Here is a 115343-nt window from a genome sequence, read left to right as displayed (position 1 = left end):
ATCCGCGGTCTCGTTGAATGGAAAGGTCGCGACGAATTGTTCGTAGCTGGCGGAGTCGGGTTCGATCACCGGCGCTTCGAGCCGGCGACGCTGCTCTGCAAGGAGGAGCAGTTCGCGCGCGCTTTCGGCGATGGCTTCGTCGATCGACCCGCGCCGTTTTTCCCAGCTCGAGCCGTCGAGCCTGTCAAGCTTCACCGCCTCTCCGTCGCCGCCGTAGCGCCATAGCCGGCCGGCCTCGTGCACCGGCACCAAACGGCGGTGGCCCCCGGCATATTCAAGCACGATGAGATCGACCCCGGCTTCGCCGGGCGCATGTTCAAGGCCCACCACCCGGCCGACTCCATGATCCTGATGGACCACGAGATCACCCGAGCGGATGTCGCCGCTTGCAAGCTGCAATCCAGCTTGCCTCTGTTCGACATTATCCAACAGGGCGCGGCTGCCGAGAAGATCAGCCGCGGCGATCATCACCACATCATTCGAGGCAGCGCCCCGGTCGATCGGCGCGACAAGCGCTGCGACGCCGCCGGCGGGGAGCCCCGCCAAGTCTTCGAGCGCTTCGAGCGTTTCCACCTCGACGTTAAGGATGTTGGCGAGCTTTGCTCTCAGGAACCGAACGTCACGTTCGCTTCCGACCAGCAGCATGCGCTGCCCGGCAGCGAGCAACGGCGATGCGAAGCGCCGCAACGCGGTGAGAGGGGATTTCTGCTCGGCAAAGCGCGGTGTTGGCGAAACTTCCGCTTCCAGTTCGCTCTGCACCCACGCGGCAAGGTCGCTGGTCCAAAGGTCCTCGGAAACGGCGTCGATCGCTCCGCCGCCCGCGCTGGCCGCTTGGCCGGCAAGGCGGACGAAGCGCTGCCGGCGCTTGTCCGCCTTGGGCGACAAATAAACATGGCCGGGCACCAAATGGGCGAGGATCGAGACCGTTTCCTTCGAGACCGGTTCGGCGGCTCGGCCGATTTCCAGGTACTCGCATGGCTCTTCGCTAAGCTGCGTTGCAGGGTCGTAGCGGCGGATCCCGGCGATGCGCCCGTCTGCGACATCGATCCGCGCGGGAAGGCCAGCGTCGGCAGGGAAGATGTCGATGACATCGCCGCGCACCGCGACTTCTCCAGGCTCGTCCACCCGGTCGTCAGTGAAATATCCGAGCCCCTCCATCCGGGCAGTGAAACCCTCGATGTGGATCGGATCACCGATCCGCAGCGTCGGTGGGGCCGGGTCGAATGCGGCGGGCTTCGCATAAAGCCTGGCCGCGGCCTCGCCGCTCATAATCGCTGCGAGGTGCGGTCGCTCTTCGTCAAGGACCAGCCGGCGCAGATCTCGCAGGGCCGCGACCCGCCGACCGATATTTGCCGGGGAGGCAGGTGCGCGGTCGCCGGGCAGAGTATCACTCGATGGAACGAAGACGACGCGGGCGTTGGGAACCAATGCTGCTAGAGCGGCAGCGACCATCTCGGCCTCACGGTCGTCGTCTGCCAGGTAAAGGAGATCGCCGGCGCGCAGGCCCCAAGCAAGCGTCAGGGCGGTTTCTCCCAGACCGCGAGAAGCGGTCATCGGGCAAGACTCGCAGCCATCTCGGCCCGTGCGGCGGGCCAGTCTCCATCGGCAAGCGGCGGCAGGCTTTCGAACCAGGCGCGCGCGCGACGTAGCTTCATCCGATCGCAGGCGAAATCGATCTGCGCCCGATCCACCGCGCGCAGTTCTTCGCCGATCCCACCGACACCGCTCGAGGCGATCACGACGTAGCTCACGTTGCCGCTCTCGCATGTGACGAGCGCTTCGACCGCTTTGCCGATCGTCTCGCCGTCGGCCGACGCTACAGGCATGCCGGCGATACCCGTAGCGGTGAAAAGGGTCGGGTAACCAGAGCGCCGGCTGGCCTCGGTTGCCGACTTACCGCCATCGTCATAGGAACGCTGCTTGCCCAGCCAGCGCCACGCGCCGATCAGATTGACGAAGATCAGGAAAACGTTGGTGGCGAGGAGATTGTTCTGCCCGGACGCCAGCCCCACCACCGACCAGGCGATCGAGCCGATCATGAAGACGACGAAGCCCCAGCCCGTGACCCGAGCGCCGAGATTGGCAGCGGTCATCATGGCGGCGATCATCGTGGCGGCAGGCGCGATCCAACCGGCGACGTCTTCCATAGGCAACTCCTTGGCTGGGGTGAGAATCGAGGAACGCGAAGCGCCGCTCTTGGTGCCGGAGCCGGGGTAGATTTCGGTCGCGCGCCTGTCCTGCGCCATCCAGTGTCAACGAAGCCGGCTCCGAACGACTTGGCGTATCGCTTAAGCTTCAGACGAAAAGCGCTTCGTCTTGCACCAGACAGCTGGCGTGATTATGGCGAGAAGGCTGCCTTTGGTATATGGGTGATGCGGCATGCGAGATCCGCTTCTCCAGAGGCAACGACGTAGTAGCTGCCAGCGTCTACAATCCCGGTGGTGAAGACCACATCTCGCAAATACATTTGATGCTCTATCGGCTTGGTGAGTTCCGGGTTAGGTTCTATGAGAGGTTTGTGGCTCGAACGAACGGTAATGCTCGGATCGTCGCGTGCCAGTATTGACCAATAGGTCCGATAAATTCCTACCAGTTCTTTTGGTTCAACACCGTGCCAAAGGGACAACCATCCACCATCCTCGATGCCGGTTGTTAGCAGGGGAGGGCTGCCCCCACCCATTCTCGCGGTTGCCAGGGTAGCGGCGTGTGGCCGAATTCCCGGCTTTGAGAATGGCTTCCAAAACCGTCCGTCCGGCGAGTGAGCGAGATTTATCGATGGTCCGGCGCGCCATTCACTGCCTGGCGGGTACGCAAAGTAAGCATCGCCAAGGGGACGGGTCTGTGCCCAGTACTGATTGTTGATCAGACCTTCGAACAGCAGCATGTCTTTGTTTTGATGGTCGAGGAGGATGTCAGCGAATGTCCAATCCAGCCCGTCGCTCGAGGTATAGAGCGTCGTGCACTGCCGCTCGGGACCGACCGAGCAGGTTGTCATGAACCATTGACCTTCCACGTAGCTGATCCGCGGATCCTCAACGCCATAGCATTGCAAGCTGTTGATTGGAGCAATTGCCTTATCGTAGTGAAACGCTAAAGGGGTCATCCCGTCCGGCGTGAGCTCGACTGGCAGTAGCCACGAGAGCGAAGTCAGTACCATGACATTCCAGCCGCCGCCACGAAGGCGGACTGCGCGGGGATCCGACGTGTCGACGAGCTCCAAGGGCCAAGCGTCGGTGACAAAACGGCCGCCGCTCGCAGCCTCCCAGCGAATCGTATGCAGGTGGCCATCAGCGATCGGATCGCGCAGTGCTTCCGCAACGCGCACCATCAGCAGCAAATTGCCATTGGGCAATCTGGTCAGCCCAGGATTAAAAGCACCCAGCACGAACGTTTCTGCTTCGATGTGGTTTGCGAGCGGTGAACGAGCCCGATCAATGTCGTCCGGAAGAACCACCAGTGCGTCGACATCATATTTCATTGCTCTTACCCCCGCCAAGTCGGCCGCGGCGTATTGGTGTATGACACCGACAGCATGGATCCGGACTCTGTCTCGCGGCAATCGGCCATGCGATTGGTGTCGGTTCGCGCACTGAAGCGCGGCATCCGTCATGCTTTAGCATCGAGACCGTGCCCTGTCCGCCGGTCGAACGACGCGGCGTACTGGGCAGTGCGATACGGCCAAGCCCCTTTGGGGTCGCACACACCGCGTGAGATCGCTCCCCCCGATATCCGCGAGCTTCAACTGGGAAATCCGCGGGACCCTTAGTAGCTGCCCGGAGGATCACTGGCAGGGAAACTCCCGTCGATCTGTTCGTCCACCGTGTCCCAATCGTCGTTACGGATGCCCGATTGCTCCTCCGGACCTGCGTTGCGAACAATGCCCGACGAGCCCACGGGGCCACGGTCATCGTCGTCCAGCCGCCGTGATGCTGCGAACTTGGAGTAGGCGAAGTAGCCAAGTCCGGCGAGGATTCCTAATCTCAGCAGTGCACGCATTGCGATTCTCCACGTGGGAAGCAGTTGGCTTCGGCTTGAATTCAATGGGGCCGGCGTCCTGCAAATTCAGGGGGTCGTCACGACGCCCGTCGGGAGGCAAGGCCGGCGACTTTGGCCATGCCGCACTGGTCTTGAGAAATTTCGAGACCCGGCACAGGCCGAGCGTTAACGGTATAACGATCCAGACATCCTCTAGGACCCGGCCGAGATGAGCTGTTACCGCGTGTCAGCAACGCTCTGTCCCGATCTGTGGCAGCGGCACACGGTTGCAATGGTCTTTTTCCTTTTTGGGAAGCGTGCGCTTTTCGACTGACCTCGATCTTCGACGGACCTCGACGCCGTTGGACGGCGAAGCGGACGCTGTCCCTGACCGGGTTTCCAGACCAGGGCGGTGCGATGCGAGCGTCAGATCAGCCATCAGGCGGCCGGTGCGCGCTAATGCTATCTCCGCGGTCCTTTGTCTGCCTCTCGGCATCGCGGGCTGCGGCCACCAGACTATGTCCCGTCCGCGCCGCGGCTTCCGGCGTCATCGTCACGGCCACGCCATTTGGTCCATCGAGAATGACGAGGCCGTCTTCCGCACTAGCGATACCGGGATCGGAATAGGGCGGAATTGCGCCTGTTGGTGTGTTCATCGATTTAACCCTGCGCTGGAGGACGGATTCGCCTCGGTGTAGAGATAGGCCGGATCGAATTGACCCCGGGCGGCCAACCGCGTCGGATCCAGGATTTCCACGAGCGAAGAGCGAAAGACGCACAGGCGCTCCTCCCGCAGCTGGCGCAGGATCCTGTTCACATGGATAGGTGTCAGGCCGCAAATTTCTGCAAGGTCGACCTGGGTAAGGGAAAGCGCGAACCGGTGACCATCGCTGAGCCCCACTGCTTCCAGGCGTGTATTCGTCTCACACAGGAAGTGGGCAACGCGCCCCATCGCATCGAGCCGTCCAAGACGGAACAGCCACGCGCGGTGGATCGCCGCATCGATCAGCGTTGCGTACCAGAGCTTACGGCCGAGTTCCGGGTTCTCACCAATCAAGGTGCCGAGATTTGCATGCGGAACGATTGCCACTGTAGCTGCCGTCATGGTCGCAACATCGTGGTCGAGGAACTTGAGCGGATAGGCATGAAGATCAACAAAATCGCCGGGTAGATGGATCGCGACGAGTTGCCTCAACCCATTCCGGTCATCGATGTAGCGCGACATGATGCCCTCGATCAGAAGCGTGCTGTGATCGAGCATAGTTCCCGCACGTACCAGCACACTGCGTGGCTCAATCGCACGCACTTCGACGATGCCGGCTTCCAATCTCGCCCGCTCGGCGGCGGAGATGTGAACGTTAATCTTGTTCCTGAGAAATCGTTCGCTGAACATGGAATGGTTACAGTGTCCATAAAGGTCAAACGAATGTGACAGAGCTGAAACTATAGGCGTAGCGTCTTGTTTCCGCCCGTGCCGCGCATTCGTGTTGATACAGGTTAGTTTAGTGAAGCGATCCGCAACCGGGCGGGGCGGTGAGAGATTAGAGCGAAACTATCGCTGCGGTGCAGTGCCGGCCGATCAAGGTCGTCCGAGCTCGCGGCGCAGCTTTTTTCCATGACGAGGATTGCCCCATGGCCAAGACGCCCTCGAACGCTCTTACTCACACTGCCAAGCCGGCGCCGACGATTTCGCCGCTCGATCTCGCATCCGCAGACATTGCCGGCGAGTCCCCGCAGAAGGCTTCTCGATTCCCCAGCGACATTTCGGTCTCGCCCTCGTTTACCGAACCTCAGGCAGAGGGGGGAGATACCCATCAGGTTGCCGGTGGGGACGTAGAGACGCTCACCACCGAGCAGGGAATTCCGGTCGCTGACGACCAGAATAGCCTGAAGCAGGGAGCGCGGGGGCCAACTCTGTTGGAGGATGCCCACTTCCGCGGCAAGATATTCCATTTCGATCACGAGCGGATACCCGAACGAGTGGTTCACGCTCGCGGCTACGGTGCGCACGGATTCTTCGAACTCACCGAAAGCCTTTCCGACGTCAGCCGTGCGGACGTCTTCCAGCGGGTCGGTGAGCGGACGCCTGCCTTTGTGCGCTTCTCGACTGTCGCGGGCTCGAAGGGCTCGTTCGATCTTGCCCGCGACGTCCGGGGCTTTGCGGTCAAGCTCTACACCCAGGAAGGAAACTGGGATCTCGTCGGTAACAACATCCCTGTCTTCTTCATTCAGGATGCGATCAAGTTCCCCGACCTGATCCATGCTGCCAAGCCTGAGCCCGACCGAAACTTTCCCCAAGCCCAGACAGCCCATGATAATTTCTGGGACTTCGTAAGTCTCACGCCCGAGACCTTCCACATGATCATGTGGACCATGTCGGACCGCGCGATCCCGCGCTCGTTCCGGACCATGGAGGGTTTCGGGGTTCACACCTTCCGCTTGGTCAATTCCGACGGCAAATCGACATTCGTGAAGTTCCATTGGAAACCGAAACAGGGCCTGCAGTCGGTCATGTGGAACGAGGCGGTGAAAATCAACGGCGCCGATCCCGACTTCCATCGCCGTGACCTGTGGGATGCCATCAATTCCGGCGATCTTCCCGAATGGGAGCTTGGAGTTCAGCTTTTCGACAATGCTTTTGCCGACAGCTTCGACTTCGACGTTCTCGACGCAACCAAGTTGATCCCCGAGGAATTGGTGCCGGTCCGCATCATCGGGCGCTTGGTACTCGACCGCGTCGTCGACAACTTCTTCGCCGAGACCGAGCAAGTCGCCTTCTGCACCCAAAACGTCCCACCGGGCATCGACTTTTCCAACGACCCGCTGCTCCAGGGTCGCAATTTCTCGTATCTCGATACGCAGATCAAGCGACTCGGCGGCCCCAACTTCACCCATATACCGATCAACGCGCCGAAGTGTCCGATGGCACATTTCCAGCAGGACGGTCACATGGCAATGCGCAACCCGAAGGGGCGCGCGAACTACGAGCCGAATAGCTGGGGCGCTACAGAGGGCGGTCCGCGAGAAGACCCGGCCAAGGGTTTCACAAGCTTTGCCGAAGTGGCCGAAGGACCCAAACAACGAGTTCGGTCGGAAAGCTTTGCTGATCACTATAGTCAGGCACGGCAGTTCTACGTCAGCCAGACTCCTATCGAGCAGAAGCATATCGGGGACGCCCTGGTCTTCGAGCTTTCAAAGGTGGAGCGGCCGGACATCCGTTCGCGGACCGTGTCGCACCTTTTGAATATCGATGCCGGACTGGCGGCCAAGGTCGCAGATGGGCTCGGCCTTGTGATGCCTCGCCCGGCGGTCGCTGCACGGGAGCCAATTGCCGACCTTGCGCCGTCCGATAGGCTCAGTATCGTGAAAAATGGGCCCGACAGCTTCAAGGGCCGCAAACTCGGCATTCTGCTGACCGACGGGGCCGACGCCAACATCCTTGCAGCGCTGCTGAAGGCGGTGGATGGCGAAGGCGCGGTATACGAGGTGGTAGCGCCCAAGATCGCTGGGGTCACCTTGTCGGACGGGACCACGGTTGCCGCCAGACACAAGATCGACGGCGGTCCTTCGGTCCTGTTCGACGCCGTCGCGATCGTGGTACCGCAGGAGGGGGCGGCGATGCTCTCGCTCGATGCGCCAGCCAAGGATTTCGTCGCCGATGCATTCGCACACTGCAAGTTCATCGGGTTCACTGCCGAGGCCGCAGTGCTCCTCGCGAAGGCCGGCATCGGTGTAAATGACCTCGATGAAGGATGCCTGCCGCTTGATGAGGCCGCCGACGCGCAAGCGTTCATCGAAAGCTGCCGCGCTCTACGCCACTGGCCTCGCGAACTGGAGGTCGATCTGGATGCACCGCCCGCCGCCCGATAGTCGGCTAGTCGGCGCGACGAAACCCGAGCATGGCGGCCCCATGCTCGGGAGTCGAGATTGCAATTGGCGCAGGTTAATACGCGTTTGACGCGGTCTCTCATTCGGTCGATGCTGAATGGTGGCAGGTCGCTCCCGCCCATCATGTGACCGCCGACAGCGTCGGTCTTGATGCTTGCCTTTCGCGTTCGACATTGACGCACAGATTGCTGCGGAACCGAAACGTCCCTTTCACCGTCCAGGAGCGGGGTGGTGCGAACTGGATGGGGCTCGAAAGGCCGAACCCCTGTTTCGTGACGGTTGGACACATCAGGGGTGAAATCCCTCTCCTACGTCCCCACCTTCGGTAAGGAGGAGTACAATATGGCGAATGGCTGGGCGCCCGATAGCGCCGTACAGGATCAGATCGAGGACAGTCTCAACGATGCGGTGGCTGCTGCTCGCGCATCCATGCCGCGCGGCGAGGGTTTGCCTGACTGCGAGGTCTGCGGCGAGATGATCCCGGAAGGCAGACGGCGCGCTGTTCCCGGCGTGCGTACATGCGTTACGTGCCAATCGAAACGGGAACACCGCCCGGTTGTCTCGGCGATCAATCGGCGGGGGAGTAAGGATAGCCAACTCAGGTGAGCGATCGAACAGACGGTGCGAACGTAGCTCAGTGGGACCTTTTTGGCCCCGCTCCCGCCGCTGCGCGCGCTGCACCTGAGGGTTTCCATAGTTGGCGAGACGTCATTTCACCCGCTGAGGAAAACGATCTTATCGCGCGGATCGATGCTTCACAGCTCCAACCCTTCCGCTTTCAAGGATGGTTGGGCAAACGGCTTACCCGCTCGTTTGGATGGACTTACGATTTCGATCGCGGTTTTGCAGAACGGGGCCCGCCCCTCCCGGCCTGGCTCCTTCCCATGAGGACCCGCGTTGCCGATCATGCGGGCTTGCCGCCGGAACGTTTCGAACAAGCGCTTATCATCCGTTATGATCCAGGCGCGGTCATCGGCTGGCATAAGGATCGGTCTCTGTTCGAGCATGTCGCCGGCATTTCTCTGGGCAGGAATGCTCCGCTGCGGTTCCGACGCAAAATCGGAGACGGGAAGTTCGAACGTTTTACTCATGAAGCGCCGCGGCGCGGTCTCTATCTGCTGACCGATGAGGTTAGGCATCAGTGGGAGCATAGTATTGCTGAGCTGGACAGCGCCCGCTGGTCGATCACTTTCCGTACCTTGGTCGGTCCGCCCCCGATCGGCGCGGCCTAATTTTTCAATCACTTGGCGAGGCGACTAAGGCAATCGTCTGCAAGCCTGTCGACGAGCCGAATCGAGGCTTGGAACGCGCGCGACACCGGCTTTTGCCATGAAAGCTCGCGTCTGCTCTGCACGTCCAACCCAATCGCGGTGCTGCACCGGCGGCAACTCAAGCGCGTGTATGCCGCGCCCAACATCTGCAAGAACCTGCGGGCGGAATCGCGCTCGTCGGGCGGCGTCTGGCCTCGAAATATTAGAACCACATCGGAAATTGTCACCGTCACGCCAGCCGATAACGGCTTGGTTGGGGGTGTCCCGCTCTGCGGCGGCGTCGGCGGAAGATAACCAAGCTCTGGCCATTCCCCGCCCACCGCGCCATCGGGCTTCGTTTCCGTCGCGCGCTAGTAGGCGTTCATCGCAGTGAGGTTTTGAAAATAAAGCACGCTGCCCAGCGCCGGGGTGTCGACGTGAAAGTAAAGAAGACCGGCGTTCAGGCCGCGCTGGGCGGCCTCGACCCTGCCTGCCGTGCCCGCCGGGTCATCCTGCGCATCAAGCGGATAGAGATCCCGCGGCACAAATGGAAGGAGAAGAGGCGCTGCTGGCGTCAGCTCCATGGTGACGCGCAATCGCTGCACATCGAGCCCATCGGTCTTGAGCGCAGCTACATGCCGCCCCATGGCGCTGTGGACCGAAAAGCGCAGTTTTTCGCCGGGGCGGCGACGCAGCTGCTTGACCCGGTCGATCCCGCCGGGCGCATAAGCGAGCCTGATTGCAAGTCCGCCGTGTTCCGGACGGCGCAAGAAAGCCCAGAGCGTATCCTTCCTCTGGGCCACTTCGCAGGTCAGTTTTCCAAATCCGAAGCTGCCTCGGGAGATCAAGGGAGCCGTTCGCCAGTTCAGCCCGCAGGACAAGCACCCAAGGGCTCACAGCTTCCAGTTCTTTTACATCCCCTTGCGTGTTTGTCATGGCGCTGGCTCCGACACGTTTGAGGCTATCTCGGCGATCCCGGGAGGGAGCCGCTTGGTAGGCCCTATCAGCAACCATCATCGGCGACTGGTCGATCTCCGAATGCTGCGAATTCAGGATGCCTTTTTGAAGGCTTGATCCCTCCAGAGTTCGGCGCGGTAGCGTTCGAAGCAGCTTGCTCCGCATTTCAGCCGCATCAAAGCGCCTTCGGCAATGGCAGTAGCACGGCGAGGATCTTCTTCGACCAAGGGCCTGAGGGCTTCGCGGTTCCAATCCTCGCTGTGCTTTACGTCAAGGACAGCATGGAGATCGAAGTAGCGGCGTTCTTTCCCGCTCAGGCCAATCCGCCTAAGGCCTTTTGCCACGAGCGCTGAGCGGCCGGGCGCTGTAAGTTCAATCACGCCCAGCGCCCCGACCGAATGCCACGCATACCGACGGGAGGTCGCCATGCCGGTCATGGCGTTTGCGAGGGCAAGGCTTTCGGCCACGGTGGTCTCGATCCTGGGTTCTACCGCGAGCGCGTCGGCGACGATATGCAACATCGGACCGTGCATGCCCTTGGGATTTCCTCGACCCATTTCGTCCCAGTAATTTCGGGCAAGTTCGAGTTTGGCCTGATCTGGAAGCTTGATCTGCGTAAGGGCTACCAGATCATCGAATCCCGCTTCCCCAGCGGCTTCCTGCTCGAAAAACCAGCGGATTTGCTCGCGGGAGGCTTCATCGGCCAGCCAGGGAAAGAGCGGGTCGTTCTGACCTGGGCCGACATCGATCAAGCTTTCGAACCATTCGACGAAGGCGGCCGGTTCCCCAGGTGCCTTTGCGGCATCTTCCCGCACGTCAGTGCGTAGTTGCTCAAGGAATTCTCCCTCGAGTTTCTGCATCCGGGCATTTCGGGCTAGTTCAGAGGTCCAGTCCTCCACCGGAAACTGAGGCATGAGACGTTCTCTGTTCCAGCGGGCGAGCCTTTGTTGAAAATCTTCCGTCAGATAGAAGCCGCCTCGGACCCGATCCTGGGCCTCGGAGGCGCAATCTGCAAATTTCATCTCAAGCATCTCGATCTCCAAATCAAGGCGTCCCGGCAACTCGGCAAGAGGGGGGCGCCTGCCGGTCAAAATCAGCGCTGGAAGCGCCGTGGGGCGCTAGACATCTGGCCATTCACGGATGCTGAGGCCGTGCGCAGGTCCGAAACGGCACTTGCTCGCGCCAATCGTTCAACCGCCACGCCATACCGATCGAGATCGGCAAGCAAGAGTTCCAATTGGGAACTCCAAGGGAGTGCCCCTATGTACGCGACTTGCGGCATCTCCTCCCCGAAAACAGCAAGGGCGTCCCATGCGGCATCAAAAAACCGCACCGTGAAGCCGCCGTGCTCAAGACGGCGGATCCAATCCATCGCCACGCGGCGTGAGCCAGCAAGTACCAGCGCCACCGGCTTCTCTTTCGTGCTTTGTGCCATGCCCAGACAATGCGGTGGAATCCGATTTGGCTCCCGATCTTGGGATAGAATCGGCCTGATTTGGGTTAAGTGAGCGCGCAGCCAGCAGCTCAGTTGCAAGCGATTGTCCGTCACCCTCAGGCGCCTCGAACACGCCTAAAGCTAGAAACTGCAAACGGCCCATTCGCAAGGCGGTAAAGAGCGCTCTTGAGGTGGAGGCGGGGCGGCGGCAGCACTTTAGCAGCCAGTTCCAACATGCTTCCATGCTCCAACCCGGCGCGTTGGGACGAAGTCAACGGGTTTGCGTCGCTGAAGCAGCGGGGCTGTGGTAGGGGAACTTTGTCACAGGGCAGGCCTTCTCCCTAAAAAGGAGAACGATCATGAACGGTCAAACATCCATCGGGCCAGCTATTAGGTCGGGCGATGGTGCCAATGTCGACTCTCAAAACGAGGAAATCGTTGAAGGCGTGGACGCGCAGAAGACGAGTGAACTCGAAGCCCGTGGTCTGAAAGGCGGTCAGACCGAGAGAACGTCCAGCAAGGACCCTGCAGTGCAGCCCTTGGCCGAAAAGCAGGGCGACCGTGAAGACTCCGCGACTTCGGAAGGGGGCGCCCCTCCAAGCAAAGAACCCAACGAGCGGAGCGACATGATTTCCGAGCGCCGCCATCCAGGCATGCATGGCGGTGGCGGTGACGTCGGTCGCAAACCGGGCTAGTGGACCAGGAAAGGGCTGTCCTCGGCAGAAATGCATAGCGGACCCGCACCATTCCGGCTGAGATAGCAACGGCGGGAACGCCGAGGAGCGCCCGGCATCATTGCCCGGCATCTTCGTTCGCTCAAACTCGATCTTGGGCAGCGTTTCTAGCCTAGGCTGCAAGGCTCGGAAAAACGCAATTGGTCCCCTTACGACCGGGGATACGATGCGGGTGCTCTCCACCGACCGTGATCCGGACAATGCCTCCCGAATGAGATCAAGCCAAATCGAAAGTGATTTGATCTCGATCGTTTGAATGAAGAAGCCGAATTTACCAGATCCTCCGGTCGCTTCGGTATTCTGACCCGGATTAAGTGGCTCATCTTCTTTGTCGGGATGAGGCGGGCTGTCGGGACCAGGCTGCGAAACGCCCACGGGCGACTTGCGCTCGGTTTTGGTCCAGCGCCCGTCGGGCGAGGGCAAAGTCGTTCCCGGTGAACCGCGCAGGAAGGCGAATCCGTGATGTAGCGCGGTGAACCGCGAAGGCTTTGCCGCTGCGGTCGCAAAAATCGTCATGATACACGTTAAGAGGTCGGAACCGCCGGCCCGGTTGGTGAATTGTGCCGCAGAACCCGAGATCCGACCGAGGGGATACATGGCACCTGCGAAAGTTGTTCCGTCGCCCAGTGGAGTTCTGTCCATCGTACTGGCCGGCGGCAAAGGAAGCCGCCTTCACGATCTGACGAACGATGAAGCGAAACCTGCCATTCCGATCGGTGCCGATTTCCGGCTGATCGACTTCACATTGGCAAATGTCGTCAATTCCGGATTGCGCAAAGCGATGGTGCTAACGCAGCATGCGCCGGCAACGTTGCACGACCATCTGGAACAGGTCTGGCATTCCGGCCATTCGGATTGCGCGTTCAAGGTCCTGGATGGTGCCGAACGCGGACCCTTCGCGGGCACTGCCCACGCCGTCTTCAGCGTAATGGACGAGATCGACAGCGAAGCGCCCGATCATGTCGTCGTGCTGGCGGGCGACCATCTCTACCAGATGGACTATCGTCCCCTGTTCGCCTGTCACCTGGATCGGGGCGCCTCGGTCACGGTAGGTGTCGTTCATGTACCGGTAGCGCAAGCCAGCGAATTCGGCATACTGGCCGCAGATCCCAGCGGCAGGATAACCGCTTTCGTTGAAAAGCCGCGTATCGCGCCCAGGACGCTGGATCGGCCCGGCCATGCGCTTGCCTCCATGGGCATCTATGTTTTTGAATGGAAGGCCCTCCGCGCGCTGCTGGTGGAAATGGCGGAAACCGTCGCCGATCTCGATTTCGGCAGTCACATCGTTCCGCGCCTCGTCGCCGCGGACGAAGCTTACGCCTATGCCTTGCCGGGACGCGCGGGTTCGGAGCCGCTTTGGCAGGACCTGGGCACCCTGGACGCCTATCACGCGGTGCAGATGCAGCTTGCCGCCGGCTCCCTCGCTCTCGATCCCGAATGGCCCGCGCCGGCTTCCAGCGGCCACCGAAACGGCGCTTCGCCCACGGTCGGGGCAGGCACGATACTGCGCAATGTGGTTGTCCTGCCGGGCGCGCGCATCGGCCAATGGGTGACCATCTCGGACGCGATCGTCACAGCCGATGCCATCGTGCCCGACGGTTTCGATCTCGGCGCGTTGCTGGCGCAATACGAAGGGTGGTGCACCATCTCGTCCGGCGGCATTCGGGTGGTTTCGGCGCGCGCGCTGGCTGATCTTGCGCTGTTACAGGGCCGCAGCACGCCTGCGGGGGAACGGCCACCCGTTCGGACCGCTTTGGAGACGCTATCCCCTGCAATCTCGCCAGTTCCGGTGAACTGAGCCGATGGACTACGCCTTTGCGAAGCCCGAGAGGCAATATCACGAACTGGGCGCGGAATTCACAGGCGACGGTACGCACTTCGCAATCTTTTCCGAGAATGCCGAAGCTCTGGAGCTTTGCCTGTATTCGCACGACGGGAAGGATGAACTGGCCCGGCTGGAAATGCCCAGCCGAGAAGGTTCGATCTTTTCCGGATACGTACCGGGCGTCGTTCCCGGCCAACTCTATGGCTACCGTGCGCATGGCCCTTACGATCCGGAGCGCGGACACAGGTTCAATGCCAACAAGCTGTTGCTCGACCCTTATGCGCGCGAGATCGCCGGTACACTGCGATGGGATGATGCGCTTTGGGGCTATGACCTTTCGAGCGGGGACGACCTGACGTTTGACACGCGCGATTCCGCGCCATTCATGATCAAGGGCGTCGTCCAGGATCCCGCCTTCGATTGGGAGGGCGACAATTCGATCCGCCGCCCCTGGGGTGAGACACTGGTCTACGAAGCCCATGTTCGCGGACTGACGATGCTGCATCCGGGCGTCCCGGAGGACCTGCGCGGGACATACGCGGGAATGGTCAGCGATCCGATTCTCGAACACTTGCAGAAGCTGGGCGTTTCGGCAGTGGAATTGCTGCCCTGCCAATTCTTTCTCGACGACCGCATGCTGCTGGACAAGGGCCTGTCGAACTACTGGGGCTATCAGACACTGGGCTACTTCGCGCCGGAACCGCGCTATCTCGGGCCGGGACGGAAAGGGGCGCAGGGCCCGGGAGCGATCCGCCAGTTCAAGGACATGGTGAAGCGCTTTCACCAGGCCGGCATCGAAGTGATCATGGACGTTGTCTATAACCATACCGCAGAAGGATCGGAGCGCGGGCCGACGCTCAGCTTCCGGGGGCTCGACAATGCCAGCTACTACGCCCTCTCTCCCGAAAATCCCCGCTACAGCTTCGACCAGACGGGGACCGGCAATACGCTCAGCGTTGCCCATCCGATGGTCATTCGCATGGTGCTCGATTCCCTGCGCTACTGGGTGCAGGCCATGCACGTGGACGGCTTCCGCTTCGACCTTGCCTCCACGCTGGGACGCGAGGCGATGGGTTTCGACCGAGAGGGCGGATTTTTCGATGCCATCCGGCAGGATCCGATCCTCTCGGGTGTCAAGCTGATTGCGGAACCGTGGGACGTGGGCAGCGGTGGCTATCAGGTCGGCGGCTTTCCCTATCCCTTCCGCGAGTGGAACGACAAGTTCCGCGACACTACGCGCGGATTCTGGCGGGGCGATCAGGCGCTGGTGGGCGACCTTGCCAATCATCTGGTGGGATCGCCTGAGCAGTTCAACCATTCGGACCGCGGCGCGACCTCATCGGTCAATTTCCTGGCCGCGCATGACGGTTTCACATTGCTTGACACCGTTTCCTACAACGCTCGCCACAACGAGGCGAACGGGGAAGGCGGAGCAGACGGCCACGACAACAATCTTTCCGACGACATGGGGGCGGATGGCCCCACGGACGATGCGGGCATCAACGCCGCGCGCGCCGCACGCCGCCGCGCCATGCTGGCGACCTTGCTGCTCAGCCAGGGCGTACCGATGATCTTGGCGGGTGATGAGTTCGGCAACAGCCAGAGCGGCAATAACAACGTCTATTGCCAGGACAATGAGACGGCCTGGGTGGACTGGGCCCGCAAGGACGATGCGCTGCTCGAATTCTGTGCGCGCATGGTGGCATTCCGGCGCGAACATCCGGTGCTTTCGCAGGACAATTTTCTCAATGGAACGCCGGCGGGGGACGGCCGGGTGGAGATCGCCTGGCATCAGCCCGACGGGCGCGAGATGGATGCCGAGCTTTGGGGGCAGGCGCAACTGCGCGTGCTGGGGCTGTTCCTGACTTATTCCGCTCAGGAAGCCTTCGTTGAGGGCGAACGGCCGCTGTTCCTCGTGTTCAATGCCGGGGACGAGGTCACCTTCACGCTGCCCTCCCACAATGGCATTGAGGCATGGCACCGCGTGGTCGACACTTCGCGCCCTGAAGCTTTCGCCGTAGAACCGGTCGAGGACGGTACCGCGATCGTGGCGGCTGCAAGCGTCAGTGTCTTCGCGCCGGAGTGATGCCGATGCCGGTCACGACTTCGTCCCGCATCACGAAGTCCTGGGGCGCTACATTGCGGGACGACGGACATTGGCGCTTTCGGCTCTGGGCGCCCGACGCGATCAAGGTTGCGGTCGAACTGCCGACCGGCAGCACCGATCTGAACCGGCAGGGCAAAGGCTGGTGGAGCGTGGCAACCGGCGCAAAGGCGGGTGATAGCTACCGATTCCTCGTTGATGGCGCTGCCTACCCCGATCCAGCAGCCCGGGCCCAGCAGGGCGACGTCCACGGCCCGTCGGTTCTCGTCGATCCTAAGGGTTTCGCATGGCAGAATCCCTGGGCGGGCCTGCCGTGGAACGAGGCGATAGTCTATGAACTGCACCTCGGAACATTTACCGCCGAAGGGACTTTCGCCGCCGCAGAAGTGGAACTTGCGCGTCTGCGCGAGTTGGGCGTCACGCTTGTGGAACTGATGCCGGTCGCCCAGTTCGACGGCCGGCATGGCTGGGGATACGACGGGGTGCTGCCTTATGCGCCGCACAACGCCTATGGCTCGCCCGACGACTTTCGCCGGTTCGTAGACACCGCCCACGGTCTGGGGATGGGTGTCCTGCTCGATGTGGTTTACAATCACCTTGGCCCTTCCGGCAACTATTTGGCGACATGGTGCCCCTCGTTCTTTCATTCTGACCGCCGCTCGCCGTGGGGGCAGGGGATCGCTTATGAAACGCGGGCCGTACGCGACTTCTTCATCGAGAGTGCGCTCAGCTGGCTGGCCGAATATCGGCTCGATGGGCTGCGGCTGGATGCGGTGCACGCAATCCTGGACCGTTCACCAGTTCATTTCCTGGACGAACTGGGCCAGCGTGTGCGCGCCGTCGATTGGGGGCGCCCGATGCACCTCGTTACCGAGGACGAGCGTAATCTGACGCGTTATTTCGGCAAGGGGGACTCCTTCGACGCCACCTGGAACGACGACTGGCATCATGCCGTGCATTGCCTGCTGACGGGCGAGGACGAGGGCTATTACGCCCCGTTCGCGGTCGACCCGCTGGCCGATATCGAGATCGCCCTGCGCGACGGCTACGTCGAGCAGGGGCAGGCGCGCGCGGCCACGCAAACATTGCGCGGAGAACCTTCCGCAGGCCTGCCGCGCACCGCTTTCGTGAATTTCCTTGGCAATCATGACCAGGTAGGCAATCGGGCGCACGGCGAACGTCTGCACCAGCTCGTCACCGACCGTAGGGCCCTCGAAGTGGTGACGGCGCTGACGCTGCTGTCGCCTTACGTGCCGATGATTTTCATGGGCGACGAATTCCTGACCGACGCGCCGTTCCTGTTCTTCGCCGATTTTTCGGGCGATCTTGCCGAAGCGGTGCGCAAGGGCCGCGCAGAGGAGTTCGCGAAATTCAAGGCTTTCGGTGGGGAGGTCCCCGATCCCATCTCGGCCGGAACGTTCGCTATGTGCAAGATCGGCAGTGCCGGGCGCGAGGATCAACGGCGGCACGAACAGTTTGTGCGCCATTTGCTGGCCTTGCGGCAAGCCCATCTCGTCCCCCTGCTCGAGATTACAACGCATCCGCAGGTTCATGTCCGGCGTGATGGTGCGCTGGTCGAGGCCTCATGGGAGTTCGAGGGCGGGCGCCTTTCGCTGCGCGCATTTCTGTCGTCGCAGACGCCGGGCAGCGCCCGGTTCCGGCCGCATGACGCTCCGATCCTGGCTGTCACCGGCCCGGAAAGTCCTTTCGCCTTTTCCGCCGCCATCGAGCGAGATTGACCCATGACTAACCCCGCGGCCGACCTCATTGCCACCTACCGCCTGCAATTACGTAGCGGCGTGGACCTGGTCGAAGCGCGCGGCCTGCTTCCCCGGTTGGTCGAACTGGGTGTGAGTCATCTTTACCTTTCGCCGCTGTTCCGGGCGGGGGAGGCATCGACGCATGGCTACGATGTGATCGATCCGAACGAAGTCGATCCGGTGCTCGGCGGCGAGGCGGCTTTCGTGGCGCTGGCGGATGCTGCGCGGGAGGCCGGGATCGGCATCGTGCTCGACATTGTCCCCAACCACATGACTTTCACGCCAGACAATCCCTTCATCGCCGACGTCATGCGGCACGGACAGGACAGCAGGTTCGCGGATGTCTTCGATCTGGATTGGGATCTAGGCCCGCTCCACTTTCCCTTCATTGATGGCAGCCTAGAGGACAGGCTCGCGGCAGGGGAGGTGGCGCTCTCCACATCCGGTGACGCGCTTTGCATCCAGGACGTATGCTATCCGTTACGCCCGACGCCGCTAGCGCGCGATCTTGCCGGGCAAAAGCCCGATGGTCCCTCATTATCCGCGCTGATGGAGCAGCAGGTCTGGTCGGTGGGGGACTGGCGCACGACGGCTAGCGCGATCATCCATCGCCGGTTCTTCAACATCTCCCGTCTCGTCGGCGTGCGCCAGGAAGATCCCAAGGTCTTCGCGCTGACACACCGATGGATCATCGAGCAGACGCGCGCGAGACGGATCCAGGGCGTGAGGATCGATCATATAGACGGGCTTGCGCGGCCGGCATGCTATCTCCATCGCTTGCGCGAGGCCTTGGGCGACATACCGATCTGGGTCGAGAAGATTGTCAAGGACGGCGAAACCATTCCGGCTGCATGGCCCGTTGAGGGGATGAGCGGATATGAGTTTCTCGCGCCGGTCACCCGACTGCTGACCGATCCCGGCGGGCTCGATGCGCTCCGCACAGCATCCAGCGGCGCGGTTCCTGTCGACACGGGCGCGGAGGTTCAGCGTGTGCGGCGTGAATTGCTCGCAACTTCGCTCGATCCTGAACTTCGGCGTGTTCGTACGGCCGCGCTCGAGGCGCTGGGATGCGGCGGCGGGGCGGAAGCTTCCGTTTCGCGCGCTTTGATTGAACTGGCCGCGCATTGGCCAGTCTACCGCTCGTATACGGCAGATGGCTATTTTCCGAACGCGGACATGGAAGCGCTGCGGTTGGTCGATCCCAAGGCGGGCTGGCTGCTTGACCTGCTCCACGCCGCCGCCGACGAGCCGGGCGCCGCAAGCTTCGCGGCGCGATTTGAACAATTGACCGGCGCGCTTACAGCAAAGTCAGAAGAGGATACGGTGTTCTTCCGCGCCGTATCTTACCTGCCGTTCTGCGAAGTTGGCATCGGGCCGGAATGCGATGCGATCGATACGGGCCGGTTCGCGCAAACGATGCAGGAACGCGCGCGAACCCACCCATTGGCGCTCAGCACTTTGTCCACGCACGACACCAAGCGCTCCGCCGATGCGCGCGCAGCCATTGCTGCGCTCAGCCATGTCCCCGAAATGATCGGCCCGTTCACGCATCGCGCGATGCGGCGCGCGCAGGAAATAGACCTTCCCGAGCGCTGGGGCATCTACGCGGTGCAATCCGCGCTGGCCCTGCGCGGAGAGCCGGAAGCCGAAGCACGACTGTGCTCCCACATGGCGAAGGCCATGCGCGAGGCCAAAGATATCTCCTCGCACGAGGCGCCGGATGAGGAGGCAGAACGGCGCGGCGGCGAACTGGCGGGCGAAATGCTGCGGATGGTCCAAGGGAGCGAGGCTTGGCCAGGCGGCACCCTGGCGAGGTATGAACGCATGTTCGAACAGGTCGTGCTCGCGCAAGTGATCCTGCACATCACCGCGCCGGGCATTCCGGATATCTATCAGGGCGCCGAAAGACTGGCCATGAGCCTGACCGATCCGGACAATCGCCGCCCGGTCGACTGCAGTTCGGAAGATGCAGCGGAGGGATCGCTTTCCGCGCGAAAGATGAAGCTCACCCATGACTTGCTGGCGCTGCGGCGCAGGCACGGCGCGCTTTTCACGCACGGTGATTATTCGATCCGGCAAGGCGAAGGCACTTGGACCATCACTAGGAAATGGCAGGGAAGTTCCGTGGAGTTGGACCTCAGGAGGCCACGTCCCGACTTCGACGGCCCGATCCTTCTCGAGATCCGCGAAATTGCGGGCCTCGACAACGGTCAGACGTCGTTGAAGTTATTTGACAGGATGGTCTCCGCGTCGGTCAGGTAGGGGCCAGCTCGCTCCGGGCCCGGGTTTGGGCGGCGCGGCGCAAGACGATCTCGTGTCGCTGTTTTGCGGAATAGAGGGCCACTTACATGCTGATCGGGGGTCGAATGTCAGCCCGAAGTGAAACGTCCGGAACGTCCCTGACCCAATAATTGCCGGCATGCCGATTTGTTTCGTTAAACACATGCTTTCATTAAAAAATTGCCCCGCGACCATCTGCAATGGGCGCGGGGCTCAGGCTAATATCGCATGCCGGCTCCTCCATGAGGGCAGAAGAGCCACGACATGCATTAAAGCTCTAACCCGCTGGCAAGTTCCGTTGGTGAACGTCAAAATTGTGAGCGGGAAACGAGAACCCGCGACGCTTTCGCGTCGCGGGGCGTAGTGATGGATTTGGTGATCACGTCTTATCATCGGCGTTATGCGGGATTTAGAACGCCGACACCTGACTTTTAATTGCGCCACGGCGCCGATGGTTCCTGTGCAAAAGGCATTAAGCCAAAAAGCCGGTTGCACCGCCGCATGCCTGGCCATCGCGCTCCTGGATTGCGTCGGTCTTCGCAGCATGAAACTCGAGAGCCTTGATGTGAATACTGTGACTGGCGGTTCTACCGTTCCCAGCGGCACCCCCGCCTTGCTGAGAGCCATCATGCCGGCCGGGAAGTCCTGGTAGGAAGGCGCGGGGGCCTAGGCGATTTCATTTCTGTTATTCCGGCAGGCTGCGCAGCTGAATAGGTAGCTGCTGAGCTACGAGTTCATGAACTTCCGCATTATTGGTCCCGAGGTCCTTAAATGGGATGGGAGGGCTATTCTACTGTTGATCAGTGTCAGCTTGTTCCGAAGGAGCAAAACGTTCTACTGCTCAAAGGACTGTATGCGATCCTGCCCAGAAACGCGCGGTCCACTCCTTAGCCTCAGTCACGACGTCATCGATCTGCCACGCGCGCTTGTTGATCAGGGTTGCGGGATTTGCGCGCAATCCAAGTGCAGGATGCCGCAGGGGCTATGATTTCAGACTTACTGCCTGCAAGGACGTTGAATTAGGGGCGTGCTCGATCAGCCGTCCAATCAGATTGTTTTGGCGCGCATGCCTCGACGACCAGCTATTTCAGGGCGTGCACAGCCTCTTCGTAGCCATTGCGGGACAAGCGGTTGGCTATGATGTCGCTTGGGGCGACCGCCTTGCTGCGGATCATGAGCGCCAGCGCGCGGCATTCTTTTGCCGAGAGGTTCACCCCCCACCCGACATATCTCTATTGGTTCGCCGCGCTCCTTCGGCATCGCCCTAGCGGCGATGCGGAAATGACACACATATGACAGAACCGACTTCGTCGCTGCAACCGAGCTGAACGTGTGAGGTTCAAGGAGGTGCACACCGCAAATCGGTGTTTCCCTCGGAGTTTAATATGAAGAAGTATCTTCTCGCCCTCGCTATCACCGCTGCGCTGCCAAGCACTGCCTTCGCGCAAGAGGCGCAGGAAACCGCGCCAGACGGCACTGAGGCCTTTGGAATCGAGCCTTATATCGGCGTCCTTGGCGGCTATCACGAATTCTCCCGCAACAGTGAATTTGGTTCGCCTCGCGGCGGCCAAATGAACGGTGGGCTTGTCAGCGGCGTGGCCGGCGTCAACGTGCCTCTCGGCCCTGTGTTCGTTGGCGTTGAGGGCAACGCGACCAAGGGCTTCGGCGACATTGACTGGGAATACGGTGTCAAAGGCCGCATAGGCGGCCGAGCAGGTGAAAGCGGACTTATCTACGCTTCTGCGGGTTATCAGTGGGTGAACGGTCGACGTGCTTACGGCGACCAGAAGGACTGGATTTACGGTGTCGGTGTCGAAGTAGGGCCCAAGGACATTGGACTCGGCGGCGTGACCGGCAACAGCGGCGTACGCCTTCGCCTTTCCGCGGAAACCTATGACTTCGACAGCATCCGCCCGATGGCGGGCGTTATCTTCCACTTCTAATTCTAGTGTGGACGGGGATTTTCCCTGTCACTCTGGGATGGTAAAGCCTGGTATGTCGTCGCCCCCACCGAGAGGACGCCGTGCCAGGCTTTTCTTGCGCCCCTCTTGCGCCCTCTTGCTTCAGTCTAGCGCTTGCACCACGAAGTGGGGCCGCTTTCGCACCGCCACGAATTCGCGATAGCGAAGGGTGTTCTACATCCCCCCGCTCTCCAGGTGATTGGACCGTGATGTTCACCGTGATCACGGTGGCGGCAGGTGCAATCCACGACGCGGGGTTCTTCAAGCCGGCAATCCGTCGCAAAACCAGAATATCGAAGGCGCTTGGCCCGCATGTGGTTGCCAGAGAGCAATAACGTTCGGGTTTAGCCGACACCGATCTCGTCAGCAGTGCAAAAGCTGGCGGCCTATAACTGTCGACTTTGATGAACGCCGCTTGTCGGAGTCCCCATCGCCGGGAACTGCGTTCAAATATTCCGAGTTAAGTAGACGATTTAACCCGGAATTCTGAGGGCGCGGGACTGATGGAAGATAGCGAGGCAATCGGGTCGGGAAATGACGACGCGAAGCGAATTGAAGCAGAAGTTCTAGGCTTGGATAGCGGAACCGACCCGTTTGTGGCAGCCGTACGGGCCACGCGAATGCCGATGATCATCACCAACCCTCGCCGTGACGACAATCCCGTTGTCTTCGCCAACGATTCCTTTTGCCGGCTGACCGGATACAGCCGCGAGGAAATATTGGGTCGCAACTGCCGGTTCCTCCAGGGCCCGGATACCGATCCTGCCCACGTTAGTGCCATTCACGATGCCGTGGAGGCGGCCCGAGCGATCGAGATCGATATTCGCAATCATCGCAAATCGGGCGAACCATTCTGGAATCGGCTTCTGCTTGCGCCTGTATTCGATCAAGACGGCGCGTTGGCGTACTTTTTTGCCAGTCAGGTCGATGTCACGCTGGAGCGAGAGCGACTGGAAGGACTGGAAAGCTCCAACGCGGAATTAATGGCTGAAGCTGCCCGCCGTTTGCAGCGGCAAACCGAGCAGGAACGTGAGCTCGATTTTGCCTTACGTGCCGCCAAATTCGGTACCTGGAGCATTAATTTCGAAACGGAAGAATTGACTTCTTCTCCTGCGTGCCGCGCCCTGTTTGGGGTAGGGGAATATCGTACATTCACGTTTCAGGACCGCATCCTCGCCATTCATCCCGAAGATCGCAAGGCAAACATCGATGCGATTGAGGACACGCGTCGACGCGGCGTCGATTTCGACCAGACTTACAGGATCATCACACCTTCAGGCGAGGTGCGCTGGCTGACTTCGCGAGGCCAGCCATTCTTGAGCCCGGACGGAAAACCATTGCGGCTTGCAGGTGTATCGTCCGACGTTACCGAGCAGCGCCGTGCGGAGAGGATGCGCACGGCGTTGGTCGAACTGAGCGACGTCGTCCGCGACGTTCAGACACCGGCCGACATTTCGTTCGAAGCGGCCAGAATACTAGGCGAAGCGCTCGACGTCAGCCGCGTCGGTTACGGGCTGATCGATCCTGACGCAGAAACGATCACCATCGAGCGCGACTGGAATGCCGAGGGCGTGAAATCGCTGGCGGGGGTTCTGCGGTTTCGTGACTATGGATCTTATATAGAGGACCTGAAGCGGGGCGACGTTGTAATCATTGCTAACGCATGGGAGGATCCAAGGACGAGGGACGGCGCTGAAGCGCTCACTGCGATCAGCGCTCAGGCGGTCGTCAACATGCCACTTACCGAGCATGGGGGCGTCGTGGCGCTGCTCTACCTCAATCATGCCACGCCGCGAGAATGGCCCGAAGATGAGTTGGCCTTTATCCGAGAGGTTGCCGAGAGGACCCGTGCTGCAACTGAACGTCGGCGAGCCGAAATCGAGATAAGTGAGTTGGCAGCTTCGCTCGAGCAGCAGGTTGAGGACCGAACCCAAGCGTTGTTGGCTACCGAGGAAGCCCTTCGGCAATCGCAAAAAATGGAGGCAGTCGGCCAACTCACCGGAGGGCTCGCGCACGACTTCAACAATCTGCTTACAGGCATCACCGGCAGTCTTGAATTGATGCAAATCCGGCTTGCCCAGGGCCGATCGGCGGATGTCGATCGGTATGTTCAGGCTGCTCAGGGCGCCGCCCGCCGCGCCGCGTCGCTTACTCATCGCCTCCTTGCCTTTTCCAGAAGGCAGACGTTGGCTCCTCAGTCGACCAATTTGAAGGATTTGGTCAATGGAATGATCGATCTCATAGAGCGAACGGTAGGCCCGTCCATTCAACTGGAGGTTGTGAACGCCATGGGTCTTTGGCCCGTGCTCGTCGACCCCAGTCAGCTTGAAAATGCTCTCCTCAACCTGTGCATCAACGCGCGGGACGCTATGCCGGAGGGCGGTAAAATAACGATAGAGACCGGCAACCGTTGGCTAGACAGCCGCACGGCTGCCGAGCGGGACATGGACGCTGGCCAATACGTTTCACTTTGTGTTTCCGATTCCGGCTGCGGAATGACCAAGGAGACAATTTCCAAGGCGTTCGACCCGTTCTTCACTACCAAGCCCATCGGGATGGGAACCGGGCTCGGCCTCTCGATGATTTATGGCTTCGCACGCCAATCGGGAGGCCAGACTCGCATATATTCCGAGGTCGGGCAGGGAACGATGGTCTGTCTCTATCTTCCTCGTCATTTCGGCGAGACCGAAGAGGCAGCGGTCCCGGTAGGAGATCCCACGCTCACTTCGCAGGCACGCGAAGGCGAATCAGTGCTTGTCGTCGATGACGAACCGACCGTGCGCATGCTCGTGGTGGAAGTTCTTGAGGGTCTCGGGTATGGGGCGCTTGAAGCGGAAGACGGGGCTGCAGGGCTAAAAATCCTACAATCCGATGCGCGCGTAGATTTGCTGATTACCGATGTCGGCCTGCCGGGAGGGCTAAATGGCAGACAGGTGGCTGACGCGGCTCGAGATCATCGGCCCGATCTCAAGGTTCTTTTCATCACCGGATATGCTGAAAACGCCGTTCTCAGTCATGGGCACCTGGCGCCTGGTATGCACGTACTCACCAAGCCTTTTGCAATGGAGACATTGAGCCGGCGGGTTGTTGAATTACTGGCTGATCCAACATCACGGCCTGAAATAAAACGATGAATACCGCGGACTACCGAAACCCTCTCTGGCGGGAAGGGAAAGGTCTTGGCCAATCAGTCGTCAAAAGGCACCGGTTCTGATGTAGCGGGTGGTCGCCTAAGATCTGGTCGTCCTTCGACCGAAGATGCGTCGGAAGCCCACGATGCGAGGATCGCGCGCTTCACTTCCGGCTTAGCTGGGGGTGGTTTATGAATTCGAAGGGGTGAAAAAATTTGGAGAGGGGCATTGCGTTGCCTCCTTTCTTCGAACTCTCCCCGTTGAGACAGGCGTGACCTGCGAGATGGAATACCTTCACAATCGCGATTCGATTCAAGACCTCAAATGAGGGGCTCGGTTGCCCCCGGTTCTGAGACCATCGAAGTTTCAGCCGGCTTCACGACCGCCCTCGATCGGTCCTCGCAGCAGGGCCATTCAACCAGTACAACTCGGGTGCCGTCGCGCCGGCCAAAGAGTTTTCGTGTTGGACGCACCGGTTCGCCGTAAGGCCTGGTTACCGTCCTCGAATTATTGTCGAACTGAGAGGCCTGGCGTATTTACAAAACGCTCCGTCCAAGAGACATTCCTTTATCTGTTCGGTTCCGCAACCTGTGCGCTTTCTCAGTTGGAGTCGGTCATGGGTGAGTCATTCGACAGTTTGCTGCACAAGGCGACCAGAGAATTTCGCAAAGCGCAGAACGCCGCAACGCAAGGCCGGCCATTGGCCGCAGTCTATTCCCATAGAGAGAGCAGTCGTTTTCCATGCTAAAGCCATGCTAATGGCGCATTATCGGAAATTGGCCACCTAATTCAATTCACCACGGCCTGCCGCAGGCAGACGACCGCGATATTCGAAGCGGCAGTTGCACCGTTTCGACGCGTGCTCGGGACGAACTCGCGCAGCGCGTTCAACTGATGTCACGCTTGCCGTTCCCGGCGTTCCAGCTCCCGTTGCACGGCCTCGCGGACGAAGTCGGTGCGGTCCTCGCCTGGCGAAAGAACATCCCGTATTCGTTCGAAGGTACCGGCCGGAAAGCGAGCTTGCATGTTCTGTGTCCAGAGTGGCGGTCTTCCCATGCCCAAAAGGCTACCGCATATCACTTTTTCCGCCAAGCTTGGTTTGACGTCCGAAGGCTGTTGCCCATGTTCTGCAACGCCATCACACCGGGGTGTCCCCGGGCGCCGTTTACTGCCGCGTCCTGCGGATCAGCGACCAGTCATATCCCAATGCCTTTACTCGCGCCTCCAGGCTCGAAAGTAAATCGACGCCCGGTCGGGCATCACGGGTGAGGACCCACAGGTACCGGCCCGATGGCTCTCCGACGATTGACCATTCGTAGTCGTCGCCGTGATCGAGTACCCAGTAGTTGCCATAGAAGGGCCCAAAGAATGAAACCTTGAGCTTGGCGCTCGTGTCAGCGTCAACGATCTTGGCCTTGCCGGTCGATTGCTTCCACTTGCCTTTACGCTGACCGCGATTGACGACCTTCACAGTATTGTCGTCGTTGAGCGAGTAATCCGCGGTCACGCCGTCCATATCCTTCTGGAATGAGGCTTCGTAGCGGAATTGCTCATACCACCGGCCCAAGTAGCGCTTCATATCAACCCCCTTGGCGGGTTGCGGAACTGCGCGGTTTCCTACTGGACCAGCCCGGGGAATCGCTGCGCAGGCTCCGAGCAAAAGCGTGGTCCCAGCCAAAGCAACGGCGATCGTAGTTTTGCGCATGAATGCTCCTGTGTTCTCACGCCTGATAAGCGACACGAGGCGATAAGGTTTCAGGGATCGCGATATGGAGGCTGCGACTTCACGGCTTCGGTGTGGAGGGCAGTCTTCAAGAACGCTGGCAGCAATCAAACCCACCGTTGATGGGAGATGGAGGCCTAACGACCATCACCATGGAGGGCGCCCCCTATTACGGCCGCGTAGCGGACGGAGATGATCCAGCCGCTGGCCGTTTTTCGATGGCTTCCAGCTTGACGGCTCAAGGCACCAGGCTGCCGCCTGCGACAGCGATGGACGCCCAAAGGGCAGGGACCTACCGAGTTGGTTCACGAGAGCGCGGGTTCGCAGGCTCTCGAGGAACTGCGCCTGATCGATGTGGAGAGGTGCGCATTGCGCTTCATTTCCAGACCGCGCGCGGCGTCCGGGTTTGCGATATCTTTGCGGGAGGGTAGCGGTCGGCTGGCGATCTGCTGTATTCGGCAGTTAGGCCCGTGCTTTGCGGGAAGCGATGGGGTGAGCCGGCCTCATGAAGGCGACTTGCCATTTCGCGAACTGTCGGGGGGCGTCCGCTCCCCGACGATTCGCGGAGGTTTGCCCTATTGGTCACCGGTGTTTTTCGCTGCGTCCTGCGCAGCGTCTCCGGCCTTGTCGGCTGCATTGCCAACGCTGTTGGCCGCGTTTTCGACGGCGTTGTCCTTACGGGCCTCGCTCGTGGTCGTCTGGCTGAAAAAATAGATGCCAGCAATTACGGCAATAAGGACGGCTATGGCAATGATCATGCCAGCGCCGCCGCCGCGTCGGCCTTCGACAACGGTGGTCGTGTGAGTGGGAATTTCCGCCATTTTCGACTCCTCGTTTTGTTTTGCTCCCAGGGCATGAACGCCGCTGGCTGCCAACAGTTGCGGGCGGGCGATGGTAGTTGCTAGAGCCGAGAGAACATCACAGTCTTCGGCGCTGTGCGGGAGGCTATGGTGTGATGTCCTTTGGCGCTCGAGTTACGCTGCGCGGTCGCGAGACCTGCTGCTGCTCGCACTCTCGGCACCGTCTTTAAGCGCGTTCTTGGTGAGATACCTCAGCTGGCGAACGGTGGCACCAATCCGCTTGCCAAATTTGAAATAAAACTCGACCACGCGGATCCTGCCTGCGTAGAAATACATGAACTACCTCTATGGTGGTGTTTCAAGTTTTCGTCCGCATCACCCGGGGCACCTCTCAGCGGCGATCAACAACAAGGGCATCGTCTGCCGCGAACTGCGCGCCCTGCGCCGCCCCAAGGCTTCGTGCCGCATCAATTCGCGCGCTCTCACTTGATCATGGTGATTTTCGGAACGGTCGACCCGGACAAACTGCGCGAGCGAGGGATGCGGTGTCGCACGGTCCAAACCGATGAGGCGACTTTTGCGTTCTCAAAACATGGCTGAGCCCCATTGCCTATCCATGGCAGCCCGGCTGACCGCGCATCGGAGGGTTTCCTACCTACGCGTAAGACTGGTCCACTGCCTTAGGACGATTTCGAAGGGATAGGGACTGCGCCGGCCAGGGGGTCGAAAAGGCCAGTCGTCGTTGCCGGGATCGGGTAGCATCCTTGCGGCCCCCTTGTCCCTTCTTACGAACGCCTCGACGATGAAGCAGGTCGGCGCCGGTACAAGTAGAAAAGGGCTTAACCCTCGAATTCCTCTGGCAAAGCTGTCCGCGCGATTGGGCGCGAGTTGAAACTTTCAGCGACGCGCAGGCCAGAAAGGTCAAAAAGCGGCTCTAGGCTCTCGACCGAAACTCTTGGTGCTTCCGGCCGACAGGACCATCAGCAGGCCGAACGCTGCTCACCTGGCGTTTCGGCGAGCTTGTGCTGGGTAATGAGGGGATTTTCCTGCCGGCCCATGGTCCAGTTTTTGCCCAGTCGCACGGTCGCATTGGGCGCGCACCATATCTCACCCGAACTGTCGAGCGCGGTGACCCAGATCAGGTTGTGTTCCTGCCCGTAGTCGATGATCCCGATCGCGTAGCCGTCGCCTTTGCCGACAACGTGAAGGGGAACAGTAGGATTGAGCTGCGTAAACATGCGGGCGTCTCTCGGGTAGGGACCGGGCCGGCGCGGCTGGCACGCCGGCCCGTCCTGGCTTATTCGCTCTTCTCGGTGCCCGGCTTCGAGGTCTTGGGCGCCTTGCCGTCCTCGACGCGGCCCTCGTTGCGCAGATCACGCCCTTCTTGGGCCTTCTTCTGCGCCTCGGGCGACTTGCCGTGTTCGTTCAGCTCTTCCTTGACGTAGCCGGCTGCTTCCTTGGCCTTGCCTTCGATACTCATGGCTCTCTCCAAAATTGGACTTCCGCGCTTGTGCGTGGTGAATACTAATTGCACGAGAAGCGATTTGGCTCCTGTGAACAAAAGTGACCATTAGGCTGCGATGTATTCACAGTACGGGAAGTATTATTGAGTATCTCGGGAACTTTTTTGAATTGTGCGAACGGTGAGCCGACAGCAAGGCAAAAGGGAGAGGGCAGCGGTACCGGGCAGTGCAAATGGGCAGAGGGTAGAGGGGAGAGTCCGACGGGAACGGGGGCCGGGGGGCAATTGGGGCGCGGTGTGCTGACGTGCAATGCCTCCAGCGGAAAGGCTGCGATCTAAAGTCGGGTCTGCAGCCGAGCCGATGTGCGGCAGTCGTCGGAGGGGATAGTTTTCAGTCGCTTGGGTAGGCCCGGAATAGCAGGCAGAAATGGTTGGGCGCCCCGCCTGTGGAGCGAACGCGCTCTTTGCTGCGCGCGAGCGGGCTGAGCGCCCGGCTTTTGCGCATTTATGGCACCGAGCCCGTTGGGGTCGCGTCCTTGCGGGAGCAATTTGGCAGGCTCGAGTTCGATAACCGCAGCGCCAAATTGGTAAAGCTTCTGACCTTTCGTCATTCGCCTGCCGTATCGTGAAATTTGCGCTTAATCTCCGCAATGTCCGCTTGGACCGGGGGAATGCGAAGCCGCATCCGTCGCAGCGATCGGAGTATGATCCGTGAGACGGCGTAATTACGAAACCATTTATGATCGGAGGGGATCACGTACCAGGGTGCGATCTTCGTACTCGTGCGCCGCAGCATCTCTTCGGCCGCCGCCTGATATTCCCGCCAGAGCTTTCGGTCGTCGTAATCAGCCTCGTCGATCTTCCATTGGCGTGACTTATCTTCCAGCCGGCGGCGGAAACGCTTGAGCTGTTCCTCGGCCGAGATATGCAAATAGAATTTGCAGATTTCAGTGCCATTTTCGGCGAGAAGCGATTCGAACGAATTGATCAGCGCATAGCGTTCGGCCCAGATTTCCCGCGGAACCAACTTGCGCACCCGCTCCGCGAGTACGGCCTCATAATGCGAGCGGTTGAATATCGAGATCTCGCCTTTTGCGGGTGTCCTCCGGTGCACCCGCCACAGGAAATCGTGCCGTGCCTCCGCCTCGCTTGGTTCGCCGAAAGGGGTGACTTTTACGCCCTGCGGGTTCACGCCAGAAAATACATGCCGGATCAGACCGTCTTTTCCCGATGCGTCCGGACCTTGCAGCACAATCAGTAGTGACCGATCGGCGCCAGCATAGAGAAGGTATTGGGAATCGCCGATACTCTCGACCAGCCGCTTGGTTTTTGCCTTTGTTGGAATTCGCTCCGTGCTGCGGCAAGCTCGGGTCTCAAGCGCGTCAAGGTACACTGCGTCGTGCGGATGTACACGGAATTTGCCGGCGAACCCCATGAGGCTGCCCTAAACCGCAATCAGACGAGTTGAAAAGCCATCGACTTTTCCCGCCCGGCCGAGGGTATCACCTCGTTGACGCGATCTGTCCGAAGTCGAGCATTTTTCTCGATAACGCATGATCTCAGAACCTTCGCCTGCGAGTTCGAAAGCCGCGTCTAGCTCCTCTGCGGCTGCGCATTTCATGATTTTCTTCGCCGGAGGTTTCATTAGCGGCGCCGCAGCTCCTAACCTCGCATGGCATACTAAACGCGAGGGATCAGACGTGGTTGCTAGCCGAGATCGAGAATGACCGCTTCGGCAGATCCCGGCAGCGGATGCATCTCTCGTGCACTTGACGCTTCTTGCTCCGATTGGATCATAGCCTGATCCGCACCCGCGCTATCGTTCGTCGCGCGCCGATGGCCTGTGCTCCTGATCGCCAGACTGGGCTGAATGCGAAGAGGAGCCGCGGCGGTTCGGCATCTGTATTTCTTCCGAGCAATTGGAGTCGCTGTTGCGATGCGGGAAAAACCGTTCCACTACGGTCACGGCCGCGAGTAACGTCAGCGCCAATACGGTGCCGGCCAGAACCAGAACATATTGGCCGGCACCGGCGGTTATTCCAATGGCAGCTGCCATCCAGAGACTGGCTGCAGTCGTCATATTGCGCACGTCTCCCCCGCGCACGAAAATAAGGCCGCCGGCAATAAATCCGATGGCTTGGGCGAGCCCCTGAATCACTCTGACGGGATCGCCCTCGCCATGCGTTTCAACCAGTTCCAGCGCGGAAAGGGTAAGCATGCCCGAACTGAGCGCCACCAAACCGTGTGTTCGCAGGCCTGCATCATGACCTCGTCGCTCCCGCTCAAAGCCAAGCGCGAGGCCCAACACGGTCGCGAGGCCGAGCCGCATGAGTGTGGTCACCAGGTCATCTTCAAGCATTTTGGTGCTCATCCATGTCATGACCATCGCTCGTATGTAATGGTGGAGCGAATACCTATCGGCGTTCGCGGTAAATCTGCGATGGTTGTCACTAAAGCGGAAACGCCGGGCTGGCCTATTCGTTCAACTTTAAGCGTCGCCTGGCCATTTGTTCGCGTCAAACGCTAAGCGGACAAGTTTCGCGCATGGCGCGATGAGGCACGGGACCGAGCGACGTCACTGCCCGTGCGTCGAACAAAGCAAAAGCGTTATGCTGGCCAGAGAGCATTGCCGGGCCGTAACAGCGCTGCAACTCGGACTCGGGTCGGTACAAGGCAGGAAAATCGCGACTCAGCCGCTGGCATCGTCAGATTTCCAATATCGCATAGGGCCTGCCGAACCGTTCGGAGACCACGAACTGCGCGCAGTTGTAGACCGGAACGCCGCGCATCGTATGCCCTTCGTAAGTGCCGCGATGGGCATGGCCATGGACGACGGCTTTGACATTCTCGAACCGGTCCACCGCATCGGCCAAGCGTGATGAGCCCAGAAACGGAAATATCTCGGGCGGTTCTCCTGCGACGGTTTCCACCACCGGTGCATAGTGCAGGACGGCAACAGCGCGATCGGTGCGCAGAGATCGTAGGCCGTTCTCCAGCTTTCGCGCTTCGCCGATGGCCTCATCCACGAAAGTCTTGATTGCCGTTTCTCCGAATGCGCCAAGTTCGCCGCGTCCGAAGCCGCCAACGAAACCCTTGACCCCGGCAAATCCCACGCCCTCGATCTCAACCGCCTGATCGTCTAGGATCCTGACCCCTGCCTGGCGCAGGATTTGCGCTACCGTTTCGGGGCTGCCGCATTCGTAATCGTGGTTTCCCAACACGCCAACCATCGGGATCGAGCATCCTCGCAGGTCCTCTGCCAACCGCTCCGCCTCGCTCGCCTTGCCGAAGTTGGTCAGGTCGCCGCAAAGCGCCAGGACATCGGCATTGCGGGAAATTTCCTGGAACAGGTCGCGGTACCGTCGGGTGTCGTCGTCGGTGACATGAAGGTCGCCGATGGCGGCCAGACGCAGCGGGGGCGCAGGTTCAGTGGTGGCGTTCATGCTTCTCGTCCAATCCTTTCCCGACAAGATCGGCAAATCCCCATTCGCTGATGTCGGTGAGATAGTCTCGCGGAGAGAACAGCCTGCCACGGCAGATGCGCACTTCCGCGGGGGGCAGTTCCGCCTGCGCGCGAATGCGCTCGATCAGCGTATCGAACAGCCAGCGCGGGATCAGATCGCGTTCGGTCGGATAGATGAAGCGGAAATTGAGCACATGAAGCAGCAGCACTTCCCAGTGGAGCTCCATCAGTGACAGCAGGCGGTGCCAGTCGATATCTTCATGCCGGCGAAGAATTGTATGGGCGACATCGGCGCCGTCGTACCGGTAGCGGTCCTGGATGAAGGCCTTGGAAACAATGAATTCGGTGGGAGGGGTTATACGTATCTGCGTGCCGTAGACTTGCGCGGTGAAAATCTCGCCAAACCAGGAATCCGTGATCGGGATCGACGCGGAAGACATGTTGAAGATCACGTCGAAGAACGCTTCACCAGACCAGACTTTCGCAATCCACCGTTCGTCCTCCACTGTGACGCGGTAGCCCTCTGCCTTGAAGCGCGCGAGCAGGCGCGGCGCATCGCCGGGCTTGCAGAAGATGTCGATATCCTTGGTGGGGCGAACCAGGCCTGTGTGGCAAGTCAGCGCGTAAGTGCCTGAAAGTAAGTATGGAATGTCCCAGCCCGCCAGCAATTGCAGGCTGTGCGCATAGAACTCGACCGCGTTCGACGGCGGGTCGAAGCTATGCTCTTCACGGTGCGGGTCGTCTGGGACGGAGACTGTAGCCACGGCGCATCCTCTCGCGTGATCAACCGAGACCGGGCCCGCGGGTTCCCTCGCGATGATCGGTGGGAACCTGCGAGCTTGATCGAGATTGAATCCTGGCGGGCAGGACATGCTTTCTCCCTGCAAACCCATTGGGAGAGACATCATGCCGAGAGGCGACAAGTCGAGTTACACCGACAAGCAAAAGCGCAAAGCCGAACATATCGAGGAAGGCTACGAGGATCGCGGCGTCAGCGAAAAGGAAGCGGAACGCCGTGCCTGGGCGACCGTGAACAAGGAATCCGGTGGCGGAAAAAAGTCCGGCTCCGGCCGCGGCAAGAAGGAAAGTCACGCGTCTTCGCGCAAGGGCGGCCGTATTGGGGGTTCTTCGCAAAGCCACGCTGACCGGTCCGCCGCCGCGAAGAAGGGTTGGGAAACACGCCGAAAGCGTGCCGGCGGCTGACACTTTTACCAGAGCCCGCACAATTGCGGGGAGGTCGCCGCTTGGCGCCCTTCCCTAGGAGATGGAACATGAGCGACAATCAGGCCGGCCCGGTGATGCAGCCAAGACGCGGCCGAAGTACCGGGAAGTGGAAAACGAGATGATCCGCGCGCCGGTCGCAAAGGGCAAGCGACCGAGGTCCGCGACCGACCCGCATGGCAATAGCGAGGGGATAGGGGACAGCAAGGAGGGTGCGGCACCGCCGCGCAACATTCACGAAGTGCGGAAGGAAAATCCTGATGGCTTCCGGGCAAGAGCCGGCGACGCCGGAAAAGGCAGCGCTCATCCGCTCGAAGGAACGCCCGGTTGAGCGTCATTTCCGTGTCCTGCAAAGCCTTTATCGCGCGTTGGAGCGGGAAGACGTAGCCCCTTCCGCCGAGTTTTCCGATCATGTCGTACCTGGGGAAGGGCCGCCCCATGCCCGCGTGATGCTGGTGGGGGAGCAACCTGGAGATCAGGAGGATCGCGCCTGCCGCCCCTTCGTAGGCCCGGCAGGCCGATTGCTGGACGAATGCCTGCGGGAAGCCGGCTTGCCCCGGGACGAGGTCTTCGTCACAAACGCTGTCAAGCGCTTTAAGTTCGTGCAGCGGGGTAAGCACCGCTTGCATCAGCGGCCCAAGACCGACGAGATTGCCCATTATCGATGGTGGCTGGCGGAGGAAATCCGGCTGGTCGACTCCCCCACGATCGTCACGCTCGGCGCCGTAGCGCTACAGGCCGTCACCGGTCGGCGGCAGACGCTCGCTTCGGTTCGGGGCGAAGTAGGGGAGTGGGAAGGACACCGTCTGATCGCTACCGTGCACCCCAGTTTCGTGCTGCGCATTCGCGGCGCGAATGACAGGGCGGCCGAACACGCGAGACTGGTCTACGATCTGCACCGCGCGGCGCGTCTCGGATAGAGCGGACGACAATGGAGTGCGAGCCAGTCAGGATGGACGCCGGCTTTCGCGCACCCGTTCTTCCACCCAGTTAATCAGCAGCGTATTGTAGGTTTTACGCTGCTTCTCGTCTTGAAGCGCGTGATCGGCCCCTTTCAATATGCGGTAATTCAGCGAAAGGCTGCGGCGGAACGAAGCCATGTACGAACTGATCGCGGCGTGCGGAACGTAATCGTCGTGTTCGGATTCCACGATCAGGACATCACCGGCAAACTTTTCGCATGCCGCAAGCGCGCGGTCCTGATGACCGCTGCGGAAGTGGCTGCGATACCGATCGATTTCGGTGCGATCGAGAAGAGCCTTGGGCACATCCCATTCGGAATCCGGGTAAAGTGCTGGAACGCGCAAGGCAAGCCACGCCACAGGGCGTTCGGCGGTCAGCAAAGCTGCCAGATATCCCCCGTAACTGGTGCCGACCACGGCAATGGCGGACAGATCGACGCCGGGTTGTGAGACCAGAAAATCGTAGGCTGCGGTCACGTCTGCCAGACCATCAGAACGAGTGACGCGACTTCGGTCCTCATCATGGCGGGCGTGACCGCGCAAATCGAAGGTAAAGCACACGCATCCCAGCTGCGCGATTTCTTCCGCCCGCTCCAGGTCCTGCTCCTGGCACCCACCCCAGCCGTGAATGAACAGTACGCCGGGGGTCAGCTTCGCCGGGGTCAGGACAGTTCCGTCCAGTGTCTGGCCGCTGATTTCGAGCCTGACTGGATGCTTCGTCTTCATTCGATCACCATCACATATTTCGTCATCGGGCCGGCGACCGGGTCGACCCCCGCATAGTAGACGATGGCACCCGGCGGCGCGGCATCGCAGTCTCCGTGGACTTCGACGGTGGCGCAAATCACGTCATCGCATTGGGGATCTGCGGCGAAGCGCTCCAGCGCTGTGATCTCTGCCGGTGTTGCCCCGCCGACCCGCCAGCTCTGTTCCAGCACGCCAATGCGGCGGCGACCGAGATGGTCCCGCCCGCTGGCCACATCGTAGTTCCGGCGCGATGCGAACATCCCGGGAAAGCTTCCGAAGATCGTCCGGTCGTAATGACCGGCCTTCTCGATGGCTTCGGCGAGATCGGGGGAAAAATCGCGGGCGGCAAGTTCTGCCAATCCGCCGCGGACAGCGTGAAGGCGTGTGCCGCCGTAAACGGTCTGTCCGCGGCGATCGACAGTGATCGCCTGGGTTCCCCAATACGCGATGCTGCGGTCGAAAATCCTGCTCGATCCGATGCTGAAGGTCTTCACATCGACAAGGTTCTGTTCCACCACGAGCCCCTCGCGGCGAACCTGGTCGGGGTCCAGGCGGCTCAGCGCGGCTTCCAGTTCCTCCGGACTACGCACCACAACTTGCCCACGCCCTGCGGTGGCTTCCACCGGCTTGATGCGGACGGGGCCGTACTCCAGCAGTGCGGTTCCTGCGGTCAGTGCGTCAGCGAGATCGAACGCGGAAAAGCCCGGAAGCACCGTTTCACCCAGAGTCTTTCCCAGGCCTGCGTTCCAACCTTCGGGCACTGTTCGCGGATTTGGAACCAGCGGATGCCCGATGGCCTTCGTGGCCACGAAACGGAAAGGAACGACGCCGCCATAGAGATCGCCCTCACACTCAATGCCCAGTTCACCGGCTTGAGATGTCAGGAGCGTGTCGCCGGGGATGAAATAGGGTCTGGGTTGACCCTCACTGTCAAAGCAGGTGATCCGGTCGTGCTCTTGGCAGGAAACGCCGCGGCACAAGCCTGCGAGCCGCCGCGCAACCTCATGCCGGGAGGCGCGGTCATGTTCGTTGTTGTGCTGGTCCGGTGCCGGGTCAGCATCGGTGAAGTCCGCACCCATCGATATCTGCCACCTGCTGCTGTGTTCGCCGTCAAGGGTAACGCGCGAGACGAGGCGGGGATGCCTGGCGGTCGATCTTCCGTCGTGGGCAAGAGGCGGTGCGGCGACAACTAAGCCCGAGCAGCCCTAATGCTTCCGTGGGTGATTGCTTGAAGGTCGGTAAGGGAAACCTCCCCTCCTGACCAGGTGTCGATCGCCACGAGGAGGTGAGCCATAAGTACGAAAATCTCGACCGCCATGGAGGGAATTCAAGTACTCTTCGGAGACGGGATTCGGGCGGTCGAATTGTTCCTGAAGCTTGGCGAGTGGACTATGCCTCCAATTGCCAACCTTTAAAATGAGATACAGAATTTTAACTTCCTGGTCATCGTGGCAGCTTGGTAGCGTTAATTTGATTGTGGCGGCAGTCCAATAAGGCGGAAAAATGAGTATCGCTGGCCTGCCATGTCAGTTTCACGATTGCTGGACTGATTGGCATCCCTCGGTTTCGAATGGCGATACTCTGACATGCCGGGTGGCCGAGGCGAATGTCCAGGTCTCGATGTGGCTAAAGGTTTCGGCCCAGCAACCATGATGCTGGATCTTCAGGCCCGGCACTTTGCCTGCTTGTTTTACTTGCAAGTCGCTAGCTTATCCCTAGCTTGTTGTGCGGCACAGTAACTGTGCCGAGGCAAGTCAGCCACACCGATGGGTCACAACAGCTCGGACTTGAGCCGGGCGATTGCCGCGAATGTCCAGGCGCAAGCTAAAGGCGGCAGTAAGCGAACCGGGGTGAAATGGCACCGCCTGTCTTCGACGGGCGGCCTCCTTGATTGGAGAATGCCCATGGTTCTGGGCACCGTTATTGCGCGTATTGAACACGGCAAACTTGCAAGCCGGCGGTTTGGAGACCTCCGGCCATGCTTCTGAAACGAGACGAAGACCGGGACGATAATTTTGGCAGGGTAGCTGAAGGTGATCCGCTTCCGCCGGAGGACCGGGCTCCGATCCACCGAATGGATTGGCTGGAGCGGCTATACCGAACTCATCGCGATAAACTGTTGCGGTTCGCGCTGCGGCACACCCAGGCTGACCGTGCGCCCGATGTGGTGCAACAGCTCTTCGTACGATTGGCAGCGAGAGGTAGCGACAATCCGCTCAGCGTCGAGCACCCGAATGCCTATCTGCGTCAGGCGACTATCAACCTCATTCGCAACGACGCGCGCTACACCAAGCGTCGGGCGGGAAATCTCCATGTCTCGTGCGACGACATCGAGCTTGCCGGCCCCGATCCCGCAGCGGCTTACGAAGCGCGGGACATGCTTGGCCGATTGGAAGATGTCGTGGCATTGCTGGAGCCCCGCACGCGCGAGATATTTCTGGCGCATCGGATCGACGGCTTGAGCTACTCGGAAATCGCTGCCAGGACGGGCCTCAGCGTGAAGACGGTCGAGAAACACATGAGCCGGGCCATCGGACATGTGGTGCGGCAATTCGAAGCATGATGCGGACATTCAACGCCATGGAAAATGCATGAGTCTGGACCGGGATGCCGATGACTGGTTCGCGCGCATGCGGGGCCCCGAAGCCGAGGAGGCGCGCCTGGCATTCGATGCCTGGTATGCGGTTCGTGAACATGCCGCTGCATATGATCGAAGATCGAGGGCCTGGGACGCGACGAAATTTCTGACCAACACAGCGACCGGAAAGGCACGCAACCTCGGCTCCGCCAGCATCAGGCCCGGGCGTGGTTCCATTCTGGCTCTCGCAGCTGCGCTGCTTGGCGCGCTCATTGTCGGCTCGCTCGTGTTGGGCGCGATGTGGAGGAACGGTATCGGGCAGGCCGAACTTGTGCGGACGGAAGTGGCTTCGCTTGAAGAGGAGCCCAGGCATGTGTCGCTTCCCGACGGTTCGGCGTTGATCCTGGACCGCGGCGCGCGCGTGCAGATTGCATTTGGCGGGGGCATTCGGCGGCTGCGATTACTAGCAGGCAGGGCGCGGTTCTCGGTGGCGCATGACAAATCCCGGCCATTCATCGTGGAGACCGGCGCTGGACGTGTCACGGCTCATGGAACGCTTTTCGACGTCGATCTGACGCAAGGCGCGATGAAGGTGAACTTGCTCGAAGGTGCTGTCGAGGTACGCAGCAGTTCCGGCGGCCCGGGACGCAAGAGCATCGAACTTGCCGCCGGGCAGGCCGTGGCAGTGGCGGGCGGCTCGGTTGGCGAGGCCATAAAACTCGCCGCTTCAAACGGCGATTGGACCGACGACATGCTCGTACTCGCAGGCGCCGAAATCGCCGATGCCGTGACGGCTTTCAACCGCACCGCGTCGGTTCCGATTGTTTTCGATGCCCGGCCGGCCCGGCCGATGAAAGTGACAGGCGCTTTCAAGCGGTCCGACCCGCAGCTCTTTGCAAACCAGCTTGCCCAGACCTTCGGCCTGACAGTTGAAAGGCGCAACGACGGCAGTTTTGCCCTGGTCGACGGCCCCTCGAAAAAAAATGTATCGCTGCCGTAGGGGGGCATGATCGCACGGTGTTCCGGCCCTGAAGGATCTCGCTGAGAGCGGATCCCAGGGACGGAGGTTCATAAGTGCGTTATCAACTCCTGGCGTGCTGCAGCATTGCTGCGGCCGCAACGATGCTTTGCGCGCCGGTTTCGGCCGGAGCTCAGAGTGTAGCCGGCAAACGGCTCGAAGTTCATTTTCCTGCGCAATCGCTAGCCATTTCGCTGCGCGACCTCGGGCGCCTGTTCGGCCGAAATGTCGTCGTCGACGATTCCGACGTCTCAGGCCGGGAGGCCAGTGCACTCGATGGTGACATGACATTCGAGGACGCGCTCGACGCGCTTCTTGCCGGCAGTGGTCTGCAGGCCAGTCGTTCGGGTAGCGGCGCTGTCGTCGGGAAGGCCAGCCGGGGCGACAATGAGGGCAGTATCGTGGTCACGGGATCGCGCATTCGAGGGGCGCCGGTTGCCTCGACCACACTGACTTACAAGCGCGAGGATATGCGCAACGCGGGTCAATCGTCGGTGGCCGATGTCATTCGGAGCATTCCGCAAAACTTCGGGGGCGGCCAGAATGCTGGGCTCGGCTACAACGTCCCATCTGCGAGCGGCGCAGATCTTGATGGTGGCAGCTCGATCAACCTGCGGGGGCTGGGGAGCGACGCGACCCTGACGCTGCTTGATGGCCGCCGGATGAGCTACGCCGGCGCAGCGCAAGCGGTCGATATCTCGGCCATACCGTTCGGTGCGATCGAGCGGATCGACATTGTGCCCGACGGCGCCTCTGCGCTTTTCGGCTCGGATGCCGTGGCCGGCGTCGCCAACATCGTACTCCGACATGGCTTCGAGGGCCTTGAAACCAGTGCCCGCGTCGGCGGTTCGACGGACGGCGGCAACATCCAGCAGCAATACGGTGTAACGGCAGGCAAAGTCTGGCAGTCGGGCAGCGCGGTACTTTCCTACGAGTATGCCCGCACCACGGCAATTGAGGCGGACCAGCGCTCCTACGCCGAAGACCGCGTGCCTGGACTGACATTGTCTCCCTATCTCAGGCATCACAATGCCTCTCTGGTGCTGCGGCAGAGCCTCTTCGACAATCTGACTTTCGATTTCGATGCGCTCTACAACCGGCGCTGGTGGGAACAGACGATCCCGCTCAACGCTTCCGGCGATCTTTCGGTCAGCAGGGCCGACTTCTCGAGACCTTCGGAATCGTGGAGCGCCGCGCCGTCGCTTACGCTTGCTTTGCCGGCCGACTGGCTGGTGACATTGGGCGGCAGCTATGGCTGGAATCGCTCGCAATTTGGTGGTGAGTACGTCTACGGCGCAACAAAAGTCGATGCCAACTCCGGGGTATATCGCAACACGACCGGGAACATTGAGCTCTCGGCCAACGGCAAGGTGATTGCGGTTCCGGGCGGAGACATCAAGGCTGCAGTCGGTGCCGGATATCGCAAGGCCACATTCCGGCGGACGGGCTCCACGGCCAATGCCTTCATCGATGCCTCGCAGGACAGCTATTATGCATTCGGCGAGCTGAGCGTGCCGGTCTTCGGTGCCGGGCAAGTTCCGGCGCTCGGCCATAGCCTCGATCTCAGTCTCGCCGCGCGCTACGAGCGCTATCCAGACGTCGATTCCGTGGTGACTCCGAAACTGGGTGTGATCTATGCGCTCAGCGAAGATGTTTCGATAAAGGGCAGTTGGGGGCGTTCGTTCCGCACGCCTACGCTCTATGAGCAGTACCGACCTGCAACGACTTTGCTCTATACGGCGGCTACGCTGGGTGGAACTGCCGGCGGCAATGCAATTTATGTGGCCGGGGGCAACCCAGATCTGAAGCCCGAGCGTTCGACCAACTGGTCAGCGACGCTTGACCTGCACCCACGCGCGATCGACGGCGCCAACCTTCAGATCACCTATTTCGACATTCGCTACCGCGACCGGATTGTCGCGCCGATCACCTACGCATCGACGTCGCTTTCCAACCCGGACTATGCCGATTACGTGACGCTGGATCCGACTGCGGACGAGCAGGCGGCGGCCATCGCCAGGGGCTCGACTTTCACGAACTATACTGGAGCCGCCTACGATCCGAGCTCCGTCGTTGCCATAGTCGACAACACGAACGTCAATGCCGGGCGGCAAACCGTTCGCGGCGTCGATATCCTCGCCAGCTACGTCTTCGCGCTTGGCGGCGGGAAGCTGCGGACAGCGTTCAATGGCAGCTACATCGACAGCAAGCAGCAGCTGAGCGCGGAGCAACCGGTAACGCAATTGGCCGGCACGTTGTTCAATCCGCCCCATTTCCGGGGGCGAGGAGAGATGTCGTGGGGAAGGGATGGGCTCTCGCTGATGGGCGCGGTCAATTACATCGGCCCCGTTCGCGATATCCGGTCCACGCCTTCGGTTCGGGTGTCCGGCATGTTGCCGGTCGACTTTACCGTCCGCTATTCGCTCGATCGCTCCAAGGGCCTGCTTTCCGGTATCGATCTCATCGCCTCGATCCAGAATGCCTTCAATGACAAGCCCAGTTCGATCGCAATCACGTCGTACTACGACACTCCGTACGACAGCACCAACTACTCGCCTTTCGGTCGCGTCCTAAGCCTCACGGTGTCCAAGAAATGGTAAGAGTACTTTCCAGTGCACTCGCGCTTGCGAGTGCCATTTCGCTATCGCATCCGGCGCTTGCTGCCTGTGACGACTTGCTCCCGGTACCTGCGGAGGGCCTCGCCAAGCCTCGGTCCATCACGACAATGGATCTGGCCCGCTTCCGCGACGTCGGCGATCCGGACGACACGGGCAACGCAGCCAGCCCCTATGCGCTTTCGCCGGACGGGAGCTCACTGGCCTTTGTGATTTCGCGGGGTGATCCGAGATCGAACCAGTACTGCTCGGCTTTGGTCGTCATGTCGGTCGCAGGCAAGGAGGCCCCGAGAATCGTCGACCGCGGCGGCGCAATTCCTCGATTGGCAGCGCCTTTTCGGGATCTCTACATCACGACTGGGTTCCCGGAACTGATCGTTCCGATCTGGTCGCCCGACGGCAAGTCCATCGCCTATCGCAAGTTGATCGATGGGGTGGTTCAACTCATACGCGTCAATGCCGATGGCAGCGGCGCTCAGGTGGTTACCCACGAAACCAGCAACGTCGAGGACTTCGCCTGGTCGGGCGATAGTTCGCGGCTGATGTACTTCACCCGGCCGAGTCGTCAGCTTGCAAAGGAGAGGGTCGCGCAGGAAGCGCCTTCCGGTTGGCTTTACGACAAGAGCATCCTCCCTATGCAATCCTGGGAGCCGCAGCCGTGGGCGTCGGATCTCGTGCGCAAGAGCTTCGTGGCAGACTTGTCTACGGGAGCGATCAGGCCTGCAAGCACCGACGAAGAGAAGGCGATCAATCCGCCACCGCCGCCTGGTTCTCCGTACGAATTGAGTGTCAGTAACGGGAACGGCGGCATCGCCTGGACGGCGCGGACCGGCGAGCATCCTGCTTCCAAGCGCAAGGTATGGGCACAATTTGCCGGCGGGCCGAAAATTCCGTGCGATGGAGCCGGATGCGAGGGCAGAATTTCCCGGCTTTACTGGGAAAAAGGCGGAAAGTCGGTCGTTTTCCTCGGCCACGAAGGATGGAACAAGGAGGAATACGTCCTCCACCGTTGGTCCCCCAGGACCGGGCGGTTGACCACCATCCTCAGAACAACCGATGCCCTCACAGCCTGCATCTTTGGAGGCGAAGAACTCATTTGTGGCCGCGAGAACGCCACCACGCCCCGGCGCATCGTAGGGGTAAACCTTGCGTCGGGGCGGAGCCGCCTCATCTTCGATCCCAATCCGGAGTTCGCCGCATTCCGGCTGGGCAAGGTCACCCGCCTCAAGTTTACTACCAGTGCGGGGCTACCGGCCTGGGGCGATCTCGCGCTGCCGCCCGACTACAATGGAAAGAACAAGCTGCCGCTCGTTATCGTACAGTATCATAGTGACGGATTTCTACGCGGCGGGGTCGGGGACGATTATCCCATTTATCCCATGGCGGCGAAGGGCCTGGCCGTGCTCAGTTTCGAGCGTCCGCCAGATGTCGCCAACAGCGATCCTACGGTGAAGACTTGGGAGCAGAACCGCGCAGTAAGCCGGCGAAACTGGGCGGACCGTGGGAGCATTCTTTCCGCGCTGGAGAACGGCATCGATGCGGCTATCGCGACCGGCACCATCGATCCCGAACGCATCGGGATCAGTGGGCTGAGCGACGGTGCCTCAACCGTGGAATTCGCGCTGGTGAATTCGCGGCGCTTCAAGGCGGCCGCCATGAGTTCGTGCTGCGACGATCTTCTGACGCAAACGGTTCTGGGAGGTTTTGCCTGGGGTGAGGAAAACCGGCGCGGCGGCATCCCGCCGTCAGTCGACAACAACCGCGACTACTGGAAACCGATTTCGATTTCGATCAACGCGAGACAGATCGACACGCCGATCCTCATGCAACTGGCCGATCGAGAAGCTTCGCTCGGATTGCCGGCGATGGGGGCTTTGGTCGAAGCCGGCAAGCCGCTCGAGGTGTTCGTGTTCAATGACGAGTACCACAACAAGTGGCAGCCCGCACACAGACTCGCGATTTACGATCGCGACATCGACTGGTTCAGATACTGGCTGAGCGATTATCGGGATCCGGCCCCGGAAAAACGGGATCAGTACGCACGCTGGGATGTTCTTCGGACGAGGGCGGCACCCACGGCTCCAACTACGAGTCCCTGATCTCTCGCGCCCACTTCTCGGCATCCATCAACCTGACGATCCGGCCAAATTCCCGTCCCTTGAATGGCGTCGGATCGTCCATCACCTTCAGAACCGCAGCAGTATCGATCACGCGACGACAAACTGGTCGTGGCCGGGGAGCGAATACCAGGTCCTGGGCATTTTGCGCTCTTCGCCCTCAGCTTCCGCCCATGCGTTGACGGGGATCAGGCATCGCCTCTCGGGGAAGTTTTCGACCCACATGGGTTGCCTCGGAGTTGATCCTCGCGGGCGTTGTTCACCTTCATGGGCTTGAGAAGCTTTGCGGTCTTCTTGCTGACGGCGAATGATTTTGAAGCGCTCGAGCCCGAATTGATAGAGCTTGGGCGACGTTTGCCAAGGCAACATGGAAAGTCCGACAAGGGCGGATCTCCCATTATCGATCTTCCGCCGCACGGTAATGCCAAACAACGCATATCCCGATCTTCGCTGGAATTCGGCAAGACAAGAAACAAAATGATGGGCCGGGCATTGGGAATACCAAGACTTCGTCTCCGAACGGGAGAGCCAATTTGCCCAATCCCCAGTCATTTGGCCGGAACATGCGCCAGACGCGCATGGCACTTCATCCGCTCCAGGCGGTCTTGCTGGCATTTCCGGTGGCCCTCCTTCCTACCGCTTTGCTCACCGACATTGCCTATCTCGAGACGGCAGACATGCAGTGGAGCAACTTTTCCGCGTGGCTGATAACCGCGGCCCTGATGATCGGCGCCTTTGCATTACTCTGGGCCCTCATTGCCGCGTTGAGGAAGGGGCCGCCTCAGCATCGAAGGGGCTATCGTTTTCACGCGCTACTGCTCGCTCTCGCCTGGCTAGCGGGCCTCATCAACGCATTCCAGCACAGCCATGACGGATGGGCGTCTGTAGGAACGTTCGGCCTCGTGCTTTCCGTGATCAGCGCCGTTCTTGCGCTGGCGGCAGGATGGAACGCCTATTCGGGTGTGCGGATCGAGACGATGGAGACGGCTCCATGAATCTTCACGGTTTTGCCTTCTGCACGACAGCACTCTTGCTCGTTCTCGCATCCTGCGGGAGGAGCGAATCCAATCTCGACCAGACAGGTTCCCAGCCCGATCTGCCAAAACAGCGCCAAACGCTCCTGCCGCCGATGAACATCGCGACACCGGCAGGGTGGGGACGTGAAGCGCCGCAGGCACCCGCCGGCTTTACGGTGACGGCATTCGCGACGGATCTGAAGGTTCCCCGTCAGATCCTGGTGCTCCCCAATGGCGATGTTCTGGTGGCAGAGGGGATGGGAGGTGCCAATGCGCCCAAGTCGCGGCCGAAGGATTTTATCGCAGGCTATATAAAATCCCTCGGAAAGACATCGGTGAAGGGCGGTAACCGCGTAACTCTGCTGCGCGATACGAACCATGACGGCCGACCAGACTTGCGCACGGAGTTCGCGACGGGGCTCAATGCTCCCTATGGTCTCGCCTATGTCGATGGGAATATCTATGTCGCGAACCAGGACGCGGTAATCCGGTTTCCCTATCGAGACGGCATGACCCACGCTGCAGGGGCGGGCCAGGAATTGGTGAAGTTGCCCTCGCGCATCAACCATCACTGGACCAAAGCGATGACGGTCTCGGCCGATGGATCGAAACTCTACGTGGGAATAGGATCCAACAGCAATATCGGCGAACGCGGCCTGAACGTTGAACAGGACCGCGCGGAAATTTGGGAGGTCGATCGCCAGACCGGAGCCCATCGGACTTATGCGCAAGGCGTGCGCAATCCCACAGCGCTTGCGATCAACCCTGCCAGTTCGCAGCTCTGGGCCGTGGCCAACGAGCGCGATGAACTGGGACCGCAACTCGTGCCCGATTATCTCACTTCGGTGCGCGACGGGGCTTTCTATGGTTGGCCCTACAGCTATTGGGGACAGAACGTCGATCCGCGCGTCTATCCCCAACGACCCGATCTCGTCAGCAAGGCAATACGCCCTGATTATGCGCTCGGCTCGCATGTCGCGACATTGGGCCTGACATTTGTGGCGAAGGGCGGATTTGGCGGCCCATATGCAGAGGGCGCGTTCGTCGGCGAGCATGGCAGCTGGAACCGTCAGGATCTGGCCGGCTACAAGGTTGTCTGGATTCCCTTTGCGGGCGGACGGCCATCGGGAGAACCTCAGGATTTCTTGACCGGGTTCATAAAGGATGGCCATGCCCGGGGCCGGCCTGTCGGCGTGGCATACGATTCGGTCAGCCATGCGCTGTTGGTCGCCGATGATCTTTCCAACACCGTCTGGCGAGTGGCACCGGCGACCCGATAGCAGACTATTCGAAGCGCTTCGCGCGAGGGCAGGATCAACCTGTCCAGAACCGGGTGAGGTAGTCCGCCGCCGTCAGTGTGAAGAGGATCGCCAGCCAGACGAAGCCCGCGATCGCCGCCAGTCGGACCAGACCACCCTCCCGCCGCAGCTCCATGAAGAACCACAGGATGAGTGCGGCCTTGGCGGTTGCGATTCCATAAGCGATCCAGGGCCTTGCCGCACCAAGCGGCAGGAATGCCGCGCCCAGAGTGATCGCCAGCAACACCATCAAGGCGGCCCAGACCAGCACCAGGCGAAGCACCGCGTTCATCGCGCACCGGCCAGATAGAGCGTGGGATAGAGGAAGACCCACACGACATCGACGAGATGCCAATAGAGCGCGACATTGCCGATGAGCACCGCGTGTTGATCGTGCTGCGCCTGCCTGTTCAGTGCTGCCGCTACCAACAGACCCAGGCCGATCGTGACATGTACTGCATGGAGGCCCGTGCCGATGAAATAGAGGTTCATGAAAAGGTGCTGGGTGGGCCCGTCGAAATGCGCCCGCGCCGTGCCCGGCATCAAACCTTCGCGAAGTTCGCCGGCATATTCGGCACCCTTGATTACCAGGAAGACACAGCCCAGCAGTACCGCGGCCCAAAGAGCCCGCGCTGTCCATGCAGGCTTGCCATCCCGCGCCGCCTGTACTGCAATTGCAGCCATCAGGCTCGAGGTCAGCAATACTGCCGTATTGGCGGTGCCAAGCCACAAGTTGAGGTGATGCGCCGACGCTTTATAGGCAGAGGCATATTCAAGGCGGAGCGCCAGCGCGGCGGCGAAGACTCCTCCGAACAGCATCACCTCGCTGGCGAGGAAAACCAGCATTCCTAGCCGCTCGGCTTCGCGCTCCTGTCCTCCTTTCCGGAATGGACCTTGCCGTGAGGGGCTCTGGGGGGGGCTTTCAGCCATCGTCCCGGCTTGCCGGATGCGCGAGCGGATAGTCATAGGGCTGGCGGGCCACGACCGGTTGCTCGGTGAAATTGTCCTTGGGCGGAGGCGAACTTGTCGTCCATTCCAGACCGGTGGCGCCCCATGGATTGGCCGGCGCGCGGCGCCCGCCCGGAAGCAGGGACGCGATCAGGTAAATCGCGGGCAAGGCGTAACCGACGGCCAGCAGCGCCGCGCCCATCGAGGAAATGACGTGCAGGACCTGAAACTCCGGCGGATAGACATGGTATCGGCGCGGCATGCCCTCGTAACCTAGCAGGAACTGTGGGAAGAAGGTGACATTGAAGCCGACCAGGATCAGGACTGCCGCAATCCGTCCGAGCGTTTCGTTGTACAGTCGGCCGGTGATCTTGGGCCACCAGAAATGCAGCCCGCCGAAAAAGGCCGTCACGCTGCCGCCGACCATGATGTAGTGAAAATGGGCGACGACGAAATAAGTGTCCGTCACATGGACGTCGATTGCCAGCATCGCCAACATGAGACCGGTAAGGCCGCCCGCCACGAACAGGCCGATGAAGCTCAGCGCAAAAAGGAGGGGCGCGTCGATTGCGATATCGGCTTTGTAGAGCGTGGCGGTCCAGTTGTAGACCTTGATGGCACTTGGCACCGCGACAGCGATCGACAGGAATGAAAAGACCGCGCTCGCATAGACCGACTGGCCCGAGACGAACATGTGGTGGCCCCATACCATGAAACCGATGACGGCAATCGCGATCGATGCGATGGCGACGAACCAGTAGCCGAAAATGCGCTTGTGTGCCGCCGCGGTGATGAGCTCGCTTATTACCCCCAAGGCCGGCAGGATCATGATGTAAACGGCGGGATGGCTGTAAAACCAGAACAGGTGCTGGAACAGCAGGGGATCGCCGCCGAGCCTGGGATCGAACACGCCGATGCCGATGAGCCGCTCGGCCGCGACAAGCAGCAAAGTCACGGCCAGTACCGGCGTCGCCAGCACGAAGATGATCGAGGCTGCGTAATGAGACCAGATGAACAGCGGCAGGCGTCCCCACGTCATGCCCGGCGCGCGCAGTTTGTGGATGGTCACGATGAAGTTGATGCCGGTGAGGATTGTTGAAAAGCCGCTGATGAAAACGGCGACGATGGTCGCGACTACTGCGCCATTGGCATAGGCGGACGAGAGCGGCGTGTAGAACGTCCAGCCGGTATCGACGCCGCCGCTGACCACGACGTAAAGGGTCAGGAGGCCCGAGAAAATGTAGATGTACCAGCTGAGCAGATTGAGCCGCGGGAATGCCAGGTCCCGTGCGCCGATCATGATCGGTACCAGGAAATTGCCGAGCACATTGGGGATGGCGGGGATCAGGAAGAACCAGACCATGACGATCCCATGGATCGAAAACGCCCGGTTGTAGCCTTCGTTGGTCAGAAGATCGGCTTGCGGCGTCAGGAGATCGAGCCGGATCAGGGCCGCCGCGCTGGCACCGATCAGGAAGAAGAACGTGATCGAAACCAGATAGAGGAGAGCAATCCGCTTGTGGTCCGTGGTCAGGAACCAGGATCGCAGGCTGTGGCCGTCGGCCAGATAGCTGATGGCCGCTTCCTCCGGGGGATGTTCGAAGCGCGGTTCGGTCATTTGCTGTCCTGCGCGGCGTGGGTTGACTTGAGGTAGGCAACGAGAGCGTTCACCTGTTCGGCGGTGAGCACATTGCCGTATGTCGGCATGATCGGTGGGTAACCCGCTGCGATCTCCTTGTTGGGCAGCAGGATCGCGTCGCTCAGGTACTGTTCGTCGGCGATGACTGTCCTGCCATCGGAAAGCGCCACCGGCCGCCTGAAAATGCCTCCCAGAGCGGGCGCCCTGACGGGGGATGCGGCTGCGTGACATCCACTGCATCCCATTTGGCGAAATAGCGTTGCCCCGGATTCGGCGAGCGTGCCATCCAGCCCGCCATCTGCGCTTCGCGAGAGCCACGCCGCATAGTCCTGGGGCTGCAGCACGATCAGATTGCCACCCATGACGCTGTGATCGGTACCGCAGAATTCCGCGCAGCGAAGCGCGTAGCGACCGGGCCTGCTCGCGTTGAACCAGAGCGAAGTGTAGCGGCCCGGCACCAGATCCTGCTTGATGCGCAGCGCCGGTACGAAGAAACTGTGGATCACGTCTTCGGAGGTCATGACCAGTTCAACCGGCTTTCCGGCCGGCACATGCAGATCGTTGATCTCGCGTGCACCTTCGGCATGCTGGTATTTCCACATCCATTGCTTGGCGACGACATGGATTGTCATGGCGTCGGGAGGCGGGCGATGGAGGTCGAAGAAAAGCATGGTTGCCCAGACGTAGAAGCCCAGCGTCAGGAGGAAGGGAATAACCGACCAGCCAAGCTCGACCCACAGGTTGTGCTCGGGCGCGTGCTGGCGGTTGACCTGATGGCTGCGCCGGTAGCGGATGGTGAACCACGTCATCAGGACGAAGACGGGCAAGGTGAGCAGCCACACCATCGCGCCGAAGCTGCCGATCAGCAGATCGACCTGCTCGGCATGGTGGGAGGCCTGCGGCGGCCAAAGGTCAATGCCCGTGCTCACGCCGAAGCTCTGCGCAGGCGCCATATCAGCGTGCCTATGGCGATCACGGTCATGGCGGCTGCGAGCCGCAGGATCTTCTCGATCGAAGCGGTGTAGCGCCCGGTTACCGGGTCGTAGTGGAAGCAAAGCAGGAGCAGCCTGTCACCCCATTGCGCTTCCTTGTCCTGCCGTGCGTCCACGATTGCCTGCTGCACATCGGCAGGGCGGGGTGCCAGTCCGTAGAGCCAGCCCGAAAGGCGCCCTTGCGGCGTCAGGACCGCGGTCGCCGCAACGTGTGCGTATTGGCCGATGCGCTGTTCCCAGGCATAACGATACCCCAGCGCGCCTGTGACGGCGTGAATGGCGCTGTCCGTTCCCGTCAAAGCGAAGACAGGACCAATTTTGATGGCACCAAGCCGGTCGTTGAGCCTGGAGAGGTTGGTGGCCGCATCCTTTGGGGTTTCCCTCGGATCGATGCCGAAGGCCACAAGCGCGAAGTCGCGGCCGGGGCGAAGCGGCTGTCCGGCGATCGCATCGGCCACTCCGGCGAGCGTCACGCCGCAAATATTCGGGCAATTGTGCAGAACCGGGATCAGCAGGACGGGTTTGCCGTTACCCAGTTCTCGCAGATTGGTAATCTTTCCATCGGCATTCTTGAACTGCGCGTCCATGGGGACTACCGCGCCCGCCCGCTCATCGATCCGGGCCATGCCAAACGGGTCGAAACCCGGCTCGCCGGCAGGTCCGGCTGCGGCCGGCGCTGCAAAAAGCAGGGCCAGAACCATGCAAAGGGCGCGCCTCATTGCGGCATCTTCTCGTGACCGCGGGCGGCCTGCTGCGCCGGCGGCGCGCCCTCATCGTTCCAGCCACGCCGGGCGACATCGGCCATTGCCTTGTCGATCGTCTCGGACCCTTGTTGCAGGCGCTGAGCGGCGGCCTGTTCGATCCGTTCGCGTTCGGCCGGCGGGTCGGCCAGCAGATGCGGCGGCGGGGGCTGAACCTGGGTGCGGCCCGCTACGGAAGGGGTGGGCCCACGGCCTTGCCAGACGCTGGCGACGAGCCCCGCCGCGCCAAGCGCGGTGGGCACGAGCATCATGAATACCGCGACGACCAGCGCAACTTTGACCGGCGGCGCATCGCTCGGCTCATATTCGCGCACGTGGCTCGCTGGGTCGGCATGCTGTGACCGGCCTCGCTGGACCCGGGTCTTGGCGTGGAGCGGCCGGGTCATTTTGGAGCCCTCCGCGCGATACGCAGGCGCAAGGCGAGGCGCAGCGCAGCCGATGCGAGAAGGGAGAAGGCAAGGCCTGCAAACAGGAAACTTACGACCGCAATCACGCCCCGTCCGGGCAGCGCGAGCCATGCAAATTCGATGAGCTTTCCGGCGATCACGAGAATGCTCAGACGCAGCAGCCAGACCGCGTCCACGCGAATTCTAGAAAACAGTAGCATGACGAGCGGAATGCCGCCGAGCAGCGCGAAGGCCCATCCCGCCAGGGCCCAGCCTCCCGCCCGGCGGCCGTACCATTCTGCGCCTTCCGGCAAACCGGGCGACCACGAAATGAAGAAGGTCAGGAACTGGATATAGGCCCAGATAAGCAGGAGAGTGAGCAGCAAGGCGCCCAGCACGCCAATTCGATAAGGCCGGTTACCAATCGCGATCCGAAACATCAGCAGCGCGCAATAGGCAAGGCACAGCGAGAGTATCAGCATCTGGAGCCCGAAGGCCGACGATGCGAATTTCAGATCGAGCGACATCAGCCAGTCGACGGCGACCAGACTTCCCAGAACCGGAAAGGCAATCAGAGCGGCGACCGCGATAGCCCGGCTGCGGCGGCGCGCGCGTATGCTGCGCGCCGCGCCCCACAGCAGTGCGAACCACACCGCCGTGCGCAGGGCAAAGGCAAACGGGCCGAGCCAGAAAATCTGGAACGCGGTATCCGGGCGGTGGCTCATCCACGGGTAGATGAACGCTGATCCCGCCATGACCGGCAGGAACGTTATGAACGTGGGCAGGGCGAGCATTGTCCCGGCTTCGCATGTGAGACGCAGCGCCTCTCCCCACGCGCCCGGGATCAGCTTCATCATCGCAAGCAGGCAGAGCGACCCGGCAGGAAGTCCCGCAAAGGCAGTTGCCGCGCCGAGCCACCCCGTCAGCGCTGCTGCGGGATCGAACCATATGAGCGCGAGCGCGGCCGCCGCGCAGAGCGCAGCGATGGCGAGCGTCCACAGATCGGCCCGGGACAGTCTAATGCCCATGGGCGCCGCCCGCTGTCTGGAGCGCGCGAACATAGGCAGCGATTGCCCACCGATCGCGCGGCGGTACCCGGTCCGCATAGCCGTACATCACGCCGTAGCCGTCGGTGATGACCGTGTAGAAATGCGCAGGAGAAGCCGCGATCAGACGGGGCTCGAGATAGCTCGGCGGCCGGGGAAAGCCTCGCGCGGGGACGATTCCGTCGCCTCGTCCGTCAATCCCATGACACATCGAACAGTAGATCCCGTAACGCTCGCGGCCACGCGCGATGAGGGCCGGCGTCAGCGGGGGGCGCTGTTCCTGAAGGATGGTGGCAGCCGTATCCTGCGCCACCGTGCCGTCGGGCGGTGCTTGCATGGCGCTGCCATTGGCACCCAGCGGCGAGCGCTCGAAATCATCGTAGCGGGACTGCTGCTCCATGTTCTGGTGACACCCGCACAGCAGCGGCAGGAGGACCATCAGAGACATGAGGCACGACGCTTTCATAGCGGCACCTCGATAATGGCCCGCGGTGTGAGTTCGGCCAAAGCCTTGCCGGCAGCGTTGCGATCAAACCCTGCGTCCGGCAGGATCGCCAGGAAGAACCGCTCGGCGGAAAGGTCGAAGCGGTCCGCGGCAAACACCGGATGGTTGAGGCGGGGCAACCGGTTGGCAATGAACATCGTCGCGATCCCCGAGAGGACGGCGCCCAGCACCAGCATCTCGAAACAGATCAGCATGAAGGCGGGAACCGCGATCAGCGGCCGCCCGCCGATCCAGAGCGGGTAGGCCAGGTTGATCCCGGCCTGCATCAGGAAAGCCGCGAGCGCGCCCACCGCGCCGCCGATCATCATCGCGCGTGCAACGGCATTGTCGGTGTAGCCGAGCAGCCGATCCAGTCCCTCTACCGGGAAGGGCGTGAAGGCTTCCAACCGGTTCCAGCCCTGGGAACGGAGCCGGCGCGCTGCATCGAGCAGGCGGCCCGGGCTCTCGAACTCGGCCATGAGAGCATAGAGCTCAGCCATCGAGAGCCTCCTGCGCTTCCTCACGCACCTCGAACGCGGAGATCACCGGCAGGAAGCGGATAAACAGCAGGAAGCAGGTGAGGAACAGCCCCAGCGTTCCCGCATAGAGACTCCAGTCCCAGAAAGTCGGCCGGAACAACCCTTCGGAGCTTTCCAGCCAGTCGCGGTAGAGCGAGGAAACCAGCAGCATATAGCGCTCCAGCCACATGCCGACGGCGACGCTGAGGCCGATCAGAAAGAGCGCGATTGGAGAGGTGCGGACGCGCGCCCACCACAATGCTTGCACCGGCACGAAATTGAAGACGACTGCGCCCCAATAACTCCAGGCATAGGGGCCGACGAAACGGTCCCACATGGTTTCCGCTTCACGCCCGCCCGCCCAGGCGGCGGTGAAGACCTCGGCAAGGTAGCCATAGGCCGTCATCAGGCCGGTCGCGAGCAGCAGGATACCCAGCATGTTCAGATGGCGCGGCGTAACGAGGGCGCCGAGTTTCAACATCGCCCGCAGCCAGACGGTCAGCATCGAGACGACCGCGAAACCGGAAAATGCCGCGCCGAGCACGAAGTAGGGCGGGAACACGGTCGAGACCCATCCCGGCACCGGTCCTGCCGCCATCAGCAGCGAGATTTCCGAGTGGACCGAGACGACGAGCGGCACAGCTATGGCCGCCGTCAGGCGATAGCTTTGCTGCCAGCGGTGCCAATGCGCGGCCGAACCGCGCCAACCCAGCGCGCCGAGGCCGAAGAAGATCTGCCAACGTCGCTTCTCGGCCCGGTCGCGGGCAGCGGCAAGGTCGGGCACGATCCCGATATACCAGAACAGCACCGACACGATGAGATAGGTCAGGACCGCGAAGAAATCCCATGTCAGCGGGCTCCTGAACTGCGGCCATATGCCCATGGTGCTGGGGTAGGGGGCCATCCAGTAGAACCGCCAGGGGCGGCCAAGGTGCAGGATCGGGTAAAGACCCGCGCACATCACCGCGAACAGCGTCATCGCCTCGGCAAAGCGGTTGAGCGAATTGCGCCATTGTTGGCCCACCAATAGCAGCATTGCGGAAATCAGCGTTCCGGCGTGACCGATACCCAGCCACCAGATGTAGTTGGAAATGGGAAAACCCCAGCCGACCGGAATATTGTTGCCCCAGATGCCGGGCCCCCGGGAAAACAATACCCCGACGGACACGAAGAAAAGGGCGAGCAGGCAAAGTGCGAACAGGAACATCACCCACCAGCCCATCGGGGCGGGAAAACGGGTCGGGATCGCGGCGATCCGCTGCGCGGCGGCCTGTTGCTGCGCGGGATCGGTCATGCCGTATCCCCGCGCCGAATCCGCGCCTGATAGGTCGTGCGCGGGCGGGTATTGGCCTCGCGAAGCAGTTCGTAATCGCGGCCATTGGCCTTGCGCTTGGAGACCGCACTCTCGGCGCGTGATACGTCTCCAAAGACAATCGCCTGTGTGGGACAGGCCGCCTGGCAGGCGGTGACCACTTCGCCATCGGCGATCGGCCTGTCCTCTTTCTTCGCCTCGATCCGGGCCGCGCTGATCCGCTGGATGCAATAGGTGCACTTTTCCATCACCCCGCGCCCGCGCACGGTGACTTCGGGGTTGCGCACGGCGCGAAGTTCGGGTGGATCGCCGCCGGTCAGGTCGAACCAGTTGAACCGCCGAACCTTGTACGGGCAATAGGCCGAACACGTGCGCGTACCGATGCAACGGTTGTAGACCTGAAGGTTGAGGCCCTCCGGGCTATGAACCGTCGCGTTGACCGGGCACCCCATTTCGCAGGGCGCATCCTCGCAGTGCATGCAGGGCACCGGCTGGAACACGTGTTCCGGATCCTCCGGCGAACCCTGATAGTACCGGTCTACCCGGATCCAGTGCATTTCCCGGCCCTTCGCAACCTGCTCCTTGCCGACCATCGGGATATTGTTTTCGGCAACGCAGGCGATCACGCACGCGTTGCAACCGATGCAGAGATCAAGATCGATCACCATGCCCCAGGCGGGGCTCGATTTTTGGGGCGGAAAGAAACTGAAACGCGGCGGCTCCTGCGGCAGCTTGTCGCCGGCGGCATCGACAAACCGGACAAACTCGTCGTCCTCCATCGCGAAATGGTGCTGGGTGGAGGCGACCTGTTCGCTCCGTCCGGTCTTTTCGAGCCGGACCTCACCCGTCGCACCGACCAACGGCCAGGCATTGAACCCGATACCTTGGGCAACGCGGCCGCCATGCGTCCGGCCGTGCCCAAGATGCACCAATATGGTGTCGCGCTGCTGGCCGGGCAGGATCCAGACAGGCCCTTCTACGCTGCGATCGCCAACCCACAGGCGCACGACATCCTCGTTCTTGAGGTCCAGCGATTGGGCGAGAGCCGGGCTTACATGGATGGCACTGCCCCAGGCGATCTTCGTCAGCGGCTTGGGAAGCTCCTGGAGCCAGGGGTTGGAGGCGAACTGGCCGTCCCAGACACAGGGATCCGGACGGACGATCACGGTCAGGCCCTCGTCTCTTGACGCGGGCACCGCCGGGCCCTTTGTGATCGGGTGGACTGAGGCGGCCGCTGCGGGAGGCGGGGCTGCGATCCAGCCCTGAAGCAGGGTCTGGCGCCAACGCTCATTGTCCAGTTTCCAGGTTCGGCGCACGATCTCGCGGTCGTTCCGCCCGTCGCCCAAGAGATCGCCCAGCAGGGCATGGCGCGACCGAACGGCGAGCCAAGGGCGGACCAGCGGCTGGGTAATCACCGCCGATCCATCCGCGCAGCGTCCATCGCTCCAGCTTTCGAGCGCATGGGCAAGCGGCAAGTGCCAGTCGGCATGGGCGGCGGTCTCGTCAGCGTGGAGACCGGCATGGATGCGCAAGCGCACCTTTTTCATTGCTGGCGCAAAACTTGGGTTCGCGTAGACGGGATTGGCATCCAGCACGAACAACGCCGTCACTGCGCCCTGGCTCATATCGGCGACAAGCGCGGAAAGGTCCTCCCGATCGGGGGGAAGGTCGGGCTGTGGATTGCCGAGCCGGGCCGCGATCCGCCGTATGGCGTCGTGAAGATCGACGGAATAATGCGCGCCAAGCGCGATCACCCCCTGACCGCGATGCAGATTGAGCGCCTCGGCAACGGTTTTTATCCATCCCGCTTCGCGTGTGTTGAGAACCGCCGGCGCTGGCCGTTCGTCAAGCGCGGCCTCCAGCGCAGAGATCAGGACTGCGATCCGGTCCTGCCGCACCGGCAAACGGTCCGTTGCCGTGATTCCGGTGATCGTCGGGCTTGGCTCGGCAACGAACATCAGCGCGCTGCCTTGTCCGGCCTGATATGCGCGCCGCCGCTCGGCCCAGCGCCTGGCATGACAGGTCTGGAAAGGGCCGGGTCCGATGACGTCGTCGTCCAGCGCGACGACGACATGCGCGCTATCGAGAGGCAGGCCTTGCGCGCGGCGCGGGAGAGGGGACCATTCGTGCCAGCGGGCCCGCGGCCAGCGAGACATGATCTCGCCGATCTGGCGCTGCAGAGTGGGCGAGCCGATCGGCCCGGTCAGGAGGCGAAAGCCCGCGCCGCCGCTTTTATCGAGGCTAGCGCGCAGACTGCTGATTGCGGCATCCACATGCGTCCAGTCGGTCTCGCTGCCTTGGAACGCGGGCGCTTTCGACCTCTCGGGATCATAGAGCCCCAGGAGAGTCGCCTGGGTAAAGGCATCGGTTGCCCCCCCGCTTGCCGGATGATGGAGATTGCCCTCCAGTTTGATCGGCCGCGCCATCCGCGTCTTTCCCGTCACCGGCTGCGCGATGCCGTCCAGTTCCACCGCCGTTGCGTAATAGCGTGCGATACCGGGCACTTCCCCCTCGGGCTGCACCACATAGGGCAGCGCATCTTCGTCGGGAGATCGCTCGCATCCATCGAGGCCGGCGAGCGCCAGCGCTCCGCCAAGGCATTTCAGGACGTCGCGGCGCCGCCAGTCGCTCGCCGCGCCGCCAAGCGCCGGAAATTCCCGGGCAAGGCGTTCCCGCACGTCGGCACGCTCGATCAGATCGTCAAGCCCGCGCCAGAACGCGCGGCCGCGCGCGCTGCGCAGTGCCGAGAGCGCCGTCTCGAGAGGCGGCTCGCCGGTCATCGGTGACAAATCCCGCAATTGACAAGGGTCTTGGGATCGATGCGATGGGCGGCCATCACGCGTTCGCCATAACGACGCTTGTCGGCCTCCGACCAGCCGAGCGGCGTCATCCGGGTAACGCGATCGGGAGGTCCCAGATGGGGCGCGGGATCGCGGTGACAATCGATGCAGAACTGCATCTCGAATGGCCGGGCGCGAAAGGTGAGCGCCATCTTGTCAATCCGGCCATGACATTCCGCACAAGCAACGCCGCGGGCAACGTGGATCGAATGATTGAAATAGACATAGTCCGGGAGCTGAGACACCCGGTGCCAGACGAGCGGCTGTCCCGACGCGAGGCTCTGCCGGACGGGTGCAAGCACGTCGGCACCGGTCCACAGCTGCGAGTGACAGGTCATGCAGACTTGGGTAGCGGGCAGGCCCGCCTCGGCGCTCGTCTCCACGCCGGCGTGGCAATAGCGGCAATCGAGGCCGATATCGGCCACATGGTGCTTGTGACTGAAGGGGACGGGCTGGTGCTGGACCCAGCCCTGCTCGGTTTCATAAGGCGAACGGACACGCGCCCAGCCGGCAATCGCCAACACGGCTGCAGCAAGACAGGTCATCATTGCGCCAATCCGCAACCAGGTGTCGGCTGCCGGGGGGAATATCTGTGCCAGTTGACCCTCCCTGCCTGTGCGGGATGAACGAGTCCGGGCGGCGTCGGTTCCTCATGTAACTGCGCAAATATTACTGTTCGCCGCCTGGTACTGGTGGTTCGAAGAACAGTCGGAGCCGCGGCTGCCGGCTATTCGTCGAAACGACACGCCACATATGAAAGAGGCCGACCGCGCCGCGCTCGAAATCGTCGGAACCCGGGGCATCCATCTATCTGGCGATCCTCGGTTTTCTATTGTCCGCGCCCCCAGACTGAGCGCAGCTGCGTGGTCGCCCCCGAGAATTCGGCGCGCGGCTTCACCGGTGACGGATATCAGCCGCGGTACGGCGGCAGATCATGTGCGTGGGAAAGGCATCGAGATCGCCGTCCCGGGCAAGCGATGGATCGTACAAAGTCGCCCGGCCTCGTGTCATAGTTCCGCGCTCCTGCGAGAGGCCTTCTCATCGGCAATGACAAGCGCGGCGGCCACGTCGGCCGCCTGGAACTCCGAAAGCTCCTCGTGATCCATGGACAGGGCGCCTTCGTCCTCGGCTCCGGGGAATCTTAACGTGCAAATATCCATGCGTCTCTCCCGTGCACTGCTCACCATTTCGCCGCTCACCTTGCAGCTACCCGAACGGGCCATATCCCGAACGCCCAGTCAGCCAGCCCGACGCATGTTCAAGACGACTGGGACCACTTTGCGAATCAAATCGTGCAGCAGACAAAACCCCGCCTTCGCATCGCCAAGATTTGGCCGGTGCATGGGAACGCGGAATGCCTCCTAGCCGTTTTGCATCGGGAAAAGGAACAACCATCAGGTGACGTGTCATGACGGCTTCGCGAACTGCCTACCCCCCGATTCGGGACAGGGCACATCCCGAAATCGAGCGGCTTGCGCCTAGCTATACCAGACAAGGAATGTGCGTTGGCGTGCGCCCCGTTGGAAGTGATGCAGGCTTGGCCGCGTGTGAATTACCGGGGCCGCGAAAAGGCGACGATCAGATGGGCGAGCCTCGCGCCGGAGCCGCCGGCCACGCATAATCACTAAGCGCCGCCTTGCGTTCAATCACTCGGCGCGCTTTCGGGCATGGGGTGAATCCATGCCCGCTACACGAACCGTCGGTCCGGAAGCCGTGAAAATGGACGATCTCGCAAAACCTCGCAACTACGACCACGCCACTGGCGGTTGGGGCTCGCTCAGCGGCATCGCGCATGTCGAGGCCGCCAGCAAGGCAATGCCCTCGGCCGTCCAGACGCTTGCAGAGCAAAATAAGCCGGGCGGTTACATGTGCAGCTCATGCGCATGGGCGAAACCTCCCAATCCTCATGTCGCAGAGTTTTGCGAGAACGGCGCGAAAGCCACGATCTGGGATCTTACTTCCGAACGTTGCACGCCGGAGTTCTTCGCCCGGCATAGCGTGTCCGAGCTTTCCAGCTGGGATGACCACGAACTGGAACGGGCAGGGCGGCTTACCGAACCGCTGCGATATGACGCTTCGTCCGACCGTTATGTGCCGGTCGGCTGGGACGAGGCCTTCGCCGCCATCGGCGAGAACCTGAGAAACCTCGATCCGAAATCCGTCACGTTCTACGCCTCCGGCAAAGCGGCGCTTGAGCCGTCCTATCTCTATGCCCTATTTGCCCGGATGTACGGGCACAACAATCTGCCTGACAGTTCCAACATGTGCCACGAGACGACCTCGGTGGGACTGAAAAAGGTGATCGGCTCACCGGTCGGGACATGCACGTTCGAAGACCTCGCCCACTGCGATGCAATCTTCTACCTCGGTCAGAACCCAGGTACCAACAGCCCCCGTATTCTCCATCCTCTCAAGGATGCCGTCGAGCGGGGCTGCAAGATCATAGCTTTCAATCCCCTGCGCGAGCGGGGCTTGATCGAGTTCGCTGATCCGCAGAATCCCTGGCAAATGACGGTCGGGAAGTCGACCAGGATCGCTCACCAATACATCCAGGTCCGACCTGGCGGCGATATCGCTGCGCTCATGGGCGTGTGCAAGCGGGTGCTGCAGCTCGATCAAGAAAGTGGCGATATCCTGGATGCGTCGTTCCTGGCGGCGAACTGCCATGGCCTGGAAGAGTTTCGCGCCAGTGTCCTCGCGACCAGCTGGGGCGAGATCGAGCAGCATGCCGGCGTGACGCGCGCAGAGCTCGAACTGGCCGGAGACGTTTATGCGGAAGCGGAACGGGTCATCGGCATTTACGGCATGGGCCTGACACAGCAAGTTCATGGCTCGCAGGCGATCGGCATGCTGGTCAACCTTCTCTTGCTGCGGGGAAATATCGGCCGAAAGGGAGCTGGCTGCCAACCGATCCGTGGTCATTCGAACGTCCAGGGCCAGCGCACTGTGGGCATCTCGGAAAAGCCGGAACTGGTTCCCATGGACAAGCTGCGGGAAATCTTCGGATTTGAGCCCCCGCTTGAAAAAGGACACACGACTGTAGAATTCCTCGAGGCGCTGCTCGATGGCCGCGCCAGGGGCTTCGTGGCTCTTGGGGGCAATCTTGCCCGCGCCGTGCCAGACCAGTCACGCATACACCCTGCCTGGCGCAAGCTCGAACTGACCGCGCATGTCGCCACGCGTCTCAACCGCACGCATCTCCTTCCCGGCAATGAGGCCTATCTGCTGCCTTGTCTGGTGCGCGCCGAAGAGGATCTTCAGCAGAGCGGCGCCCAGACCGTGACGATCGAGGACAGCTTCAGTCACATCTATGCTTCGATGGGAAGGCGCGAACCTGCCAGCCCCCATCTGAAGTCCGAACTTGCAATCGTTGCCGGGATCGCGAAAGCCACTTTGTCCGCCAACCCGCTTTGGCGCTGGGATGAATGGACCGGCGACTACGCAATAGTGCGCAGCCTTATCGAGCGCACCTATCCTGACCAGTTTCGCCAGATGAACGCCCGGATGAACGAGGCGGGCGGCTTCTATCGCGGAAATCCGGCCCACGATCGGATCTGGAAAACCCAGAGCGGCAAGGCCGAATTCACCGTGCCCACCGTCCTGAACGCCAACGGTCTGGAGGACCGGGCTGGCAGATATACATTGCTGACCCTGCGCTCCAACGACCAGTTCAATACCACGATCTACGGCCATTCCGACCGGCTTCGCGGGCTGAAGGGCAGCCGCATGATTGTGCTGATGAATCCTGAGGACATGCGGTCGGCAGGGCTGGGAGATGGGCAGCGGATTACACTGGTTACCGATTGCGAGGAGAATTTCCGCCGGGAGGTCAACCAGCTGTCCGTAACCCCGTACGATCTTCCGCGCGGCTGCCTTGCCGGATACTTTCCGGAGCTCAATCCTCTTGTCCCGCTTAGCCATCACGACATCCTTTCCAAGACGCCGGCAGCGAAAGGGATACCAGTCCGGATCGAGGCGGAATGAAAGATGATTCCCAGAATGGTCCGGCGCTTTATGCGTCCGGCTCTCGCATGCGATTTTAAACAAAAGTCTCGCCGAGAAGAACTTCGGCCAGCCCGAGGGTTTGGGTAGTTACGGTTTTCCGGAGAGCCGGGCCGCCAGCTTCGCGCTGATTGCGTATGCATCCTGTTGGCTCAAGTGCTGGCACTCAGATGTCTTCTGCGTGAGCCTGCTCAATTCACAACCCATGAGGTTCTACGCGCCTGCCCAGATCGTGGCCGAGGAAAAACGGGACCAGTACGCGCGTTGGGATATCCTTTGGGCGAAGGCGGCCCCAACAGCCTCAACTACAAGTCCCTGATCTCCCGCGCCCACTTCTCGGCATCCATTAACCTGACGATCCGACTAAATTCCCGTCCCTTGAATGGCGTCGGATCGTTCATCACCTTCAGAACCGCAGCAGCATCGATCACGCCTTCCCGGGCAAGCAGGCCCCCGGCGAGATTGTCGCGGATGTACGCCCGGTTGGCCTCGAAAAGCCGCACAACGAAACTGTCGGGGATGCCCTTGCTGCGCCGCCACGCAACCGCTTGCGGAAGTTGATGCTCGAAAGCCCGGCGAGCGAGTGCGCGGTTGCATCCATGCTCGAACCAGCGCCAACTCGGGATCGATAGGCAATGCTCGATCAGCGGCTGCGAGACCAGCGGGGAAATTACTCTCTCCTTGGTTCCGACAGGGCCATCCTCGACAAAACTCTGTGCGGCAACAAGTAAGGCTATCTGGCCGGCGCGTCCCGGCATGCCCGAAGAATTCCGGGCAAGCCAGGGGTGCAAAGGTCTCTCGTTTGTCGCCTGGATTGCCTCACTTGAGAGGAAGCTGTCGTTGGTTTCCCATCGATAGGGCCGAAACCGTCGGCCGGCTCGCAGCAATGCCTTCCACGCAACTTGCCACACGGAGGCCTGGGCCATGTCCCCGATTTCGTGGCAGGTCCGCCAGAATGTCCCGAGACCGGCTCCGGCAAGCAGGCAGTCGCTCGCTGGCGATGCGGATTGAAGTGAGCAGAACACGTTGTCGCCGCCGCCGCCGTCGATGATAGCGTCACAGCCCAATTCGGCGGCAGTGTCGGCGGCTCCCTGATAGAGGCGCTGCTCGAAACCTCGGGCCACCGGCCTGGGCAAACGGCTTGCCGGAAGCTCGCGCAAGTCGAGCGCGGCGTCCGGCATGTTCCTTTCCTGGAGATGCCTCGCAGCATATTCGCTAACTGCGCGGGCGTAGATGCGCTCGTCCCCGGCTGCTGCAGGAGCGACAAGATTTAGACAATCAAACGACCGGCCGCGCGCCGCAAGACATGCCGCAAGGATCGAGGAATCTAGTCCGCCTGACAACATGAGCAGGGGCTTTTCGATTGCGCCGGTTTTTGCCGCAACGCACTTGATTGCCGTTTCGCGCAGCTGGTGCGCGTCGACCTCCAGTTGCGTCGGTCCTTCCACCCGCTGGTCGATGGACCACGGTGTCCAGAGCGCCTCGCTCACAGCCGCTGTGCCGGAGAAGCAGACCAGGTCTCCGCCGCGAACTTCCTGCATTCCGGTGAGGCACGTTCTCGCGCTGCGCATGTCACCAGTGAAGATTTGGTGGCTGACCTCCAGATAATCGATCGAGTTTGGCGTGCCCGAGGCGAGTTTCAGCAAATCGATGTCGGAGGCGATGCATGTCGTGCCCTGATCGGTGCGGTAAAGGCAGGGCAGGTTTCCGAACGGACTGCGTAGCATGTACACGGTCCCAGGCCCCATTATGAGAGCTACGAAGTCTCCCCAATAGTGTTCGAGCAGGTGGCGGCCGCGGCTGCTTACTATCTCGTCGCAAATATCCGGATCGAGCGTCGTGACCCTTTCAATCCCATCGCGGCGGTAAAGGGAGCCAATCACGATGCCGCCGGCATTGAGCCGGATCTGGGGAGTATCGGGGCCAGCGCAAACGAAGAGGCCGCCTCTATCAATGGAGGCAATCTGGCCGCCCTCGTTTGCAAGACGGCGCTGAAGCGCTTGGGCATCCTGGCCCAGACTGAGGCAGACGATGAAGCACGCTGCCATCACAGCACCGCGATCGGAGTATAGCGAGCGGCAATCTCGAGGTGCTCATTCACCAGAACATCGCGCCATTGCACCCACGCATGAGCGCGAAACGGGGGCATGCCAACGCCGATGATGAGATCTGCCGCCGCACCGACCGCGTAGAGGCTCCGGGCAACCGCGATGGCATAGGGAAGGCATTGATCGTGCGCGCCTATTATCCTGCCGCATCTGCGATACGCATCGGCAATGGCGGCTACTTCGGCGGAGTCTGCACCGTCTTGCTTTGGCTTGAGACGGATGGTCGAGGCCAGCGTCGGGGCTAGGCCTCGGCGCAGCAGGCTGCTGCGTGCATGGAGGAAACGGGCGCAAAGTCGGGCAATTGCTAGTCGGCTGCCCCCAACCCCTCGTTGGTCGAGAGCACTTTGCTGCGGCACTTGTCTGACGCATTCACGTAAGTCGAGTCCACTGGACGATCGCCTGAGGACACCTGCCTTGTCGAGGAGGGCGCGCTCGAATTCTGCCAGCCGTTCGCCCGCGCACGCCCTTGCGAACACACTTTCTGCCTCCTGCGAGAGGCAGAAGTAGCGATCGGCGGGAATGTCCAGGAACACAATTCGGTTCGCGAGGCGGCAGAAAGTCAGTCCTTCACGCAAGGAGGTCGTCATCTAGGCAATCCCGATACTGGTCAGCAAGGCAGGAAAAGGATGCGCGGCATTTGCCGCGCATCCTCATCGTCAGTCGTCCGAAAGGCCCGGATTCTTCTGGGCGAGGACGGCATCGTCGCCCGAGCCGATGGGGCCCTTGGTCTCGGCGCTGGCTGCGCCCAGGTCGATGGTGTCGTTTTCCTGTACCATGTCACATTCCTCCAAAGCTGCCGCGACGTTACGGCGAAGGAATGGTGGCTCGATTCGTGAATTATAAAAAATTTATAATGAAAATATAAAATATCATGACGCCATTTGGATGATGGAAGTTGAATTAATGGTAGTATAATTTTTCGATATCGGCGATGTGCAGTTGTTTTGCCGTTTTAGATCCAGTCTTGGAGGGGCTAAAATAAAGGATGCGCGACATGCGCCGCGCATCCTCCATTTCAGGGAAGCTGTTTCAGTCGTCCGAAAGGGCCTGCGCCCCTTGGCCAAGGACCATGTCGAATCCTGTGCCGACGGGCCCCCTGGTTTCGGCGCTGGCAGTGCCCAGATCGATGGTGTTTTCTTGACGTTCCATGTCATTCTCCTCGTTTGATGCCGCGATATTGCGGCACGAAAAGATGACGCCGTTAGAAGGTTATAAAAAATTTATAATGTGATTATAAAATTACGATCTACTCGGATTGCGTCTCCGATATCTTGTATATTTCTGAAACCAGCGCGCGTGCCTTGCCAAGTCGGCGGGAATGATACTTTCTGAGTTCGGCTGTAAGGAGCGGCGCTGCCGCTCCAATTGAGCCTGCGATGCCTGCGATTTCGGATTCGATTTCTCCCAGAACGAGGACTTCTACCGTGCGCGCAGCTGTGAGCCGGTCATTTGCCGAAGCTATCTGCGCCGCGATTTCGGGCCGGCCCGACCGCAGCCCGATCGCTGCAAAAAGCGAGGCCGGACCGTCCGCAGGACCGGCCGTTAGCCGCCGCGCGGCATCCTCACCGGACTTCCAGCCAGGCGAGGCCAGTGCCAGTTTCAGGATTTCGAAGTTCCAGCGATAGAGGTCCACCAGCATGGCTTCGGTCAAGACCGGCATATGAAAGCCGGTGTTCTTGCGCATTTCGACGACGCGCTCGCCAGCGAGCCGCAGCAATGCTTCGCGGACAGGTGTGACGCCTGCGGAAACGGCATCGGCAATACGGCTCGGATCAAGACGCAGGCCCGGAATGATCGACCCCGACATCAACAGGCGTTTGACCTCTTCGTAAGCCTGTTCGGCCCGCGTTCCGGCATTCATTCAGGCCCCCTTCGGTTCGCTGCCCAGGTCGCAAGAGCTTCTGCCTGGTCGGGGCGCAATGCATCGGTTGCTCCGGGCAGGTCGGATGGATGGGGCTCAAGCAATACCGAGGGGCAAAGGCCTTCGTAATTGCCGAGATTGGGACGGTGCTGCCGGTAACCGACAAGCGCCGCAAGCTCGGGCGAGAACCGGCGCGCGATGGCGGGCGGATAGGCCAGCCATTGGTTCTCGTACGGCTTGAGCCAGCCGAGGCAGTAGCTTGCGATCATGCCGCGCCGAACCATGTCGCTGCGATTGGCGCCGGCGCCGTGCAGCGTCGAGCCCAGAAACACCAGGGCATCGCCGGGCTGCAGATCGATTGCGATCGGATCGCAGTTCGGTTCTTCGCGAAGGGCGGCGGCTCCGTGGCTCTTTGGCCAGAGCAGCGTTGCCCCGTTCTCTTCACGATATGCCGTGAAGGGCCACATGACGTTAACGAGGTATTCGACTTCTCCGGTAATCCCGCGCCACATGTCCTGATCGCGGTGCGGAAACTGCGCGGGCGCGCCAGGATGCAGGGCAAGGCCCTGTGTAAGGTTCAGCTGAATGGTGTCGCACCAGGGCGCGAGGATATCTTCGGCCGCGCTGAGGACCGCTTCGTGGCGAACCAGGGCCTCGGCGAGCGGGGAGCGTAGCAAGACCCGTCCGAACCGTCTGGTGCGAGGACCGTAGAAATCACCGTTGCAGAATGGAGTAGTCTCGAAGGCGGGGGCTAGGTCCTTGTCGAGTTCGTCGATCAGTTCGGGATCGACGATACCTCTGAGGACCGCGTAGCCATGGGCGCGCAAGTCCGCCGCGATCATGGCAGAAAGGACGGGCGGCTTCGCGCATCGAGGTTCAATGGACATGTAGAGCCTCCCTGGCACCGCGCATGGGGAACACTCCGCCGCGCTCGAGCAGGGCATGCGTGTTCGCGTCGATATCGATGGTCATTGCGCCGAGCCGCTTGCTGCCGTTCAGGCAGACTGGTCCGAGCGGCTGGCAGCGCCACCCGAAGGCCAGTATTTGCCTCAGCCATGCCTCCTCGGCGATGCCTGTGTACTGGGTAATGCCATTCTCCAGCGCATGCTCGACAAGCGCGTGGATGAGTTCGTCCCGGACTGCGCGGCGCTCTGCACTGGAGAGGCGTGGATCGAGGCAGAAGCGGGAGATCTCGAGGCAATGCGGTCCGCGCGGTACTCCGGCGTCGCACAGCCATGGGAAAAGCGTGTCGAGCAGGTGCGGCACCTGGGTGGGCAGGAGCCGTGCAGATGCCTTGTGGCGTGCGTTGCCGTCGGCGAGCACGATGTACTTTGCAGCCTGCGTATCGAACTGATCGAGTTCGAACCGTCCGGCAAGCGAGGGGACATCCCACTTCAGAAGATCGATGAAGACGCGCTTGCGTGCCTCGAACATGCTTCTCAACACCGAATGCTCGCTTACCTGCGATAGTTCTGAAATCTGATGGATCATTTGGACCTCCGTATTCTGGAGGTCCAAACCTGAACTTCGTAGCCGCGGCGGCGTATCCTACAGTTGTAGGATACGCTCAGAGCGGAACTTCGGCGTAGCTGATCTCTCCACTGCGCAAGGCGCGATAAGTGAGAGCTGCCCGGTCATGGACACCCAGCTTCCCGAAACTTTCGCTGACATGCTGGCGTGCCGTATACTGGCTGATGCCAAGGATATGTCCTGCTTCCCAGTTGGTCTTGCCGGCGGCTACGAGACGGGTGATCTCAGCCTCTCGATTGGTGAGAAGGGCGGGGCGCCTCGGCATCAGGAAGAGTTGCGGGTCGAGAAAGCGTCTTGCCACAGTGAAGGCATAGAGGCCGATCAACTGGGCGAGCACGAGGTTTGGCGCGGCCAGCGAGCGCCCCGGCCTGACTGCAAAAGAGCACGAACCCATATGCTCGCCGGGAAGATTGAAGGGCACCGTGAACCCGTCGCCGATCCCATGCTCTTCGGCTCGGGCGAAGATCTCGATATCCTGCGCGCTCAAGGGAATGAAGTTGCCGACGCGGCGCCAGCTGAATCCGAAACCGGCCTTCTCGCTGGCGCGCTGAACCGGATCGGCACCGCCCAGACCACTGGAATCGAAGAACTGGACCCAGCTGTCGGGATAATTGTGGAGTCGCACTGCCCCTGGAATTCTTCGTCTCCAGTCGACATGGTGGGTAAGCGCAAAGTAATCGTAGCCCAGATCGCGTGCCGTGCGGGCCAGGACCGAGTTCAGATCAAGGAGATTTGCGGTTTCATCCGCAGATCGGACAAAAGTGCTGAACGTGTCGAAAATGTGCATGGGCTGCATCGCCCCGTCACGGCGTTCCATGCCGCAGACTCGTGCCGGGCCGTCCTTCGTCACTTCTTGCTATCGCGGCGCCGATCTTCATTTCGGCGAAGCGATGCTGTTATGTCGCCTGGTGTACATAACCAATCTGCTGCGCCGCACAAATACCTAATTGTCTCAGAACTGACATCTTTCTTTCAGGGCTGTGAGGCCAGCGCGTGAAACGCGGCGCGCCGCTCGAAATGGGAGAGTGGCGCAGCGCAGCATTCTACGATGCCTTGCAGGGCATCGATCGTGCCGGGCTGATGTGGGAGTGGCTGAGGCGCGATGCCGCTTACATCGCGTGGTACGAGGCTGCGAGCAATGCAACGCGCGGGCACGATCCGGAGGCCGCGCTGCGGTGGGGGCTCCACTTTCGCAGAAGACCCGGCGACGCCGGCACCGGCGGCCCGGCTCATCTGGCATGCCGATATCGATCCCGGCACTCTCACCGTGACAGCAGTGCCTGCACTGCGCGGTGATCCCGAAGCATTCGATCCCGCGGCGTTCGGTTCCTGGCTGAGGGTTGTGTCTGGGGAGGGCGGGCGTGAACATGCTGTGCTGAGCGACGGCCTGCGGCGTATTCGCATCGACGTCACTTCGGGATCGCTTCGAGACGGGCCGGTCGTCCTGCGCTTCGAGCTTGAAGGCATGGCCTCGCTTGCTGCCAAGCTCCTGCCGCTCCGGCGCTTCGCGGCGCTATGCAGCAGCGGGCGTTTCCTGGTTGCCCATTTCCCGAGCGATCCACGGATGAAACACTGGCTGGAAATTCTTCGCGTCCATGATGCCATCGCGCGGCGTGCCAGCCAGCGCGAGATCGCTCAGGTCGTCTTCGGCATTGTCGCCAAGGGCGAGGACGGGGAAGGGATTGCCGATGCCGTCCGGTCGCGCGTGCGGCGCCGGGTCCGCCTGGCGCGTCAGTTTGCGCGCGGCGGCTATCGCGAACTGCTGAATGGCAGGAGCCCGTGAGCCCCTGCCGTTCACGTGGCCAGGCTAGTTTCTGACCGGGTATTCAGACGGACCCGGCGACGCCCTTGCGCGATGCCTTGCGCTCGGTCTTGGGAGCCGCCGCCGTTTTGGAAGCCTTGCTGCGGCTGGGCTCGGCAGTCTTGGTCTCGGGAGCATTGACCTTGGCGGCGTCCGGCTGCGGTGTTGCCGATGCCTTTGCCAGAGGCGCCTTGGTTTGCGCCCGCTTGTCTGTAGCCTTGGCCGAAACCGGCGCAACCGCCTTCTTTTTGCGCCCGCCCTTGCTTCCGAGGCCGATCTGGATGGCCAGTTCAGCCCGCTTTGCTGCGTAATCGGCCGAGACCAGCGGATAGTCGGAAGGCAGTTTCCAGCGTGTGCGGTATTCGTCCGGCGAAAGGTTGTGCTGCGCGGCGAGGTGACGCTTGAGCGTCTTCTGCTTTGCGCCGCACTCAAGGCAGGCGATGGCGCCGGGCTTGACCGATGCGCGTATCGAAACAGCAGGCGTGCGTTCCTCCTCGATCGGTTTGGGCTCTTGCCCGAGAGAAGAGAGCGAAGCGTAGATCGCTGTAATCAGCTGCGGAAGTTGTTTGGCTGATACGGCATTGTTGCTGACATGCGCGGACACGATGTCCGAGGTCAGATCGAGAAAGGCTTCTTGCATCACTTTAACTTGCCACCCCTGTTTTGCTCGCCTGGATTTATGCGATTGCGATAGCGGGCCTGTAAAGTCCGTAAGATCAACAGTTTCGACTGGAAGCCTGCGTCTCGCGGTCCGTTCCTGCAAAGTCCGCCGGGTGCCGGGTCCAGGGTTGCCGGGGGATGCGTGTTGCCGCTGCGCGATATCGGCTGATGGCATTTCGCCTGGTGCTGCATCGCGTCCCCCTGTGTGATCGGGCTCACGAAACCCGTCCGGGGAATCGCTTATGTCGGGGCTTCGCGGGCGCAACCACTCGAATTTCTGAGGACTTATGACCCTGGACATGCTGCTAGCCGCCGCCGTGGATATGGCGGGAACATCGATGCGCCTCATTGCGACTTGCGCCAATGTCGAGGCCGATGCGCGCCGCTTGCCCAATGACGATGCCATTGCCTGCGCCCGCGAGCTGCGGCGCCTGGCCGACGTGATCGAGGCGCTCTCGGAGCGCTCGCGTCTGTCGACCGGCGTAACCGAGGACATGCGGCTGTTCGCAGACCGCCTGGTCCAGTCCTCGTTGCATTGATGCGCCGTCGGCGGCTCTCCTGCATGCATGGAAGGGGGCAGCCACGGATTGGTGGTGTGCCATGGGAGGAGCCAGTCGCTTGGCAGGTCGCCCCACATGTTGAGCTGGCCAAGCGCATCGAAGACGCCGAGGCATTGAGCGTACTTGCGGTGCCGGGCGTCTTGCGGATCGGACAGCCGAGCGTGACGGTCCCGAGTTCAATGGGCTTTTCTGGATCGAGCGAGGCTATCGCACCGTCATGAAGTGACTATCGATCTGGTTGTCGCGGTGCCTCGTTCAGTTTGATTTGGGCAGGCGCTTGATGGCGGGGCTCTTTCTGCCTGCGGACCTGGGGCGCATCGCAGATTTCGGGACACGTTCGCCGCCGCTCGCGAAATAGAGGTCCCAATATCCGACGCAGGCCGCGAATTCGCGTTGGAGCTGTGCGGCCAAATCCTGTTCCGCCTTGCGCGAGCGGATCATGCTGCGCCCGGCAATCTCGCTCGCGGCCATCCTCGCGGCCACCCTGATGAGGTCCTGTGTTCCGCGGCGGCTGGAGGATTGGCTGCCGGCCTCACTGCCGGGGATTTCCTGCAAGGCGGGCTGGGCGCCGCCGGCTTCCGGTTCTGCAATAACTTCGATCATTTGCCGCATCCTTTCGCATCATTGCGTCGTGGGCTGATGATCTCACTCGCGCGCCCTCGAATAGCTGACAAATCTGGCCGCCGCTGTGGACACCCATGTCCTTTATCTGACGGGGGACGGCGGAAATCTGGGGTTTTCAGGGTGTTGTTATGTGCGTGGATAGCCTGTTGGCTGGTTGGGGACACGGTGTGGATAACTGATTCGCGCGGTCTGGTCCTCGATTCACCAAGCGCCTAGAGCGCCCGGCCCCATGGCGGGTTCGGGCGAGGCTGCTCCCCGATCTGCCGTCTCACGCCTTACTCACGGAGGACTTGATGACCGGCGCTGAACTGACCGCTGCCCGTAGGAACCGCGGGCTGTCCGAGATGGAACTCGGCAAGGCGATCGGCTACCGGGATCCCGCGCGCGCCGTGAAACGGCTCGAAGCCTCGACCCGCGTGAATTCGCGGGCGCTCAACATGATCAAGGTGATCTTCGGAACAGTCGACCAGGACAATGTGCGGGAGCGGGGCGGCCGGCGCCGTGGCGCGCATCCCAACCAACTTTCGTTCGTGTTCTGAAGGGCAGGGGGCGGGTTTTTTCGAGGAGCTTCCCTCAGCCGGTGAGGTGCAGAAGCTGTGGCAGCCAGGCGGCGGCCATCAGGCCTGCAATCAGGATCGCTTCGAGTTTTGCCATGGCGGTGTGATCGGCCAGGGATGCCCGTCGTTCAACCGTGGGTGCCTCCGATTTGGCGGTATTTCGGACGGGAAACAGCGCGCCGAAGGGTTAGGGACGACGACGGCTCAGGGGGTGAAAGAGCCGGCCGCCGTTGCCGGGATCGGGTCGCACCTCCCGGCCCCCTGTTCCCTTCTCGCGAAGGCGTCCATTATGACCGGGGATGGTATCCGCGCAAGTCTTCAAACGGATTAGCTTGCGGAATTTACGGCCGATTTCGCTTCAATATCGCACTGGTGAGCGCGGCGCGAGGCAGGCATATCCGGGGGCATGAAACCCAGTGACGAAGGCGACCACCGGCTGCCGGTCTGGACGGCTTTGAGCGAGCTGTTCCTCGACACCGAGCTGTCGGAGAGGGACATTGCGCGCATAGCCGGCGTATTGTCTGCCTCCCCGTACGATGCCCGGACCCTCGAGGATATCCTCGTGGATGAGGTGCTTCCTGCTTTCGGGGCCAATCTTCTTTCGGTGGCCGGCGAATGGACGTCCTGGAGCGAAAGCGATGTAGCCCGGATCATGGCGCAGGCGTCCGCAAAAGGAGGCGCGGCGAAGCGCATGGTGCGGCTGGCGGTGCTTCCGATAAAGACCTCTGTCCTTGGCGAATGGCGCCGGGTGGAAGCGGTGCTTCAGAAGCGATGAGGTAAGGGCGAGGCGATAGGGATCGAATCGCCTGACGGTTCGGACAGTTAGGAAATGTCGTTGAAGATCGGCGCCTCCCGCAGGAGCGGGACCGCGCTCTATGCCCGTGCGGCGGACGGTCTGAACGCCGTTTAATCCGCGCGCAGGGCACCGAGCCCCGATTGCGGGTCTCTGCCTGACGGTCGCGATCGCTGGCGCTGAAGGCAGCAACGGGGGAGGGCGAACATGTTCGCCCTCGACGCGGACGCGCTTCGGCTTCGCCTGTGCGCGGCGCTGCTTGTGAGCCTCTCCCGAACAAAGTCGGGGTGTGGGCTCGACGTCCGTCTGGGCCCGCCATCGGCCCCTGCAAGCCGCTCCTTCGTCGCGGCTCCTCCACTCGCGTTCCGGCCTTTCAGGTGCAGGCGCCGCTTGCGGCGGGCCCTGTCGGTCGTCCGGGCCGCCCACCCCCCGCCTTTGCGGGGGAGGCCCATGGTGGGTTTTGGGGCGGGCATGGAGGTGAGACATGCGCAGCAATCGCAAGGCCCCGTCACGGGCCCCGTCACAGGCAGGATCACGGGCCAGATCACAGATGAAGTCGCAGGAGGCCAATCGGGATGGGGCTTTGGCTCCTGATCCGCAGGCCACTGGAAACAGCAGTGCCGGTCAAAGTGGCGAGGGCAGCAGCGGCGCAAGCCGCGCGAGGCGGGGCGGGACCGGGCGCGATAGTAACGCACGCGATTGTCACGCAGGCCACCGGAACGGATCGGGGTCCGACAGGGCATCGCTCTATGACGAAGTCACGGCGCGGATCATCGGCCAGCTTGAGGCGGGCTGCGTTCCTTGGGTCCAGCCTTGGAGCAGTGATGCGGCGGGGTTATCGGGCGGACCGGCGGCGGGGCTTCCGGTCAATGCCCTGACCCGGCGCCGGTACAGCGGGATCAATGTGCTGATCCTGTGGGGCGCGGTCATCGCTGGCGGCTTTGCCTCGCAAGGCTGGCTCACATTCAAGCAGGCGCTGGCCGCTGGCGGGAACGTTCGCAAGGGCGAGCATGGCACGCAAGTCGTCTACGCCGACCGCTTCACCCCCGAGGCCGAAAAGGAGCGGGCGCGGGAAAGCCGGGGCGATGCGCGTTCGGTTGCTTTCCTGAAGCGCTTCACCGTGTTCAACGGGGCGCAGTGCGAGGGGCTGCCGGAAGGCTTCATGCCCGAGCCCGTGCCGCTGCCCGAGCGGGAAATCGTGCCGGTAGCAGAGGCCGTCATTGCCGCAAGCGGGGTCGACTTCCGTATCGGCGGCGACAAGGCTTTCTATTCGCCGGGGCAGGACTTCGTGCAGGTTCCGCCGCAATCTGCCTTTCACGTGCCGGTGAACTTCTACAGGACGTGCCTGCACGAGCTGACCCACGCGACCGGCCATGCCTCGCGACTCGGCAGAAATCTCGCAAATTCGTACGGTTCGAAGGACTACGCCCGCGAGGAATTAGTGGCCGAAATGGGTTCGGCCTTCCTCTGCGCCGCACTCGGCATCGTCCCGACCGTGCGCCATGCCGATTACCTTGGGGCATGGCTCGAAGTCCTTCGCGAGGACAACCGGGCGATATTCCGGGCGGCAAGCATGGCGAGCAAGGCGGCCGACTGGCTGCTTGCCCGCCATGAGGGCTCCCCGAAGTCGGAGACAAAGGCGGGCCCCTTCATTGCCCCGGATGAAGACCTAACAAGCGAAAATCGTTCGGGAAAGAGGGCTGACGTTCCCGATGTGTCGGAGATCGGGGCCGGGCCCAGTCATGCGGGGAGGGCCGTCCAATGACCCTCCTGACCCGCTCCATCCGCTCGATGCTGGGTGCCAATTTCGAGCATGGCATGCAAAACCCCCGGTTCGATCCGCTGCCGCTGGTTCGCCTGTTCAATCCCATGGGCCGGGCGGTCTGGCTGGTGACCGAACTCTATGCCGATGACGATACCTTGTTCGGGCTGGCGGACCTTGGTTTCGGGAGCCCGGAACTCGGCATTTCCTCGCTTCGCGAAATCGAGGCGATCCGCCTGCCGATGGGGCTCACCATCGAGCGCGATATCGCATTCAGTACCCGGCACCGGCTTTCGGTCTGGGCCGAGGCGGCGCGGCTAGCCGGATCGATCCCGGATGCGGCTTTGCTTCTGGACAGGCTCACCCGCGAAGATCCGTCCGCCATCAGGCTTTCGCCGCGCTGAGCGGCAGATGCCGTAGGCGTGTCTTCATGGGCTTCGTCCCGCCGCTTTCCTGCCGCGTCACCAAGGCGGTCCACCGCTCCGCCAAACGCGATGGACCAGCCCCCTCCGATGCGACCCGAAGGTAGGTCGCCATGAAGCGCAGGTTTGTAACTCCGGGCAAGTGCGTAGTTCGCAAGTGCAGCATTCACCTGCCGCGACACGGCGGTCCGGTGATGAAAGGCTTTCGCCTCGACCAAGGGGTGAATGACGCGGAGGTTCGGCAATCGAGAGATTCCGGGCGCCGCACCGAGAAGGGCAGGCGGTTTCCTGCCCAAACCTAAGCCGGTCCCCCTTATCCCATCACGAACTCGGTGGACCGGCACTCACAATCAGGAGTGCTATCCATGAAACTCGAAATGATCGCCCTTGGCAATCTCGCCGTCAGTAAATCGAATATGCGCTACGCCAAAAAGGCTCCCGATGTATCGGACATTCTGCCGACCGTTCGCGCGCGCGGCGTGCTTCAATCGCTGATCGTCCGTCCCGCTTCCGAACCGGGCAAAGGACCGGGTTACTACGAGGTAATCGCCGGATTTCGCCGCTTCCGCGCAGCGCAGGTCGTCGCTGCCGAGCGGCTGGCGGCCCATTCCGACATCGGTGAACCGGACCCGGATGAAGCCATGGTGCCCTGCGCCATTCTGGATGATGCCGATGACGCCAGCGCCGTCGAGGCCTCGCTCATCGAGAACATGGCGCGCCTCGATCCCGACGAGGTATCGCGTTGGACCTGCTTCACCCGGCTGGTGAAAGAAGGTCGCTCGATTGCCGATATCGCGCAGACCTTCGGCTTGCCCGACCTTTCCGTGAAGCGCATCCTTGCGCTCGGCAACCTCTTGCCGCGCATCCGTGAGATGTACCGCGCCGAGGAAATCTATGTTGCCACCGTCCGGCACCTCACGCTTGCGAGCAAGAGCCAGCAGAAGGCATGGCTCGCCCTTGCCGACGATCCCGATGCCTATACGCCTCGCGGCCATCAACTCCGGGGGTGGCTGTTCGGCGGTCAGTCGGTTGCGACCTGCCATGCGTTGTTCGACGTCGAGGCGAGCGGGCTGGCACAGGTCGCGGACCTCTTCGGCGAATCGGCCTACTTTGCCGACACCGATTCATTCTGGGACCTCCAGAATTCCGCGATTGCGGCCAAGCGCGCAGCTTATCTCGAGGCGGGCTGGGCTGATGCCGTGATCCTTCCCCCCGAGATGAACTTCCATTCGTGGGACCATGAGAAGACACCCAAACGCAAGGGCGGGCGCGTCTATCTCGATGTGCGCGGCAACGGCGAGGTGGTCATCCATGAGGGTTATCTCTCCCGCAAGGAAGCGGCGAAGCTGGCCAAGGCCGTTGCATCCGGTGGCATCGCAGATGGCGGCGGCGCCGTCCTGCCGAAAGCGGTTCGGCCCGAACTGACTTCGGTAACCCAGACTTATATCGACCTGCATCGCCATGCCGCGATGCGCACCGAACTGCTGGGTCGTCACGACATCGCGCTGCGGCTCATGATCGCCCATGTCATCGCCGGTTCTGCCCTCTGGCGTATCGTGGTTGAACCCCAGAAGTCCAAAAGCGATGCGGTTCGGGAAAGCGTCGAGAACTGCCGGGCCGAAGCTGTCTTCGATGCGCGGCGGCGCGAGGTGCTGGCGCTGTTGGGCCTGCCGGACGACGAGACGACGGTCATCGGCGGGACCGGCTTCGGCATGCGGGGCGGGCAACGAGCGCTCTGCGGCCTGTTCGCGCGTCTGGTCGTCCTTTCCGACGCCCAAGTCATGGATGTGCTGGCCCTTGCCATGGGTGAGGCATTGGAGGCGGGGAACCCGGCAGTGGAAGCGGCTGGCCTCGCCATTGGGGTTCCAATGGCGGACTGGTGGGAGGCGGATGATGCCTTTCTCGATACCCTGCGCGACCGCGAAGTGCTGCTTGCGATGGTTGCCGAAGTTGCCGGAAAACTGGTGGCCGATGCCAATGCAAACGAGAAGGCGAAGACCCTTCGCACCATCATTCGCAATCACCTTTCCGGCGCCGAAGGGCGCATCAAGGTCACGGGCTGGGTGCCGCGCTGGATGGCGTTTCCGCCCAGCGCGTACACGGCACGCGGCGGGGTCGGCACGGTTGCCGCTCAGGCGCGGGCTTTTGCGGCTCAGGACGATCCAGACGGGGCAGAAGATGAGGGCGAAGCCGAAGCCGAGAGCGAGGCCGAAGACAAGGTCGGTGATAGCGAATCGCCAGAACCCGAATCGCTCTGTGATCCCGCTCTCAATCCAGTAAGCGGACCTTGCGCTGGCGGTGATCGGCTGGCGGCGTGATGAAATCAACCGGAGGCGGAAAATTCCGCCTCCGGTTGTTCTTCCTGATGGGGCTGAAAATTTCTGCGGTATGGCCGCGCCCTGAAAGGCGCGGCCATGCCGCTAACACTAAAAGTTCATTGCCTGATCTCTACCATCACACCACCGCGTCAGAAACACGCCGTAACATGAGGGCCAGGGCCATGACCGAACTTCACGCCATCGAAAAGCTCGTCATCCGGCTCTCACCCGAGCCGGTCTGCGACGACTGCATCACCCAGACGCTTGGCCTTTCGCCGCTCGAAAACGCCGACGTTGCGGCGCGCGAACTGGCAGGTTCGAACGGCTTCGAACGGATAAAGGACACATGCAGTCTGTGTGGAGAAATTCGCCTCGTCACAAAGCGTCATTGAAGCGCCGTCACAGGACCGTTCTCGATGGATAGTGGCTCAGGTTTCGGACCTGTCAGGCCCAATCTCAGGCCAAGCCGGGGCCGTTCCCTAGCTGATCACGGTGCCAGCGCGTCCGGCTGGCCCGGCGGATAGCCGCCCGGCAATCCTCGCACCTTCCGACGTAGCACAGGCCGTCCCAGAAGACCTTGCCTGGCTCGGGCCGGTGCCGGTCGAACCGGCATCGCAGGGCCTGGAGTATGAGCGATATCATATGAGGGTTCTCCTTCGATTTGCGCCGCGTCCCGCGCGGCCTATCGAGAGCAATTCCCCTGAACGGTTCCTGTCGAGAGTGGCTAAATTCCGCTGCCGTTACACTGTCGTGCGCCGCGACATCTGTTGCAGTGAATGTCATATGGCAGCGATCCGGTGGAGCGGCAGCGATGCGTGTCTCAGTGCCTGTTAAGGCCCTGCACGCCATCGGCGGCGGCCTTAACCGAAACCGCCCGGGCCCTGAGTTAGTGCGGCCGATCCGATTGCATCGGCTCGGCCGCTCTAGTTTCTGGTTTGCCGCATTTTCCGAGTCATCAGGTGATTCCACCTGATTGGAAAATGCTCTAATGCCCGCGCGTCTGGTATTGTTCGCCAGCCTTTCGATGCACCATCGCGGCGCGGCCGAGCGACTGGGATATCTCGGTCGTCATGCAGACGCCCTTTTCGTGAAGCAGCCCGGCGATCGCGGCAAGCGCGCTGCCGAATGCAAACACGGCATCCTCGTCCATGATCATTCCTCCCGCCCACTAAGTCTCGGTGCCAAGTTCTGCCTTTTCGCAATGGGAAGTGGCAGCGCGCATGAGAGGGGAGGGGGCAGCCACTGCCATCCCGCCGCTGCTCCGGGGCGCTCCAGCGAAAGCGTATTTCGGCGAGGCGGGGCTGCAGCTACCGGCGGCCTTGCGGCCCGGCGCCCCCCTTTTGTTCGGGTCGCAACCAAACGGAAGGACCGTCTCGCCCCCGAGGCGGTCCTTTTAGGCCGAGAGGCGCGAGCGCTGGACTGCCGTGCCTGAGCCTATTGTCACGCTGTCTGAAAACGCGCCGAATGCCCGGCTTCATTTAGCCCGCCGGCACCGCGACGGATGGTGCAGAGCCTGCGGGCGCCCTGCCAGAGTTCCGCTGCTCTCCCTGTCCTGACATCCGATGCCTTACGGTGGGCCATCACCAATGCTTCGGCGGCATCTTCTGCGTCGAAGTCGAGGCGCAGCGCGCCCACGTTCCCCTCATCGGGGAACTTCAGGGTATAGATGTTCATTCAGGCTCCTCCATTCGCGCAAGGATCGCCCAAACGCCCTTGTCGCGATGCGGCTCCATAGCATTGTCCCGGGTCAATTTCGAGATAATCGCAGGTGCGATCCTGCCCGATGGTGCCACCCCGATCGCGCGACCAAGTTCTGATCGGGTAAGGATTTTCGCGAGGACTTGCGGCCGGTCCGATGGATGCCAAACGGGATTAATCCGTCATTTCCGGGCGGAAAACTGTCCCGGAAGGGGATGGCTCGGATCGACCGATTGCCCCTTTCGCATAGTCCATGCAATCGTTTGGACGGGTGCGATATCAGGGGGAGGTAGCCATGCCGACAGGCAAAGTGTCATTCTTCAATCAGGCAAAGGGTTACGGGTTCATTTGTCCTGATGACGGCGGGGCAGACTGCTTCGTTCGCATCGAATCGGTGGAGGCCGCCGGTCTGGAAAATCTGAGGCCGAACCAGCGCCTCGGCTATTCCGTCCTCGTCGCACGCAACGGCAAGATTTCTGCGGTCGATTTGCACCACATGTCTGGATAGAGCAGGCGGTATGGTGCTTTGCCTTGGCGCCTCGAGCACCCGACATCCCTCGCTCGGGACCCGGATCGAGTGCCGGAACTGCGGACTTGAGATGGATGCCGGCTACACCGACCAGGTCTCCGCAAAGACCCGCGCGAAGTTCTCGCCCAGTACCTTTTCGATTGTCCGGGGCTTGTATCCTTTCGCCGCCATGGCGTCGGCAATCACCGCGTACCTGTCAGGTCGGTTGAGGCCAGTTACGAAAGGGGGCGGGCCTTCGCCGGGTGCCGAAACGCCCGATTTCTTTCGCCTTTCGATGTCGGCGTTCCATGCCGCCATACTCTCCGGCGATGTGTCGAACGGCGTCAACAGCCCGTCGGTACCGATCCCGACATGGTCCTCGCCGCACACCCGCAAGGCATGGGCGAGGTGCGCCAAATAAGCATCGAGATCCGGCTGGGCCGGGTAGGGAACGAGGAAACTGAGCTCGTAAATACCGACGACGCCGCCCTTCTTGGCAAGCGCGCGCAGAAGCTTGTCGGACTTGTTCCGGGGATGCTCGTGGACGGCGGCGCAGCCCGCGTGCGTGACAAGAACCGGCCGTGTCGATGCGGTGATTGCGGCGATACTGGTGGCTTCGTCGCAGTGGCTGATGTCGACCGAAGTACCAAGCTTGTTCATGCGCCTGACCGCCTCGTGTCCAAGCGGTGTGAGGCCGGTCGACCTGGTTGCAAGCACGCCAGAGCCAAACGGCGTCTTGCGGTTGTAGGTGAGGCCCATGACCAGCACCCCGGCCTTTCGGAAGTGGTCGATATTGTCGAGGTTGCCTTCGAGCATCTCGCCGGCCTCGAAGGAGAAGATGATCCCGATCTTGCCGCTTCGCTTTGCCGCAATGAGGTCCGCAGGCGTTTCAATGCGGCTGAAGACGGTGGGGTTGATCCCAATCGCTTTGGCCGCGTCGGCGATTTCCGCGTCGGTTTCTGCCTTGCCGAGATTTCCGCTGCCCCCGAGCGTCATCTTGAAAGCGGTAAGGCCGGATGAGCGCACCAGCACGGCCGTTTCGCTATCTAGCGGTGCTGTGGAATCGACGGGAGGCATCAGATTGCCATCGATGACGAGGCTGGCCGAGGCGGTTTGAGACGCCCTGGTGTCAGCGGCAAACGCACGGCTCGTTCCAAACACTGCCAGGGATACAGCCGTTCCAGCCAGTCCCAGAAGATGACGTCGATCCATTTGTTCCTCCCTTTGCATGGGGCAAATGAGGTCCCAGCAAGCGGGCGGGCAATGCGGTCTCGACCGGGGGCGTTGTGCATCGACGAAATTGATTTCTGCTGGGCATTTGCAAGGCTGACCTGCCTCTCTCTGCACGGCCAACATGCGAAATGATCGGTTTGGCGTTCGCTCGTCTTCCGGAGAAATGCCTCGACCATTCCCGGCTCCCGGCCATCGACCTGGAACGGTCGCTTCGCTTTGAAACCATCGCCGATCGGCATATTTCCCCGCCCGCTGGAAGCGGGCTCCTCGCGGCCGCTGCGCTTCAAATATGACCGTCGTCTCCGGTCCTTCGCCAAGGCTTCGGCCTGTCGGTTCGAAGCGGCGCTATGACCGTCCCTGAAGTTCGGGCCATCGCCCGGGAATGGTTCGGGCGAACCTCTCAAGGAGATGAGAAATGCCCGCAATCGGATATGTCACTCGCGAAGGCCGCAGCTTCAAGGGTCACCTTCGCACCCTCTCGATCCGCGCCGAGATCGAGATCGCGCCGAACACCCGCAAGGCTTCCGACACGCAGCCGGATTTTCGGGTCACTTCCAGCGGTATCGAGGTCGGCGCAGGTTGGCTTCGCCGCAGTGAAGCTTCGGGCAACGACTACGTGTCGCTGACCCTGGCGGCGCCCGAATTCGGACCCAGGCGGCTCTACGCAAACCTCGGCCGTGCCGCCGGCCAGGAGGACGAAGACAGCTACGCCATCATCTGGAATCCGGCTGACTGACTCTCAAATCCTCGCGCCGTAATCGGCGCGGGGATTTTCTTCCGACCAGAGGCCGACAGGGCTGTTGTCCTCTTCCCGAACTCGTCTAGAATCAGGTGATTATGAAGACCGATCTTGAACACCTTCCCGACAGAAAGCGCCGCGATCTCACGCATGCGCTCAAGATCGTCTTCACCGAATTCGAGGACGTCCTCGCGCTCGCGACCCAGGGCTGGAAGAAGCAGGGCCGGATCCTCAAGGTTATCCTCTACGGCTCCTATGCGCGGGGCGACTGGGTTGATGACAACGTCAACGGATACAAGTCGGACTTCGATCTGCTGGTGGTTGTCAGTGACGAGCGGTTGGCGGACGAAATCGAGTACTGGGGCAAGGCGAAAGATACGCTGACGCGCGAGTATGCCATCTTCCAGCGCCTTTCGGCACCGGCAAACATCGTCATTCATTCGCTCGACGATGTGAACTACCAACTCTCGCGCGGGCGCCCGTTTTTCGTCGACATGCTCCGCGACGGGATTGCTATTTATGAGATGGACGCAACGCCGTTCCAGACGCCGAAGCTGCTCAATCCCGATGAAATTCGCGCAGAAACGCAGCACCACTATGGCCAGTGGTTTACGAGTGCGAGCGATTTCCTCGACGTGGGGAAATTGGCCATTTCCGCGGGTAAGAGCAACAATGCGGCATTTCAGCTTCACCAGGCGACCGAGCACTTCTACCATACCGTCCTGCTGGTACAGACGCTCTACAGCCCTCGCTCGCACAACATCAATTTCCTGCGCGGCCGGGCCGAGGACATCGCGCGCGATCTGATTCCGATTTGGCCCCGCGATGCCAAGTTTACGCGGCGCTGTTTCGAGCTGCTGCACCAGGCCTATATCAAGGCCCGCTACTCGCCGCATTACGAGATCCGCGACATCGAACTGGAGTGGATCGTCGAGCGCGTCGAGCTTCTCCAGGCCGAAGTGCAGGCTCTGGCCGAGAAGCGAATCTCGGAAATCTGACGCGCAATCGCGTGAATCGATGTGGTCGGAGCATATGCTTCGCGCGCGCCCGGTCGGCGTTCGCCGGGCACTATTGAAATCGGCGAGGGGGTCGAAAACGACACCCCCCGTTTTCGACCCTGCCGCAGGGTCTTTTTTCCGTACAGATGAGGTTTCCATGCGGGCGGCATAGGGCCGGCCGCAGTCAGGGAGGCACCCCGACATGGACAAGTCTCACGACATCGAAAGGGCCAATCGGGCCAAGCATGGTTCGCCCTATCTGAACCCGTTTCAGGCAGCCGATTACCTCAAGCTCACGCCCAGAGCGCTTCGGCGGATGCGCCAGGCCGGGACCGGCCCGAACTATCGGCGTCACGGGAAGTACCTTCAGTATCACATCGAGGATTTGGACGCCTGGAGCGAGGAAAACCTCGGGCGGAAGGTGGGCCGATGAGGGGGCTCAGAACCTCGCGCGGCGATCCGCCGCTGCACACCTGGGGTGCTGCACTCCGGACAGCGCGCGAACGCAAGCGCCATATCCGCCGCGCGGCAATTGCCATTGGCGTTCTGGCCAGCGCGGTTGGCCTGACGATCGGCTTTCCGCCCGCACCCCGCCTCGTCTGGAACGCCAGCGCCAGCGCGCCGATCGGGCTGTACTCCGTCACTCCGGGCGCGCCTGTCACGACCGGAAACATGGTCATTGCCTGGCTGCCCGACTCCTGGCGAGAGTTTGCTGCTGCCCGGCGCTATCTCCCTTCCAATGTCCCGCTCGTGAAGCATGTTGCTGCTGGCCCGGGCGATGAAGTTTGCGCGCTTGGCCCTCGCATATTTGTGGAGGGCGTGCCTGCTGCCTCGCGCCGAACTCGGGACGGACAAGGTCGCATCATGCCGTGGTGGGGGGGGTGCCTCCGCCTGCGGCAGGGGCAGTTCTTTCTGCTGATGACGGCGAACCCGGACTCCTTCGATGGCCGCTATTTCGGCATTTCTTCTGCTTCCGAGATCACAGGTCCCGCGAGGCTGCTATGGGCGCGCTGAGAGTGCTTGTCGCTGTCATCGCAGTCGTGGCAGCGCCGAGTGTGTCCGCCGACGAAATCTCTCGATGGGATCCGCTCATATCCGAGGCGTCGCAGCGTTTCGGCGTGCCGGCCGCCTGGATTTCGCGCGTCATGCATGCCGAAAGTCGTGGGCGGACCGAGCTTGATAGGCGTCCAATCCGCAGTCCCAAAGGCGCGATGGGGCTCATGCAGCTCATGCCAGGAACGTGGTCGGAAATCCAGGTGCGCCTGGGTCTTGGCAACAACCCCGACGATCCCCGCGACAACATTCTGGCGGGGACGTTCTACCTTCGCCAGCTCTATGATCATTACGGCTATCCCGGACTTTTCGCCGCCTACAATGCAGGGCCGGGGCGCTACGAAAAGTACCTCGCGGGTGTACCGTTGCCTGCCGAAACGATCGGGTATCTCGCTGCGGTCGGTTCAGGAGGCGGCGGGATTGCAACGAGGATGGCACCGTCCTTGTTTGCCAATCGAGCGGAAGGTTCGGAGCAGGTAGCGGCCGGCACCGAGAGAAGCGCCCCCACCATAGATCCGCTGTTTGCGGTTCGGCACGATGCGCATTGAGAGGTGGCGCCCAGACGAGAGGTTTTATGCTCGTCTGAGAATTCCAAGTGTGACGGCCGCCGGTCGGTCTATCAAGGCCCGCGGGTACCCCCCAATTTGCTGCGCAAATCGGTTCCCCCCACGTCCGCTTCGCGGCGCAGGGCTGAAGCCCTGCGGCCCTGACAGACCGCTCGCCGCCCGTCTTCGAGGGGCCGTTCTCATCGTCGGGAACGGTCACTTGAGGAGCTTCACATGCAGATCGATCGCACCATCGCCGGCACGCATAGCGGCGTCTTTGCAACTCTCGTTCACGGGCTCGAAATCGAGTTCGGAGAGGGCGCGGGCCATGCGCTTGCGGAGCGGTTCATCGAAGCTGAAGAAAGCGATTTCCTCTGGGATGCACGCGTCTCGGAGCGTTGGCTTGGTAGCTACGAATGCCTTGATGCGGAAGAGGGCGTCGAGCTCGATCGGGTCGCAGTCGTCGGGCGACTGGGGCGGCGGTGGTTCGCAGCGACAGTCATTGTCAACGGTGACGGCGAGGTCATCGGGCTCATCGCGCGGCGCGACTTTGCCAGGCGCAAGGCCGCTGAACAGGCTTATGCCCGGGCGCACTGACGCCTGGGCATCTGGGGGCGGCGCCGGCTTGGTGCTGCCCCTTCGGATTTTGCAGCTATCGGGGGGGCTAGTGGGGAAGGGGCGCGGACAACAAGATAGAAGCAGGCCCTCGCGGCCCTGCAATTTTCGGGTCTGCACAACATGTTACTGCGAGCCTGGTCGGTACGGCGCGAGCCGCATGCGAGGCCCTCTTGTGAAGGGGGATCGCCATGCCTGACGAGGATGATTTCGAGCCGAGGCTGGGGCGGCAAGGCGGGGCCGGGCGGAGTAAGCCGCAACGCTACGCTGCAAGGGTCGCCGTTGCAGCCGGACTGAATGCCAGGCAGCCGGGCGGGGGCTCGCGCCGCTTCGACGGCAGCAGGATCGGGCGCGGAGCTGCGGTCGGGCGCTTGCTCTCCACGCGCAAGGCCGCGACCGGGCTAAGGGTGCGCCGCGTGATCGTGAAGACACGGCTGGTAAGGCTTGGGGCGAAGGGCCTGGGCGCGGCGCGGGCGCACCTTCATTACATCCAGCGCGACGGGGTCACTCGAGAGGGCAAGCCGGGCGTCCTTTACGGCGCCGATGCGGACAGGCTCTCCGGTGAGGATTTTCTCGCCGTCAGCAAGGACGACCGGCACCAGTTCCGTTTCATCGTTTCGGCCGAAGACGGTGACCGTTACGGCGATCTCAAGCCCTACGTTCGAACCCTCATGAAGCAAGTCGAGCAGGACCTTGGAACGAAGCTCGACTGGGTTGCTGTCGATCACTTCAATACCGGCCATCCGCATACCCACATCGTGCTGCGCGGGATCGATGAGCAAGGGAAGGATCTGGTCATCGCCCGCGAATACATATCGCACGGTCTTCGCGAGCGCGCTGGCGAGATCATCACCCGTGATCTGGGCCCACGAACCGACCTCGAAATCGAGGAACGCCTTCGTCACGATGTTACCCAGGAGCGACTGACCATAATCGACCGGCGAATGCTTGCGCGAATGGGGCCCGATCGACTTGTGGCCCCGCAGGACGGGGACGGCTATTTTCAATCGCTGGAAACCGGCCGGCTTCATGTGCTCGGCAAGATGGGATTGGCGGAAGATTTGGGCAGCGGATCCTGGCGGCTTGGTGAAGGCCTGGAAGAGAAACTCCGGGGGCTGGGCGAGCGAGGCGATATCATTCGCCTGATGCAGCGCGAATTGACCCGCGCGAAGCTCGATCGGCGCGATCACCAGATACATACCCCTGCATCCGCGACCTTGATTGGCCGGGTGGTTCAGCGAGGCCTGTCCGACGAGCACAGGGATCGCCATTATCTGCTCGTCGACGGCAGTGATGGGCGCTCGCATTATGTGGACATCGGCAATGCGAGTTCGGTCGAAGTTCTGCCGGCAGGCGCAACAGTGCGGGTGACCGCTCGGCAAACGCAGGTTCGGGAGATGGACCGGACTATTCTGGCCGTGGCCGAGGCCAATGGCGGGCGGTATTCGTCGGCGCTGCACCGGGCGCACGACCCATCGGTTTCAGCGGAATTCGCCGAAGGTCATCTGCGCCGCCTGGAGGCGATGCGCCGGGGTGGCAGCGATCTGAAGCGTGACGTCGATGGGACATGGTCGATCGGTGCCGATCATCGGGCGCATGTCGAAGGCTATGAGGCCAGGCAGCATCGAGCGCGGCCGGTGAGCGTTGAGGTGCTGGCATCCTTGGCGCCTGACCGTCTCGCCTCGGTCGAAGGTGCGTCGTGGCTGGACCGGGAATTGGCCGGTTCGGCGGGTCGGGAGATGCGTGATACCGGATTCGGGCGCGAGGTTCGTGGTGCGCTCGATGCGCGGCGCCAATGGCTGGTTGAGCAAGGGTTGCTCCAGCATGGCAGCACTCGAGTCGAACGCAGCATTTTGGCGGTGTTGCAGCGGCGGGAGCTTTTGCGGATTTCGGATGGTCTTGCTGATGAACTCGGCAAAACCTTCACCGAGGCTAAGGTTGGAGAGCGGATTGAAGGTAAGCTGACCAGGCGGATCGATGCCGTATCCGGGCAATTTGCCCTTATCGAAAAGAGCCGCGAGTTCACGCTGGTTCCATGGCGACCAGTCATGGAAAAGCAGATCGGGAAACAGGCGGGCGGCATTATGCGCGAGGCAGGGATCAATTGGCAGTTCGGTCGCGGGCGGTCAGGGCCGGGTATTTCGTGATCGATCCGGCAGTGGGGCGTTCCTCAGCGAAGCCTGCTGTCCTCCGGCGGGGTTAGAGTAGCGGCCCAGTGGGCGTAGGGTCCGGTACCGATTTCGGCTTCGGCTTGTACCAAAGCTCAGGTGTGCGATCGACGATCAGCTGGCCTTCCCAGGTCCGGCAAAGCTCAAAGGCGTCCTGTGCTGTGCCTGAGGTCCATTGGCCCCAGTCCTCACGCCGCAAAATGGTCGGCATGCGGTCGTGGACGTCTGACATTTGCTCCGAGCCCGGGACCATGACCATCGAATAGGCGTCGCCCCACTCGATAGTCGGGCGCCAGATGCCTGCGACAGCGAAGTCGGTGCCGCCGGGGAGCGAATACCAGGTTCGCGTCATTCTGCCGCCCGGCCCTTCGGCCTCCGCCCAGGCGGTGACCGGGATCAGGCAGCGGCGCTCGTGGAAGCTCTCGGCCCACATCGGATTGCCGCGGATTTGATCGTCGCGCGCGTTGTTCACTTTGGTTGGCTTCAAAAGGGCGCCCGTCTTCTTGCTGACGTTCTTGCGCGGGAAGCCCCATGCCATTGCCTGAACCCGGCCATCCGCGACAACGAGACCTGGATAGCCGGGGTAGATTTCTGCTGCATAGTTCACACCGGGCGATGGCGCCGCATCGAACAGCTTCGCCACTGCGTCCGCAGGCGTTGTCAGGCGGTAGAGATTGCAGATGGCGCCGCTCCTTTCCCGAATGCTGGAAGGGGAAAGTAAGGCAACCTCGCCTGCTGGCCAAGGGGCTGGGCACAGTATCGATTCGGGCCGTCGCAGCTGCGCCGACGCTCCAGCGCCTGGTATTCCCTGCCGCGCTGTTCCCCGAGAGGAAGTGAATTTCCTCCGGTATTCCTTGGCTTGGTGGCTCCGGGGAGTTTGTGCACTGGTGAGGCCATTGACATGCAAGCGGATTGGAACAAAATGCGAACATAATTTTCATCACAGAGCCACAAGGAGGCCCTTCATGACGGAGCGAGGGTCGCCATCTCGCATTGACGCCTTGCGCGCCCGGATCGCCGAGATCGAGGGCGGAGACAGACGCGCGCGCGATGTCCTGCCGTTTGGACTGGAGGCGATCGATGCCAAGTTGCCGGGCGGGGGGCTCGCCCTGGGGTCACTGCATGAAGTGGCCGGCGGCGCCCAGGGCGTGACCGATGGCGCCGCCGCAGCGCTGTTTGCCGCCGGGATCATGGCCCGCGCGGAAGGCAAGATTCTCTGGTGCATGACCAAGGCCGATCTCTTCGCGCCGGCCATAGCTCAGGCCGGGCTCGATCCCGATCGTGTCATCTATCTCGAAGCGCAGGATGAGACCTCGCTGCTTGCCTGTTTCGAGGAGGGGCTTCGTCATGGCGGGCTGGGCGGCGTGGTTGCCGAAGTGTCGCGGCTCTCGATGCCCGTCTCTCGCCGCCTGCTGCTGGCTGCGGAAAACAGCGGCGCGATCGGGATCGCGCTGCGTCGTTGGCGCAAGCGCGAGGATGCGGCCGATTTCGGGCAACCGACGGCCGCTGCGACGCGTTGGCGCGTGACCGCGGTCCCATCGGAAATCTTCCCCGTCCCCGGCGTCGGGCGACCGCGCTGGTTCGTCGAGCTCATACGGTGCCGGGCTGGCGAGAGCGCCGATTTTCTTCTGGAATCCTGCGATGCGACAGGTCGTCTCGCTCTTCCTGCCGACCTGGCCGATCGACCGGCTGCGGCGCAGGCTTGGGCGGCAAGCACCGCCGCCTGACGCGCCGCTGGTCCTGGCGGACATGGAAGGCCGTCGCCGCGTTCTGACTGCGGTGAGCGCGCCTGCGCGCACGCTCGGCCTGCACACCGGTATGGCGGTGACACAGGCGCAGGCGCTGGTGCCCGATCTGCCGATCATGGATGCCGATCCTCAAGCCGATGATGAGGCGCTGGAGCGCCTCGCGGTGTGGTCGCTGCGCAAATACTCGCCGCTCATTGCGCTCGATCCGCCCGACGGCTTGATGCTCGATGTGACCGGGGCAACCCACAGCTACGGCGGGACCAGGGGACTGCTTGCTGACATGCTGCGCCGGCTCGAGGAAGTGGAGACCGCCGCGCGCGCGGTCTGTGCGCCGACCTATGGGGCTGCCCATGCACTTGCCCGCTTCGGCGGCGAGATGTTGCGCCCCGAAGGACTTGCCGTCGTCGATCCGGCGGACCTTGTCGAAGCGGTTGCGCGGCTGCCGCTCGCGGCCCTTCGAATGGAGGCCAAGGCGATCGAAAGCCTCGCCGCGCTGGGCATCGAGACAATCGCGGAACTGGAGGCCATGCCGCGCGCGTCGCTCGCCTTGCGGTTCGGTTCCGATCCCGGGCGGCGGCTCGACCAGATCTATGGGAGGCTTTCCGAACCTTTCGAACCGGTCGAGGCGCCGCGTCAGATCGAAGTCGAGCGCCGCTTTGCTGAGCCGATCGGCGCTCCGGAGACGATCGCGCGCTACACCCGCAAATTGGTCGACGCGCTTTGTCAGGTGCTGGAGGAGGCAGGGCTCGGCGCGCGCCGGCTCGATCTTCGTTTCCACCGCGTCGACAATGCCGTCCAGGCCATCCGCGCCGGACTTGCCAAGCCAAGCCGCGAGAAAAAGCAGCTTGCCCGGTTGCTGTGCGACAGGATCGAAACCATAGATCCGGGCTTCGGCATCGAGCGCATGGTGCTGGCGGCGCCGGTGATCGAGCCGCTGGGTCTGCGGACAATGTCGAGCCTCGGCGACAAGCCCGTTCCCGACGTATCCGCGCTCGTCGATATCCTCGGCAATCGTGTCGGCGAGGAGCGACTGTTCCGCGTCGCCGCGCGCGAGAGCCATATCCCCGAGCGTTCGGTCATGCGCATTGCGCCGATGGCGGATCCGACATTGCTCCGCTGGCCTGAGCGCTGGCCGCGTCCGGCGCGCCTGTTCGCAAGGCCGGAAGCGATCGAGACGATGGCGCTTTTGCCCGATCATCCGCCGGTTCATTTCGTGTGGCGCGGCATTCGCCGGCGCGTGAAGCGGGCCGATGGCCCCGAGCGTATCTACGGCGAATGGCATTTGAGCGAGGCGGAATGGCTCAGCGTGCGCGACTATTTCCTTGTCGAGGACGAGACAGGCGCACGTTACTGGGTCTTCCGGCAGGGTGACGGCATGGATGCTGCGACCGGCGGGCAGGATTGGTTCCTGCATGGCTTGTTCGCTTGAATTCGTCGCTTCAGGGCGCGGTGCGCGAAGCCAAAAAAAAGCCGGCCACAAGGGCCGGCTTGGAAAGTCTTTGGGAGAGGATGCCTGAAAGGCACCCGCCATATGTGGGCGAACGATCTCTCAAGCAAATGCAAGGAATGCAACCAGTGTTGCCCAACCTGATTGCGTTTTATAAAATCGGCATCAAGCGCAGTGCTTGGATGCGGCGCGGCGCGAATATCGAGAATGTTCCCTAAATGTTCCATTCATGCTAACAGCGAGGAATGGCCGAGTCTCCGCCCAGAAAGATCATCCATGTCGACATGGACGCCTTCTTCGCGTCGGTCGAACAGCGCGACGATCCGGCGCTGCGGGGCAAGCCGGTGGCGGTCGGATATCCAGCCGCGCGCGGCGTGGTGGCCGCCGCCAGCTATGAGGCCCGCACTTTCGGCGTGCGTTCGGCATTACCGTCCGTCACCGCAAAGCGGCGTTGCCCTGACCTCATCTTCGTGCCGCCGCGCTTCGAAGTTTACAAAGAGGTCTCGCGGCAAATTCATGCGATCTTCGCCGACTATACCGATCTCATTCAGCCGCTTTCGCTCGACGAGGCCTATCTCGATGTGACGGAATGTGTGTCGCAGGCGCGGCGCGGGATTTCGACCGCCTGGCTGACTGCCAAGGAAATCCGTGCGCGGATCCTGGAGGAAACGGGCCTCACGGCGTCCGCCGGTATTTCCTACAACAAGTTCCTCGCCAAACTTGCCTCCGATCAGAAGAAACCCAACGGCCAGTTCGCCGTAACGCCCGATATGGGCCGCGCCTGGGTCGAGAGCCTGCCGGTGAAGCGCTTCTACGGCGTGGGCCCCGTCACCGCGCGCAAGATGGAGGCGCTTGGCATCGAGACCGGCGCCGACCTGCGCGCCAAGACGCTCGCCTTCCTGCAAGAGCATTTCGGCAGCTCCGCCGAATGGTACTACCAGATTGCGCGCGGCATCGACGAGCGACCGGTCAACCCGGATCGGGAACGCAAGTCGTCGGGCAGCGAAACTACTTTCGACCGTGATCTGGTCGCGGATGGGGAGATCGAGGCAGGCGTGCTCGGCCAAGCCGACGATGTGTGGACCTGGTGCGAGCGGGCTCAGTCCTTTGGCCGGACCGTGACCGTGAAGGTCAAATACGCCGACTTCCAGCAGATCACGCGCGGCAAGACCTTTCCGGTGACCGTGCGCAGTCATGCGCAGCTGCGCGAAGCAAGCCTCGCACTCGTTCGCCAAGTGCTGCCGACCGAAAAGGGCGTGCGCCTCGTTGGTGTAACGGTCTCGGGCTTCGAGCAACAGGAAGCGGGCGCCGCGCTGCCCCTGTTTGCGGATGGGCTCGCCTGAGAAAGCCTTGCTCAAGGGCTGAACGACCATGCGCTATGCCGAACTCCAATGCGCTTCGCATTTCTCGTTCCTGCGCGGGGCTTCGAGCTGCGAGGAACTGTTCGCCACGGCTTCGGCGCATGGGCTTGAGGCCCTCGCCATTACCGACCGCAACAGCCTCGCCGGGATCGTGCGCGCCTACGATGCCGCGCGATCGACAGGCGTCCGCCTCATCGTTGGCTGCCGGCTCGACCTCACCGAGGGGCACTCGCTCCTCGTCTATCCCATGGACCGGACAGGCTATGCACGCCTTTGCCGCCTCCTCAGCCGGGGCAAGCAGCGGGGCGGGAAGGGCAAGTGCCTGATCGGCTGGGACGATGTGGCAGATCATGCCGAAGGGCTGCTGGCGATTTTGCTTCCGGGTGAGGTTGAGGACGCCGAGCCGGTAATCGCCCGCTTCGAACGGATTTTCTCGGGGCGCTGCTATCTCGCCCTGACGCTGCATCGGCGGCCCGGCGATCAGATGCGGCTCCATGCCCTTTCCAACCTGGCCGCACAGCATCAGGTGGAAACGGTCGTCACCGGAGATGTGCTCTACCATCACCCCCATCGCCGCGTGCTGCAGGAGGTCATGACCTGTATCCGCCATCGCTGCACGATCGACGAGCTCGGCGCGCGGCGCGAAACCAATGCCGACCGCTTCCTCATGCCACCTGCGGAAATGAACCGCCTCCACGGTCGCTATGAGGCGGCACTGGCGCGCACCATCGAGATCGCCGAGCGCTGCCGCTTCTCGCTCGACGAACTGCGCTACCAATACCCCGAGGAAACCGCGATCCCCGGCCTGACCTCGCAGCAAGTCCTCGAAAAGCTGACTTGGGAAGCGGCCGAGCAGCGCTATCCCGAAGGTCTTCCGGATGAGGTGGCGCGGCTGCTGCGGCACGAACTCTCGCTCATCGGCGAGCTTGGCTATGCGCCGTATTTCCTGACGGTCAATTCGATCGTCCGCTTCGCGCGCAGCCGCGAGATCCTGTGCCAGGGCAGGGGCTCGGCGGCCAACAGCGCGGTCTGTTATGTGCTCGGCATCACCTCGATCGATCCTGCGCGCTCCGATCTGTTGTTCGAGCGCTTCATCAGCCAGGAGCGGAGGGAACCACCCGACATCGACGTCGACTTCGAGCACGAGCGGCGTGAAATCGTCATGCAATGGGTCTTCGAGACGTATGGGCGCAATCACGCCGCCCTTTGCTCAACGGTGATCCGCTACCGCGCCAAGGGCGCCATCCGCGATGTCGGCAAGGCGCTCGGCCTTTCCGAAGATCTCATCAAGTCGCTGTCCGGCCAGATGTGGGGCTGGAGCGAAGACGGCGTCGAGGACCGCCACGTCAAGGAACTGAACCTCAATCTCGGTGATCGGCGGCTGCGGCTTGCCATCGACCTTGCGCGCGAGCTGATCGGCACACCGCGGCACCTGTCGCAGCATCCGGGCGGCTTCGTGCTCACGCATGACCGGCTCGACGAACTGGTTCCGATCGAGCCGGCGGCCATGCCGGACCGTCAGGTGATCGAATGGGATAAGGACGATATCGACATCCTGAAGTTCATGAAGGTCGATTGTCTCGCGCTCGGCATGCTGACCGCCATGAAGCGCGGCTTCAATTTCTTGAGCCAGCACAAGGGCATCGAGATGGATCTCAGCTCCATCCCGCCCGAGGACCCGCGCACTTATGCCATGATCCGCGCGGCCGATACGCTCGGTGCCTTCCAGATCGAAAGCCGCGCGCAGATGGCGATGCTGCCGCACATCAAGCCGCGCACGTTCTACGATCTAATCATCGAGGTCGCGATCGTCCGGCCCGGGCCGATTCAGGGCGATATGGTCCATCCCTATTTGCGTCGGCGCGCGGGCAAGGAGCCGGTCCATTACCCCAAGCCAGAACTCGAAAAGGTCCTCGGCAAGACGCTGGGCGTGCCGCTGTTCCAGGAGCAGGCCATGCGCGTCGCGATCGAGTGCGCGGGCTTTACCCCGACCGAGGCCGACCAGCTGCGGCGCGCCATGGCGACATTCAAGTTCACCGGCGGCGTCTCGAAGTTCAAGGAAAAGCTCGTTACCGGCATGACCGAGCGCGGCTACACCGCCGAGTTCGCCGAGAAGACCTTTGGCCAGCTCGAGGGCTTCGGCAGCTATGGCTTTCCCGAGAGCCATGCCGCAAGCTTCGCGCTGATCGCCTATGCATCCTGCTGGCTGAAGTGTTGGCATCCCGATGTCTTTTGCGCGAGCCTGCTCAATGCCCAGCCCATGGGCTTCTATGCTCCGGCGCAGATCGTGGCTGATGCCAAGGCTCATGGCGTCGAGGTGCGGCCGGTCTGCGTCAATGCCTCGCGTTGGGATTGCACGCTCGAGCCCTCCGCGAGAAGTGACGAGGATGATCGCTTCGCTGTCCGTCTGGGCATGCGAATGGTGCGTGGGCTCGCAGAGGTGGATGCAGCCAGGATTGTCGCCGCGCGCGCGGATCAGCCTTACATCAGCGTCGAAGAGCTGTGGCGCCGGGCCGATGTTCCAGCGGCCGCTCTCGGCAAACTCGCCGAGGCCGATGCTTTTCGCGCCTCGCTGCGACTGGCGAGGCGAGAAGCGCTATGGGCGATCAAAGCGCTGCGTGATGAGCAATTGCCGCTCTTTGCTGCGGCCGAGGCGCGTGCCGACGGCTTTATCCATGAGATCGTCGAACCACCCGTTCTCCTGCGCAGCATGACCGAGGGCAGGGAGGTGGTCGAGGATTACGGCCATGTCGGCCTGACGCTCAGGCGTCATCCGGTCGCGTTCCTTCGCGGGGACCTGGATGCCAGGAAGATTGTGTCCTGTCGTTCGCTCGAGACCATCCGCGATGGGCGGCGTATCTCGCTAGCTGGCCTCGTGCTGGTGCGCCAGCGGCCGGGGTCTGCCAAGGGCGTGCTCTTCATTACCATTGAGGACGAGACGGGCATTGCCAACCTCATCGTCTGGCCGCGCATGTTCGAGGAGAACCGCCGGATTGTCATGGGCGCGAGGATGCTCGGCGTTGAGGGCGTGGTTCAGCGCGAGGGTGATGTGGTCCATGTGATCGCCAAAAAGCTTGTCGATCTTACACCGCTGCTGTCGGCTGTGGGGCGTGATCACGAAGTTGCCAGTGAGATGTTCCCCTTGCCGTTCGGGCGCGGCGATGGGGCGAAGAATGGCGGTGGGCCGGATCCACGCGATCCGGTCACCAAACACCCGGCTGCTCGCAATATTCTGATCCCCGACCTCCATATGGACATGTTCGGGAAGGGGCGGAATTTCAAGTGAACGGGTATGCCTGCTCTTGGCCGTGAGGAGACCGACGGGTTACGGGTATACGATCAGAGAGAGTTGTCATTTTCCCGGCCGCAATTCGGAGGTGTCGGCAGCCGATCCTTTGCGGAGTTTCAGCTGCCGATTTCAAATTCTCGCGTGCGGATAGACAACTTTCCCATTTCGAATCCCCAAGACGAGCCAGAGGCGGTCAGTCGGCTTCTGCCAGTCTGGTCGAATGCGGTCACAAGGCAGGGGCTTGCTGGGAAAACTCCAGTCGGCGCGAGGGTTTTCCCCGATGGTCGGTTGGACCCGGCTTTCCTAGCCTCCGTAATCAACTGCGAGGTGAGATATGCCCCGGCCCTTCAACGGTAAGATCGAACTCGACATCCGCAATTCGCAGGCCGACTGGCCCGCCTTTCTCGCGGATAAGGCGCCCGCCGATGCGCCCAACGTTCTGGTTATTCTGTACGACGATACCGGCCAGGCCGCCTGGTCGCCCTATGGCGGTGGGATTGAGATGCCAACGCTCGAGCGCTTAGCGAAGAATGGCCTGACCTATACGCAGTGGCATACGACCGCCGTGTGCTCGCCGACCCGCTCCTGCTTCCTCACCGGCCGCAATCATCATGCCAATGGCTTCGGCTCGATCGCCGAGGCGGCGACCGGCTTCCCCGGCTATAATGGCCATATCCCGCTCGAAAATGGCACGATGGCGCATGTCCTGCGCAATGCGGGCTGGAGCACGTTCTGGATCGGCAAGAACCATAATGTGCCGGTCGACGCCTTCAGCATCGGCGCGAGCAAGAAGGCATGGCCGCTTGGGCTCGGCTACGATCGCTTCTACGGTTTCATCGGTGGCGAAACCAATCAATGGTATCCCGAACTGATCGAGGACAATCACTTCGTCGATCAACCCTATCAGCCCGAGGAAGGCTATCATTTCTCCAAAGACATCGCCGATAAGGCGATAACTTTCATCCGCGATACCAAGCAGTCCGATCCCGAGAAGCCCTGGTACATGTGGTACTGCCCGGGTGCGAACCATGCGCCGCACCACGCCCCGCAGGACTATATCGACAAGTACAAAGGCAAATTCGACGACGGCTATGAGGCCTATCGCGAGTGGGTGCTCGCGCGGATGATCGAGCGCGGTATCCTGCCCGAAAACACGGAACTCACGCCGATCAACCCGCTGCCCGAAGGAGTGCTCCCCGAAGCGGATGCCGTCCGCCCGTGGGACACGCTCACTTCCGACGAGAAGCGCCTCTTCTCGCGCATGGCCGAAGTTTATGCAGCCCTCTCCGAATATACCGACGTCCAGATCGGCCGCGTGATCGACTATCTTGAGGAATCGGGGCAGCTCGACAACACGCTGATCCTCTACTGCGCTGACAATGGCGCCTCCGGGGAAGGCTCGCCCAATGGATCGGTCAACGAGAACCGCTTCTTCAACGGCTATCCTGACGATATGGAAAGCAATCTGGCGGTGATCGACAAGCTCGGCTCGCCGGACACCTACAACCACTATCCCACCGGCTGGGCAGTCGCCTTCTCGACGCCGTACAAAATGTTCAAGCGCTATGCCTCCTATAGCGGCGGAACTTGCGATCCACTGGTGATTCACTGGCCGGCGGGGATCAAGGCGAGGGGGGAGTTGCGGCACCAATACCACCATTGCACGGACATTGTACCGACGATCCTCGAATGTTGCGGCGTGCCGATGCCTGCAGAGATCGACTGTGTGAAGCAGGCACCCCTGGCTGGAGTATCTATGGCGTACAGCTTCGATGCCGCCGACGCGCCGACCGCCAAGGAAGTCCAGTATTACGAAATGACCGGCACGCGCGGCATCTGGCACAAGGGCTGGAAGGCTTCCGCCCAGCATGGTCCATTGCCTTCCGACCAAGGAAAATTTGATCAGGACGTGTGGGAACTGTTCCATACCGACGAGGATCGCGCCGAGGCCCATGATCTAGCGGCCGAGCATCCGGAAAAGCTCAAGGAATTACAGGATCTGTGGTTCGCGGAAGCGAAGAAAAACCATGTGCTGCCGCTGATCGATCTCGGCATAGTCGCTTTTCATGCCGCCGAATTCCACGCCGCGCCGCTCAAGAGTGGGCGCTATACCTATTATCCTGGCACCACCGAGGTGCCTGAAGCCTCGGCCGCTCGGACGCTTGGCGCCTCATTCAAGGCATTGGCCGAAGTCACATTTACCGGTGAAACCGAGGGCGTGATCTTCGCCCAAGGATCGCGCTTCGGCGGCTATTCACTATTCGTGAAAGGCGGTGAACTCGTCTTTGCCTACAACTTCCTGGGCATTCCACCCGAACAGCAGTTGCGCTGCGCGGCACCTGGGAGTGGCAAACACTTGGTCGGCGTCGAATTCGCGAAGGCGGGACACGGCCAATATGCCGAGGCACAGGGCAAGATGACGCTGTATATCGACGACAATGCTGTCGCCGAAGGCGATTTCCGCACCCAGTCGGGACACTATGCGTTGTGCGGCGAAGGTCTCGCGATCGGCCGCGATGTCGGCGACGCCGTGAGCCGCGAATATGGTTCTGCCTTCGATTTTTCGGGCGGCACGATCGAGAAGGTGATCTTCGACATCGCCGACGACCATTATCTGGACGTCGAACAGGCATTGGCTGCGGCACTGGCGCGGGACTGATCCGCCAGGGAGGAGACGATCATGACGGATGCAGGTACACACGAACGCCCCGCCGCGGATGTTCATTTCAGTCTTGGCTATCCCGACCGGGACAGCGCGCGGCGCGCTTATGACGAGACCGACCTCAATCGTGCGATCGCTGCCTATCGCTTCTTCTATCCAACGGTGGTCGGAGCAGCGATCGTGAAAGGCGATCTTGATTGCGGGCTCGTGCCGAACAAGGTCTTCGGGACGATGCACTCCGGACCCGAGCAGGTGCTTTACACGACGAATAACGACACGCCCTATGGGCCGCTGCTACTTGATCTCGCTATCGGCCCGCTTGTGATCGAACTGCAGCCGGGGCCGTTGATTGTCTGTTCGATTGACGTCAACCAGCGCTGGGTGGCTGATATGGGACTGCCTGGGCCCGATGGCGGCAAGGGTGGCAAGCATGTCATCGTTCCTCCAGACTATGCTGGCGAACTGCCGTCGGGCGACGGAATCTATATTCATGAGGCGAGCAGCAACTTGCAGATCGTCGGGGCGCGGGCGCTGCCAGTCCATGGCGACGTCGATGGCGCGATGGCGCTGCTGCGGACGATCAAGGTCTATCCGCTGGACCCCGGCGCGGAATGGAGCGAGCCGACCTGGATAGATCTGACTGGGGTCAGGCAGGACGGCACCCCGGTCACCTACGAACGCGACTTCCATTTCTGGGAAGTGCTGCACACCACGATCGATCATGAACCCGCCTACGAGGGTTACCATAACGAGTATGGAGAACTCGCCGCGTTCGGGATTGCGAAGGGCAAGCCGTTCGAGCCCGATGCGCGGATGAAGGATATCCTCACGCGTGCTGCCAGGATCGCCAATGACGCGATGCGAGTACAGTCATTTGCTGACCGACGGCCTGATCGCTTCCCGTGGGCCGATCGCAAATGGGAATGGGCGAGCTTGCGGTTCGAGGACGGCGATTTCAACACCGCGTTCCACACCGACCTCGAGGCGCGCGAGAAGTGGTTCTATCAGGCGATTGGCGCTTCGCCCGCGATGTTTCGCCGGGATGCGCAGGCGGGCTCGCTCTACTGGCTCGGCCTGCGCGACAGCGGCGGCGCATACCTCGACGGCGGCAAGAGTTACAGGCTTGCCGTGCCATTGCCGGTGCCGGGTAGGCTTTTCTGGTCGGTAACGGTATATGAGACTGACACCCGCAGCCAGATCCGGACCGACCAGAACAAGGCCGCTCTCCGCTCGATGTTCGAACTCAAGGATCTTTCAGGCGACCAGGCCGAGTTGTTCTTTGGCCCCGAAGCGCCGGCCGGGAAGGACGGACAATGGATCCAAACGACGCCGGGCAAGGGCTGGTTCGTCTATTTTCGTATCTATGGACCGGAAGGCGCCGCGTTCGACGGGAGCTGGAAGCCTTGCGACTTCGAACTGGTGGGCTAGACCCGTCTTTCGGGCATACGTGCGACTGCCAGGATGGCCGAACGTGAACCAACTCGGCCTGCAAGGTTGAGCGTCACCAAAGCTTTGGAACGGCAGCCTTTGGAAGGGATCGGCACGGAGTAGTGACTGGGATTGGGGCGCGTGACGACTGGCAACTCGCACAAGATCCGCCCTCGGTTCGGGGCCGCTTTCTGCCGGACGGCTTTCCTGGTCAGGACGTGATCAGACACCATTTTCAGTGATGATGGGGTCACGAAGGGCTGCGTCGATCATTGCTTGCCACGCATCCTGCATGCCTTCTGAATCCATGACTGTCCCCCCTTGTTCAAATAATTCGTGGCCCGCCATGCACATGCGCAGCGTAGGAACGCGCATTGCTCTAATTACGGCGCGTACATTTTCTTTCAATTCCTCCTTCAATTCGAGGTCGATGGCGCGCCAAGCGTCTTTACCACATTCTGATTCGGCCAGCGCCCGTGCAGCGCGTTCAATCAGTGGCATGGACTCACTCTCTCTCGTTGTTCGAGTACCGGAAAATCCGAATTGTGATTAATCACGCGCAATTCAGACCAAAGTAATCCGATTAACGGATTGTCACTGGTTAAATTTCTGCAATTGCTAAATTTCCGGCCGCACAAAATATAGGATGGGGGTGATCCATTGCACATGCCGCCAAAAACATGCCAATGAATCGTCCTTCAAAGAGTAATCCAATTAAGCCGACGACAGCGCTATCGCCAATTCACGCGGACTCCGATCTTCGTAGTTCATGCGTGACTAGCTACAGTGAATGCTTTCCCGTAATTACCCTGACCGAACAAAGTGAGTTGCGAGTGGAGCAGGAAGCTGATGCCCGCACTGACTTGTCCGTACGTGATGGGCGGTTTTGCCCGCGAAGAGACTGTCGGTTTTAGGCTGCGAGCGGTGGTCAGCAGTCATTCTGTCCAGGGCAATCAATTTGCTGCTTTGGGGTTGCCGCTCGGGCGGCGGGAGAGATTACCAACAGCTGTGAAGCGAGAACACGTTTAACAACATTGCGCATTAGCCAAATTGCACCCTGACCCCCTTTGGCAGGGATTTCCCTCATTGCATACCTGTGACCCTTCATTGATTTTAATCGGTGAAGGGAGACTCACATGGCAGTCGGGCTTTGGCGGGCTTTCGACCTTTCCTCTTCGAAGAGATTTCGCACATTTCGAGGTGGTATTCTTTTCCATAGCACTTCAATAATTGCGACATCCGCAGGCATTTTGGCGGCTCAGCCGGCGTATGCCCAATTCAGCGCCGCAACCTGCCCGGCAACCAGTACACCGACACCGTCGGGTCAGGTGAGAGCGGATGGGACCACGCTGACAATTCCGGGGGGAACATATGTCCCGGCGGGTGCCGGGCAGCCCGCCTTTCTGGCGGCCAATGGCGGCGAGATCGACGTGAGCGGTCCGGCGGTATTGGTGACCAATGTCGCGAATACCGCGACGATCTGTGCGACGGGTTCGAGTACTGTCGATTTCCAGACACCCGGCTCCACCATCAGCCGTGTCGTTACCGGAGGGCCCGGTGCGCGGATCGAAACGGGGGCGACGCTACATTCGACCGGATCGTCCTTCTATACGAATACCGCCAATAGCGAGGGTATAAACCTCGTAGGCGGAAGCTACATTTCACAGGGCGATCGCATTGCAACCGGTGTGAGATTGGGGACAAATGCCGGAATCCCCGCAACGTACGGCCTGCCGGTAGATTCAGCCAACGCGTTGGTTACGGATCCCACGCAATATGTGGCAGTTGCCAGCACCAACTCCTATGGCATCAACTCCCAGGGTGGCACGGTCTCCGTAACCGGCGGAACTATCTTTTCCCTGGGATCAGGCGCGGCGGCCACCACCGGCAATCATGCCATCAACGCCGTAAACAGCAGCCTCAACCTCACAAACCTGACGATCTCCACGATCAACGGGTTCAATCGAGGGATCAATAGCACTGGGTCGGACCTTACGGCTTCCAACTTGACGATCGGGACTACCGGGGCGTCGGCGATAGGGCTGCAACTGGATAGCACCACGATCGCCATCGATACCGGGACCGTTCGTACATCCGGGGCCAGCGCAACAGGGCTCGTGGCGAGCAATGGCACGACCGGCAGCATCAATGCCCTCACAATCATAACGGCCGGAAGCGGCGCCGCTGGCCTCGTCTCGAGCGGCGGCAGCAGCGTCAGTTACACGGGGCGTATTTCCACACTAGGCAACGCATCGGCCGACCTTTCCGCGCAGGGCGGAACGATCACAAGCAATCGGGGACTCTATTTCAACTCGGGGACGACCTCGGGCACTACGCCCGGCTGGTCGGTTGGTGCAGGCGGGACGATCGTCTCTACGTCGGACACGATAGTGACGGGCGTCAGGCTGGGGACGAATGCCGCAGACCCCGCCACTTATGGCCTGCCGGTCGACGCAGGCGGGGCGCTGATATCGGACCCTGTCAATTATGTCGCATCGGGCGGTGTGGGCACGCAGGGCATCTCCATCGCCAATACGGGCGGGAGCGTCTGGCTTAACGTCGATCCGGTCACCGGAGCGGTCAACCCGGCCGGCAGCAGTTCTATCACCACTTTCGGCACCAACGGCTCAGGCATCGTCGCGGCGGCGACGGCTGGAGGTCCGATCGTCGGGGTGGATGCGGCAAATCTGGCGATCGTCACCAACGGCAACACGGCTTACGGGATCAGTGCGAGTGGCCCGGCCGGTGTGAATGTAGCGGGACTGACGATTTCCACGGCGGGCACCACCGCGCATGGCATCAATGCGACTGGAGCATCTCAAGTCGCTGGCTCCGACGTTTCCATTCGCACGACGGGCACGGGCCATGGGATGTTGTTTGCCGGCGATGCGGACGGCATCTTTTCCAATGTCACGGTTTCGACTGCGGCCAATTCGGCGATGGGGCTCTACACCCAGAATGCAGGTACGTCGCTGATCCTCGATGGGCTGAATATCCGCACTGCGGGAACATCGGCTTATGCTGCGGTGGCCCAGAGCGGCAGCACAATCGCCGTGGAGGGGGCCGGATCGACGCTGATCGCCAGCGGGGCGAGTGCCGCAGGCTTGCGCGCAGATGGTGCGGGAAGCGCCATCACGATGGCGCAAGGGGGACGAATTTCTGCGCTGGGCAGCGGCGGGACCGGACTTTGGGCGCTGAATGGTGGATCTCTGACCACGGCAGGCCTCAGCGTCTACACTTCGGGCCTTTCCACCGGCACCAGTGCTCCGGGCGTCCAGCTCTCGGCTGCTGGGACATTGGCGTCCAACGGCGATAATTTCGTCACGGGCGTTCTGCTGGGAAGTGACCCGGCGCTTGGCACTTACGGCCTTCCCGTCGATTCCAGCGGAAATCTCGTTACCAATCCGGCCAGCTATGTCGGCTCCGGCACATCGGGAGCGAGCGGTGTGGTGATCGCCAATACCGGCGGTACACTTTGGCTCAACGTCGATCCTGTAACTGGCAGTGCGACGGGCCGGACGAGTTCGATCAACACCTTCGGCGCGAGCAGCCTTGGTATCAACGCCGCGCAGAGCGCGACCTCCGCGACTGCCATAAGGGCTGCAAACCTAGGCATCACTACACGCGGGGCTTCTGCCCACGGCGTGCAAATCATCGGTACGGCGGGCGCAACAGGCCCCACGGGAGATTTCACCAACCTCACGGTCACCGCGTACGGTGCTTCAGCGCTGGGCGTCTACGCCGCCAACAGCGCTGCCATCACCGTGCAGGGCGGCTCCGTTTTGATGGGAGGCGCGAGCGCCAATGCGGTTCGGGCCACCGCAGCGAACACCAACCTATCTGCCAACAATATTGCGTTGACTACTCTGGGTGGCAGCGCGGCCGCCGCCAATGCCCTGGGCGGAACAGTATCCCTGAGCAACGCGACGATCCTGACCGCAGGCACCTCGTCCTATGGGATGATCTCAAGTGTCAGCGGGACGGCGGGCACGTTGATTGCCGATGGGGTGAACATCACCACAGGCGTCCTGCTGGGGAGCGATCCCGCGCTTGCAACTTACGGCAAGCCGGTGGACACCGGCGGTGCACTCGTCACCAATCCGGATCAATACGTCGCGTCGGGAGCGGCAAGCGGTCACGGCTTTTACGTCGCGGCAGCGGCTGGAACAGGCTGGCTCAACGTCAACCCGCTCACAGCCACTGCCACTGGCACGAGCGGCAGCATCACGACCTTTGGCAATTCGGCCTATGGTATCGCCACAGACAAGGCGGGCGCCCAGATCACTGCGGCGAACGAGGCCGTCTCCACCGCCGGAACGTCCGCCTACGCTATCTACGCGACAGGGGGTGGCCGGATCGACATCGCGAATGGCAGCGTGAATACCGATGGTGCGGGGGCAGCCGCGCTGTGGACACAAAACGGCACTATCGTCGGCGACGGGCTGACGATCACCACCAACGGAGATCATATCTCGCCATGGGTGGGCGCATATGGAGTTTCGGTCTCGACGGGGACCGGTTCGATCACCCTGAGCAACAGCACGGTGGAGACCAAGGGCCTCGTCGGCGCGGGAATCGCGCCTTTTGGCGGCACCACCACGCTTAACAACGTCGATGTCCACACCACGCAGCTTCAACGAACGACCGACGGTCGCAGCGTCGGCGCCTATGGGATGGCACCGCAAACCGGCGGCAAGATCATCGCCACCGATACGCGCATAGTGACCGAAGGGGATCTTGCCATCGGTATTCGTGCGGCCGACCCCGGTTCGTCCGTGACGATGACGGGCGGCAGCGTCGAGACTCATGGCCCCAATGCCAGCGGGGTAATCTCGCGCGTTAACTCGATAGTGACGCTGGACAGCACGCCGGTCAACATTGTGGGCCCGGGCGGCTACGGCCTCTATGCCGCAACCGCCTCACGCATCGATGCGACCGACAGTGTCATCACCACACACGACATCAACAGCTACGGGGCTTACAGTGGGACAGCCGGAACTGTTCGGCTGACGCGTGGATCGATTGTCACGCAAGGCGCAAACTCCAGCGGCGTCTCTGCCGAAAACGCAGGGTCGACCACGATCGTTCTGGGAACGCCAGTCACTACGATGGGAGCCGGCTCGCACGGGGCCTATGTGCTGGACACCGCAGAACTGTGGCTGAACTTCGATCCGGTTACAGGTACGCCGAGCGGTACGTCGAGCACCATCACCACGTCTGGCGCCGGCGCTTATGGGCTCTATTCCCAAGGCATTGTCCCGATCACGGCCATTCCTCTGGCCGTCGATTCCGGTCTGGAAGGCGGAGACACGCTGGCTTCCCCCGCGCCGGCTGCCGCATCGGAATCTACGCTGACCGCTTATTCCGTGGCCGTGGGAACCAGCGGCGATCAGGCGTTCGCTGCCAGAGTGGATGGCGGGGCCATTCTCAATCTGAACTCCGTCACGCTGAGTACCACCGGAAGCGGCTCTGCGGGCCTCAACATCAACGGCGCCGGGTCGATCGCAACCTTTGCGGGCGCCAATAGCATCACAACTTCAGGACTTGCGGCGGACGGTATCCTGATCGACGGCGGAGCCAGCGTCACATTCAGCCCGGCAAGTCCGCTACCACCGATAACGGTGCAAGGTGCCGGCAGTGCGCTTCTGCATGTTGACGGTATCGGCAGCGGGGCCACTCTTGCGAATGTCACTCTCGCCAATGGGGGCACCTATAGCGGCATTATCGGCGGTCTGGTGTCGAACGGCGCCACCCTTACGCTCGACAATGCGGCTGTGAATGTGAATGGCGACCAATCTGTCGGCGTGGAAGTGCGCGGAGCCGGCGCCACGCTCACTGCGATTGGCAATGCGTCGATCCTGACCAGCGGGGCGAGTTCCGATGTCCTGTTGGTCAGCCAGGGCGCATCGGTGACGATCGACGCTGCCAGCACGCTCCCAACGATTTCCACGACAGGTGCGAACAGCACGCTGGTCCATGTCGACGGAACCGGATCGACCGTAGCGATCAACGGCATCAACCTTGCCAATCCCAATGCCACGCCTGCCGTTCTCGGCGTTCGCGCAACGAACCAGGGAGCGGCTGCGCTCGATGCCGTCAGCGTCACAACCACCGGCACAGGCGTCACCGTCGCATCCGGCGGGACAGCTACCGTTCTCAGCAGTGCTATCCTGACGACAGGACCAGGTGCGGCGGCGTTACGGGCAACGGGGGTGGGCTCGCGCATTGACGCCACGAACCTTGGCATCTCCACCTTCGGCGCCGGATCACATGGCGCCTGGGCGGATGCCGGCGCGCAGATCGCTATCGATCCCACCACGATCATTACCTCCGCCAGCGGCAGCTATGGGCTGAATGCGCAGAATGGAGGGACGATCATCACTTCGTCCGGCGATTCCATCTACACAGGCGTCAGGCTCGGCACCAATGCCGCCGATCCCACGACCTATGGCAAGCCCGTTACCGCAAGCGGCGCGCTGGCGACGGATCCAAGCCAGTACCTCTCCTCCAATGCGAGCTTTGCCCACGGTGTCTTCGCACAGGACGGCGGTGCGATCTGGCTCAATGTCGATCCAACCAACAACACGCCGACCGGCGCGGCAGGGATCGTCCGCACGCTCGGTAGTGATAGCGATGGGCTACGCGCAGATGGGACGGGATCCACCATCACGGCGGCGAGCGAAACGGTCACCACCAACGGCGTCCGCTCAATTGGGGCGCATGCGCTGAACGGCGGCGTGGTGCTGCTCACTGGCGGGTCGGTGACGACCACCAATACCAGCGGCACCGGCGCTTTCGCCACTGGCCTTTCGGCGGAGAGCGGCGGCACGGTCACGGCATCCGGTGTGGATGTCGCTACCAGTGGATCGCGCTCCTATGGCGTTCAAGCGGAGGGCGGCGGCACGGTCAACCTGACGGGCAGCGCGACGGATCGCTCCACCGTCACCACCCTGAGTGCAAACGCTGTGGGGCTGGTTACCAGCAGCGGCACGATAAACGTGGCCTGGACCGATGTTGCAAGCGGCAGTCATGGCGCCATCGCGGAAGAAACCGGTCAGATCCATTTCGGCGCGGGGGCGTCCACCGTCACGGCGGCGGGTGGGAACGTGGTCGGTCTCGGCGCCAATACCGGCGGTCGCATCGATGCAACAGGGCCGATCACCGTCAACATGATCGCAGGGCCCACCGGCCTGTCTGCAGGGCGCACGGCAGCTTATGCCCATGACAGCGGGCAGATCTCGCTGGCATCAGGATCCACGCTGAACATTGTCGGCGGAGTGGGCGGGGCAGGCATGACCGTCGACAATTCGATCCTTGCCACGCCTATCGACAACCTCACCATCAACCTCAACGCAACGGGCAGCGCTGGAAGTTCGGGCGTCGTCGCGATCAACGGGGGCCAGGCCGCCTATGCAGGACTGACGGTGCAAGGCGCATCTGCGGCCTCCGGTGCTTTGGCACGGGGCGCGGGCGCGAATATCGCGCTGACCGGTGGCAGCACTATCGATATCGTCGCGCAAAGCCCGAATTACTACACGCTTACCACCGCGGGCTTCCTGGTGCTTGGCACGGGCTTCCAGTCCAATGCCAGCACGCCGGCACATGGCGTTGCCGCATGGGACGGGGCCACTCTATCCAGTTCGGACAGCAGCATCTCGGTCTCCTCCACCTTCGGCGCGGGCGCCTACGCGCTGCGTCAAGGTGTGGTCACGCTCGTCAATTCGGGAGTGACGACGACCGGGCTCGGCAGCAGCGGCCTGCATGCGACTTACGGCACAATCACTGCCACAGGATCAACGGTCGACTCTACCGGCGAGGGAACGGCTATTCTGCTGGCTTCGGACAGCCCGTCTCCGGTGCTGACGGACCGGAGTGTCGTGCAGATCACCGATACCGTCGTGCACGCGACGGGAGTGGAGACCTATGGCCTCTATTCGCGCAACGGCTATGGTTCCGCCGCCAATCTTTTCACCATGTCAGGCGGCAGCCTTACCAGCGAGCAGTCGGTGGCTCTTGGCGCGGCGGGGCACACAGACATCGAACTCACCAATAATGCGCAAGTTCAGGGGCCTGAAGTCTTCGTCGCATTCGGTCAGAACAGCTACCAGCAGAGTGGCCTCCCCGCTCCTGTCGAGACTCTGGTCAATATTGTCGCGACAGGCAGCAGCGATCTTGTCGGCGACAGTCTGATAGCGACGGGCTGCATTTTCGATACGTATGCAGATCGAAATTGCGTTCAGCAGACATTTGCGACGGCCAACGTCACGCTCGACGAAGGATCTACCCTGACAGGCGCTTTCCGGACGGGGACCGGCAGCACATCGAACGCCGCGCTGCTGGACAATTCGGTCTGGACGGTCACGGCCAATTCCAACGTGACGAACCTCGAAAACGATTCGAGCGAAATACTGTTCACGCCGCCGACCGCAGATCCGGGACAGGCGTCCAGTTACAAATCGGTGACAGCAGTAAACTATGCTGGGAACAGCGGCCTGATCGGGATGCACACATTTCTGGGATCGGACGGCTCACCGAGTGACCTTCTGATCGTAGACAGCGGAACTGCATCAGGTTCCACCCGCCTTCGTATCACGAACACGACCGGCCAGGGCGCCGTTACAATGGGCGACGGGATAATGGTCGTGGAAGCGGCCCGAGGCGCGACGACTGCGGCAGGGGCCTTTAGGCTGGCCAGCTTCGTTATTGCGGGGCCGTACGAATACACATTGCATCGAGGCGGAATCGGCGGTTCCGAGCCTGAAAGCTGGTTCCTGCGGAATACCTTGGAACCAACGCCAACGCCAACGCCAACGCCAACGCCAACGCCGACGCCAACGCCGCCCCCGACCCCTACGCCGGTCCCAACGCCCACGCCAACACCTACTCCGCCCCTTCCGTGCGTTGATGAAAGCGAACCTTGTCCCACGCCTACGCCCACGCCCACGCCAGTTCCCACTCCTCCACCCACCCCAACGCCAACTCCCACGCCCACGCCGGACTATCGACCGGAGGTCTCTCTTGACGCGGCGATTCCTGCGACCATGTTGATCTATGGCCGTCAGTTGCTCGACACACTGCACGAACGTGTCGGCGAAGAAGAGCAATTGCGGGGCAACGCCAATCTCGATTCACGCGATACTATAAATGGCATGTGGGGCCGCTTCATCTATCGCCATGGCAACACGAAGGGCGATCCGGTAGGCATTTATGGCTCCGGCCCCGCGTACAAATCCGATCTCCTTGCCTTCCAGATCGGCGCCGACATCTACCGCCGGGAGAAGAAGCTCGACGATGGAAGCACCGGCAGCCGCGACCATGCCGGGATCATGGGCTCCTATGGCCACATGGATACGGATGTCGAACACCGGGTGCTGGACCTTTACGAATTTCCAGCGGGCCGCATTGAGACCGACGCTTTGTCGCTGGGCGGGTATTGGACGCATTTCTGGCGCGATGGCGCGTACTTGGATGGTGTGATCCAGGGGACGTGGTACAAAGCCAAGATCAAGTCCAATCGACTTGCCAGCATCAAAACGGACGGGTTTGGCCTCGCGTTGTCAGCCGAAGGCGGATATCCGCTGCACCTTAACGACGATTGGCGGCTCGAACCACAGGCGCAGGCCATTTATCAAACCATCCACATCGATGCCTTCACCGATCCGGCCGCGCGGATCGATTTCGAGAACGTGGATTCTCTTGTGGGCCGCATCGGTCTGCGGCTGGCCAATCGCGGACGCTATCAAGGGTGGCTGCGCGGCAACATCTGGCACGAATTCCTGGGCAAGCCCGAGACGGACTTCTCCTCCGAAGAGGGACCGGTTCCATTCCACGCGAATCTCAGCCGCACATGGTGGCAAGTCGGCGTGGGAACCAGTCTTCTGCTCGATGAGCACGGCCTCACCGCCTTCGGTGCAGCCAATTACGAACAATCGTTCGGCGCAGACAGCCACGCTGTGGAGGTGAAGGTTGGCGTGAGGTGGAATTGGTGATCCGGATGGATGTGACCGTTCTACGACCTCCGAAAATCCGTGCGCTAACGACCGCTCCTGGGCATATCATCGCAATCGATGAATGACCGGCTCGGGGCGCGTAGCCGACCTGCTGTTGTTCCTAGGATCGAGATCGACTCGGATGACAGGGTGCTGGCTTCTCGCCGGCCAGAAATGTGCATTGCGGCAGTAGGGGGCAGTATGTGTACCCTATGTGTACGCTAAGGGGCACTATCGGTACCTGTCGCGGGCCTGTTAAATTCGCGACTCTCTCAGGGCTTCGAGGGCTTTTCCCTCGGCGCGCCGGAGAGTTCGATGACCCCGACCCGTCTGCTAATCGACCAGATCTTGCTCGTGCTCGCGATTGTGGTCGCGGGCGTCTGGATTTCGACGCAGTGGGCGGCGGCACATCTGGCGTATCAGTCAGAACTGGGTGCGGCCTGGTTCTGGATCGGCAGCATTCCGGTCTACCGCCCGTGGTCGATCTTTGTCTGGTGGTATCACTTCGACGCCTACGCACCGATCGTCTTTGAGGAAGCAGGGGCTATTGCGGCAACCAGCGGTCTTCTCGGCTGCGGCGTTGCCATTGTCGGCTCGGTATGGCGAGCGCGTCAACGCCAGCATGTCACGACGTATGGTTCGGCCCGCTGGGCGAACGCACGGGATATCCGCAAGGCAGGGCTTCTGGCATCGCGTGGCGTATTCCTCGGAAGCGTCAATGGGCAGTACCTGCGGCATGATGGGCCTGAACACGTCATGGCTTTCGCGCCGACGCGCTCGGGCAAGGGTGTGGGCCTGGTCGTGCCGACGCTTTTCGCCTGGACCGGCTCTGCCATCATTCACGATATCAAAGGTGAGAACTGGCAGCTGACAGCCGGTTGGCGTTCCCGTTTTTCCCACTGCCTCCTGTTCAATCCCACCGATCCGCGCTCGACCCGGTACAACCCGCTCCTCGAAGTACGCCGCGGCATTCACGAAGTGCGCGATGTCCAGAACATCGCGGATATCCTCGTCGACCCCGAAGGGGCCCTGGAACGCCGCAGTCACTGGGAAAAAACCAGCCATTCGCTGCTGGTCGGCGCAATCCTTCATGTTCTCTACGCCGAAAAAGAGAAGACCCTCGCGCGCGTAGCGACCTTCCTGTCCGATCCGGCGCGCAGCTTTGCGAACACGCTCCACGCCATGATGTCGACGAACCATCTCGGCACGCCGGAAGCGCCGCAGGTCCACCCCGTTGTGGCGTCGGCAGCTCGCGAAGTGCTCAACAAGTCGGTGAATGAGCGATCAGGTGTGCTCTCGACTGCGATGTCATTCCTTGGGCTCTACCGCGACCCGACCGTCTCCAGCGTAACCTCGGTATCCGACTGGCGCATTGCCGATCTCGTGTCCGGCAAGCATCCGCTGTCGCTTTACCTGGTGGTGCCCCCCTCGGACATCAGCCGGACCAAGCCGCTCATCCGCCTGATCCTCAATCAGATCGGCCGCCGGCTGACAGAGGAACTCCCGATTCGTCCGGATGCGGTAGGGAAAGGGGGCAAGCATTCGCGCCATCAAATCCTGATGATGCTCGACGAATTTCCGGCGCTCGGACGGCTCGACTTCTTCGAGACAAGCCTTGCTTTTTTAGCTGGCTACGGCGTTCGCGCTTTCCTGATCGCCCAGAGCCTGAACCAGATCGAAAAGGCTTACGGCGAATTCAATTCGATACTCGATAACTGTCATGTTCGCGTGGCGTTCGCGACCAACGATGAGCGCACTGCCAAGCGGATTTCTGATGCTCTCGGGACCGCCACCGAACAGCGGGCAATGCGCAATTATGCCGGTCACCGGCTCGCTCCCTGGCTTGCTCACGTCATGGTGAGCCGGCAGGAGACCGCCCGCGCTTTGCTCACGCCCGGCGAGGTGATGCAGCTCGAACCCAGCGAAGAACTGGTGCTGGTGTCCGGCACGCGTCCCATCCGCGCGTTGAAGCTGCGCTACTACAGCGATCCGACCTTTTCCGGATGTGTTCTTCCGCCGCCGCAGCCTGGCAAGGACGGATATCGGGACATCCCGGCGTCGTCAGCCAACGACTGGTCTGATCAGATCCGGGCCACAGACGACCGTCTGGCGGCGATGGTCGCGTCAGGAGACGACGACGAGGACGGCCTCGATCAGGCACGCCAGCCTGAGACGGAAGGACCATCCATCCCCGTTGAAGACCCAGCTCCGGCAGACGCCTTGGGACTTCCCGATGATGTCGACGATCTCGCGGCTGAAAAGCGCACGATGGATCGCCTCGCCCAGCAGCGCCTAGTGCGCGCGACCTATGCCCTTAATGCCGGCGAACGCGCCGACCAACTCCAACTGGGGCTTTGATCATGACGCGAAAGATCCGCCATCAGGTATTCCTGACAAAGCCAGTAAGTGAGCGCCTTGCGAACCTCGCCGCGGGCCAAGGCGTTAGCAAGTCCGACCTCCTGGCAACGGCTTTTACCGCGTGGCTCGATCGGGGCGCCTACTCCGAACTCGACGGCCTGTTCGGTCGCCGGCTTGATGCAATGACGCACAAGCTCGACCGCTTGGTGAGGGAGAGCAACATCGAGCTCGAGACCCTCGCGCTTTTCATCCGCTATGTTCTGATGGTGAGCCCGCCGCTTGCGGAGAACGATGAGGTCGGGCGCTCGGCGGGCAACCTCCGCTTTGAAGCGTTTCTTTCCCAGGTGGCGCGGCAGGTCGCAACGGCCGCGCGGACGCTGGCCCCCGGAGACAAGCTGTGAACGGCGCCGAGACTGCCGTTCGCCGCCGTGCGATGCTGCGCACGGCCATGGGGCCGGCGATCGAGGCGGCCCTCAGCGATCCGAAGGTCATCGAAATCATGGTCAATCCCGACGGCGCGCTGCGCGTCGATGTGCTCGGCGAGGGCAGGGTGGACACAGACGTGCGGATCGCGCCCGAACAGGTCGAGCGGATCATCCGCCTTGTCGCCAGCCATGCCCGCGCCGACGTCCACGCCGACAGGCCGATCGTATCGGCGGAACTTCCGCCGCACGGTGAAGGCGCGGGCGAACGCTTCGAAGGTGTGCTGCCGCCGGTCTCGCTGGCACCATGCTTTTCCATCCGCAAGCCGGCCGCGCGCATCCATACGCTCGCCGACTACGTCGCGGATGGCATCATGCCGGTGGAAGCCGCAGAAATGCTGCGCGCCGCCGTCCTCGATCACCGCAGCATTCTCGTCGTCGGCGGCACCAGCTCCGGCAAGACCACGCTCGCCAATGCTCTGCTTGCCGAGATGGCCGCGCTCGACGAACGTTTGGTGCTGATCGAGGACACACGCGAGCTGCAAAGCCCGGCGCCTGATACGGTCGCCCTGCGCACCCGGCAGGGCGTCGCCACCATCGCCGACCTCGTCCGTTCGACCCTGCGCTTGCGGCCTGACCGTATCATCGTCGGGGAAGTGCGTGGGCCAGAAGCGCTCGACATGCTCAAGGCCTGGAATACCGGCCATCCCGGCGGGATCGCCACGATCCATGCCAACGGCGCTTCGGCCGCGCTGCACCGCCTCGAGGGGCTGGTGCAGGAGGCGGTCGTCACGGTGCCGCGCCATCTCATTGCCGAGGCCATCGATCTCATTGTCGTCATTTCCGGGCGGGGCCTGGCACGCCGGATTTCGGCCATCGCCAACCTCGACGGCTTCGATCCCGTTAGCGGCGAATACCGCCTGCACGAGCTCTGCTTCCCGTCCGTCCGCTTCCCTTCCACCAAGCAAGGAGAATGACCCCATGAAGACGTCACGACTTCAGCGCTTCGGCATGCGCCCCGATCCACGGACCGCCGTGCTCGCGGCCGCTGCAATGGCAGCGTCGCTCACCGTCACCGCGCAGAGCTGGGCTGCTGGTTCCGGAATGCCCTGGGAGGAGCCGCTCGAACAGATCCTCGAATCCGTGCAGGGTCCGGTCGCCAAGATCGTCGCGGTCATCATCATTATCGTCACTGGCTTAACCTTGGCCTTTGGCGAGACCTCGGGCGGCTTTCGCCGGCTGATCCAGATTGTCTTCGGCCTCTCGATCGCCTTTGCCGCATCGAGCTTCTTCCTCTCGTTCTTCAGCTTCGGCGGCGGAGCGCTGATCGCATGAATGCGGCCGGCCAGCACATCGAGGGCTTCGAGGTCCCGATCCATGTGAGCCTTGGCGCTCCGATCCTCCTCGGCGGCGCGCCGCGCGGGATCGCGATCCTCAACGGCACGCTCGCCATGGCCGTCGGCCTCGGACTCCAGCAGTGGCTGGCCGGCCTCTTCATCTGGGCGGCGGGACACAGCCTCGCCGTGCTCGCTGCACGGCGCGATCCCGATTTTGCGCCTGTGTTGCTGCGCCACTTGCGCCAGAAAGGATACCTCGCGTGCTGAACCTCGCCGAATATCACAGCAAGGCAGGGCGCCTTGCCGATCATCTGCCCTGGGCCGCGCTGGTCGCGCCGGGCGTCGTCCTCAACAAGGACGGCAGCTTCCTGCGGGTTCTTGAATTCCGCGGGCCCGATCTGGAATCGGCGACCGAGGCCGAACTGGTCTCGATCTCGGCGCGCGCCAACAATGTCCTTCGCCGGTTCGGCTCGGGCTGGGCCCTGTTCTTCGAGGCCGAGCGGCGCGAAGCTGCCAGCTATCCAGACGATGCGTTTCCCGATGCCGCCAGCTGGCTCGTCGACCGCGAGCGCCGCGCTGCATTCCTTGCCGAGCACAAACATTACGAAAGCGCCTATTACCTGACGCTGACCTGGCTGCCGCCTGCCGACAGCGAGGATGCCGCCGGGCGCAAGCTGGTCGAGCGCGCAGACGACGAGAAGGGGCGTGACTGGCGGGCTTCGCTTGGCGGCTTCATTGCCGAGACCGATCGTGCGCTTGATCTCTTCGACGGGTTCATGCCCGAGATCCGTGCGCTGGGTAGCAGGGAACTGCTGACCTATCTGCACACGACGATCTCGGATCGCCGCCATCCGGTGCGGGTCCCAGAGACGCCGATGTATCTCGATGGCCTCCTCGTCGACACGCCGCTGGTCGGCGGGCTCGAACCGATGCTGGGCGACCGCCACATCCGGACAATCTCGGTGCTCGGATTTCCGAACGTCAGCCGCCCCGGCATCCTCGATGCGCTCAACCATCAGGACTTTGCCTACCGCTGGGTCACGCGCTTCATCGCGCTCGACAAGTCCGAGGCGACCAAGGTCCTGACCAGCCTGCGCCGGCAGTGGTTCAACAAACGCAAATCGCTGACCGCCATGCTGCGCGAGGTGATGTACAACACGCCGGCGCAGCTTCTCGACAGCGATGCCGACAACAAGGTGGCCGATGCCGATCTAGCGCTTCAGGCCTTGGGCGGCGATCATGTTGCCTTCGGCTACCTGACGACGACGATCACCGTCAGCGACACGACACGCAGCGCGGTCGACGCCAAGATGCGGCAGGTCGAACGCGTGCTGGGCGGGCTCGGCTTCACCACGATCCGCGAGCGGGTCAACGCGGTCGAAGCCTGGCTCTCGTCAATACCGGGACACGTCTACGCCAATGTCCGTCAGCCGCTGGTCCATACCCTGAACCTGGCTCACCTGATGCCGCTCTCGGCCGTCTGGGCCGGACCGGCACGCAACGATCATCTGGGTGGCTCGGTCCTGCTTCATGCCAAAACCTCAGGCTCGACACCGTTCCGGCTGTCAACGCATGTCGGCGATGTCGGGCACATGTTCGTCGCGGGCCCGACCGGGGCCGGCAAGTCGGTACTGCTGGCGTTGATGATCCTGCAGTTCCGCCGCTATGCGAATGCGCAGGTCTACATCTTCGACAAGGGGCTGTCCGCGCGGGCGGCGGTGCTGGCTTGCGGCGGCACGCATCACGCGCTCGGGCTTGGCGGCGAGAACGGTTCGCTGGCGTTCCAGCCACTGCGCGACATTGATGATCCCGCGCAGCGCGCCTGGGCGGCGGAATGGATTGGCGCGATCCTGGCGCAGGAGAACGTCACCGTCACACCGGAAGTGAAGGATCAGGTCTGGCTGGCGCTCGGAAGCCTTGCGAGCGCGCCGCCCGCTGAACGGACGATCACGGGTCTCACTCTCTTGCTGCAATCGAAGGCGCTGCGCACTGGGCTCGGACCTTACACGATCGACGGGCCCTATGGCGGCCTGCTCGACGCTTCGGAGAGTTCGCTCCATCTCGCCGACCTCCAGTGTTTCGAGACCGAGGCGCTGATGGGACACGGCTCCGTTGTCGGTCCCGTGCTGACCTATCTGTTCCATCGGCTTGAGGAACGCTTCGACGGTCGTCCGACCTTGCTGGTGCTCGACGAGGCCTGGATCTTCCTCGACCATCCGCTCTTCGCCGCGCGCATCCGCGAATGGCTGAAGGTCCTGCGCAAGCGCAATGTCTCGGTGCTGTTTGCGACGCAGAGCCTCGCCGACATCGCCGGTTCGCCGATTGCGCCGGCGCTGATCGAAAGCTGCCCGCAGCGCATTCTGCTACCGAATGACCGGGCGGTGGAGCCGCAGAGCCGCGAGATATACGAGCGCTTCGGGCTCAGTGAGCGGCAGATCGAGCTGATCGCGCGCTCGACGCCCAAGCGCCACTACTACCTGCAATCGGCGCGCGGGAACCGGCTGTTTGAGCTGGGGCTGGGCGATGTGGCGCTGGCGCTGTGTGGCAGTTCCGATCCGATGACCCAGGCGCGGATCGACGCCGTGCTCGCCGAGCACGGTCAGGGCGAGTTCTTCGCGCGCTTTCTCGCCGGCACGCACGCCGCCTGGGCGGCCGACCTGATCGGCACCTACCCCGGTCCGGGGAGCTGACCTGACCGGGCGAAATGAACTCTTGTGACACGACGTGAAGGAGAATGCCGATGAACATTTCGTCTCGCCCACATGCTCCAAAGCAGCCCCGGAAGCTGGGTGCTGGCATCGGAATGCTCGCTTTGGTGGCCGCCGGCGCCATCGTCTTCGACGCAATGATCACCAGCCCACCTGCGCATGCGCTGGTGGTCTACGATCCCACCAACTACGCCCAGAACGTCCTGACGGCGGCGCGCGCGCTGCAGCAGGTCAACAATCAGATCAAGTCGCTGCAGAACGAAGCGCAGAGCCTCGCGAATGAGGCGAAGAACCTCTCGACGGTCAGTTTTCCGGAGCTTCAGGCGCTGACCCAGACGCTCCAGAAGATCGATACGCTGATGGGGCAGGCCCAAAACATCCAGTTCAAGGTCGCGAGCGTCGACCAGCAGTTCAGCAAGCTCTATCCTGATGCCTTCGGTCAGTCGCTGAAACTCGACGATTCTGTGACTGCCGCGCGTTCGCGGCTCGATACGCAGGTCGCCGCCTATCGCCAGACGGTGACGATGCAGGCGCAGATCGCCGAGAACGTCGAGGCCGACGCCACGACCATGAATGCACTGGTCCAGCGAAGCCAGGGCGCCGAGGGCACCTTGCAGGCACTGCAGGTCACCAACCAGCTGCTCGCGTTGACGGCCAAGCAGCAGTTCCAGATCCAGCAGATGTTGGCCGCTCAGTTCCGCGCGCAGGCCGTGAGCGACGCCAATAGCGCCCAGTCCGAGAGCGAAGCCGACGCGGCGACCAGGAAGTTCCTGGGCACCGGCTCGGCCTACAC

99 protein-coding genes and 2 pseudogenes (2 of these 101 only partly in view) are annotated in these 115343 nt (G+C 61.9%); 52 read left to right on the top strand and 49 right to left on the bottom strand.

Annotated features, from left to right (window positions below; genetic code table 11):
* From ACZ1JC_RS22520 to ACZ1JC_RS22500, 5 genes are all read right to left on the bottom strand, one after another.
* On the bottom strand, nt 1-1554 hold the start of the coding sequence (locus tag ACZ1JC_RS22520; RefSeq protein ID WP_465138046.1) for a DEAD/DEAH box helicase. The gene continues 1566 nt to the left of window position 1, outside the view; only the first 1554 of its 3120 coding nucleotides appear in the window; it begins with the start codon at nt 1552-1554; its stop codon lies beyond the left edge, outside the window.
* A complete protein-coding gene (locus ACZ1JC_RS22515) occupies nt 1551-2147 on the bottom strand; it encodes a PRC-barrel domain-containing protein (RefSeq protein WP_465138047.1) in 597 nt (198 codons plus the stop codon). Before ACZ1JC_RS22515 ends, ACZ1JC_RS22520 begins: the two co-directional genes overlap by 4 nt.
* Before the next feature lie 191 nt (nt 2148-2338).
* Nucleotides 2339-3478, bottom strand: coding sequence for a glycoside hydrolase family 130 protein (locus ACZ1JC_RS22510; protein WP_465138048.1), 1140 nt, complete (start codon nt 3476-3478; stop codon nt 2339-2341).
* Between the two features lie 284 nt (nt 3479-3762).
* Nucleotides 3763-3996, bottom strand: a complete 234-nt coding sequence (locus ACZ1JC_RS22505; protein WP_185999022.1) for a hypothetical protein — start codon at nt 3994-3996, stop codon at nt 3763-3765.
* A gap of 631 nt (nt 3997-4627) precedes the next feature.
* Entirely contained in the window at nt 4628-5368 is a 741-nt protein-coding gene (locus ACZ1JC_RS22500) for a Crp/Fnr family transcriptional regulator (RefSeq protein WP_185999021.1), read from the bottom strand.
* Between the two features lie 239 nt (nt 5369-5607).
* On the opposite strand from ACZ1JC_RS22500, the gene katE reads away from it, so the two are divergent.
* The 3 genes from katE to ACZ1JC_RS22485 all read left to right on the top strand — a co-directional run bounded on the left by katE (nt 5608) and on the right by ACZ1JC_RS22485 (nt 9095).
* A complete protein-coding gene (gene katE / locus ACZ1JC_RS22495; protein ID WP_465138049.1) occupies nt 5608-7845 on the top strand; it encodes a catalase in 2238 nt (745 codons plus the stop codon).
* Nucleotides 7846-8205: 360 nt separating this feature from the next.
* On the top strand, nt 8206-8469 hold the full coding sequence (locus ACZ1JC_RS22490) for a DksA/TraR family C4-type zinc finger protein (protein ID WP_185999019.1): 264 nt from the start codon (nt 8206-8208) through the stop codon (nt 8467-8469).
* Nucleotides 8466-9095, top strand: coding sequence for an alpha-ketoglutarate-dependent dioxygenase AlkB (locus ACZ1JC_RS22485; RefSeq protein ID WP_465138050.1), 630 nt, complete (start codon nt 8466-8468; stop codon nt 9093-9095). Before ACZ1JC_RS22490 ends, ACZ1JC_RS22485 begins: the two co-directional genes overlap by 4 nt.
* A gap of 389 nt (nt 9096-9484) precedes the next feature.
* On the opposite strand, the gene ACZ1JC_RS22480 is transcribed toward ACZ1JC_RS22485, so the two are convergent.
* The 4 genes from ACZ1JC_RS22480 to ACZ1JC_RS22465 form a co-directional block, all read right to left on the bottom strand.
* Complete coding sequence (locus ACZ1JC_RS22480) at nt 9485-9961, bottom strand: hypothetical protein (protein WP_465138051.1); 477 nt, start codon at nt 9959-9961, stop codon at nt 9485-9487.
* Nucleotides 9962-10162: 201 nt separating this feature from the next.
* The gene (locus ACZ1JC_RS22475; protein ID WP_465138514.1) at nt 10163-11092 is read right to left on the bottom strand and encodes an iron-containing redox enzyme family protein; all 930 of its coding nucleotides are present in this window, start codon (nt 11090-11092) and stop codon (nt 10163-10165) included.
* Nucleotides 11093-11163: 71 nt separating this feature from the next.
* Complete coding sequence (locus ACZ1JC_RS22470; RefSeq protein ID WP_465138052.1) at nt 11164-11619, bottom strand: hypothetical protein; 456 nt, start codon at nt 11617-11619, stop codon at nt 11164-11166.
* A gap of 227 nt (nt 11620-11846) precedes the next feature.
* Nucleotides 11847-12836: a hypothetical protein gene (locus ACZ1JC_RS22465; protein WP_465148448.1), complete on the bottom strand. Its 990-nt coding sequence runs from the start codon at nt 12834-12836 to the stop codon at nt 11847-11849.
* Here ACZ1JC_RS22465 and ACZ1JC_RS22460 point away from each other — a divergent pair.
* The 6 genes from ACZ1JC_RS22460 to ACZ1JC_RS22435 all read left to right on the top strand — a co-directional run bounded on the left by ACZ1JC_RS22460 (nt 12835) and on the right by ACZ1JC_RS22435 (nt 25303).
* Nucleotides 12835-14037 (top strand): glucose-1-phosphate adenylyltransferase family protein, encoded by a 1203-nt coding sequence (locus tag ACZ1JC_RS22460; RefSeq protein WP_465138054.1) that lies wholly within the window; start codon nt 12835-12837, stop codon nt 14035-14037. The genes ACZ1JC_RS22465 and ACZ1JC_RS22460 overlap by 2 nt on opposite strands.
* Nucleotides 14038-14041: 4 nt before the next feature.
* Entirely contained in the window at nt 14042-16150 is a 2109-nt protein-coding gene (gene glgX, locus ACZ1JC_RS22455; protein WP_465138055.1) for a glycogen debranching protein GlgX, read from the top strand.
* A gap of 5 nt (nt 16151-16155) precedes the next feature.
* Complete coding sequence (gene treZ / locus ACZ1JC_RS22450; RefSeq protein WP_465138056.1) at nt 16156-17907, top strand: malto-oligosyltrehalose trehalohydrolase; 1752 nt, start codon at nt 16156-16158, stop codon at nt 17905-17907.
* Nucleotides 17908-17910: 3 nt separating this feature from the next.
* Nucleotides 17911-20190, top strand: coding sequence for a malto-oligosyltrehalose synthase (gene treY, locus ACZ1JC_RS22445; protein WP_465138057.1), 2280 nt, complete (start codon nt 17911-17913; stop codon nt 20188-20190).
* A 1403-nt stretch (nt 20191-21593) separates the two neighbouring features.
* Entirely contained in the window at nt 21594-22151 is a 558-nt protein-coding gene (locus ACZ1JC_RS22440; protein WP_465138058.1) for an opacity protein, read from the top strand.
* A gap of 521 nt (nt 22152-22672) precedes the next feature.
* Complete coding sequence (locus ACZ1JC_RS22435; RefSeq protein ID WP_465138059.1) at nt 22673-25303, top strand: PAS domain-containing protein; 2631 nt, start codon at nt 22673-22675, stop codon at nt 25301-25303.
* A gap of 894 nt (nt 25304-26197) precedes the next feature.
* Here the strand turns inward: ACZ1JC_RS22435 and ACZ1JC_RS22430 are convergent.
* The 3 genes from ACZ1JC_RS22430 to ACZ1JC_RS22420 form a co-directional block, all read right to left on the bottom strand.
* Nucleotides 26198-26326, bottom strand: coding sequence for a YlcI/YnfO family protein (locus ACZ1JC_RS22430; protein WP_465169077.1), 129 nt, complete (start codon nt 26324-26326; stop codon nt 26198-26200).
* 139 nt (nt 26327-26465) lie between these two features.
* Entirely contained in the window at nt 26466-27005 is a 540-nt protein-coding gene (locus tag ACZ1JC_RS22425; RefSeq protein ID WP_465138061.1) for a lipocalin family protein, read from the bottom strand.
* Between the two features lie 593 nt (nt 27006-27598).
* Nucleotides 27599-27844, bottom strand: coding sequence for a hypothetical protein (locus ACZ1JC_RS22420; protein WP_465138062.1), 246 nt, complete (start codon nt 27842-27844; stop codon nt 27599-27601).
* 313 nt (nt 27845-28157) lie between these two features.
* On the opposite strand from ACZ1JC_RS22420, the gene ACZ1JC_RS22415 reads away from it, so the two are divergent.
* Nucleotides 28158-28313, top strand: coding sequence for a hypothetical protein (locus tag ACZ1JC_RS22415; protein WP_465138063.1), 156 nt, complete (start codon nt 28158-28160; stop codon nt 28311-28313).
* A gap of 490 nt (nt 28314-28803) precedes the next feature.
* On the opposite strand, the gene ACZ1JC_RS22410 is transcribed toward ACZ1JC_RS22415, so the two are convergent.
* The 6 genes from ACZ1JC_RS22410 to ACZ1JC_RS22385 form a co-directional block, all read right to left on the bottom strand.
* Nucleotides 28804-29061, bottom strand: coding sequence for a hypothetical protein (locus ACZ1JC_RS22410; RefSeq protein WP_465138064.1), 258 nt, complete (start codon nt 29059-29061; stop codon nt 28804-28806).
* Nucleotides 29062-29120: 59 nt separating this feature from the next.
* On the bottom strand, nt 29121-29303 hold the full coding sequence (locus tag ACZ1JC_RS22405; protein ID WP_465138065.1) for a hypothetical protein: 183 nt from the start codon (nt 29301-29303) through the stop codon (nt 29121-29123).
* 589 nt (nt 29304-29892) lie between these two features.
* A complete protein-coding gene (locus ACZ1JC_RS22400) occupies nt 29893-30720 on the bottom strand; it encodes a PPK2 family polyphosphate kinase (protein ID WP_465138066.1) in 828 nt (275 codons plus the stop codon).
* 381 nt (nt 30721-31101) lie between these two features.
* Nucleotides 31102-31644 carry an MgtC/SapB family protein gene (locus tag ACZ1JC_RS22395; protein ID WP_465138067.1) on the bottom strand — a complete coding sequence of 181 codons (543 nt, stop codon included), beginning with the start codon at nt 31642-31644 and terminating at the stop codon, nt 31102-31104.
* Nucleotides 31645-31990: 346 nt separating this feature from the next.
* Nucleotides 31991-32728 (bottom strand): metallophosphoesterase family protein, encoded by a 738-nt coding sequence (locus tag ACZ1JC_RS22390; RefSeq protein WP_465138068.1) that lies wholly within the window; start codon nt 32726-32728, stop codon nt 31991-31993.
* Nucleotides 32712-33512: a nucleotidyltransferase family protein gene (locus ACZ1JC_RS22385; protein ID WP_443478419.1), complete on the bottom strand. Its 801-nt coding sequence runs from the start codon at nt 33510-33512 to the stop codon at nt 32712-32714. Before ACZ1JC_RS22385 ends, ACZ1JC_RS22390 begins: the two co-directional genes overlap by 17 nt.
* 142 nt (nt 33513-33654) lie before the next feature.
* Between ACZ1JC_RS22385 and ACZ1JC_RS22380 the strand changes: the two genes are divergently transcribed.
* Nucleotides 33655-33951 carry a plasmid stabilization protein gene (locus ACZ1JC_RS22380; protein WP_465138069.1) on the top strand — a complete coding sequence of 99 codons (297 nt, stop codon included), beginning with the start codon at nt 33655-33657 and terminating at the stop codon, nt 33949-33951.
* 278 nt (nt 33952-34229) lie between these two features.
* Nucleotides 34230-34889 carry a UdgX family uracil-DNA binding protein gene (locus ACZ1JC_RS22375; RefSeq protein WP_465138070.1) on the top strand — a complete coding sequence of 220 codons (660 nt, stop codon included), beginning with the start codon at nt 34230-34232 and terminating at the stop codon, nt 34887-34889.
* Nucleotides 34890-34916: 27 nt separating this feature from the next.
* On the opposite strand, the gene ACZ1JC_RS22370 is transcribed toward ACZ1JC_RS22375, so the two are convergent.
* Together ACZ1JC_RS22370 and ACZ1JC_RS22365 are read right to left on the bottom strand one after the other, a co-directional pair.
* Nucleotides 34917-35657, bottom strand: a complete 741-nt coding sequence (locus ACZ1JC_RS22370; RefSeq protein ID WP_465138071.1) for an alpha/beta hydrolase family protein — start codon at nt 35655-35657, stop codon at nt 34917-34919.
* Nucleotides 35654-36757, bottom strand: coding sequence for a DUF3182 family protein (locus tag ACZ1JC_RS22365; protein WP_465138072.1), 1104 nt, complete (start codon nt 36755-36757; stop codon nt 35654-35656). The genes ACZ1JC_RS22370 and ACZ1JC_RS22365 overlap by 4 nt, the downstream gene beginning before the upstream one ends.
* Nucleotides 36758-37656: 899 nt before the next feature.
* Here ACZ1JC_RS22365 and ACZ1JC_RS22360 point away from each other — a divergent pair.
* From ACZ1JC_RS22360 to ACZ1JC_RS22345, 4 genes are all read left to right on the top strand, one after another.
* A complete protein-coding gene (locus tag ACZ1JC_RS22360) occupies nt 37657-38241 on the top strand; it encodes an RNA polymerase sigma factor (RefSeq protein ID WP_465138073.1) in 585 nt (194 codons plus the stop codon).
* A gap of 28 nt (nt 38242-38269) precedes the next feature.
* On the top strand, nt 38270-39256 hold the full coding sequence (locus ACZ1JC_RS22355) for a FecR family protein (RefSeq protein ID WP_465138074.1): 987 nt from the start codon (nt 38270-38272) through the stop codon (nt 39254-39256).
* 74 nt (nt 39257-39330) lie between these two features.
* Nucleotides 39331-41874: a TonB-dependent receptor domain-containing protein gene (locus ACZ1JC_RS22350; RefSeq protein WP_465138075.1), complete on the top strand. Its 2544-nt coding sequence runs from the start codon at nt 39331-39333 to the stop codon at nt 41872-41874.
* A gap of 125 nt (nt 41875-41999) precedes the next feature.
* Nucleotides 42000-43988 carry an Atxe2 family lasso peptide isopeptidase gene (locus tag ACZ1JC_RS22345; RefSeq protein WP_465138076.1) on the top strand — a complete coding sequence of 663 codons (1989 nt, stop codon included), beginning with the start codon at nt 42000-42002 and terminating at the stop codon, nt 43986-43988.
* Nucleotides 43989-44096: 108 nt separating this feature from the next.
* Here ACZ1JC_RS22345 and ACZ1JC_RS22340 read toward each other — a convergent pair whose 3' ends face one another.
* Nucleotides 44097-44438, bottom strand: coding sequence for a hypothetical protein (locus tag ACZ1JC_RS22340; protein ID WP_465138077.1), 342 nt, complete (start codon nt 44436-44438; stop codon nt 44097-44099).
* A 101-nt stretch (nt 44439-44539) separates the two neighbouring features.
* Between ACZ1JC_RS22340 and ACZ1JC_RS22335 the strand changes: the two genes are divergently transcribed.
* Both ACZ1JC_RS22335 and ACZ1JC_RS22330 read left to right on the top strand, forming a co-directional pair.
* Complete coding sequence (locus ACZ1JC_RS22335) at nt 44540-45001, top strand: DUF2231 domain-containing protein (RefSeq protein WP_465138078.1); 462 nt, start codon at nt 44540-44542, stop codon at nt 44999-45001.
* Nucleotides 44998-46302 (top strand): PQQ-dependent sugar dehydrogenase, encoded by a 1305-nt coding sequence (locus ACZ1JC_RS22330; protein ID WP_465138079.1) that lies wholly within the window; start codon nt 44998-45000, stop codon nt 46300-46302. Before ACZ1JC_RS22335 ends, ACZ1JC_RS22330 begins: the two co-directional genes overlap by 4 nt.
* Nucleotides 46303-46336: 34 nt before the next feature.
* On the opposite strand, the gene ACZ1JC_RS22325 is transcribed toward ACZ1JC_RS22330, so the two are convergent.
* The 13 genes from ACZ1JC_RS22325 to ACZ1JC_RS22265 all read right to left on the bottom strand — a co-directional run bounded on the left by ACZ1JC_RS22325 (nt 46337) and on the right by ACZ1JC_RS22265 (nt 58406).
* Nucleotides 46337-46612 (bottom strand): cytochrome C oxidase subunit IV family protein, encoded by a 276-nt coding sequence (locus ACZ1JC_RS22325; protein WP_465138080.1) that lies wholly within the window; start codon nt 46610-46612, stop codon nt 46337-46339.
* Complete coding sequence (locus ACZ1JC_RS22320) at nt 46609-47166, bottom strand: cytochrome c oxidase subunit 3 (protein WP_465138081.1); 558 nt, start codon at nt 47164-47166, stop codon at nt 46609-46611. Before ACZ1JC_RS22320 ends, ACZ1JC_RS22325 begins: the two co-directional genes overlap by 4 nt.
* 76 nt (nt 47167-47242) lie before the next feature.
* Nucleotides 47243-48886 carry a cytochrome c oxidase subunit I gene (locus ACZ1JC_RS22315; protein WP_465138082.1) on the bottom strand — a complete coding sequence of 548 codons (1644 nt, stop codon included), beginning with the start codon at nt 48884-48886 and terminating at the stop codon, nt 47243-47245.
* Nucleotides 48883-49860 (bottom strand): cytochrome c oxidase subunit II, encoded by a 978-nt coding sequence (gene coxB / locus ACZ1JC_RS22310; RefSeq protein ID WP_465138083.1) that lies wholly within the window; start codon nt 49858-49860, stop codon nt 48883-48885. The genes ACZ1JC_RS22315 and coxB overlap by 4 nt, the downstream gene beginning before the upstream one ends.
* Entirely contained in the window at nt 49833-50618 is a 786-nt protein-coding gene (locus ACZ1JC_RS22305) for an SCO family protein (protein ID WP_465148449.1), read from the bottom strand. Before ACZ1JC_RS22305 ends, coxB begins: the two co-directional genes overlap by 28 nt.
* Nucleotides 50615-51046 carry a hypothetical protein gene (locus ACZ1JC_RS22300; RefSeq protein WP_465138085.1) on the bottom strand — a complete coding sequence of 144 codons (432 nt, stop codon included), beginning with the start codon at nt 51044-51046 and terminating at the stop codon, nt 50615-50617. The genes ACZ1JC_RS22305 and ACZ1JC_RS22300 overlap by 4 nt, the downstream gene beginning before the upstream one ends.
* Complete coding sequence (locus ACZ1JC_RS22295; protein WP_465138086.1) at nt 51043-52107, bottom strand: hypothetical protein; 1065 nt, start codon at nt 52105-52107, stop codon at nt 51043-51045. Before ACZ1JC_RS22295 ends, ACZ1JC_RS22300 begins: the two co-directional genes overlap by 4 nt.
* Nucleotides 52064-52540, bottom strand: a complete 477-nt coding sequence (locus tag ACZ1JC_RS22290; protein ID WP_465138087.1) for a c-type cytochrome — start codon at nt 52538-52540, stop codon at nt 52064-52066. The genes ACZ1JC_RS22295 and ACZ1JC_RS22290 overlap by 44 nt, the downstream gene beginning before the upstream one ends.
* Nucleotides 52541-52554: 14 nt before the next feature.
* On the bottom strand, nt 52555-53076 hold the full coding sequence (locus ACZ1JC_RS22285; RefSeq protein ID WP_465138088.1) for a DUF3341 domain-containing protein: 522 nt from the start codon (nt 53074-53076) through the stop codon (nt 52555-52557).
* Nucleotides 53069-54388, bottom strand: coding sequence for an NrfD/PsrC family molybdoenzyme membrane anchor subunit (gene nrfD, locus ACZ1JC_RS22280; protein WP_465138089.1), 1320 nt, complete (start codon nt 54386-54388; stop codon nt 53069-53071). Before nrfD ends, ACZ1JC_RS22285 begins: the two co-directional genes overlap by 8 nt.
* Nucleotides 54385-57186 carry a TAT-variant-translocated molybdopterin oxidoreductase gene (locus ACZ1JC_RS22275; RefSeq protein ID WP_465138090.1) on the bottom strand — a complete coding sequence of 934 codons (2802 nt, stop codon included), beginning with the start codon at nt 57184-57186 and terminating at the stop codon, nt 54385-54387. The genes nrfD and ACZ1JC_RS22275 overlap by 4 nt, the downstream gene beginning before the upstream one ends.
* A complete protein-coding gene (locus tag ACZ1JC_RS22270; RefSeq protein WP_465138091.1) occupies nt 57183-57794 on the bottom strand; it encodes a cytochrome c3 family protein in 612 nt (203 codons plus the stop codon). Before ACZ1JC_RS22270 ends, ACZ1JC_RS22275 begins: the two co-directional genes overlap by 4 nt.
* A 459-nt stretch (nt 57795-58253) precedes the next feature.
* Nucleotides 58254-58406 carry a hypothetical protein gene (locus ACZ1JC_RS22265; RefSeq protein ID WP_465138092.1) on the bottom strand — a complete coding sequence of 51 codons (153 nt, stop codon included), beginning with the start codon at nt 58404-58406 and terminating at the stop codon, nt 58254-58256.
* A 559-nt stretch (nt 58407-58965) separates the two neighbouring features.
* On the opposite strand from ACZ1JC_RS22265, the gene ACZ1JC_RS22260 reads away from it, so the two are divergent.
* Nucleotides 58966-61230, top strand: coding sequence for an FdhF/YdeP family oxidoreductase (locus ACZ1JC_RS22260; RefSeq protein WP_465138515.1), 2265 nt, complete (start codon nt 58966-58968; stop codon nt 61228-61230).
* A 61-nt stretch (nt 61231-61291) separates the two neighbouring features.
* A pseudogene (locus ACZ1JC_RS22255) lies at nt 61292-61495 on the top strand (hypothetical protein); the annotation flags it as partial.
* Nucleotides 61496-61553: 58 nt separating this feature from the next.
* On the opposite strand, the gene ACZ1JC_RS22250 reads toward ACZ1JC_RS22255, so the two are convergent.
* From ACZ1JC_RS22250 to ACZ1JC_RS22215, 8 genes are all read right to left on the bottom strand, one after another.
* Nucleotides 61554-63296, bottom strand: a complete 1743-nt coding sequence (locus tag ACZ1JC_RS22250; protein WP_465138093.1) for an asparagine synthase-related protein — start codon at nt 63294-63296, stop codon at nt 61554-61556.
* Nucleotides 63296-63943 carry a lasso peptide biosynthesis B2 protein gene (locus tag ACZ1JC_RS22245; RefSeq protein ID WP_465138094.1) on the bottom strand — a complete coding sequence of 216 codons (648 nt, stop codon included), beginning with the start codon at nt 63941-63943 and terminating at the stop codon, nt 63296-63298. Before ACZ1JC_RS22245 ends, ACZ1JC_RS22250 begins: the two co-directional genes overlap by 1 nt.
* Nucleotides 63944-64012: 69 nt before the next feature.
* Nucleotides 64013-64132, bottom strand: a complete 120-nt coding sequence (locus ACZ1JC_RS22240) for a benenodin family lasso peptide (RefSeq protein ID WP_465138095.1) — start codon at nt 64130-64132, stop codon at nt 64013-64015.
* Nucleotides 64133-64385: 253 nt separating this feature from the next.
* Entirely contained in the window at nt 64386-64505 is a 120-nt protein-coding gene (locus tag ACZ1JC_RS22235; RefSeq protein WP_465138096.1) for a benenodin family lasso peptide, read from the bottom strand.
* A 97-nt stretch (nt 64506-64602) separates the two neighbouring features.
* Nucleotides 64603-65217, bottom strand: coding sequence for a GntR family transcriptional regulator (locus tag ACZ1JC_RS22230; protein ID WP_465138097.1), 615 nt, complete (start codon nt 65215-65217; stop codon nt 64603-64605).
* Complete coding sequence (locus ACZ1JC_RS22225; RefSeq protein WP_465138098.1) at nt 65214-66059, bottom strand: phytanoyl-CoA dioxygenase family protein; 846 nt, start codon at nt 66057-66059, stop codon at nt 65214-65216. Before ACZ1JC_RS22225 ends, ACZ1JC_RS22230 begins: the two co-directional genes overlap by 4 nt.
* Before the next feature lie 34 nt (nt 66060-66093).
* Nucleotides 66094-66708: an acyl-homoserine-lactone synthase gene (locus ACZ1JC_RS22220; protein WP_465138099.1), complete on the bottom strand. Its 615-nt coding sequence runs from the start codon at nt 66706-66708 to the stop codon at nt 66094-66096.
* Between the two features lie 76 nt (nt 66709-66784).
* Complete coding sequence (locus tag ACZ1JC_RS22215) at nt 66785-67564, bottom strand: autoinducer binding domain-containing protein (RefSeq protein WP_465138100.1); 780 nt, start codon at nt 67562-67564, stop codon at nt 66785-66787.
* 200 nt (nt 67565-67764) lie between these two features.
* Between ACZ1JC_RS22215 and ACZ1JC_RS22210 the strand changes: the two are divergent.
* Together ACZ1JC_RS22210 and ACZ1JC_RS22205 are read left to right on the top strand one after the other, a co-directional pair.
* Nucleotides 67765-67881: pseudogene (locus ACZ1JC_RS22210) on the top strand (transcriptional regulator domain-containing protein); the annotation flags it as partial.
* 4 nt (nt 67882-67885) lie between these two features.
* On the top strand, nt 67886-68530 hold the full coding sequence (locus ACZ1JC_RS22205) for a DNA -binding domain-containing protein (RefSeq protein WP_465138101.1): 645 nt from the start codon (nt 67886-67888) through the stop codon (nt 68528-68530).
* Nucleotides 68531-68573: 43 nt separating this feature from the next.
* On the opposite strand, the gene ACZ1JC_RS22200 is transcribed toward ACZ1JC_RS22205, so the two are convergent.
* Complete coding sequence (locus tag ACZ1JC_RS22200; protein WP_465138102.1) at nt 68574-69383, bottom strand: Ros/MucR family transcriptional regulator; 810 nt, start codon at nt 69381-69383, stop codon at nt 68574-68576.
* Nucleotides 69384-69495: 112 nt separating this feature from the next.
* Between ACZ1JC_RS22200 and ACZ1JC_RS22195 the strand changes: the two genes are divergently transcribed.
* Nucleotides 69496-69747 (top strand): hypothetical protein, encoded by a 252-nt coding sequence (locus ACZ1JC_RS22195; RefSeq protein ID WP_465138103.1) that lies wholly within the window; start codon nt 69496-69498, stop codon nt 69745-69747.
* A gap of 276 nt (nt 69748-70023) precedes the next feature.
* Here ACZ1JC_RS22195 and ACZ1JC_RS22190 read toward each other — a convergent pair whose 3' ends face one another.
* Nucleotides 70024-70371 (bottom strand): hypothetical protein, encoded by a 348-nt coding sequence (locus ACZ1JC_RS22190; protein WP_465138104.1) that lies wholly within the window; start codon nt 70369-70371, stop codon nt 70024-70026.
* A gap of 314 nt (nt 70372-70685) precedes the next feature.
* Between ACZ1JC_RS22190 and ACZ1JC_RS22185 the strand changes: the two genes are divergently transcribed.
* From ACZ1JC_RS22185 to ACZ1JC_RS22160, 6 genes are all read left to right on the top strand, one after another.
* Nucleotides 70686-70931, top strand: coding sequence for a hypothetical protein (locus ACZ1JC_RS22185; protein WP_465138105.1), 246 nt, complete (start codon nt 70686-70688; stop codon nt 70929-70931).
* 424 nt (nt 70932-71355) lie between these two features.
* Nucleotides 71356-71724, top strand: a complete 369-nt coding sequence (locus tag ACZ1JC_RS22180; RefSeq protein WP_465138106.1) for a DUF7079 family protein — start codon at nt 71356-71358, stop codon at nt 71722-71724.
* A gap of 601 nt (nt 71725-72325) precedes the next feature.
* A complete protein-coding gene (locus ACZ1JC_RS22175; protein ID WP_465148450.1) occupies nt 72326-73507 on the top strand; it encodes an ArdC family protein in 1182 nt (393 codons plus the stop codon).
* Nucleotides 73504-73908 carry a DUF2958 domain-containing protein gene (locus tag ACZ1JC_RS22170; RefSeq protein WP_465138107.1) on the top strand — a complete coding sequence of 135 codons (405 nt, stop codon included), beginning with the start codon at nt 73504-73506 and terminating at the stop codon, nt 73906-73908. Before ACZ1JC_RS22175 ends, ACZ1JC_RS22170 begins: the two co-directional genes overlap by 4 nt.
* Before the next feature lie 383 nt (nt 73909-74291).
* Nucleotides 74292-76244, top strand: a complete 1953-nt coding sequence (locus tag ACZ1JC_RS22165) for a ParB/RepB/Spo0J family partition protein (RefSeq protein ID WP_465138108.1) — start codon at nt 74292-74294, stop codon at nt 76242-76244.
* Entirely contained in the window at nt 76244-76636 is a 393-nt protein-coding gene (locus tag ACZ1JC_RS22160) for a hypothetical protein (protein ID WP_465138109.1), read from the top strand. The genes ACZ1JC_RS22165 and ACZ1JC_RS22160 overlap by 1 nt, the downstream gene beginning before the upstream one ends.
* 593 nt (nt 76637-77229) lie before the next feature.
* On the opposite strand, the gene ACZ1JC_RS22155 is transcribed toward ACZ1JC_RS22160, so the two are convergent.
* Together ACZ1JC_RS22155 and ACZ1JC_RS22150 are read right to left on the bottom strand one after the other, a co-directional pair.
* Entirely contained in the window at nt 77230-77394 is a 165-nt protein-coding gene (locus ACZ1JC_RS22155; RefSeq protein ID WP_465138110.1) for a hypothetical protein, read from the bottom strand.
* Between the two features lie 290 nt (nt 77395-77684).
* Nucleotides 77685-77918 carry a hypothetical protein gene (locus ACZ1JC_RS22150; RefSeq protein ID WP_465138111.1) on the bottom strand — a complete coding sequence of 78 codons (234 nt, stop codon included), beginning with the start codon at nt 77916-77918 and terminating at the stop codon, nt 77685-77687.
* A gap of 319 nt (nt 77919-78237) precedes the next feature.
* Here ACZ1JC_RS22150 and ACZ1JC_RS22145 point away from each other — a divergent pair, with 319 nt between their 5' ends.
* Nucleotides 78238-78450, top strand: coding sequence for a cold-shock protein (locus ACZ1JC_RS22145; protein WP_465138112.1), 213 nt, complete (start codon nt 78238-78240; stop codon nt 78448-78450).
* Nucleotides 78451-78552: 102 nt separating this feature from the next.
* Here the strand turns inward: ACZ1JC_RS22145 and ACZ1JC_RS22140 are convergent, their stop codons facing one another.
* Entirely contained in the window at nt 78553-79662 is a 1110-nt protein-coding gene (locus ACZ1JC_RS22140) for a dipeptidase (protein WP_465138113.1), read from the bottom strand.
* A gap of 436 nt (nt 79663-80098) precedes the next feature.
* Between ACZ1JC_RS22140 and ACZ1JC_RS22135 the strand changes: the two genes are divergently transcribed.
* The 7 genes from ACZ1JC_RS22135 (at nt 80099) to rlxS (ending at nt 85780) form a co-directional block, all read left to right on the top strand.
* Entirely contained in the window at nt 80099-80419 is a 321-nt protein-coding gene (locus ACZ1JC_RS22135; RefSeq protein ID WP_465138114.1) for a DUF736 domain-containing protein, read from the top strand.
* Between the two features lie 101 nt (nt 80420-80520).
* Nucleotides 80521-81420 carry a HEPN domain-containing protein gene (locus tag ACZ1JC_RS22130; protein ID WP_465138115.1) on the top strand — a complete coding sequence of 300 codons (900 nt, stop codon included), beginning with the start codon at nt 80521-80523 and terminating at the stop codon, nt 81418-81420.
* Nucleotides 81421-81622: 202 nt separating this feature from the next.
* A complete protein-coding gene (locus tag ACZ1JC_RS22125; protein ID WP_465138116.1) occupies nt 81623-81853 on the top strand; it encodes a helix-turn-helix domain-containing protein in 231 nt (76 codons plus the stop codon).
* Nucleotides 81850-82434: a S26 family signal peptidase gene (locus ACZ1JC_RS22120; protein ID WP_465138117.1), complete on the top strand. Its 585-nt coding sequence runs from the start codon at nt 81850-81852 to the stop codon at nt 82432-82434. Before ACZ1JC_RS22125 ends, ACZ1JC_RS22120 begins: the two co-directional genes overlap by 4 nt.
* Nucleotides 82422-83021, top strand: a complete 600-nt coding sequence (locus ACZ1JC_RS22115; protein WP_465138118.1) for a lytic transglycosylase domain-containing protein — start codon at nt 82422-82424, stop codon at nt 83019-83021. Before ACZ1JC_RS22120 ends, ACZ1JC_RS22115 begins: the two co-directional genes overlap by 13 nt.
* 231 nt (nt 83022-83252) lie before the next feature.
* Entirely contained in the window at nt 83253-83615 is a 363-nt protein-coding gene (locus ACZ1JC_RS22110) for a hypothetical protein (protein ID WP_465138119.1), read from the top strand.
* A gap of 209 nt (nt 83616-83824) precedes the next feature.
* Nucleotides 83825-85780, top strand: coding sequence for a relaxase/mobilization nuclease RlxS (gene rlxS / locus ACZ1JC_RS22105; protein WP_465138120.1), 1956 nt, complete (start codon nt 83825-83827; stop codon nt 85778-85780).
* A gap of 52 nt (nt 85781-85832) precedes the next feature.
* Here rlxS and ACZ1JC_RS22100 read toward each other — a convergent pair whose 3' ends face one another.
* Nucleotides 85833-86483 carry an SOS response-associated peptidase gene (locus tag ACZ1JC_RS22100; protein WP_465169089.1) on the bottom strand — a complete coding sequence of 217 codons (651 nt, stop codon included), beginning with the start codon at nt 86481-86483 and terminating at the stop codon, nt 85833-85835.
* A gap of 283 nt (nt 86484-86766) precedes the next feature.
* Between ACZ1JC_RS22100 and ACZ1JC_RS22095 the strand changes: the two genes are divergently transcribed.
* From ACZ1JC_RS22095 to ACZ1JC_RS22065, 7 genes are all read left to right on the top strand, one after another.
* Nucleotides 86767-87528, top strand: a complete 762-nt coding sequence (locus ACZ1JC_RS22095) for an ImuA family protein (protein WP_465138122.1) — start codon at nt 86767-86769, stop codon at nt 87526-87528.
* Complete coding sequence (locus ACZ1JC_RS22090) at nt 87443-88978, top strand: Y-family DNA polymerase (RefSeq protein ID WP_465138123.1); 1536 nt, start codon at nt 87443-87445, stop codon at nt 88976-88978. The genes ACZ1JC_RS22095 and ACZ1JC_RS22090 overlap by 86 nt, the downstream gene beginning before the upstream one ends.
* Entirely contained in the window at nt 88975-89214 is a 240-nt protein-coding gene (locus ACZ1JC_RS22085) for a hypothetical protein (protein ID WP_465138124.1), read from the top strand. Before ACZ1JC_RS22090 ends, ACZ1JC_RS22085 begins: the two co-directional genes overlap by 4 nt.
* 27 nt (nt 89215-89241) lie before the next feature.
* Nucleotides 89242-90339, top strand: a complete 1098-nt coding sequence (gene dinB, locus ACZ1JC_RS22080) for a DNA polymerase IV (protein ID WP_465138125.1) — start codon at nt 89242-89244, stop codon at nt 90337-90339.
* Between the two features lie 28 nt (nt 90340-90367).
* Complete coding sequence (locus tag ACZ1JC_RS22075; RefSeq protein ID WP_465138126.1) at nt 90368-93643, top strand: error-prone DNA polymerase; 3276 nt, start codon at nt 90368-90370, stop codon at nt 93641-93643.
* A gap of 337 nt (nt 93644-93980) precedes the next feature.
* A complete protein-coding gene (locus ACZ1JC_RS22070) occupies nt 93981-96305 on the top strand; it encodes an arylsulfatase (RefSeq protein ID WP_465138127.1) in 2325 nt (774 codons plus the stop codon).
* Between the two features lie 21 nt (nt 96306-96326).
* Nucleotides 96327-97736 (top strand): DUF1214 domain-containing protein, encoded by a 1410-nt coding sequence (locus ACZ1JC_RS22065; RefSeq protein ID WP_465138128.1) that lies wholly within the window; start codon nt 96327-96329, stop codon nt 97734-97736.
* 222 nt (nt 97737-97958) lie between these two features.
* Here ACZ1JC_RS22065 and ACZ1JC_RS22060 read toward each other — a convergent pair whose 3' ends face one another.
* Nucleotides 97959-98237: a hypothetical protein gene (locus ACZ1JC_RS22060; protein WP_465138129.1), complete on the bottom strand. Its 279-nt coding sequence runs from the start codon at nt 98235-98237 to the stop codon at nt 97959-97961.
* 827 nt (nt 98238-99064) lie between these two features.
* Between ACZ1JC_RS22060 and ACZ1JC_RS22055 the strand changes: the two genes are divergently transcribed.
* The 8 genes from ACZ1JC_RS22055 to trbJ form a co-directional block, all read left to right on the top strand.
* Nucleotides 99065-107725, top strand: a complete 8661-nt coding sequence (locus ACZ1JC_RS22055; protein ID WP_465148451.1) for an autotransporter outer membrane beta-barrel domain-containing protein — start codon at nt 99065-99067, stop codon at nt 107723-107725.
* 315 nt (nt 107726-108040) lie between these two features.
* Nucleotides 108041-110083 carry a conjugal transfer protein TraG gene (locus ACZ1JC_RS22050; protein WP_465138131.1) on the top strand — a complete coding sequence of 681 codons (2043 nt, stop codon included), beginning with the start codon at nt 108041-108043 and terminating at the stop codon, nt 110081-110083.
* 2 nt (nt 110084-110085) lie between these two features.
* Nucleotides 110086-110484: a CopG family transcriptional regulator gene (locus ACZ1JC_RS22045; protein WP_465138132.1), complete on the top strand. Its 399-nt coding sequence runs from the start codon at nt 110086-110088 to the stop codon at nt 110482-110484.
* Nucleotides 110485-110516: 32 nt separating this feature from the next.
* Nucleotides 110517-111482 carry a P-type conjugative transfer ATPase TrbB gene (gene trbB, locus ACZ1JC_RS22040; protein ID WP_465138517.1) on the top strand — a complete coding sequence of 322 codons (966 nt, stop codon included), beginning with the start codon at nt 110517-110519 and terminating at the stop codon, nt 111480-111482.
* 4 nt (nt 111483-111486) lie between these two features.
* Nucleotides 111487-111840, top strand: coding sequence for a TrbC/VirB2 family type IV secretion system protein (locus ACZ1JC_RS22035; RefSeq protein ID WP_465140211.1), 354 nt, complete (start codon nt 111487-111489; stop codon nt 111838-111840).
* Entirely contained in the window at nt 111837-112109 is a 273-nt protein-coding gene (locus tag ACZ1JC_RS22030; protein ID WP_465138133.1) for a VirB3 family type IV secretion system protein, read from the top strand. Before ACZ1JC_RS22035 ends, ACZ1JC_RS22030 begins: the two co-directional genes overlap by 4 nt.
* A complete protein-coding gene (gene trbE, locus ACZ1JC_RS22025; RefSeq protein ID WP_465138134.1) occupies nt 112103-114532 on the top strand; it encodes a conjugal transfer protein TrbE in 2430 nt (809 codons plus the stop codon). Before ACZ1JC_RS22030 ends, trbE begins: the two co-directional genes overlap by 7 nt.
* Nucleotides 114533-114576: 44 nt before the next feature.
* A protein-coding gene (gene trbJ, locus ACZ1JC_RS22020; RefSeq protein ID WP_465138135.1) for a P-type conjugative transfer protein TrbJ crosses the window boundary here: on the top strand, nt 114577-115343 show its 5' portion. It continues 10 nt past the right edge of the window; only the first 767 of its 777 coding nucleotides appear in the window; it begins with the start codon at nt 114577-114579; its stop codon lies beyond the right edge, outside the window.

The sequence above is a fragment of the Sphingomonas sp. BL-S-28 genome (genome assembly GCF_055521515.1).
The sequence above is the reverse complement of the archived record's forward strand: the minus strand, read 5'-3'. Positions and strand labels throughout refer to the sequence as shown.

Coding starts and splice junctions, on each gene's coding strand:
- ACZ1JC_RS22170 (WP_465138107.1), top strand. CDS start 73,504: ATGACCCTCCTGACCCGCTCCATCCGCTCGATGCTGGGTGCCAATTTC.
- ACZ1JC_RS22490 (WP_185999019.1), top strand. CDS start 8,206: ATGGCGAATGGCTGGGCGCCCGATAGCGCCGTACAGGATCAGATCGAG.
- ACZ1JC_RS22460 (WP_465138054.1), top strand. CDS start 12,835: ATGGCACCTGCGAAAGTTGTTCCGTCGCCCAGTGGAGTTCTGTCCATC.
- katE (WP_465138049.1), top strand. CDS start 5,608: ATGGCCAAGACGCCCTCGAACGCTCTTACTCACACTGCCAAGCCGGCG.
- ACZ1JC_RS22440 (WP_465138058.1), top strand. CDS start 21,594: ATGAAGAAGTATCTTCTCGCCCTCGCTATCACCGCTGCGCTGCCAAGC.
- ACZ1JC_RS22315 (WP_465138082.1), bottom strand. CDS start 48,886: ATGACCGAACCGCGCTTCGAACATCCCCCGGAGGAAGCGGCCATCAGC.
- ACZ1JC_RS22060 (WP_465138129.1), bottom strand. CDS start 98,237: ATGCCACTGATTGAACGCGCTGCACGGGCGCTGGCCGAATCAGAATGT.
- ACZ1JC_RS22185 (WP_465138105.1), top strand. CDS start 70,686: ATGACCGGCGCTGAACTGACCGCTGCCCGTAGGAACCGCGGGCTGTCC.
- ACZ1JC_RS22285 (WP_465138088.1), bottom strand. CDS start 53,076: ATGGCTGAGCTCTATGCTCTCATGGCCGAGTTCGAGAGCCCGGGCCGC.
- ACZ1JC_RS22295 (WP_465138086.1), bottom strand. CDS start 52,107: ATGTTCGCGCGCTCCAGACAGCGGGCGGCGCCCATGGGCATTAGACTG.
- ACZ1JC_RS22265 (WP_465138092.1), bottom strand. CDS start 58,406: ATGGATATTTGCACGTTAAGATTCCCCGGAGCCGAGGACGAAGGCGCC.
- ACZ1JC_RS22465 (WP_465148448.1), bottom strand. CDS start 12,836: ATGTATCCCCTCGGTCGGATCTCGGGTTCTGCGGCACAATTCACCAAC.
- ACZ1JC_RS22095 (WP_465138122.1), top strand. CDS start 86,767: ATGACGGAGCGAGGGTCGCCATCTCGCATTGACGCCTTGCGCGCCCGG.
- ACZ1JC_RS22070 (WP_465138127.1), top strand. CDS start 93,981: ATGCCCCGGCCCTTCAACGGTAAGATCGAACTCGACATCCGCAATTCG.
- ACZ1JC_RS22425 (WP_465138061.1), bottom strand. CDS start 27,005: ATGCGCAAAACTACGATCGCCGTTGCTTTGGCTGGGACCACGCTTTTG.
- ACZ1JC_RS22410 (WP_465138064.1), bottom strand. CDS start 29,061: ATGTTTACGCAGCTCAATCCTACTGTTCCCCTTCACGTTGTCGGCAAA.
- ACZ1JC_RS22145 (WP_465138112.1), top strand. CDS start 78,238: ATGCCGACAGGCAAAGTGTCATTCTTCAATCAGGCAAAGGGTTACGGG.
- ACZ1JC_RS22160 (WP_465138109.1), top strand. CDS start 76,244: ATGAAATCAACCGGAGGCGGAAAATTCCGCCTCCGGTTGTTCTTCCTG.
- ACZ1JC_RS22205 (WP_465138101.1), top strand. CDS start 67,886: ATGCAACGCGCGGGCACGATCCGGAGGCCGCGCTGCGGTGGGGGCTCC.
- ACZ1JC_RS22400 (WP_465138066.1), bottom strand. CDS start 30,720: ATGGGGTTCGCCGGCAAATTCCGTGTACATCCGCACGACGCAGTGTAC.
- trbB (WP_465138517.1), top strand. CDS start 110,517: ATGCTGCGCACGGCCATGGGGCCGGCGATCGAGGCGGCCCTCAGCGAT.
- ACZ1JC_RS22165 (WP_465138108.1), top strand. CDS start 74,292: ATGAAACTCGAAATGATCGCCCTTGGCAATCTCGCCGTCAGTAAATCG.
- ACZ1JC_RS22190 (WP_465138104.1), bottom strand. CDS start 70,371: ATGATCGAAGTTATTGCAGAACCGGAAGCCGGCGGCGCCCAGCCCGCC.
- ACZ1JC_RS22515 (WP_465138047.1), bottom strand. CDS start 2,147: ATGGAAGACGTCGCCGGTTGGATCGCGCCTGCCGCCACGATGATCGCC.
- dinB (WP_465138125.1), top strand. CDS start 89,242: ATGGCCGAGTCTCCGCCCAGAAAGATCATCCATGTCGACATGGACGCC.
- ACZ1JC_RS22230 (WP_465138097.1), bottom strand. CDS start 65,217: ATGAATGCCGGAACGCGGGCCGAACAGGCTTACGAAGAGGTCAAACGC.
- ACZ1JC_RS22430 (WP_465169077.1), bottom strand. CDS start 26,326: ATGCAAGCTCGCTTTCCGGCCGGTACCTTCGAACGAATACGGGATGTT.
- ACZ1JC_RS22270 (WP_465138091.1), bottom strand. CDS start 57,794: ATGATGACCTGTCTTGCTGCAGCCGTGTTGGCGATTGCCGGCTGGGCG.
- ACZ1JC_RS22115 (WP_465138118.1), top strand. CDS start 82,422: ATGGGCGCGCTGAGAGTGCTTGTCGCTGTCATCGCAGTCGTGGCAGCG.
- ACZ1JC_RS22305 (WP_465148449.1), bottom strand. CDS start 50,618: ATGAGGCGCGCCCTTTGCATGGTTCTGGCCCTGCTTTTTGCAGCGCCG.
- ACZ1JC_RS22130 (WP_465138115.1), top strand. CDS start 80,521: ATGAAGACCGATCTTGAACACCTTCCCGACAGAAAGCGCCGCGATCTC.
- ACZ1JC_RS22360 (WP_465138073.1), top strand. CDS start 37,657: ATGCTTCTGAAACGAGACGAAGACCGGGACGATAATTTTGGCAGGGTA.
- ACZ1JC_RS22370 (WP_465138071.1), bottom strand. CDS start 35,657: ATGAAGACGAAGCATCCAGTCAGGCTCGAAATCAGCGGCCAGACACTG.
- ACZ1JC_RS22415 (WP_465138063.1), top strand. CDS start 28,158: ATGAACTACCTCTATGGTGGTGTTTCAAGTTTTCGTCCGCATCACCCG.
- ACZ1JC_RS22180 (WP_465138106.1), top strand. CDS start 71,356: ATGAAACCCAGTGACGAAGGCGACCACCGGCTGCCGGTCTGGACGGCT.
- ACZ1JC_RS22065 (WP_465138128.1), top strand. CDS start 96,327: ATGACGGATGCAGGTACACACGAACGCCCCGCCGCGGATGTTCATTTC.
- ACZ1JC_RS22375 (WP_465138070.1), top strand. CDS start 34,230: ATGGCTTCCGGGCAAGAGCCGGCGACGCCGGAAAAGGCAGCGCTCATC.
- ACZ1JC_RS22250 (WP_465138093.1), bottom strand. CDS start 63,296: ATGGCAGCGTGCTTCATCGTCTGCCTCAGTCTGGGCCAGGATGCCCAA.
- coxB (WP_465138083.1), bottom strand. CDS start 49,860: ATGGCGCCTGCGCAGAGCTTCGGCGTGAGCACGGGCATTGACCTTTGG.
- ACZ1JC_RS22320 (WP_465138081.1), bottom strand. CDS start 47,166: ATGCTGGTTTTCCTCGCCAGCGAGGTGATGCTGTTCGGAGGAGTCTTC.
- ACZ1JC_RS22300 (WP_465138085.1), bottom strand. CDS start 51,046: ATGACCCGGCCGCTCCACGCCAAGACCCGGGTCCAGCGAGGCCGGTCA.
- ACZ1JC_RS22030 (WP_465138133.1), top strand. CDS start 111,837: ATGAATGCGGCCGGCCAGCACATCGAGGGCTTCGAGGTCCCGATCCAT.
- ACZ1JC_RS22240 (WP_465138095.1), bottom strand. CDS start 64,132: ATGGTACAGGAAAACGACACCATCGACCTGGGCGCAGCCAGCGCCGAG.
- ACZ1JC_RS22220 (WP_465138099.1), bottom strand. CDS start 66,708: ATGATCCATCAGATTTCAGAACTATCGCAGGTAAGCGAGCATTCGGTG.
- ACZ1JC_RS22325 (WP_465138080.1), bottom strand. CDS start 46,612: ATGAACGCGGTGCTTCGCCTGGTGCTGGTCTGGGCCGCCTTGATGGTG.
- ACZ1JC_RS22195 (WP_465138103.1), top strand. CDS start 69,496: ATGACCCTGGACATGCTGCTAGCCGCCGCCGTGGATATGGCGGGAACA.
- ACZ1JC_RS22420 (WP_465138062.1), bottom strand. CDS start 27,844: ATGGCGGAAATTCCCACTCACACGACCACCGTTGTCGAAGGCCGACGC.
- ACZ1JC_RS22390 (WP_465138068.1), bottom strand. CDS start 32,728: ATGAACGCCACCACTGAACCTGCGCCCCCGCTGCGTCTGGCCGCCATC.
- ACZ1JC_RS22365 (WP_465138072.1), bottom strand. CDS start 36,757: ATGGGTGCGGACTTCACCGATGCTGACCCGGCACCGGACCAGCACAAC.
- ACZ1JC_RS22395 (WP_465138067.1), bottom strand. CDS start 31,644: ATGCTTGAAGATGACCTGGTGACCACACTCATGCGGCTCGGCCTCGCG.
- ACZ1JC_RS22200 (WP_465138102.1), bottom strand. CDS start 69,383: ATGCCATCAGCCGATATCGCGCAGCGGCAACACGCATCCCCCGGCAAC.
- ACZ1JC_RS22345 (WP_465138076.1), top strand. CDS start 42,000: ATGGATCTGGCCCGCTTCCGCGACGTCGGCGATCCGGACGACACGGGC.
- ACZ1JC_RS22380 (WP_465138069.1), top strand. CDS start 33,655: ATGCCGAGAGGCGACAAGTCGAGTTACACCGACAAGCAAAAGCGCAAA.
- ACZ1JC_RS22155 (WP_465138110.1), bottom strand. CDS start 77,394: ATGGACGAGGATGCCGTGTTTGCATTCGGCAGCGCGCTTGCCGCGATC.
- ACZ1JC_RS22330 (WP_465138079.1), top strand. CDS start 44,998: ATGAATCTTCACGGTTTTGCCTTCTGCACGACAGCACTCTTGCTCGTT.
- ACZ1JC_RS22050 (WP_465138131.1), top strand. CDS start 108,041: ATGACCCCGACCCGTCTGCTAATCGACCAGATCTTGCTCGTGCTCGCG.
- ACZ1JC_RS22500 (WP_185999021.1), bottom strand. CDS start 5,368: ATGTTCAGCGAACGATTTCTCAGGAACAAGATTAACGTTCACATCTCC.
- ACZ1JC_RS22260 (WP_465138515.1), top strand. CDS start 58,966: ATGGACGATCTCGCAAAACCTCGCAACTACGACCACGCCACTGGCGGT.
- ACZ1JC_RS22075 (WP_465138126.1), top strand. CDS start 90,368: ATGCGCTATGCCGAACTCCAATGCGCTTCGCATTTCTCGTTCCTGCGC.
- treY (WP_465138057.1), top strand. CDS start 17,911: ATGACTAACCCCGCGGCCGACCTCATTGCCACCTACCGCCTGCAATTA.
- ACZ1JC_RS22135 (WP_465138114.1), top strand. CDS start 80,099: ATGCCCGCAATCGGATATGTCACTCGCGAAGGCCGCAGCTTCAAGGGT.
- ACZ1JC_RS22090 (WP_465138123.1), top strand. CDS start 87,443: ATGCGACAGGTCGTCTCGCTCTTCCTGCCGACCTGGCCGATCGACCGG.
- ACZ1JC_RS22355 (WP_465138074.1), top strand. CDS start 38,270: ATGAGTCTGGACCGGGATGCCGATGACTGGTTCGCGCGCATGCGGGGC.
- ACZ1JC_RS22035 (WP_465140211.1), top strand. CDS start 111,487: ATGAAGACGTCACGACTTCAGCGCTTCGGCATGCGCCCCGATCCACGG.
- glgX (WP_465138055.1), top strand. CDS start 14,042: ATGGACTACGCCTTTGCGAAGCCCGAGAGGCAATATCACGAACTGGGC.
- ACZ1JC_RS22475 (WP_465138514.1), bottom strand. CDS start 11,092: ATGAAATTTGCAGATTGCGCCTCCGAGGCCCAGGATCGGGTCCGAGGC.
- ACZ1JC_RS22510 (WP_465138048.1), bottom strand. CDS start 3,478: ATGAAATATGATGTCGACGCACTGGTGGTTCTTCCGGACGACATTGAT.
- ACZ1JC_RS22245 (WP_465138094.1), bottom strand. CDS start 63,943: ATGACGACCTCCTTGCGTGAAGGACTGACTTTCTGCCGCCTCGCGAAC.
- rlxS (WP_465138120.1), top strand. CDS start 83,825: ATGCCTGACGAGGATGATTTCGAGCCGAGGCTGGGGCGGCAAGGCGGG.
- ACZ1JC_RS22435 (WP_465138059.1), top strand. CDS start 22,673: ATGGAAGATAGCGAGGCAATCGGGTCGGGAAATGACGACGCGAAGCGA.
- ACZ1JC_RS22125 (WP_465138116.1), top strand. CDS start 81,623: ATGGACAAGTCTCACGACATCGAAAGGGCCAATCGGGCCAAGCATGGT.
- ACZ1JC_RS22045 (WP_465138132.1), top strand. CDS start 110,086: ATGACGCGAAAGATCCGCCATCAGGTATTCCTGACAAAGCCAGTAAGT.
- ACZ1JC_RS22110 (WP_465138119.1), top strand. CDS start 83,253: ATGCAGATCGATCGCACCATCGCCGGCACGCATAGCGGCGTCTTTGCA.
- ACZ1JC_RS22150 (WP_465138111.1), bottom strand. CDS start 77,918: ATGAACATCTATACCCTGAAGTTCCCCGATGAGGGGAACGTGGGCGCG.
- ACZ1JC_RS22235 (WP_465138096.1), bottom strand. CDS start 64,505: ATGGAACGTCAAGAAAACACCATCGATCTGGGCACTGCCAGCGCCGAA.
- treZ (WP_465138056.1), top strand. CDS start 16,156: ATGCCGGTCACGACTTCGTCCCGCATCACGAAGTCCTGGGGCGCTACA.
- ACZ1JC_RS22225 (WP_465138098.1), bottom strand. CDS start 66,059: ATGATCGCGGCGGACTTGCGCGCCCATGGCTACGCGGTCCTCAGAGGT.
- ACZ1JC_RS22290 (WP_465138087.1), bottom strand. CDS start 52,540: ATGTCTCTGATGGTCCTCCTGCCGCTGCTGTGCGGGTGTCACCAGAAC.
- nrfD (WP_465138089.1), bottom strand. CDS start 54,388: ATGACCGATCCCGCGCAGCAACAGGCCGCCGCGCAGCGGATCGCCGCG.
- ACZ1JC_RS22120 (WP_465138117.1), top strand. CDS start 81,850: ATGAGGGGGCTCAGAACCTCGCGCGGCGATCCGCCGCTGCACACCTGG.
- ACZ1JC_RS22140 (WP_465138113.1), bottom strand. CDS start 79,662: ATGGATCGACGTCATCTTCTGGGACTGGCTGGAACGGCTGTATCCCTG.
- ACZ1JC_RS22215 (WP_465138100.1), bottom strand. CDS start 67,564: ATGGAACGCCGTGACGGGGCGATGCAGCCCATGCACATTTTCGACACG.
- ACZ1JC_RS22405 (WP_465138065.1), bottom strand. CDS start 29,303: ATGAGTATCGAAGGCAAGGCCAAGGAAGCAGCCGGCTACGTCAAGGAA.
- ACZ1JC_RS22275 (WP_465138090.1), bottom strand. CDS start 57,186: ATGACCGGCGAGCCGCCTCTCGAGACGGCGCTCTCGGCACTGCGCAGC.
- ACZ1JC_RS22505 (WP_185999022.1), bottom strand. CDS start 3,996: ATGCGTGCACTGCTGAGATTAGGAATCCTCGCCGGACTTGGCTACTTC.